The organism is Hymenobacter psoromatis (assembly GCF_020012125.1).
Taxonomy (GTDB): domain Bacteria; phylum Bacteroidota; class Bacteroidia; order Cytophagales; family Hymenobacteraceae; genus Hymenobacter; species Hymenobacter psoromatis.
Genome location: NZ_JAIFAG010000001.1, coordinates 2,293,136 through 2,406,247, shown reverse-complemented (window position 1 = coordinate 2,406,247; position 113,112 = coordinate 2,293,136). Strand labels below are relative to the sequence as shown.

The following is a 113,112-nucleotide window of genomic DNA, read 5'->3' as shown; positions in this document are numbered from 1 at the left end:
GCTTCGGTGCGGGCGCAGGTGTTCAGCAATGCCTTTGGCTCGGCCAACTACCTCAATCGCGCCGCCGTGGATGCCGGCCTGCTGAGCCGCCGCGCCGCCCTCGACCCCACCGACGGCGGCAATACCAACCAGCAAAACCTGGTATTTAACTACCGTGGCAGCAACGACGCGGCCTACTGGCAGGCCACGGCCTACGTGCAGCACCACGATTTCGTGCGTATCCGCGTGAACCAGCCCGCCATGTTTGGCGCGCCCAACGGCCCGCAGCGCCGCGAGGAAGGCGACCGCACCTGGGCGGGCTTCGACCTGCGCCGCACCGTGCAGAGCACCCTTTTCGGGCTGCCGGCCGAGTACGCGGGCGGCCTTTATTTTCGGGGCGATAACATCAATACCACCCGCTTCGTGACGGTGGCCCGCCAGGAGATAAGCCAGGTGCAGGGCCGCCGGATACACACGTACACGCCCGCCGCCTACGCCCAGCTCCAGTTCAAGCTGACCGAGCAGCTGAAGCTGACGGCCGGGGCGCGCTACGACCTGCTGTTTTACAACATCAACAGCCTGGCCCTCGACACCGACTACCCCAACAAAAACATCCAGGTGCACCCCGCCGCGTTCAGCCCCAAGGTGGGCCTGGCCTACGCCGTGGCGAGGGGGGTAGGGCTGTTTGCCAACTACGCGCAGGGCTTCAAAGGCCCCAGCGGCTACGAGGAAGTTATTGATAACCCTGGCCTGGGCGTGTCGAAACTGACGAGCTACGAGGCGGGCATTACCGTGGATGATGCCACGGGCCGCGCGCACGTGCTGGCCTCGGTGTACCGCTCCACCCAAACCGGTGAGGTGCAGAACGACCCCGTGTCGGGGGCGCTCATCAACTACGGCCGCACGCTGCGCCAGGGCGTGGAAGTGGAGGCCCGCTACCGCTTCGGCGACGACCCCGGCAGCCTGGCCATATTTGGCAACTACACCCACGTGCTGGCCGAGCTGCGCAACGGCGACGCTCAGCCCATGTACGTGACCACCGTGCCCCGCGACCTGGCCACGCTGGGCTTCGATTACACGTTTGGGGCCGCCAACCAGGCTGCCAACCAAGTCACGCTCTCGCTCTACGACCAGCTCATCGGGCGCAAATACCTGGTTAGCGACGGCTCGCAGCAAAGCCCAACCTTCCAGCGGCTCTCGGCCAAAGCTATCTACATCCGCCCGGCTTGGCCCAATTTCCGCTTTTTCGCCGAAAGCACTATTTATCCCGACGGCAGCCACGGCCTCGACGAGATGAGCTTCGTCTCGGGCGGCCTGTTGCTAACCGCACCCCAGGCCAAGGCCACCTTCACGGCCGGCGTGAAAATCCCTTTCTGAGTTTCCTGAAAACGTTATTTATTTGATTAGCTACTTCTTAAGCCATTATTCCGCATGAAAAACTCTTTCCGCAAACCGGCTTTGCTGGCGGCCGCCACCGCCCTGCTCGCCCTACCCCTGCTGGCCCACGATGCCTGGGTAGACCCGCTTGGCGGGCCGGTGTACCAGGTTTTTTACGGCCACAAAATCCCCGAAGCCTACCCCGCCGCCAAGGTCACGACCCTGCAAGTGCTCGATGCGCAGCAGCATTTCCTGGCCTATACCCGCCAGCCTACGGCGAAGGGCCTGAGCATCAAGCCCACCGGCAAGCCGGTCCTATTCGTGCTCGATTTTGACAACGGCTACTGGACCAAAACGCCCCAGGACAAGGAAAGCCGCAATGTGCGCCTGACCACCGAGCCGGCCGGCGCGGGGGGGGTAGGGTCGCACCCGCTCAAGTTTTCTAAAACCGTGCTCAGCTGGCAGCCCTGGATGTTCAAGCCCGTGGGCCAGCGCTTCGAGTTCGTGCCCGAGGCGTTCACCGGCGCGCTCCAGGCCGGCCAGTCCTTTAAAGTGCGCCTGCTGCTCGATGGCCAGCCCGTGGCCAACGCGATGGTGGAAAACAACAGCAACGAGGAAGGCCCCCGCACCGACGCTAGCGGCGAGGTGACCGTGACGCTGGTCAAAGGCATCAACCGCCTCGCCAACGACCTCGACATCAACCAGCTGGCCGACCCCGACGCTACGCGCCTCAGCCTCACCGCCGCGCTCGTCTTCGTAGCCGAGTAGGGGGTAGGGCCGCCCGAGCCAGGCCACCCCAGCGTCTTTTTTAGCAGAAAAAAGCGCTGGGGTGGTCTCTTTGCGCCTACTTTTGGGTATGAGGTGGGCGGTAGTATTTCGGGGGCTGATGGGTGGCGGCCTAAGCTGGCTGGTGGGGGTAGGGATAATACTGGCCGCCTGCCAGCACCCGGCGCGGCTGGCTACCGCTCGCCCGGCCGCCGCCCAACTTCCTACCCCCGCCCCACTGCCCGACTCGCTGCGCCTCACGCCCGTGCCGCCCGTGGCCGGCGTGCCCGATACGCTGCGCCAGGCCATCGGCCAGCTCTATACTCATCTTGGGGCCGATACGGTGGGGCTGCGGCCGGCCGTGCTAGCGCAGGCCTGCGTAGGCTACCTCACGCTGCATCCCACTGGCCGCATTGAGCGGGCCGGCGTGCTGGCCGTGGCCGATATGGACCTGCCCAACACCACCGAGCGCCTCTGGGTCATTGATTTAAACGAAGCTAAAGTGCTGCACCGCAGCTTAGTAGCCCACGGCCAGGGCTCGGGTCACCTGCGCGCCCGGCGATTTTCCAACGTCGAAAGCTCGAAATGCACCTCCCTGGGGTTTTACCGTACCTCGGGCACTTACGACGGCATTCACGGCTATTCGCGCCGCCTCCAGGGGTACGATAAGGGGGAAAATACCAACGTATTTGACCGCTACATTGTGCTGCACGCCGCCGACTATGCCAGCCCCGACTACGTGTGCCAGCATGGCCACCTGGGCTACAGCCAGGGCTGCCCGGCCCTGCCGCCCACGCAGTACAAGGCCATTATCAGCACGTTGCGCACGGGTAGCATGCTGCTGGTGAGCGGGCCGGGCCTAGCTTCGCGCTGGCTCGATGGGCCGGCCGCCGGGCGGCGCTTCGTCCGGCGCGGCTGGCGCTAGACCCGGAATTTTCCGGGCCCGCGCCGCGTTGCGGCAGACCCAAACGAATACGGGCTGCGTATAGTAGCTTTGAAACTGGTAGTTCGCTCTTGACGGACGCTTTCCTTATCTATAATGCTCGTGAGATTGTTATGAAAAAGCATCATTCCAGCGTAGTGAATCGCCAGCGTACTAGCCGCCGTCGGCGCTTTGTGCGGCGCGCTCTGCCCTTTATAACGTCGCTGTTTCTGGCGACGCCGCTGGCTGGCCCACTGCTGCAATCCTCCGCCCACGTGCTGACCCTGACGACGATGGCCGCCGCGAAGGCCCCCGCTACGGCGGCCCTTACGCCGCTGGCCCGCTTCGATGTTACTCTGCGCCAGACTTATGACCGCCTCGGGGCTGCCCAGCAGGGCCTGCGCTTCGAGGTTTTCCAAAAAGCCATGACCGGCTACCTCAACCTGCGTGAAACCGGCCACCTGGCCACTCAGCAGCAGCATTTGACAGTAGTGGATTTTGACCTGCCTTCCACCGAAAAGCGCCTCTGGGTGCTGGATTTGGCCCATACTAAAATTGTGTTCCACACGCTGGTAGCCCACGGCCACAACTCGGGCGAGAATGCAGCCAACCAATTTTCCAATACCGACCAAAGCAACATGAGCAGCCTGGGCTTCTACGTGACGGGCCAGGAATATGAGGGCAAGCACGGCCACTCGCTGCGCTTGCAGGGTGTGGATGATGGTTTCAATACCAATGCCTTTGCCCGCTCTATCGTGATGCACGGCGCTGACTACGTGAGTGAGGATTTCATCAAGCAAAATGGCCGCCTGGGCCGCAGCCTCGGCTGCCCCGCCCTGCCACTCGACCAGTATTCGCAGATAATTGATGCCGTGCGGGGGGGTAGCTGCCTGTTTCTAAGTAAGTCGAACGCGGGCTACAACTCGAGGTTTCTTAATCAGAATATTGCTTTAGCGGCACTAGCGCTCAAGCCGCCTACGCATTCGTGAGGTAAGCTTTTCTGTGAGAGGGTCCTTCTACCGGTGGTAAGGAGGACCTTTTCTATTTAGCCCGCCGCGGGCTGAAAGTAGTTATGGCTTCCACGTAAGAAAAACCCTCGCGTCAGGTTGGCCGCGCCGGGGTTAGGGCCGACCTTTGCCCGACTCGCGCTTCTTTTGTGGCCCGCCGGGCCGCTGCCTTCTTGCCAAGTACTTATGCTGACTCCTACCCCCGTGGCCGCGGTGCCGCCGGCCTCGCCGTATGCCGCCGTATTTATTGATTTTGAGAACGTTTACTACTTTCTTAAAAATCATTACCTCGACCCGCAGGACCCCCACGACTATGCCCTGGACCTGGTGCGTGCCCTGCGCGACTCGCTTAAGCGCGAGCAGGGCCTCGACTCGCTGGTGCTCAATGCTTACGCCGACTTCGACAAAATCCCGACCGGCCCGCAGGGGCCGCTCTACCTCATGGGCGTGAGCACGCGCAACGTGCTGGGCACCGACCACAAAAACGCGGCCGATATGCAGCTCTGCATCGACGCGCTGGAGGTTCTCTACACCCGGCCCGCCATCGGCACGTTTGTGCTCGTGGCCGGCGACCGCGACTACATTCCCGTGCTCCAGCACCTGCGCCGCCAGGCCCGGCAGGTGAAAGTGGTGGGCTTCCGTGAAAGCGTATCCGGCGACCTGCTCCAGATGCTGGGCCAGGAGCACTTCATCGACGCCCGCGAGCTGCTGCCCGCCGAGCGCCTGAAGGCGCTGGAAGACCACCGCGCTGCCCGCCTGCGCCAGGGTGAAGAAGTGCGCCGCCTGCGCGAGCAAGGCATGGCGGGCGTGCAGACGGCCGCCGCCCGGCAGGCCGCCCAGGACGCGGCGGCCAGCGGTGCTACCCTGGCCGGGAATGCGCCCGCTCCCGCCCTGGCGCGGCCCAGTGTACCCGCCCGCCCCAGTCTCATGGAGCAACTGCTGCAAGAGCCGCCGGCCACATTTGCGCCCGTCCGCCGCATCATCCGCGATGACGAGCGGCGCTGCCTGGAGTTTTTACTGGAGCAGATGCAACGCTTTGCCGGCCAGCACGGGGCACCCGAAATCTGGGCCAGCCCCTTCCTGCGCCGCCTCACCGACGTGCTGCCCGAGCTGCCCGACTGGGAGCGCCGCCAGCTCCTGAGCCAGCTCCGCGATGCCGGAGCCGTGCGCCTCGAAAAGCGCGAGGGCGAGCCGCATCCCTTCTCCGTCATCCTCGTCAACTACCAGCATCCCGACGTGCGCGAGCTGAACCCTGGGCCAGTGGAGGAGAAGTAGGGGGGTAGGGAGCAAATGAGTAACTGAGCAAAAAAAGGGCGGTCATGCTGAGCTTGTCGAAGCATCTCTACCACGCCGTTCGGGTGTCGTTCGGTAGAGATGCTTCGACAAGCTCAGCATGACCGCCCTTTTTTTGCTCATTTCTTCTCTCTACTGGCTAATCTCAAACAGCGGCAAAGGCCGCAGCTTGGCGTACTGGCCGCCCATGCTGGTCAGCGCCTCGCCGTGCACTTGCAGGTAGGCATTGTAGGCTTTGGCGGCCTTATCGTAGTGCGAGCGGTAAATAACCACGTTGGCATCGGCGGCCTGCACGGCCTCCACGCGGTCGCGCACGCCTTGGGAGGGTGCGTTGCCGCCGGGCGCGGCCACGGCGTACACAGCCTTCAGCAGCGAATCCTGGGCGGTATCGTAGCGGTCGATGAGCGCCGAGGAAGCCATCGTTTCGCGGGTGTAGCGCTGTTGCTGGATGCGGGCGCGGGTGCCGCGCAGCGCAGTAAGTTGCGGCTGGTTGGCCCCCGGATACTTGCTGAGGTCTTGCAGCAGCTCACGCAGGTTGCCGAGCGTTTTATCATCGCTGGCCGTCATGCGCTGCCAAGTGGCATCGGCCGAGTCGCGCAAAATAGTGAGCTGGGCCTGTACCGCCGCCGGTGAGGCCGGGCTTTCGCCGGTGGTCGCGGTGGTGTTTTTGGCGGCGTCGGGCTTGCACATGGGCAGCACGGCCAGGGTCAGCAGGCCGGCGAAGAAAAGAGCTTTCATGAAAACCAAACGGGAATTTAGGAATAATTAAGGTGTTGGCGGGCGCGCAAATTTAGGCGGCCAAACGGTGGGTAGGGAGTGGCCGTACCTTTGGATTAATGAAATAAGAAACCGTTTGTCATGGCGAGCACCGCGAAGCCCTCGCACCCGAACGGTACCTGCGCCGGCCGTTCGTCCATCGTTCGGGTACGATTGCTTCGCGGTGCTCGCCATGACAAACGATTACCAACCAACAATATGTCCGATTTAACGCCCCTTTCCCAGCTCGGCGAGTTTGGGCTCATCCGCCGCTTGCAGCGCGACATTACCCTGACCCAGCCCAGTACCATCCTGGGCATCGGCGATGATGCGGCCATCCTGGCCCCGCCGGCCGGGCAGGAAATCGTCATCAGCACCGATTTGCTGGTGGAAGGCGTGCATTTTGATTTATCATTCTCGCCGCTCAAACACCTGGGCTACAAGGCGGTGGCCGTGAACGTGTCGGACGTGGCGGCCATGTTTGCTACTCCCACCCAAATTATCGTCGGCCTGAGCCTACCCCCCCGTTTCACGGTAGAGGCCGTGGAGGAGTTGTACGCCGGGATGCGCCTGGCCTGCGAAGCCTACGGCGTGGACCTGGTGGGCGGCGATACCACCGGTAGCCGCGGCGGCCTGGTTATCAGCGTCACGGCGCTGGGCATGGTGGCGGCCGGCCAGGCCGTGCGCCGCTCGGGGGGTAGGCCCACCGATATTCTGTGCGTCTCGGGCGACCTCGGCGGGGCCTACCTCGGCCTGCAAGTATTGGAGCGCGAAAAGCAGGCCTTCCTGGCCGACCCCGACACCCAGCCCGAACTGGAAAGCTACGACTACGTGGTGCAGCGCCAGCTGCGCCCCGAAGCCCGCCTCGACGTCGTGCACGAGCTGCGCGAGCTGGGCGTGCAGCCCACCGCCATGATTGACATCTCCGACGGCCTGGCCTCGGAAGTCATGCACCTCTGCGCCGCCAGCGGCACCGGCGCGCGGGTCTTCAGCGAGTACCTGCCCCTGGCCAACCCGACCCTCGAAGCCGCCGCCGAATTTAACCTCGACCCCCTCATGGCCGCCCTCAACGGCGGCGAGGACTACGAATTGTTATTTACCATCCCGGTCGCTGACCACGCCAAGATTAAAAACCACCCCGATATTACCGTTATCGGCCATTTAACGGAGCAGAATGATGCGGTTAATTTGATTACGAAATCGGGCCAGGCGGTGCCACTGCAAGCGCAGGGTTTCAACCATTTTTAGAAAAAGAAAAGCATAAAAGAACGTCATGCTGAGCTTGTCGAAGCATCTCTCCCGCTTCATCCGCGCCGTTCGGGTGTCGTTCGGTAGAGATGCTTCAACAAGCTCAGCATGACGTTCTTTCGTATTCTTTTTTAATCCTCGGGATACGGAATGTACACGAAATTCGTGAATTCCTCATCCACTACCAGCAGACAGCAAAACTCGTCAGGCTCTTTCCAGTTGCTGATAAAATCCGCGGTTTTCTCCGGGTCCACGATGCCTTGTTGGGTCAGGATTTCGAGGTAGGAGGCGAATACGTGCCACTGTAAATCCAGCTCGTCGCCATTGATGAGCAGGCTGCCGAGCTGCACCGTTTGGCGGGCAAACACGAACACCGGATACCGCGAAATATCCCGCTTGCGAATCTGGTACGAGGCTTCCCGAATGGTATCGGAGGCGGTGGCAAAATCCTTGGTAATCGTGCCCAGGTATTTGCCGTTTAGCTCGGGGTCGTTGAAGTAGTCCATTTACGGTTTGGGGTATCGCTGGGCCAGCCTTTCGCGCAGGGCCACTATTTCGGGGTTCTTATCGTTTTCGGCGCGCAACTTTTGGAAGAAGGCGCTGATTTCCTTTTCCTCCTCTTCAGTACGAGGGCGGGAATAAATAGGAGTTAGGTCGATTCCGCGAGGCTCAATGCCTATTTTGCGACGAGCTGGGCGGGTGGTCGTGGCAGCCATAATAGTTAAGGAAAAATGAAACCGGGATAATATTTTTTAACGAGTATAGTGGCGGCTGAGGTTCCCAGGTACATTCCCAACCCGCCAAGTTCCTGAGCACCCAATATCTTCTTGCAGTGAGTTTTGAGGGTAGTTTTGCTATCAAAACTCACGAAGCCTTCGTAGCCTAGCTCAAACGACCAGCGGCAGGCAAACGCGACCAGGTTGCCTAGCACCCCAAGATACACCTTGCCGCTGCCTTTATTGAAATTAGCGCTTTCTACCAGGTGCATGAATACGTTGTCGGGCCTGGCCTCCAAGCTGATAAGGCCCTGCATAACAGTCGGGTTATCAACTGTATTCAACTGGTAAACCTGCCGTCCCGGCGTAGCCGCCTCCCGGCTCCACTCGAACGCCCAGCCTTTTAGCCTGCGAGCTGCCGCCGCCGTTAGCGGGCGCACTTCCGTGGGAAACGACTCGCCGTTTGCGCATTCTCAATCGAGTGCGCGAGCTTATCAATGCGCTCTGCGAAGGCAGGCGGCTCGGGCATGGCTAGGCGGCTTGGCGGGGGGTAGGGGCGGGGGTGAAATCGGTGGTAATCGTGCCCAGGTAGTTGCCGTTTAGCTCGGGGTCGTTGAAGTAGTCCATTTCAGATTACGATATTTTGCCGGCTTTCTTTAAAAAGTATGAGACGGCAATTACAATCAGGCAAATGCTAATCAAGTAATATACTTCATTATCCTTATTTCCTCGAATGAAGTAGGCTTGTTGACCTTTGTCTACAAAATAGGCAAGATTAGAAACAACGTCAGAATTGCTGTTCAAATAGTTTTTATCATAGTAAACTGTAACTACATCGCCGGCTCTGAGTTCATCTACTCGTTCAAAAGATGGTTTGGAACCATCAATATCTTCCCCAATAAACAACCTGAAAATTGGTAAGGAATCTTGAATTTGTAGGTACCGTATGGGCTCCTTATCTGGACTAGAATATCCCTCAATTTTTAGCGATTTAGTGAGCGCAGTTATTGTGCCTGTTAAATGTTGAAATTGGTTTTTGGTTTTTTGATTGCGGTATAACGTAAATAAGCATAAAAGAAGACAAATGGAAAATCCGCCTATTAATTTGGTGAAAACAGATGCAGGTTTAGAGGACATTATTGAAACCTACCGCAACTCCAACAACACCACGTTCTCCACGTGGTGGGTGTGCGGAAACATATCCACCGGCTGCACGCGGGTTACTTGGTACGCCTCGGCCAATAATTCCAAGTCCCGCGCTTGGGTGGCGGGGTTGCAGCTGATGTAGACGAGGCGGGGCGCGCGCAGGGCCACGAGGCGCTGCACTACGTCCTCGTGCATGCCGGCGCGGGGCGGGTCGGTGATGAGCACATCGGGGCGGCCGTGGTGGGTAGTGAACTCCTCGGTGAGCAGGTCCTTCATGTCGCCGGCGAAGAACTCGGTGTTCGTGACCCCGTTGATGTCGGAGTTCACGCGGGCGTCGAGCACGGCCTGCGCCACGTACTCGATGCCGATGACGCGCCGGGCCTGGCGGGCCACGAAATTGGCGATGGTGCCGGCGCCCGTGTAGAGGTCGTAGACGAGGTCGGTGGGCTTGATTTCGGCGAAGTCGCGGGCCACTTTGTAGAGGTTGTGCGCCCCGGCCGAGTTGGTTTGGTAAAACGACTTTGGGCCGATGCGGAAGCGCAGGCCATCCATGTCTTCCTCGATGTAGGGCTTGCCCTGGTAGCAGACCACTTCTAGGTCGTGGAAGGTCTCGTTGCCCTTGTTGTTGAGCACGTAGTTGAGCGAAGTAATCTGCGGAAACTTGGCGTACACGGCATCCAGCAGGGGTAGGAGCGCGTCATCGGCGTGGTAGCACTGCAAAATCACCATCGTTTCGCCGGTGCTGGCGGCGGTGCGGACGATGAGGTTGCGCAGCAGCCCGGTTTGGCGCACCATGTCGCCGAAGGGCAGGCGGTGCTCCCGCGCATAATCGCGGATGAAGAGGCGGATTTCGTTGCTCGGCTCGGGTTGCAGCCAGCAGTGCTCCACGTCCAATATCTTATCGAAGCGCCCCGGCGTGTGGAAGCCCAGCACCCGGCGGTCATACTGCGCGCTTTCGTCCTTTATCTGCTCCTCCGTGAGCCAGCCGTTGTTGCTGAACGTGTATTCGAGCTTGTTGCGATAGTAGGTCCGCTCGGGCGAGGGCAGAATCTGGCGCACTTCGGGCAGCTCCAGCTTGCCGATGCGGGTGAGCTGGTCCGCCACCTGCTGCTGCTTGTAGTGCAGTTGCGCGTCGTAGCTCAGGTGCTGCCACTTGCAGCCCCCGCAGGTGCCGAAATGCTGGCAAAACGGCGTAGCGCGCTGCTCCGAATAGGTGTGAAACTTGGTGGGCATGGCCTCCATAAACCGCTTGTGGGCCTTGCTGATGCGCAAATCCACCACGTCGCCGGGGGCCACCTGGTTCACGAACACCACTAGGTTATTGATGCGGACCAGGCACTTGCCTTCGGCCACCATGTCCTGGATTTCGACGTTCTGGAGCGCTTCGGGCGGGATGGAGTTGGCGAGTTTGGTGGCTTTGCTGGGCATGGCGGCTATTGATAGAAGGGCAAAAGTACGGGGGTAGGGGGCCACCCTCCGAAGCAGACGCGGCTACGTCCAAAGTAGCTTTTGCTACCTCCGAGGTAGGGATTGCTAGCTCCGAACCGGGTTTTGCTACTTCGGAAGTAGCTTTTGCTGCCTGCGAGGTAGGTTTTGCTACCTCCGAAGTACGCGGCGGTGCTCCCAGACTAGGTTTTGCTACCTCGGAGGTAAGCGCGCCTACCTCCGAGGTACGTGGTGGTACTGCGGAAGTAGGGCGTAGCAGCCCGCCCCAATCGACCTAAAACTGAAAATAAATAAAGGGCTGAATCTCGGCCGATTTTACCTGAATAACCAGCCAGATAATCATCGTTACGAGCACCGCCTGCGCCACCACGGAGCGGCGGCCCATCGCGCCTTCGAGGTGCAGGGTGACGCCATCGGGCACGAAGTGCAGGGCGTAGCCCAGCGCCACCAGCACGAACACCGGCCGGAACGAGCCCAGCACCTGGAGGAGCAAATCGGGCCGCGGGTTGTAAATAATTTGGTGCAACACCTGGCTGGCTACCTCAAAGGTGCCGGCCCGGAAGAATATCCAGCAGAAGCACACGAAATGAAAGGTGATGACCCAGCCCAGCAGCTTTATCAGCCAATTATTACCCGGCCGGAAGACCTGTTTGAAGAGCTTGTCCACGGCCAGAGCCGCGCCGTGCAGCGCGCCCCAGAGCACGAACGTGAGCGAGGCCCCGTGCCAGAGCCCGCCCAGCAGCATGGTTAAAAAGAGGTTCAGGTACTGCCGCCCTACTCCCTTCCGGTTGCCGCCCAGCGGGATGTAGAGGTAATCGCGCAGCCAGCTAGAGAGCGAAATGTGCCAGCGCCGCCAGAATTCGGTGATGCTCGTGCTCTGGTAGGGCGACAAAAAATTGGGGGGTAGGCGGAAGCCCAGCAGCAGCGCAATGCCAATCGCAATGTCGGAGTAGCCCGAAAAATCGCAGTAAATCTGCAAGGCGTAGCCGTACACGCCCAGCAGGTTTTCGACGCCGCTATACAGGCCGGGCTGGTCAAAAATCCGGTCCACGTAGTTCAGGCTGATGTAATCCGAGATGACGGCCTTCTTAAACAAGCCCGCCGCGATGAGGACCACCGCCCTACCCATGCCTTCGCGCGAGATGAAGGGCTTGTTTTTAATCTGCGGAATAAAATCGGAGGCCCGCACGATGGGGCCGGCCACGAGCTGCGGGAAAAAGGTGACAAAAAACGCGAAATCCGAGATGCTGCGCAGCGGCGCGAGCTGGCCCCGGTACACGTCCAGGGTGTAGCTCAGGGTTTGAAACGTGTAAAAAGAGATGCCCACCGGCAGCAGCACGTGCAAAATGGGCACCGGCTGGCCGGTGAGCGCGTGGTAGCCGCTGAGGAAAAAGTTGGTGTATTTAAAATAGAATAACATCCCCAGATTGACGCACAAGCTGAGGACGAGCAGCAGCTTGCGCCGGCCCGGACTACCGGAATCGGCAATCCAGCGGGCAAAATGGTACTCGATAATCGTCGAAAAAACCAGCAGCAAAAAGTACCAGCCGCTGGACTTGTAGTAGAAAAACAGCGAGAAGGCGGTCACGTACAGCAGGCGCGCCCGGTGGTGCTCGCGCAGCAATTGGTACACCCCCAAAAAGGCCAGAAAAAGCAGCAAAAAGAAGCCCGTGTTGAAGAGCAGGGGGCTTTTGGGGTGATACACGAACTGGCTGAGGAGCCGGTCGGGGTCCAGCTCAGCGAGCGCGGAACGCAGCAAATCCATCTTGGAGCGCGAGGTAAAGCAGCAGACCCTGAAGGTCGTAGCCGGCGTGGGTGAAGTGGACTAAATCGGCCTGGGCCAGGCCAGCGGCGCGCCACTGGCGCATCGAGCCGTAGCCGCCCTGCACGGCGGCCAGGTCCCAGTAGGCCAGGTCGTGGGCCTGGGCGTAGGCGCGCAGTACGGTGCGCAGCCGCTCCAAATCAGGGTTGCGGTAGCGCCGGGCGCGGTACGAATCGGGCGGGGCCGCGAGCAGCACTTCGGCCCGCGGGCAGCGCCGCCGCAGCCCGTTGATGAGCGAATCGAGCTGCCGGGCGAATAAATCGGGGTCGAAGCCCGCCGAATACGCATCGTTGGTGCCGAGCGAGATGATGAACAAATCGGGCTCCAGCAGCGGCAGCTGCTCGAAGAAAAGCGGGGCGCAGGCGAAGTGCCGCACTGCCGTCCCGTTCACCCCGATGGTATTATAAATAATGCCCGGCTGCCCGTTATCCAGCAGCAGGCCGTAGAGCACGCCGCTCGTTTGCGCCGACCGCGTGCGGGTGGTGCGCAGCTCCACAAAATCGCGCAGCGAATCGAGGCGCAGGACTACCGCCGTGCCCGGCCCTACCCCCGGCACCAGCCCCAGCCGCCGCCCCTGCGCCGAGCTTACCACCCAGTCGAACGCCGCCGGGCCGGCCTGCCGCAGCACGGTCAGCTTATTGAAACTGTAATTGGGCCGGCGCAGCGCCGGCACGCGCAGCGTGAAGGCCGCGCCCGAGTCGGCGGTCGTCAGCACGAAGCCACTGACGCCGATGGATAGCGTGCTATCCGGGGCGGCCAGCGCCCGCCGCGCCTGCCAGGTGCCGGCCACGGCGACGGTGTGAAACGCGGGCGAACCGTTGGTATGCGCCACCCCAAACGGAAAGGCCAGCCCCAGCCCCGCGTTGCCATACGTGCGCTGCAATTCGCGCCGCGTGCGCCCCGAAAACTCATCGGCCTGCAAGTGCGAATCGCCGATATGCACCACGCTCACCCGCCCGCCGGGTAGCGCCGCCGGGTGCAGCGGCAGCCCCGCCAGCCGCTGGTAAAATCGCTGCAAGCCGATACTGGCATTTTCGATGCGGTTGGCCGAGGTGCGCAGGAAGGGGTAGGCGGCCTGGAGGCTGTCGAGGCGTTGGGCGTGGGCGGGGAGGGTGAGGAGGAGGAGGAAAAGTAGGGGAAGCTTTAGCTGGCCGGGGAGGGGTGGGTAGCGGCGCGACCGGTTTGCCTCACTCCCTGACCCCCTCTCCTGCGGAGAGGGGGCACCGGTCATGCGCGGACGTGAATCGTCAGGCTCCCCCTCTCCGCAGGAGAGGGGGCCGGCCCCATAGGGGTTTCGTGAGGTAAGCCGGATGCGCCGCCCACCAACTAAATTTCTCAACTCAGTCAAGCCGCGAAAATACGCCGCCCTCATGGCACCTGGCTCGTCGCGCTATCCACCCGCGCCGGGGGGGTAGGGGCCGGGGCCGGCCGCGCCGCCGAGTCGGGGGTAGGGGCGGCCGGGGCGGGCTGACCGGGGTGCTGATACTCGGCCATCAAGTAGTCAAACAGCAGGCCCGCGATGCGGTGCGCGCCGCGGGGGTTGACGTGCGTGTAGTCGCGGTTGGCCAGCGGCGGGCTGTCTTCCACCCAGCTCACCATCGAGTTTTCGCCGCCCATCGCCTCAAATAAATTCCAGAACGCGGCGTGATTATGCTTCGCCAGCAGCTGCTGGGCGGCCAGTAGGCGCGGCACGCTAGGGTCGGTGATGAACTCGCCGTCGAGGCGCGAGCTTTTATCGCTCATGCCGATGATGAGGATGCTGGCCGCGGGGAAGGCGCGCTGCATCCGGTCCACCACGCGGGTCATGGCGCGCTCGTACCAGCCGTAGGTTTTGTTGCGGGCATCGGCCACGTTCACGCCGTAGTGCAGGATGACGAGGCGGTAATCCAGGGCTTTGCCGAAGGCAGCCAGCTCCCGAAACGGAATGCGGGTGAGCGACATGCCGCTGTTGCCCCGAAACGAAAAGTTATCCAGTACTACCCCCCCCGTGCCCTCGAAGCTGACGCCGTACACTGGGCGCGGGCCGGGGGTCTTGAAATCGAGCCGCAGCTGCCGGGCCGGGCGGGCGGGCGTGAGCAGCAGCTCATTAAGGGCGGCCTGGCCGGAGAGGGCGTGCGGCACGGCGTGGCCATCGGTGGTGGCCAGCACCTCGGCGGGCTCCGCGCCGGGGCCGTAGAAAAGCCGCGCCCGCGCAAAGCGCCGCACCGGCGCAAACCGCTGGCCGGTTTGAAACCGCACCCAGCTAGCGCCGCCCGCGGCAGTGCTATCGGCCGCCGCCGTTGCTACGCGAGGCACAAATACGTGGCCCGAAATGCCCAGCGCAAACCCGGCCGGCAGCTTGGGTGACACCAGGTTGTACTCCTGCCAATCAGCGGAAGCCGTTTCGTGGATGGTTTCCCGAAAATCGGCCGCCACCGTGTGAATGGGCACGTAGCCCACGCCGCTGCCCCCGAACGCCACTTGCAGGCTGTTGCGCAAGTCGCTGGTGATGAGGTCGCCCTCAATCATGGAATCGCCGAAGTAGGCAATGCGGACCGGGCTGCCATCGGCCTTGGTCTGGCGCAGGGCGGCCAGAAAATTATCGAGGCCACCCAGGTTGGCCACGGCCGGGGCCTTCGCCACGGCGGCCACCTCGGCCGAGTCGGCGGGCGGGGCGGCCTGGGCGGTCAGCACCGAATCGGGCGGGGCGGCGGGGCCGGCCGGGCCGTTGGGCGGGGGTAGGGTTTCGGCGGCGGCGGCGGGGTTGGGGCGCAGCACGTCGGCCAGCAGGCGCACCGGACGCAGGGCCACGCCGCCCACCGTCAGCCCCGGTTGTAAGAGCGAAAGCAGGCCCAGCAAACTCACGATGAGCAGGACCAGCAGAAACGGATTTTGCGAACGCGGGGACTTCATAGGCCAGCTAACGGGCCGCAAAAGTACGCTCGCTACCCAGCCATTTTTTCGTTAAAAAAGCTTTTCTCACTCAAGAGGCCGCCCCATCGGCTGAGAGCCATTCAAATAAAAAACCAATTATTCTGAAGCCATTTGTTCTGGCGCGCCATGCGAAGCAATCGCATGGCGCGTCAGAATGCACGACTACTTCACTACTTCCACCCAGCCCTTGGTGCTGCTGCCATCGGGCAGTTTAAAGAGGTAGTAATACACGCCGGCCGCGATGCCGGGGTCGCTGCCCCAGGCGTTGCTGGTGTTGTTATAGTTGGTAGTGGCGAAAACCTCGCGCCCCCAGCGGTTGAAAATGGTGAGGGAGTTGCCGGGGTAGAGCTGCACGTTATCAATGATGAGCAGGTCGTTCTGCCCGTCGCCGTTGGGGGTGATGATGTTGTAGAAGGCCGTTTTATTGGCAAATTCCACGCAGGCGGTGTTGGAGCCCGATATCGGAGTGGTATCGAATTTAAACCCGTGGTCCTCCAGGTCGGCGATAACCCGAAAGCACTGAGTGAAGCCCTGGCCCGTGTTGGGTACCTGGTAGCTGAGCGTGGTGGCCGGCACGGTGGCGAGGGGCAAGCCGGTAAGCCCATTCTGCTGGTAAATGTTGTAGCGCAGCACCCGAAAGCCCAGGTAGGGCGTCCAGCTCAGGCTAACCGAGCCCTGGTCGCGGCCCCCGCGGCCCGGCATGGCCACGGCCTGGAGCAGAATAGTGGTGGCCGATAGCGGGGCCGTGAGCACGTCGCCGCAGCCATTGGTAAGGGCCAGCGTGTATTCGTAGGCCAGCTGCGTGGGCTGGGCGGTAACATCCTGAAAAACCCCATCCCTTACGCTGGTCGTGCCCACCTGCGTAAAGGGCCCGGTGCTGCCCGCGTCGCGGCGCAGCACGCGAATCGGGTTCGGGGTATTCACGGCCTCGCTGATGGCGTAGGAAAGCGCCACGCGGCTGTTGTCCGCAATCACCGAGGCAAACTCCAGCTGCGGGGCCTGGGCATTATCGGGTACTACCGTCAGGCCCCCGCCCGCGCCCGCGCAGCCGTACTGCGAGGTTTCGGCCACGCTTACGGCCGCGCTGCTGGTGGCGGGCAGGGTAGGCGGGAAGGCCACCGTGATGGTGGTGGTGCCTTGGCCGCTGGCCAGCGTTGCGCCCGTCACGGTCCACTGGTAGGCCGAGCCGGGGGTAGGGTTCACTACCGCGTAGGTGAGGGTGCGGCTGGCCGGGCACACGAAGCGCGGCCCGCTGATGGTGACGATGCCCGGCCGCGGGTCCACCACGAAGGTTTTGGTATAAAGCGGCCCGGCGCAGCCCCCGGCGCTGGTTTCGCGGGCGGTGAGGGTGTAGGTGCCCGCCGCCGTGCTGTCCGGCACCACGGCCGCGCCATTGGTCGCGGGCATGGCCGTGCCATTGAGCTGGTAGGCGTAGGTAGAGCCCGCCGCGCCGGGTAGGGAGTACGTGTGTGGGCCGCTGTTCACGCAGAAGCGGGCCGGCCCCTGAATGGCCAGACCAGCCGCCGGCGAGGGCTTCACGGTGATATAGAGCGTGTCGCTGCCGCCGCGGCAGACGCCGCCGGCCGGGTTGCTGGTTTCCGTCACCACAAGCTTCGCCACGCCCGGCTGAGTAAAGGTGATGCTGGTCGTGTTCAGGCTACTAGCCAGCGTGCCCTTCGCCGAGCCAAACAGCTGCCAGGCGTAGGCCGAGCCGTTGGTTAGCAGCGTTTGGTAGGGGTAGGGCCCATCGGCCTGGCACACGCTGACGGGGCCGGTGGGCCGGGCCGTTTGCAGCACCAGGTTGATGCGCACGGGCAGCGTGAAGGCCTGCGAGGGGCAGTCCGGCCCGTGGGTGGCAATCGCGCTCACCGCGCCCGCGCCGGCCGCGCCCCAGTTCACGGCGATGGCCGCCGTGCCCTGGCCGCTGGCAATGGTGCCGCCCGTCACGGTCCACTGGTACGTGGTGCTGCTGGGCTTTTTAATGGAATACGCCACGCCCGTAATGGTGGGGCACACCGACTGCGGCCCCACAATAGAATCGGCGGCCGGCAGGGGCACCACCGTCACGGTGGCCTGGCCGATACTGGGGCAGCCGCCGGTCAGCGTCGTGCTGGTAATGGTGTAAGTGGTAGTCTGCGTGGGCGTTACCACGAATGGCCCGGCCCCGCTCAGGCTGAGGCTGCCGCCCGTGAGTACGTAGGGGCCAGGGCCGCCCGCCACGCTCAGCGTGGTGCTACCCCCCTGGCACACCCGCAGCTGGCCCGTAATGGTGAGCGGCCCCGCCGGGGCCACCGACACCGGCAGCGCCACCGAATCGGCGAGGCAGCCGAAGCTGGATACCCCGCGCGCTACCAGCTGGCCGGGGCCGGCGGCGGTCCATTTCACCTGCACCGGGTTGGCGGTGGGGCTGCCCACGATAGTGCCGCCCACCACGCGCCAGCGCACGCCCGTGGCCGTGCCGCCGCGGGCCGTGTAGGTGCTCACCGTGTTCAGCAGGCACACCAGCGCGTCGCCCGCAATGGCGGTGGGGCCAGTGGGCCGGGTCACGGTTATCCGAATGATATCGGCCGCGGTTTTGCCGCCGCAGCCCCGGTCCTTCACCGTAAGGGCGACGTCGTAGGGGGTAGCGCGCGCGTCGCCGCAGGCCGAGTTGTACACGAACGTGCCCGTTACGGAGCCGTTGCCGGTGGCCGAGGCCGTGCCCGTGGCACCGCCCGCGGCCACGCTGCCCGCATCGTTGTTAAAGGTGGTATTGAAGCCGCCCGGCCCGTCGAGTAGCGCGCTGTTGAGGGTCAGCACCAGCGGGTCGCCATCGGGCTGGGTGGCCGTGATGGGGATGCTCAGCGTCTGCCCGGCCTCGATGGTGTAGCTGCGCGGCGTGATGGCGGGCGGGGATAGCATCGGCGGCCGGGTGGCGGGGCACTGCGCCACTATCAGCTGCAAGTCGCGCCGGGTGGTACCAACGAGCACTTCCCGCCCGTTGATGGTGCGGTACTCGCGCACGTCTACCGCCACCACGTACTTGCCCTGCGTAGTGCCGCCGTAGGTGGCTACCCCCGTAGCCGCATTGATAGTGGCAAAGTTGCCGGCCCCCGCCCCGAAAGGCTGCGCTACCGAAAAGCCGGGGTAGGTCGGGATGGCATTGGGCAGCGGCGGAAACGTGAACGGCAGGTTGGCCCCGGTAGTTGGAAACAAGCCGTAGGGCGCGCCAAATGAGTACACCAGCCGGTCGCCGTCGGGGTCCACCGCATTGTTGAGCGAGATAGTCGTGTCGTTCTGGCACACGATGGCCACGGCCGTATCCGAAAATATCGGCGAGCGGTTGGGCAGCAGCGGCGGGGCCAGCGTCGTGAACAGGGTCAGCGGCTGGTTGTTGTTGGCCGTGACGAGGTTGGCCACGTCCACGTTACGGGCGCTGCGCGTAAACACGGCGTAGTAGCCCGCCACCGTGGCGGGCACGTTCACGATGGCCGTAAACTTCTGCAGCTGAAAGGGCTGCCTTGGCCCGCTCACCGTGCAGCCCGCCGGCAATATCGGCTGCAATATCGGCGAGATGGTATAATTGCGAATATCCAGCGCCCCGTTTACTATCCGCGACGTGATGCCGGGACCCGCCAGCAGGTTCACGCCCTGCACCAACTCCAGCTTCTCGCCCGTCTGGGCGTTGTAAAGGCCCACCAGCGCATCCACGTTGGGCAGGGCCGCGTTGGGGTTCGAGTTATTATAAATCGTGACCGTAATCTCGTAGCGCACCGGCGCGGCGGCCGGGCCGGTGAGGTCCAGAAAGCGGTACGTCATCTCCCCACCCAGCAGGTGGGTAGCCTGGGCCGGGCCGGCCACCAGCACCAGCCAGATGAGCAGTGGCCAGCGCCGAAGTAAAGTTGCAAGCATCGACGGTAAATCGGGGAGTGGGTGAGTAAGTAAGGTAGCGATTGCGTGACCAATCACGACAAAAGCCAGGGGCGGGCCTGAGCCGAATAACTGCGCAAAGAAGGGGGTAGGAGATAAGCTGCCAAGCGCGTGAATTACAAAGGAAAATCCATCAGCACCAGCCCCTTACCCGCTACTTCACTGCATGCAATACCTCACTGCTTCACCACTACCCGCCGCAGGGCGCTTTGACCTTGGGCGTTGGTAAGGCGCAGCAGGTACAGGCCGGGGGGTAGGGCGCGCAGGTCGAGCGCGGCGGGGGCGGCGGAGCTCAGGCGCAGCGGCTGGGCCAGTAGGCGCGCGCCCAGCAGGCTCAGCACCTCCAGGTCATAAGACCCAGTGAGGCCGGGCTCGCTCACCCTGATTTGCAGCTGGCCGTCGGGGCTGGGGTTGGGGCTCACCGTGAGGGCGGCTAGGGCCAGGGCCTCACGGGCGGCTAGGGGCTGGGCCGCATTCACGGGGTAGTCCTCCACCTCGGCTTCACCCTGGTTGGTAGCGCAGGCGTTGGCCGCGTTGCCGTTGCCGTTCACTACCACGCGCATCCGGGTGCTGCCCACGGTGGCCGGTACCACCACGGCCACGGAGCCCACGGCCCCGCTCTGGAACGCATTGAGCACCAGTTCGCCATCCGAACCGGTCGTGTTCGAGAATATCCCGTCGTGGTTGTAGTCAATCCAGATGGCCGTGCGGTGAAAATACGTCTGGTTGGCAGTCACCGTAATGGTTTGGATTGCGCCCGCCAACAGCCCCACGGGCTGGTTCACGAAGAACGTGTAGCCACCCGCCGCGTTGGCCGAGCTATTGCTGAAATCTGCCCCGCCACTAGCCGTGCTCACGCGCACGTTGGTAATCCAGAGCGAGCTGGTGGTGTTGGGGTTCGGGTAGCCCCCGTTCGAGGCGCAGTAGCTCAGGCACGGCACCTGAATGAGCAGGGGGGTAGGGCTGCTGGCCGTGGTGCTGCCGTTGGCGCTGGTGGCCGTCAGCGTCACGGTGTAGTAGCCGGTGGCAGTAAAGGCCAGTTGCGGATTTTGCGAGCTGGCCGAGGTGCCGCCCACGAACGCGACGCCCGTGCGCGGGCTCACCGCCCACCGCCAGGCCGTGGCCCCGTTGGTGCTCTGGTCGGTGAAGGTGTACGTATTGGCCGCAGCGCAAGCGCCCGCCACATAGGTGCTGGTAAAGGCCGCGGTTGGCGGCGAGGTGTTGGGAACGACCGTCACGGTGTAGTCTTCCACCTGGCCCAGGCTGGGGGCGGCGCAGGGCTGGGGGTTGGTGCCTACCCCATCGGCCACGAAGCGCAGGCGCAGGGGCTGGTTGAGCACCGCCGCGGCGGGCACGGTCAGCGTCAGGCGCGGGCTGGTCGTGTTGAGCGCCTCGGCTACTTGTTCGCTGGCGCTAAATACGCCGTCGTTGTTGAGGTCGAGCCAGGCGCGCACGTCGTGGGCGTTGGTGCCGCCCGTGGTCAGCAGCAGGGGGTAGGGCAGGCCCACCATCAGGCTGGTGCGCTGCGGGCAAGTGAAGTCCTGGTAGCCCGCGCTGCCATCGGCCGAGGTATTATCGATGGTGTTGAGCCGCACCCGCGTGAGGCCGTAGTTGCAGCAGTTGCCGGTGGCGGCCAGCCCCGCGCAGCTGGCTGCCACCGGCACGCGGCCATTGTAGGTGATGGCCGTGGCCGCGCTGGTACTGCTGCCGCTAGCGTTGGTGGCAGTCAGCGTCACCGGGTAGGTGCCGTCGGTGGCGTAGGTGTGCGCCGGGTTTTGCACGGTGCTGGTGGTGTTATCGCCAAAATTCCAAAGCCAGCCGGTGGGCGCGCCCGTCGATTGGTCCGTGAACTGCACCGCCCCCGTGCAAATGGTGGTGGCGCTGGCCACGAAGGCCGCCGTGGGCGGGCTGGTATTGGCTACCAGCGTCACGGCGTAGTCCTCATCCTGCGAGTAAAGCGGCGTGGAGCAGGCCGTGGGCACCGCCGCATCGGCAAAGTCGGAGGCCACGCGCAGGCGCAGCGCTACCCCCCGCACGGCCGTGGCCGGCGGCGTAATGCTGCCCGTGTGCAGCTGCTGGTTGTCCGACGCAAACGCCAGCTCGTCGGGCGTGAAATTCCCGTCGTTGTTGTAGTCAATCCAAACCCGCACGTTCTCGTTGGCCGTGGTCCCATTCTGAATACTGAGGGGGGTAGGGACGCTCACCGTCAGGCGGGTGCTCTGGGCCGGGGTAGCGCAGCTAAAGTCCTTGTAGCCTTCGGCGTAGCCGCCGCTGGTGTTGTTGATGGTGCCCAGCGTCACGTTATAAATACCCATGTCGTAGGCAGCGGCCAGCGCGCTGCTGGCCTTGCCGGGCGTGCAGGCGGCGGCCCGCGGGCATTGCGCCTGCCCCAGGGCCGGCAGCAGGCACAGGCTGAAGCTGGCCAGGCGGCTCACCCATGAGCGTAGCGGTAGAAACATGCAACAGAAAGCGGGAAGGGACAACAGCCCGCGCACCCCGGCAAAGTGCAGCGGCTTCTTGAAATAGGCGCTAAAGGTAAAGATAAAGAAAGCGCTTTAACTACCTCATCAGCCGTGAAAATTAACCAGCCGGCCACGCTGCCGTAGGTTTGCAGCCAGTAACCAGGAATAAAAGGACCATGAAAAACCAGGTAGTTCTCATCACCGGCGGCACGTCGGGCATTGGCCGGGCCTGCGCGCTGGAGTTTGGCCGGGCGGGGGCGCGGGTCGTCATCACAGGCCGCGACGCGGCGCGGCTGGCCGCCACCGCCGCCGAGTTGACTGCCGCCGGCATCGAGCACCGCACCGTGGCCGGCGATGTGGGCATTTTGGCCGATGCCAGCCGCGCCGTGGCCGACACCATCGCTGCCTTCGGCCGCCTCGATGTTCTGATAAATAACGCCGGCCTGAGTATGCGGGCCAAGTTTGCCGAGGTGGACGTCAGGGTCATTGAGCAGCTCATGCAAACCAACTTTTTTGGCACCGTGTACGTCACCAAGGCCGCCCTACCCCACCTGCTGGCCAGCAAGGGCACGATAGTGGGCATCAGCAGCATTGCGGGCTTCCGGGGCCTGCCGGGCCGCACCGGCTACTCGGCCTCCAAGTTTGCCATGAACGGCTTTCTCGAAGCCCTGCGCACCGAATTGCTGCCCGAGGGTGTAAACGTGCTCACGGCCGCGCCCGGCTTCACGGCCTCCAACATCCGCCACACGGCCCTGCTCGCCAACGGCCAGCCCCAGCACGATACCCCCCGCGACGAGGCCCAAATGATGACTAGCGAGGAGGTAGCCCGCCACCTGCGCCGCGCCGTGGAGCGCCGCCGCCGCACCCTCGTGCTCACCGGCGAAGGTAAGTTGGTAGTTTTTCTCAACAAATGGCTACCCGGCCTGATGGACAAGCTGGTGCTGAACAACTTCCGCAAAGAGGAGGGAGGGTTTTAGAACGCTACTCCACCACCAGCGCGTCGGTGGCGCGCAGGTAGGCGGTGCGCTCCTGCCAGCGCACGCGCAACCAGATGTCCTGGCGGCCCAGCACGGGCAGGCGGTCGCCGGGGGCGGCGGTGCTGAGCCAGGTAGCGCCCGCGCCGGGGCCGGCCATCAGGGCCGCGCCGGCGCGCGTTACCACGCCTACTGGCTCGGGGCGCAGCAGCACCAAGTAGGCCCCCGTGACAAGCAGGTAGGCCGCGTAGGCGAGCCAGGTGCCCCGGCGGCTGCGCCCGCGCCGCAGCAGCAGGCCCATCGCAACCACCACGGCCCCGGTCAATAGGGCTTGCAGGATGGGGTAGTAGTAGCGCTGGGCCTGCACCCGCAGCTCTTGCTGCCAGGTGCCGGGGTAGCCCACCAGCTGGTGGCGCTGGGCCAGTACCACCAGCTGCCGCCAGGTGCTGAGGCGCGGCTGCCGGGCCAGGGCCAGGTTCAGGTACAGCATCTCGGCGGGGTAGTGCCCGAGCTGGTGCTGGGCGTAGGCCATGCGCAGCAGCAGGCGCGGCGAGGCCACCCGCCGTTGCCATATCTGGGCCCGGTAGGGCGGCAAAACGGCCGCGTACTGCCCTTTTTCAAACAAAGAATCGGCTTGCCGCAGGCTACTGCGGTCGGCCGGGAGGGTGCCCGGTAAAAAAAATGCGTTTCCGCAGCCCGTGGCCAACAGCCAGAACGGCAGTTGGATAAGCCAGGCACGCCCGCGCCAGCGCTGGAAAAGGAGGAGTTTTTTTTGCTCCAAGGTTGTCAGAGTGAAATTATCGCTGTACTTTTGCACCCACAAAAACGGTAAGCGCCGCGTTTGTGAGCACAAAAGTACCGGTTCTGTAGCTCAGCTGGTAGAGCAGTACACTTTTAATGTACGGGTCCTGGGTTCGAATCCCAGCGGAGCCACTAAACCCCCCTTAGCTTATCGCTAAGGGGGGTTTTCTTTCCTGCCAACGGTTTTGCCCAATCAGTCGCGCCTCAGAAGAGTTTTACTGCGCTTGCAAAACGGAGGAAGAAACTACTTGGGTCACCACCTATTGGCTCAGCCACACCCGCCAGCGCCCCGGCGGCATCTATGCCGCCTTGCTACTAGCCGAGGACGTCTTCGCCCGGCTGGCTGCCACCCAGCTCCGCCAAGATATCAAGGCTGTGGCCCTGACCTACCGCATCTTCGACACCGAGGAACCGGCAGCTGCCTAGCTGCACCAGCTTCCCTAGCGCAGTTTCAGAGTTAGTGTCCCGATTGATTGGGGCGGGTTGTCGGCTGTTCGCTCGCCATAAGCGTGAACAGCGTGCTCGCTCGGCGGGCACGGGCTCTAAAACCGCTCTAAGCTAGCGCTACACACATACTGCCTGGCAACGTAGCGCCGCCATATGCCAGGATTCGGTAGAAAAATTACGTATTTTCTGAAGGAAAAACCCGTAATTAAACCCTTGGTAGAACGATGAGTAGGTCGGAGTTTTGTATTATATTTTCTCCGTTACGTCCTCTCCTGCGCTATGCCTACCCCTTATTTTGGCCCCAACGCGCAGACCCCCGAGCAGCGTGCACGGGTTCTGGAGCAGATGCAGCAGGCAATTCCCAGCCTGCGGGTGAAAGCCAACGTGCACGCGTTCGTTCGGGGGCTCTACGCCCAGTATGTGGCCGGGGAAGTGAGCTGGCAGCAGGTTAGCCAGGCCCTCGAACATGGTTTCGGTCGCCAACGCAACCCCGCCTGATGCCTGCTGACCGGCGATGTAGTCAGCCTTGGCTTGAGTCGCCGCAGGCACTGATTCTCAGGCAGGGACGCAGCGTCCGGTGAAAGCTGCGATATGAATGGGGCTGAAAACAAGTGTTTTACGGGAGTCAAGTATTTTGGCGTACCTCACTGGGTAGGGTATTCCGCGTCCATTCTGACCCATAAAAATCGTCGCTTTTTATTCGCGCTATCGCGGCATGGCCGTCGAGGATATCTGGCACGACAATAACGGGTGCCCGATTGCGTGCAGCATCGCTGCGCAAGACCGGGTGACCAGGAGAACCCAATTTTTTAAGCATTGCCCCATTTGCGCCGCGATGAACGCCCCGCTGCCGCGCCCTGCTCCGCCGGTGAAGCTGCCCCACGAAACCTGCGAATAGAAGTAATTTTCGGGTAGCCAGCTTACAATTCGTAGCTTTCGCCCGCTTTCTCGTATGTACTCATGTAGTGTTGACCGTAGGCGAAACGCAGGAGAAAATTATGAAGGAATTAGCGAGTGAAGCGCAGCGCCGCCGGGCCATTGCCTGGGCCGTTTCCTTAACTACCGATACTAAGCTGGCACCGACACCCTACGAGCTGGAGTTGCTGGAACACTATGCCATAGGGGAGTTGACGCTCGATGAGGTACTCTACCGCCTTGATAGCCGTGTGCAGCACCTGCTGTACCGCAGTAAAGCCACCGGCCATTTCAGCCCAGAACAGCTTACCGAGCTGCTGGAACAAGCACGGGCTAATAACGCACGGTGCCAACTAACGGGCCTGCTCTGCTACGCCAGTACCGGCGACTTCGTGCAGGTGCTGGAGGGGTCGGCGCTGGAAGTGCACGCGCTATACAAGCGCATTCAGCAAGACTCGCGCCACCAGCACGTGCAGCTGCTGCGCGACCAGGCCACTGCGGAACGCTGGTTTCCCGACTGGCAGATGGCCTTCGTGCAGGCCGATGCCCCCGAGTTTTTTTGGCTGGTCGGCTACCTCGAAGCCCACAGCAATAACCTACCCCTGCCCCAGCTGCCCATCACGGAGCCCCACCTGCGCACGCTGCTGGCGCAGTTCAGCAACTTATAGCGGCCCGCTCTCGTGGCGTAGGCATCTGTCAAGCAGCACATTAGATACCGCAACTGCGGAAAAAAGCAGCTAGCTACCACCTTTTAGCGGATAATAGGGCGCGTTATGCGGGTGATAATTACCAAGCTAGGCGCGGGGTAAAGTTTAGCGAAGAGCCCAATAGTAAGGTATTTAGCTCTCAGAAGTTCAAAGCCCGCCCGCCCGGCGCGCGTTTAAAATCCGGTAGTCGCGCGCAAGGGCGCGTTCCTGGACAAACCCTGCTGAATGTCAATATCGATTCGCGTGATAGTAGCTTTTGCGTACTGACTTATGATGAGCAAGAGTAGTGGCTGCGTGCCACCTGGCGCGGCTACGTAGACCCGGTAGAAGCCAGATGCGGGGCTGAAGCCTACCTGGCACACGCGGCGGAGAAGTCTACCGCGCTGCTGCTCAATGACAATCTGGAGCTGCGGGGCCCTTGGTTTGATAGCCTCGACTGGCTGGCCGAGATATGGGTGCCCCAGGCCAGCCGCCTGGGCCTGCGCTACGTGGCGCACGTGCTGCAAGCCGACCGGCATTCGGACATTATTCCCAACCAGATGCCCGCTAGCGTACCCTTCGAGCTACAGATTTTTCAGGACCCGGATGCTGCCCGGCACTGGCTGCGCCAGTGCCGCCAGCTGCTGGCTACCTCGGCTACCTCACCTGCATAGGCCGCCACCGTGGCTACTGCGCGGCTGGTGGTACCGGGCTGGCGGCCAGTGGCAACGTTCCTACCCCCACCACGCGGCGCGAAGCGCGCTCCTGCACCAGCACCACGGCGCGCAGGTTGGCCGCTTTCCAGCGGGGGTCGAGGGCCAGCGGGGCGGTGGTGCTAAAGGTGCCATCGGCCCCCACGGTGCCCAGCGGGCGCAGGGCCCGCACCACGGCGGCGTGGTGTAGCAGCCGGCCCGCGTTTTCGCCCCGGCCAACCTGGGTAGCCAAGCCGGTTTCGGTGAGAGCCAGCAGTACCTCAGTGGCCGCCGTGCCGGGGGGTAGGCTGCCCACGCGCACCGCCAGCGTAGCAGCCGTGGGCCGGCTGAGGGCCACCGCGGCGCGGGGCGCGCGGGCGGCCTCCGCAATGCGCTGGCTAAGCTCGGCACGACGGCTGCCTACCAGCTCATAGCGGCCGTTTACCACGGCCTGCGGTGTATAGCTGCCTTCGGTGAACACGGTGGCGTACTGCCGCTGGCGCTCGCTAAACTCGGCGGCCGAGAAAGGGTCTTTCCAGCCCAGGCGGTTCCAGTAATCGACGTGCTCGCCCAGCACGATGACCTCGGCACCGGGCACCGGCTGCGTGGCTTCGAGGGTGCGCGCCACCTCGTCGGCGGCCGGGCACGACGAGCAGCCTTCGGAGGTAAACAGCTCCACTACCACCGGCACGGCGGCCGGGGGCGACGTAGGCGTAGCGGCCGGCCGGCGGCTGACCAAGCCAGCTAGCAGCAAAGGCCCGAAGGCGAGCAAAGCGAGTTTCATAAAAAAAGAGGGGGTAGGGCGGCGGGGTTGCTGCGTAAGTAGCCAGACGCGGCCGCGTGCCCCACCTTACACGCTGCCTCTCACAAGATAGCAATGGGGGTAGGGAATAAAAAATACCTCGCCGCGTAAGGTAACGCTCCGGCCAGCGTCTACCGCTGAGCTACTACTTTCCCCCAACTTTCCCCTTATGCTTAAAATATTCTCCCTGGCCGCCGCGCTGCTGCTCGCCTGTTCCGCTGTGGCCCAAACCCCGGACGCGCCCCTCACCGCCTCGGCCCTGGCCGTGGGCACCGTCGCGCCCGCCTTCACAGGGCAGGATGCCGCCGGCCGGCCCGTTGAGCTGCGCCAGCTTCTGAAAAAAGGCCCCGTGGTGTTGTATTTCTACCGGGGGCAGTGGTGCCCATATTGCAATAAGCAGCTGAGCCAGCTCCAGGATTCGCTGCAAACGCTCACCAGCAAAGGGGCGCAGGTGGTCGTCATCACGCCCGAGCTGCAAACCAATATCGACAAGACGGTGGCCAAGACCAAGCTCAGTATTCCCATCGTGCACGACCAGAATTTTGCCATTATGAAAGCCTATAAAACGGCCTTTACCGTGGACGATGCCACCGCCCAGAAGTACCAGGGATTCGGCGTAGACCTGAAAGCCGCCAACGGCGCGACCACCAACGTGCTGCCCGTGCCCGCCACCTACGTTATCGGCCGCGATGGCAAAATTCAATACGCCTTTTTCAACCCCGACTACCGCCACCGGGCCAGTGTGCGCGCCGTAGCCCAGGCCCTGGCGGCCCGGTAGCCGCCGACTGCGTAAGCACGCTAGTACCTTGCTGGTCCGTTTCCAGCGCGCATGTCCCTTCCCATTCTTCCTACCCCCGCCCCCGACCCGCAGCAGTGGCTGGCCCGCTTCGGCGATGAGCTGTACCGCTTTGCGCTGGGCCGGGTGGCCGATGCCGACACGGCCGCCGAACTGGTGCAGGACACCTTCGTGAGCGCCCTGGGCGCGCTGGCCTCGTTTCGGGGCCAGGCCTCGGAGCGCACCTGGCTGTTTGTCATTCTAAAGCGCAAAATAATTGACCACTACCGGCGCGAGGCCCGCTCGCCGTTCGTGCCGCTCGACCTCAGCCCCGAGCACGCGCCCGAAGCTGAGTTTTTCCGGCCCGCCGATGGCCACTGGCGCGAGGAGCAACACCCCGCCGACTGGCCCGGCCCCAGCCACGACGAAGGCCGCGGCGACCTGGCCCTGGAGCAGCAGGAGTTTCAGAATATTCTGCGGCTGTGCCAGCAGCGGCTGTCGGCCCAGCAACTGGCCGTGTTCGTGCTGCGCTTTGTGGAGGAACTGCCCGCCGAGGACATCTGTAAAGAGCTGAGCCTGAGCCCGGCCAACTACTGGGTGCTGGTGCATCGGGCCAAGCTGCACCTGCGCCGCTGCCTCGAAAAAAACTGGCTTCAGGCCCCTGTTATCGCGTGAGTATGAGTGCTATTCCGTCGCCCTTATTCAATTGCCGGCAGGCCACGCTGCTCATCGAGCGCCGGGCCGATACGCCGCTGCCCGTGCGCCCCCGCGTGCAGCTGTGGGCACACCTGCGCCTGTGCCCCTACTGCCGCCGCTACGCCCTGCAAAGCGCCCGCATTGCCCGCGCCGCCCGCCCCGCCGCCGAAGCCGTGGTACCCGCCAACCTGGCGCTGCCCGCCGTCGCCCGCGCCCGCATGCAGCAGCTATTTGATGCCCATGCGGGTAGTGGGGGGTAGGGAATGGCTTTGAAAGTCACGTACAAGCCAGTTGCCAAACCGCTAGTAACTTGCTGCGCCACTAATTTTTGTCTCGCGATGCTGCTTGCCATTTTACTCCCCAGTTTATCCATGTTGCTCAATGGCCACATTTTCAAGGCTATCGTGTGCTTTGTGCTGCATCTGACCCTCATCGGTTGGATTCCGGCCGCCATTTGGGGCGTGGCCTCGCTCACGGAGGACCGTGCCCGCCGCCGGCAGGAAGAGCTATTGCGCGCCGTAGGGCGGCCGTAGGGGGGTAGGGCGGGCCGGCTGCTACCTTTGCGACCCGCTTGGGCCCCGGTTTTAAGCCGCTGTCCCATCTCGCCTTATGCTCCAAAACGATATCCTCCTCCGCGCCGCCAAGGGCGAAACCACCGAACGGACGCCCGTGTGGCTCATGCGCCAGGCCGGCCGCATCCTGCCCCAGTACCGCGCCCTGCGCGGCCGCCTCTCCGGCTTCAAGGAGTTGGTCGAAACGCCCGCCCTGGCCGCCGAAGTCACCATCCAGCCCGTCGATGCGCTCGATGTCGATGCCGCCATCATCTTCTCCGACATCCTGGTGGTGCCCGAGGCGATGGGCCTCACCTACGAGATGCTGGAGGCCAAAGGCCCGCTCTTCCCCGAGGTCATCAAAAATGCCGCCGACGTAGCCAAGCTGCGCGTAGCCGACCCCGAGGAGCACCTCGGCTACGTGCTCGAAGCCCTGCGCATCACCAAGCGCGAGCTGGGGGGTAGGGTGCCGCTCATCGGCTTCGCGGGCGCGCCCTGGACTATTCTGGCCTACATGGTGGAGGGCCACGGCTCCAAAACCTTCAGCAAAGCCCGCCGCATGCTCTACCAAGAGCCCTCCCTGGCGCACCAGCTGTTGGAGAAAATCACGGTCACGACCATCGCCTACCTGCAAGCGCAGGTGGCGGCCGGGGCCGACATTGTGCAGGTGTTCGACTCGTGGGCCGGCATCCTACCCCCCGCGCACTACGCCGAGTTCTCGGTGGCCTACATTAACCGTATCAGCGCGGCGCTGGCCCCGCTGGTGCCCGTTACGGTGTTTGCCAAGGGTGCCTGGTGGGCCGTGCCCGACTTCGCCCACTCGCCCGCCCGCACCATCGGCCTCGACTGGAACCAGTCGCCAAGCCAGGTGCGCCAGCAGGCCCCCGGCAAAACCCTGCAAGGCAACCTCGACCCCTGCGCCCTCTACGGCACACCCGCCCAGGTAAAAGCCGCCACCGAAGCCATGCTGGCCGAGTTTGCCGGCGGCCCCCACATCGCCAACCTCGGCCACGGCGTCTACCCCGATACCAACCCCGACAACGTGAAGGTTTTTGTGGAAACGGTGAAGGCGTGGCGGGGGTAGGGCTATAGGTTGAAGCTGTTTTGGAAGTAGCCAGAAACTCAAAAAGAACGTCATGCTGAGCTTGTCGAAGCATCTCTACCGCACCATTAGACGGTTTGAATGAAGCGGTAGAGATGCTTCGACAAGCTCAACATGACGACCTAACGAATTCCTAAGCAGTTTCTTAATCAATATTTATTAGTTATGATGCTGATAACTAAATTTTTTGACATAACCATTGAGCAACTTATAATCAATGCGACAGTACAGTTTATTCTCACCTTCATTGTTGTCTTCTGCTATGGACTCGGAAGAAAGCAACGAAAACAAGAGCGAGCAATTACAATTCTAGGTTTAATTAGGCTCTTTATAATACTTACTATATTTTTAGCTTTCCTCGCTGGATTGATGCGTCAGGCCTTTTTTGCAGAGGCGCTTTTTGGCGCTCTGCTAGTAGCAATGCTTGCTGGAATTCTTGGGTACATCAACGATTCTAAAGTAGTTGAGTAGAGCTGATTTTTTATTTGTTTACATATGAACGTAAAAGGCAGCAACGGCACCCTGCTCACCGAAGGCGATGCCGTTACCCTCATCAAAGACCTCAAAGTACGTGGCTCGTCGCAGACGCTCAAGCGCGGCACGCTGGTCAAGAATATTCGCCTCACCAACTCGCCCGCCGAGGTGGAGGGCCGCGCCGGGGGTAGCACGATGGTGCTGAAAACCGAATTTTTAAAGAAGGCTTAGCTTCGGAACAACTTATGAAACCAGCGTTTGGAATTGGCTTTTACGTGGCGTCGCTGGTCGTTTCCGGCCTGTTGTTTTTTGGCTGGCGGCGGGTGTTTCGGCGCGTCTTTCGCACCGAGTCGTGGGTAGTGCTGGCCACCGCGATGGCCGCCATTATCACCACGCCGCTGGTGCTGCTGGCACTATTCTGGCTGCTGCATATGCTGCAAGCGCCAAAAAGTTAGTAGCGCGAACTTTGTGGTTTGCGCTACTATCGCTACTACAACCCCTCCGCCTCGGCCTCGGCCAGTAGCAATTGCTTCTCAATAGGCACCACGCCCACCTGCTCGCACACCAGGCCGCCGCCGAGGTTGGCGAGCGCGGCCGTGAAGGCGGCCGGCTGGCCCAGCGCCACGCAACAGGCCGCGATGCTGATGACCGTGTCGCCCGCGCCCGATACGTCGGAAATGGTGCGCAGATGGGCCGGCAGGTAGGTTTTCTCCTCGCCCTGCTGGGCAAAAACGCCGTGCTCGGAGAGCGTCACCAACACAATTTCGGGCGTCAGTACCTCGCGCAGGCGGGCCACGGCGGCCTCAAAGCCGGGCCGGTCGGCGTCGGGCGCGCCAAATTCCAGTTTCAGGCCCTCGCGCAGTTCCTTGAGGTTGGGCTTGAAGAGCGTGCAGTGCTGGTAGGCCAGGAAGTTCTTCTTCTTGGGGTCTACTACCGTTGGGATATTGCGCTGGCGGGCACGGGCAATGCACTGACCAATAATGCCTTCGCTGAGTACACCCTTGTCGTAGTCTTCGAAGATGACCACGTCGGCGTGGGGTAGGAGGTCGTCATAGGCAGCCAGCAATTGGGCGGCTTCCTCGGCATTGAGGTCGGTTTCCACTTCCGAATCGATGCGTACGAGCTGTTGGCCGTGGGCCAGAATGCGCTGCTTGAACGTGGTGGGCCGGTGCGCGCTGCGGATGATGCCCTCGGCGGGCAAGTAGTGGTCGCGAAGTAGCTGGAGCAGCTTGTCGCCGCCGGGGTCATTGCCCACCACGGCGCACAGCAGGGGGGTAGCGCCCAGCGCCTGTACGTTGAGGGCCACGTTGGCGGCCCCGCCGAGGCGGTTTTCGGTGCGGTCCACGTTCACGACGGGCACCGGGGCCTCGGGCGAAAGCCGACTGGCGCGGCCCCATACGTAGGCATCCACCATCACATCGCCCACAATGAGCACCTGGAGGTTATTAAAATCGGCAAAGAGCTTGGTAAGGGGGGTAAGAGCAGGCATGGGGCAAAATTAGGCCCGGCGCGCTGGAGGAAGAGGCCTGCTTAAAATCAATACTGCTTGCTCATATCCGTACACTTGTGAGTTAGTTCTTCCCGCCATTGAGTTGATAATTGAGTTTGACGAGCCGTTTAGCGTTCCAGGTTTTGCTATGAAACTGGTTTAAGCTTATAGTGTTATCTAACAACTGCCATTGCTTATCTTCCGGAAAATGGTCAATAATTGATGAAGTAGCAGCAGTAAAAAAATAACTCATATCCAATGCTGATTTGTAGCTATTAGTACTACTATCAATTCCGCCACTTCCCCAAGTGGTATCAATTAAATGCCATTTATCATCGATTTTTACGGCATTCCAAGCATGATTTGTCTTGTATGTTTGCTTGATTAAATAATTTTGGCCAATTCCATTAATAATTTCACACTCGATGTTGGAAAGGATGCACATTTTCTGAAACAATGCTGAATAGCCTGAGCAAATTGTTTTTTTCTTGAGTAGAACAGAATCTAGCGAAACATCTTCCATAGTAAGCCCAACCTTATCCCTAAGTTTCACATCGTATTGAATATTCAAGGCTATCCAATAGAAAAAAGTCTCCACTATTTTTTTGTTGTCTTTTGTGCCTTTCTTTAAATAATTGACAAGTACTTCTAATTCTAAGGTTTTTGGCGCTTTCTTAGCATAGGCATATCGCACTGAATCGACTGGTTCCGTTGCGTAAACACTAGAGGCAATTAGAATAAACAAGAACATTAAAAAGTATTTCACGGCTATTTATTCCAGGGTTTATGCTGTGGGTAAACAGCTGCAAGATATAGTAACGCAAGTGCCAGGGCGCGATTAACTACATAGTATTTTCAAGTTGCCGCACTGAAATACAGTTTCCTACCCCTCGGCGCGCAGCACGGCCAGCGGTGGCTGGCTGAGCACCGAGCGGCTGTTGAGCCCGCCAATGAGGGCCGTGAGGCTGGCCACCAGCAGCACCAGCGCCGGCAGCGGCCACAGGGCGCTGAGCGCAAACGGCGTTTCAAAGACCCAGAAGGCCAGCGCCCAAGCGGCCAGGCCGGCCAGCAGCACGCCGGCAAAGGCAGCCAGCGAGCCCAGCAGGGCGTATTCGAGCAGCGTGATGCGCAGAATCTGGCTGCGGCTGGCACCGAGGGTGCGCAGCAGCACGCTTTCGCGGGTGCGCTGATAGCGGCTGATGAGCACCGAGCTGGCCAGCACCAGCAGGCCGGTGAGGATGCTGAAACCCGCCATAAAGCGAATGACGAACGAGATTTTGGTCAGAATCTCGTCCACCGTTTGCAGAATCAGGCCCAGGTCGATGGCCGACACGTTGGGGAAGTCGCGCACCAGCGCGCGCTGGGCGGCGGCCAGCACGGCATTGGAGGGCGTGCGGGTGAGGATGACGTGGAACTGCGGTGCCTGCTCCAGCACGCCGCTCGGAAACACGACCAGGAAATTGGTTTGCACGCGGCCCCAATCGACCTCGCGGGTGCCGCCCACGACCACGGCAATCGGCGCGCCCTGCACGTTGAAGGTCAGCGTGTCGCCGAGCTTCAGCTTCACGCGCTCGAAGTAGCTGCCATCGACCGATACGCGGGGCAAGCCGCCGGCTGCGGCTGGTTGCGGCGGGGTGCCGGCCGTCAGCTTCTCGGTTTTGCTGAGCGTGTCGCGGTATGTCACGCGGTATTCGCGGGTGAGTGCCCAAGGTGGGATGCCGTTGGCAGTATCCTTCTTGAGCTGCGTGACCGACTTACCGTTGATGGCCGCCAGGCGCATCGTCACGATGGGCACGCGCTGTAAGATGGGCAAATGCTCCTGCGTCAGCAGCTTTTCTACCCCTTTCTCCTGCTCGGTTTGGATGTCAAACAAGACTAAATTGGGCTGGTTGCCGCCGCCCGACAGCTGCACCCGGCCCAGCAGCACCGATTGCGTGAGGTAAAGCGTAGCCAGCAAAAACGTGCCCAGCCCCAGCGAAAGTATCAGCGTAACAGTCTGGTTTTGGGGCCGAAATAAATTAGCCAGGCCCTGCCGGGCCACGTAGCTCCAGCCGGTGGGGAAGAAGCGCCGCAAGGCCCAACGCAGCCCCAGGCCTAGCCCGGCCAGCGCGCCCAGCGCCGCCAGCAGCCCGGCCGCAAAGCCCAGCGCCAGCTTCCAGTCGCGGGTTTGGGCGTAGGAAAAGCCCAGCACAAACAGGCCAATGATAGCCAGCACCAGCCCGCGCAGTGGGTCGGGCGTGGCCGTGTCCTCATCGAGGGAGGCGCGCAGCACCCGCAGCGGCGACACCCGCCGGATGCTCAGCAGCGGCAGCAGCGCAAAGAGCACCGCCATTGCTACCCCCGTCAGCAGCCCCAGCCCCACGGAAGCCAGCGACACGCTCATCTCCACCTCAACCGGCAAAAAATTACCCAATACCTTGGGCAGCAGCACTTGTACTACCGCGCCCAACGCCGCCCCAATGGCCGCGCCTAGCAGCCCCAGCCCCGAGGTTTGAATCAAATAAATGAGTAAGGCTTGCCGGCCGCTCGCGCCCAGGCAGCGTAGCACAGCCACGCTGGCCAGCTTTTCTTTCACGTAGAGGCTCACCGCGCTCGCTACCCCCACGCTGCCCAGCAGCAGCGCCACGAAGGCCACCAGGCTCAGAAACCGGGTGAGGTCCTTGAAGGCGCGGCCGGTGGCTTGCTGCCGGCTGGCCACGGTGTCGGTGTCGATGCCGGTTTGGTCGAAGCGCACCTGGTAGGGCTTGATGGCCGCGGCCACGTCGGCGGTGGGCGCAAACTGGTAGTAGGTGCGGTACTGCACCCGGCTGCCGCGCTGCACCAGCCCGGTTTTATTGAGCAAGTCAATGGGAATAAAGACCTTGGGCGCGATGGCCGCGCTGAAGCCGCTCTGGCCCGGCGTTTTCAGCACCCGCCCCACAATGGCCACCGTGAGGGTGCCCACCTTTACCGAGTCGCCCACGCGGGCGTTGAACTGGTCGAGCAGTACGTCATCGACCAGCGCGCCGGTGGCCTTACCCCCCCGAAAGTCGGCAGCGGCCGCCGCGGGCTGGGTTTGCCAGTCGCCGTAGTACGGGAAGCCCGCGCCCAGCGCCCGCACCTGTGCCAGCCGCACGCCCTGGGTGCGTGGAAACGACACGAGCGACGCGAACGACACTTCATCGGTGCGCGTGCGGCCCAACCGCCGCAGCGCCGGCCGCAAGGTGGAGTCAAACGGCTGGCTCGACGAGAGCACGAGGTCGGCACCCACCAGTTCGCGGGCCTGCCCCGCAATGCTGCGCGCCAGGTTGTCGCCAAACGAATTGATGCCTACCAGCGCCGCGATGCCCAGCACGATGCTCGACATAAACAGCGCCAGCCGCGACCGGCTGCGGCGCGAGTCGCGCCACGCCATTGTAACTAACCAACTGAAATTCATAGAGAAGTAGCGCGGACTTTTAGTCCGCGGATAGAACGAGATACTAGGGGTAGGGCGGCGCGAGTACGGACTTACAAAGTCCGCGCTACGGTCTCCTCCACCACTTTGCCGCCCCGCATCCGCATGATTCTTTGCGTTTTAGCGGCCAGCTCCAGGTCGTGGGTCACTAGGACGAGGGTAGTGCCGGCCTCCTTATTGAGGTCGAATAATAAATCCACCACGTTGGCGCTGGTGTCGGGGTCGAGGTTGCCGGTGGGCTCGTCGGCGAAGAGAATCTGGGGGCGGTTGGCGAAGGCGCGGGCCAGGCTCACGCGCTGCTGCTCGCCACCCGAAAGCTGGGCCGGGTAGTGGTGGCCGCGCTCACCCAGGCCCACGCGCTCCAGCAGGGTTTGGGCCTGCTTGGCCACGTTGCGCTCGCCGCGCAGCTCCAGCGGCACCTGCACGTTTTCGAGGGCCGTGAGGGTGGGTAGGAGCTGGAAATTCTGGAAAATAAAGCCTACGTGCTGGTTGCGCACCGCCGCCCGCTGGTCCTCGCTCAGGGTATCGAGCTTGATGCCTTGTAGCCACACGCTGCCGCTGGTGGCCCGGTCGAGGCCCGCGCACAGGCCCAGCAGGGTAGTTTTGCCGCTGCCGCTCGGCCCCACAATGGCAAACGTATCGGCCGGTTGCAGGCTGAAGCTGACCTCGTGCAGCACCGTGAGCTCGCGCCCGGCGCTGGTGTATGTCTTGGTAAGGTTTTCGACTTGAAGGCTAGTCATTAAGAAACTCGGAATAATTGAGTAGAAACTATAGGGCTTGTATAAAATCGTCCGTCATGGCGAGCGAAGCGCGGCAATTGTACCTGAACGATGACCGAACGACTGGCGTGAATTTCGTGCGGGTGCGATTGCCGCGCTTCGCTCGCCATGAAAGACTGCTTTCCAAACAACGCCAAGACGAAAAGCCTTTTGGGAAGAAAAACGTCCCCGTGCTGGTTATCGCTACGTAAAGACGCGCTACGACGGCCTATACTTTTACCTGCTTTTGTTTTATCATGACTTATAATCTGCCCGCCAGCGCCCTGCTGTTGGCCCTGCTCGCCGCCGGCTGCAACGCCGATACGGCTAAGACCTCATCAGCCCCTACCCCCCCCGCTACGGCCGAAGCGCCTGCCGCTAAGAAGGGCGAGGCCGCCATCTTGTTTTTTGGCGACAGCATCACGGCCGGCCTCGGCGTGGAGCCTGACCAAGCCTACCCCGCCCTCATTGAGAATCGGGTTGATTCGCTGCACCTGCCCTACACCGTCGTGAACGCTGGTCTCAGCGGCGAAACCAGCGCTGGTGGCCGCTCGCGCATCAACTGGGTGCTGAGCCGCCAGCCGGTGAGCGTGTTTGTGCTGGAGCTGGGTGGCAACGACGGCCTGCGCGGCCTACCCCTCACTGACACTCGCCAGAACCTGCAAGCCATTATCGACACGGTGCGCCAGCACGCCCCGGAGGCCAAAATCGTGCTCGCCGGCATGCAGATTCCGCCCAACATGGGCCCCGCCTACGCCGCCGATTTCAAGCAGCTATACGGTGAAATCGCGACCAAGAACCACCTCACGCTCATTCCGTTCCTGCTCGAAAACGTGGGCGGCATCGCCAAGCTCAACCAGCGCGACGGTATTCACCCCACGCCCGAAGGCCACAAACTGGTGGCGCGCACCGTGTGGCGCACCGTGCAGCCGCTACTCTAATGGAAATTCCGGTTATTGAAACGGCGCGTTTGCGGCTGCGTGGCCATTACCCCACCGACCTGGCCGCCTCGGTAGTCATGTGGCAGGAGCCCGCATTTTACCAATATTTAGGGGGGCAGCCCCTATCTGAAGAAGAAGTATGGACCAAGATGCTGCGGCACTTGGGCGTGTGGTATCTGTGCGGCTATGGATTTTGGGCGGTGGAAGAAGAGGCGACCGGTCACTATATCGGGGTTGTCGGTTTCGGCGATTGGCAGCGCGCTATCGAGCCCACGCTAAAAGGCTGGCCCGAAGTAGGCTGGGTGTTTGCCCCGCACACCCACGGCCAGGGCTACGCTATGGAGGCTACGCAAGCAGCCCTTGCCTGGGCTGATAGCCACCTCAATCAGTCCCGCACGGTCTGCCTTATTCACCCCGACAACCGGCCTTCGCTGCGCTTAGCAGCCAAATTGGGTTACCAAGAGTTTAAACGCACCCTGTACAAAGGGCAGCCCGGCGTGCTGCTGGAACGGTTCAGGCCCGCTCGCCCGGTTGGTTTCCAGTCCTAAATCACGCGCAGCGCGTCCACGTTTACTTCATCGCGCAGCAGCTCCAGGTTGCGGTAGGTACGGGGGCGGCCGGCGTCGGTGCTAAGGGTAGGCGGCGCGCCGAGTTGGGCCACATCCAAAATGAGCTGCGTGAATTTGCGTATGCCCAGGTACACGGCCACCGGCCGCGCCTGCGAGTGGGCCTGGTAGCCGGCCAGCGCCTGGTCTATTTCGAGCAGTACGGTGCTCATAGGGCGGTGAGGATGAGGGATAAAGGGTGTTAAAAATAGGGACTAAAGCTGGCTTGCGCAAATCCGCTCCTACCCCCCGCGCCGCGCCCAACCGCCCCGCCTCCCGACCTTTGCCGCTACCTATGACGACTACCTCCGACCCGGCCGCCCGGCCCATTGGCATTTTCGATTCCGGCATTGGCGGCCTCACCGTGGCCCGCGCCGTGGCCCAGCGCCTGCCCCACGAGCGCCTCGTGTACTTTGGCGACACGGCCCACCTGCCCTACGGCGAGAAAAGTACCGCTGCCATCCAGGCCTACTCCGTCAAAATCTGCGATGTGCTGCTGCGCCAGCACTGCAAGCTCATCCTCATTGCCTGCAACTCGGCCTCGGCCGCCGCCTACGAGCTGGTGCGCGAGTACGTAGGTTCCAAAGCCCTGGTAGTGGGCATGATAGACCCCGTGGTGGCGCACGTGGGCCAGCACTACGCCGGCCGCCCGGTGGGCCTCATCGGCACCAAGCAAACGGTGGGCTCTAACATCTACCGCAAGAAAATCGACCAGCTCAACCTCGGTGTGGACCTGCACGCGCTGGCTACCCCCCTGCTGATACCCATGATTGAGGAAGGCTTTTTCAACGGCCGGGTATCGGAGGAAATTATTCGCGCCTACCTGGCCCACGAGGAGCTGCAAGGAATTGAAAGCCTAGTGCTGGCCTGCACGCATTTCCCCCTCATCAAGCCCCAGATAGAGGATTACTACCAGGGCCGCGTAACCGTGCTCGACCCCTCCGACGTGGTGGCTGCCACCGTGGCCGAGGCGCTGGCGCAGCGGCAGTTGCTGGCTCCGGCCGGGGGGGTAGGGCCGGCGCACCACTTCTACGTGAGTGATTTCACGCGCTCATTCGAGGAAAGTACCCGGCTGTTTTTTGGGCAGGAAGTGCAGCTGGAGCACTACCCGCTGTGGGAGTAAGGACAAGGGCAACTTGCAGATTAGCAATTTTTTTTAGGATAAAATTTGGTGAAGAAAAAATGAAGTAGTAGCTTAGGGCCGCCAAAGTATGGCGTATTAAGATTTTTCTTTCCGGCTTTATGACTACACTCCTTACTCGCAGCCTAAAAAATAGACTCATTAACTTACTGCTGCTAGTAAGTTTGCCGATACTGAGCCGCGGGCAAACTACTATCGTCAACTACGATTTTAATACGGCGGCAGCTTACCCGGCCGCGCCGGCTGCCACGGCTACTGGTATAATTTCTGCTGCTACCAGCAGTGAGATGTTTGCAACGGGGGTAGGCACCAGTACTGGTATGGGCGCCTACACTGCTAATGTGGCGGGCTTGGCGCTAGCGATGAACAGCTCCAGCGGTACAAATACCAAATACTTCCAGTTTACGCTTGATGGCGCGTCGCTACCTAAGTATTCTGCTTTCAAAATCTACCTGCAAGGCTATCGCTCTCCCACTGGTGCTACTACCCTCACGCTGCAATACAGTGTGAATGGAGGCGGCTACGTTACTTTCGGCAGTACCTATGCGACTGGCAACCCGAGTTTTACGGAAGGTGGTTTCGATTTATCGGGCTTGGCGGCGCTCAATGCCCCCACCAGCCTGGTCTTTAAACTGTCAGCCAGCGGAGCTTCAGGTAGCGGCCCGCTACGCGTTGATAATTTTCAGGTGCAGGCTGTTAATACGGTGGACCCACTCATCAATAGTCTCAGCCCGAATACGATAGAAGCTGGCTCAGCCGACTTCGCCCTGACCGTGACGGGTAGTAACTTCAAGCCCGGCGCAGTGGTGAGCTTCAATGGCCAGAGCCTGGTGACTACTTATAGCTCAGCTACTTCGCTCATAGCTACGGTGCCAGCAGCGACCGTTGCCACGGCTGGTAGCTACCCGGTAGCCGTCACGAACCCCGGCGGCGTGGGGTCGCCCGCGGCGACGTTCACCGTCACACCCGCCTTGGTGCATTGGACGGGTGCGGCGGGCACCAGCAGCTGGTTCGACGCGGCCAACTGGACTGCCAACGCCCTACCCACCGCCGCCGATGAGGTAGTGCTTGACCACCGGTACGTGGCGGGCACCTTCACCGTGAGCCTCGACCAGAACGTGGCCGTAAGTATCAAATCGCTGACGGTGAATCCCGGCGTGGGCGATTCTATTTTCGCGCTGGTGCCAGCTGTCAATACCGTGTCGCCAACTGCCTTAACCCTTGGTAATACAACGACGGCGTTGGCCCTGACCATTTATAACAAAGGCGTGGTGACGAATGCCAGCAGTGCTGCTACCGGCTCATTTGGTATAGATGTGGCCGGAACGAACCCTACCGCATTTATCTACAATGGCGGTAGCTACCGCCATGCCAGCAGCTGCCGGCACGCGGCAGTGGTAGAGAACCTGAGCGCGGCGGCCGGTACCGAGCTAGGGATATTTGATTTTCGACTACCTGGCACGGGTTCCGCTTCTACCTCACTCTCGCTTTCGGGGCGTACCTATGGTACTCTGGTTTTACGTAACCGCCCTGGTCAGGCAGCGACCAGCTTTACGGGAGCGGGCACCACTCTTACTATTCAAGGGAATTTGGTGATTGGTCCCGGCGTTACGTTTGCGCCAGCGATTAACAACGACTTGCGCGTGGCGGGGGACATTCGGGCGCAAGGGATTTTCCAGTTCAAAGAAACCAGCCCGGCATCGCCTACCAGTCAAGTAGTGCTGGCGGGTACCAAGCCACAGACAATCAGTGGCACTTTTCAGCTAAGCGGAGGGGTAGGGCTGGCCATTAATAATGCAGCCGGGGCAACGCTGGCCACGGCAGTTACGCTCGGTGGTCCGCTTACGCTCACCAGCGGCACCCTCACCACCACGACAGCTAACCTGCTGACCCTGAGCCCGGCCGCTTCGATAATAGGGGGTAGCCCTACCAGCTACGTCAACGGCCCGCTGGCCCGCCAGACGAATGCCGGGCCACTCATCAATCTAATATTTCCCACGGGTAGCGGCCCGAGCTATCGTCCGCTCACCCTTAACGCCACCAGCCAGGATGCGACCACTTACCTCGTAACCCAAACCGAAGGCCCGGCCCCTGATTTTAATAACCTGCCAGCCAGCGCGTCGGCCCTACCCCCACTCACGCGCATAGCACGCGCCCGGTCGTACACCGTTACGCCCACCCCGGCGGCGAATAATTTCAGCGGAACCATTACCCTGTCTTTCGGGGCTGATGACCAGGTAAACGCGCCTACGGATGCCAGCTTTACCATCGGCAAAAATAGCGGCAGCGGCTGGCAGAATATTGGCTCCTCAACTATAAAGCTGGTTACCCCCGTACCCACGGATGGCTATGTCAGCGGTACCGTCACGTCGGGCATATTCACGTCGTTCAGCACCTTCGCCCTGGCCAGCACCAGTGCCGACGCGAAAATTAATCCGCTCCCCGTCACGCTTATCAGCTTCGCGGCCCACCGCCAAGCTGCCGATGTGGCGCTGAGTTGGGCCACGGCTACCGAGTGGCATAATGCGCGTTTTGAGGTGCAGCGTAGCCTTGATGGTCAAGTATTTACAACGGTGGCTACCGTAGCCGGCCACGGCACTGCGGCGCAGGCGCGCCAGTACACCGCGCTCGACCCGGCCGCCCCAACCGCCGCTATTTATTACCGCTTGGCGCAGGTAGATACGGATGGCCACACCACGTTTAGTCCGGTAGTAGTAGTGGCAGGCACTACTGCCGCCGTGCTCTATCCCAACCCGGCCCGCGACCGGCTGGTAGTACCTGCTCCGGCGGGCACGCAGGTGTACGTGCTCGACCTTATGGGCCGCGTACTGCAAACCATAGCCCTACCCCCCTCGGGCGAGGTAAGCGTAGCCAGTCTACCCGCTGGCACTTATTGGCTGCGACTGGGCGAGGGCGCGCAACCCTTGCGTTTCAGCAAAGAATAGGGGGTAGAGAATAAAAATAAAAAGGCCCGGTGCAAGCTGCACCGGGCCTTTTCAATTGGTAAAAAGCGTTTTGCTATTCCTTATACTGAGAAGCTCTCGCCGCAATCGCAGGAGCGCGAGGCTGGGGTTATCCCTGCACTACGCCACCTCTGATGAGTCGAGGACAGTGCGTTCATCGGGCATCACAGTTTGCAACGGGTGCGGCTCAGTGCGGCTACTTTCCGCTTGCCAGTCTACCTGGGGGTTGGTGCTGATGCGGATAGCCTCGGCGGCCAGCTTCTCAAAGTCGATTTTGAAACTGCCATCCTCCTGCTCAGTCGTAACCTTCTCATCTATAATAACCGACACGTAGGAATCTTCAACTACCTCCCGGCGCAGCCGCAGCCGGACGGAATAAGTCTTGTTTTCGTCGCTCATTAGGAGAGAATTAGAACTAGTAAAGAAAGTAGCAAAACTGAATCAACGCTTGTTGCATAAAAGCCAAGCCCCGCAAGCGGGACTTGGCTTTTATGCTTGGGCAACACTCAGGTTACACGGAGAAGCTCTCGCCGCAGCCGCAAGAGCGCGAGGCGTTCGGATTATGAAACTGGAAGCCCTTGCCATTCAGGCCATCTGAGAAGTCCAGCTCGGTGCCGGCCAGGTAGAGGAAGCTTTTCATATCGACCACTACGCGCACGCCTTTATCCTCAAATTCCTGGTCCATTGGCCGGGTTTCATTGTCGAAGTCCAGCTTGTAGCTCAGGCCCGAGCAGCCACCACCGGCTACCGAGGCGCGCAGGCGGTAGGTAGCATCAAGCTGCGAGTCGCGCATCAGGTGCTCCACTTTTTCCTTGGCTTTATCCGAAACGGTTATCATATAGGTAGGTAGCTAAGATGCTAGGAAAGAGTAGGTGCTGGCCGGGCCTTAGAAGCCAGCAGCAGTGATATAACAAAGATACCGCTAAGAAGGATTCTAAATAACAAAAAAGACGACCCTTTTCAAGAGTCGTCTTTTGCAAAAGGTAGGCTAGCCTAGTGATGCGACTTTTCCAGCTCCAAGGCTGGCATGCCGTTTTTCACGCGGTAGTCGTTGATAGCCATTTTAATGGCGTCTTCGGCCAGCACCGAGCAGTGAATCTTAACGGGCGGCAGGGCCAACTCTTCCACAATCTCCATATTGTCGATGGCCAGGGCCTCATCCACTGTTTTGCCTTTCAGCCACTCCGTCGCCAGCGACGACGAAGCGATAGCTGAGCCGCAGCCGAAGGTCTTGAACTTGGCATCGGTAATGGTATTGGTGGCCTCATCCACCTCAATCTGCAAGCGCATCACGTCGCCGCACTCGGGAGCGCCAACGAGGCCGGTACCTACTGTTTTCTTGCTTTTATCCAGCGTGCCCACGTTGCGGGGGTTACTGTAGTGGTCGATTACCTTATCGGAGTAAGCCATGATTTTTTCGATTAACAGTTTTCAATTAACATTTAACAAGCAAAAGTCGGCTAACAATCAAAAACTAGCAAGGAAGAGTTGATAGACAACTGTTAAATGACTTAGTGTTCCGCCCACTCGATGGTGCTAAGGTCCACGCCCTCCTTGTGCATCTCCCAGAGCGGCGACATTTCGCGGAGCTTGGTTACCGCCTCTTTCACGTGGTTGATGGCGTAGTCGATTTGCTCCTGGGTAGTGAAGCGGCTGAGGCCAAAGCGCAGGCTGCTGTGGGCCAAGTCATCGCTCAGGCCCAGGGCCTTGAGCACGTAGCTGGGCTCCAACGAAGCGCTGGTGCAGGCCGAGCCCGACGATACAGCCAGGTCTTTCACGCCCATCATCAAGCCCTCACCCTCCACGTATTTGAAGCTGATGTTGGTGACATGGGGTAGGCGGTGCTCTACCGAGCCATTCACGTAGCTTTCTTCGAGGGGCAGCAGCGACTGCTCCAAGTGGTCGCGCAGCTTACTCAGGCGCTCAGCATCGGCGGCCATTTCGAGGCGAGCCAGTTCGCAAGCTTTGCCGAAGCCCACAATGCCGGGCACGTTGAGCGTACCCGAGCGCATGCCGCGCTCGTGACCACCGCCGTCCATTTGGGCGGTCACTTTTACGCGCGGGTTTTTGCGCCGCACATATAGGGCACCTACCCCCTTGGGGCCGTACATCTTGTGGGCCGTAAAGGCCATCAGGTCAATGCCATCGGCCTGCACGTCCACCGGAATCTTGCCCACGGCCTGGGTGCCGTCGCTCATGAATAGCGCGCCGTGCTTGTGGGCAATGGCGGCGATTTCGCGGATGGGCTGGATGGTGCCCGTCTCGTTGTTGCCATACATGATGGTGACCAGAATGGTCTGGGGCGTCATGGCGGCTTCCAACTCCAAGAGGCTAATGAGACCCTGCTCATTTACAGGCAGGTAAGTCACCTTGCCACCGAGCTTCTCGATGTGCTTGCAGGTGTCGAGCACCGCCTTGTGCTCGGTGGTAGTGGTGATGATGTGATTGCCACGCTGGCTGTACATCTCAAACACTCCTTTGATACCCAGATTATCACCTTCGGTAGCGCCGCTGGTGAAGATAATCTCCTTGGGGTCGCAATTAATAAGCTGCGCTATTTGCTCGCGGGCATAGTCTACACCCTCTTCAGCGGCCCACCCGAAGGGGTGGTTGCGCGAGGCAGCGTTGCCGAATACGTCGGTCAGGTAGGGCATCATGGCCTCCAGCACGCGCGGGTCGAGCGGCGTAGTGGCGTTATTGTCCAAATAGATAGGTAGCTTAAGCATGGCGCTGGGCTGGATTTTCTAATAAAAGCTGAAAGTAGGCGTTAGCTGCGAGGAAAACAGAATTTTGGCCTAAACAGTTTGTGGGAATCCACAAAAATAGCTAGAATCCGTCTAAAAAACTGCGCGGCCGTAGCTTTGTGCCCTCCGCGTATTGTTCTTTCCCGTGATGCTCACCAATCTCGAACACCTGGGCCTGGCCGTGCACGACCTGGCCGCCGCCACCGACCTCTACACCCGCCTGCTGGGCCAGGAGCCCTATAAAACCGAGCACATTGCCAGTGAGGCCGTAGATACGGTCTTTTTTCGGGTTGGCGGCTCTAAAATCGAGTTGCTGGCCGGCACCAGCTCCGATAGTGCCATCACGAAGTTCTTGGACAAAAAGCCCGAAGGCATTCACCACGTCGCCTTCGAAGTAGCTGATATCGCCGCTGAAATGGCGCGCCTGCGTACCGAAGGATTTGTGTTATTAAGTGAAACGCCCAAGCGCGGGGCCGATAACAAGCTGGTCTGCTTTGTGCACCCCAAAAGTGCGGGCGGTGTACTGGTAGAATTATGCCAGGAGATAAAAAATTGATTAACAATAAGCTAACGAATGAATTTCTTTCGCCAGGAAGTAGATGCCGCCGTTGATATGCTGCTCACGCAGCAGGTTATTCTTTACCCCACCGATACCGTGTGGGGCTTGGGCTGCGATGCCGAAGTGCCCCGCGCCGTTGAAAAGCTGTACCAGCTCAAAGGCCGCCCCGCGGGCCAGCCCAGCATTGTGCTGGTAGCCGACCTGGCCATGCTGGCCCGCTACGTTGCCACCGTGCCCGCCGGGCTAGAGGCCGCTCTGGCCGCGCAAACGCGCCCCACTACCTACCTGCTGCCCGCCAGCCGGGCCGTAGCCCCCGGCTTGGTCGCGCCCGATGGCACCGTGGGCCTGCGCGTGGCGCAGGACGAATTTTGCCACCGCGTGGTGCGCCGCCTGGGCCACGGCCTGGTTAGCACCTCGGCCAATAAGGCCGGGCAGCCTACCCCCGCCATTTTTGCCGAAGTAGACCCGGCCATCGTACGTGGGGTTAACTACGTAGTAAACTGGCGCCAAGACGACCAAACCCGTGTGTTGCCCTCGCGGGTAGTGCGCCTGGGAGCCGGCGGCGCGCTGGAAGTAGTACGGGAGTAGGTTGTTTAGCTGACAGCTCCTTATTCGCCCGGCCAGTGCCAGGCGCGTAGGTCGGTGCTCCAAGCCAGGCCGATGGAGGCGTTTTTGTCGAAGTCGCCCTGCTCTTCGGTAAGCGGGCCGGAGCCGTGGAAGAACAATAGGTAGCGCCGGATGCCTGGCACTCGGCGCAGGTCTAGCACGGTACCGGCCGTGAGGCGGCCCTTGGCCCACTCCCAACCCGGCTGGCCCTGGCCCAGGGTAATGAGCGGCCCCCAGTCGGCCCAGTGCTGCAAGTCGGTAGATTTCTTGATATTAATACCGTTGTGGGGCGAGTTGAAGAGGTAGTAGCCATCGGGCTCGGATAGCACACACACGTTTTCACCCGATTCGGCCGAGCCGGCAAACGTCCAGTTAACCAGGTCGGTAGAGGTGGAGCGGCTCACCCCATTCTGCTTGTAAAACACCGAGTACTGGCCCGGCTGCTTGGGGTCGGGCAGCAGGTAGGGGTCAATCATGCGGCCCAGGCTTTTTTCGTCCACGCCGGGGCCCTTCACGCGCAGCAGCTCGGGGGCCGACCAGTGCCGCAGGTCGGGGCTGCGCATGAGGAAGATGCGGGCGTCGCCGGTGCCGAAGCGCGGCATCTGGTCGGCGGTATAGTGGGGGCGGGGGTAGGTCTGGAGGCACAGCACCCACTCATTTTTCACCCGAATAATATTGCCGGGACTCGAAAAATCAAGGCTCTGGTCGCGCACCGTGATTTTTTCGGGCGGCGTCCAGTGCGCCAAGTCGCAGCTCGTGCTGAAGGCCACGTAAGAATATACGCCCCCATCGGCCTCCGTTTCGACCAGCGTATAGTAAAGGTAAAAGGTGCCCTTTTCGTAGAGTACGGCCGGGTCACGGTAGGCAGTTTTGTCATTGCCCCGCAGCAGCACTGGCGAGGTAAGCGCTCGCAATAGGCGCGGCGGCGCGGCCGGCCGCGTGGGCAGCAGCAGAACCAGCCAGAGAACTAATAAGCGGAGCATAGCGGGATGGGATGGGGGTAGGATATGAGGGATAGGAGGGTAAGTTATCCTTGCGAGCATGTTGCGCATCAAGCAAAGACAATTTCTGCCAAGACGGAGACGGTTTTACTTGCCAGCTGCGTATTCCTGCACAGCCTTCAACCTCGCTGGAAAGGCCGATTCGCCCACCAAATTCGTCAGCCGCAGGCCCGCCACGGCGTGGCTTTCTACGGCGTGGGCGAAGTAGACGGGTGCCCCCGCGCCCCAGCGCACCGAGCAGTTGCGCAGCGTGATGTCGCGGGCGCGGTCAAAGTAGAAGGCCGAGGTAGCGCCCGGCACCAGGCCAGGCCCGGCGGCGGGGCGGCGGTCGTACAAGCCGCCCGGCCGGGCGGTGGTTTTGGTGAGCTGGATATCCACTTGGTCGAAGAAGATATTCGATATTCTATCGGCCACGTCGCCACTCACGTAAATGCCATTCTCACTGCGGCACTTGATGTTACTGAAGTAAATATCGTGCACCGCGCCCGCCCGGCCCTGGGTTTGGCCGGGGGCGTAGCGGCGGCTGCCTGGCCCATCGGGGCGGGGGTAGGAGGTGATATAAATCGGCTCGGCCTTGCCCCACCAGGTATCAGAAACGTAGCTCGACTCGACGATGATATTGGAAAAAAGCACGTCCGATACCGTGCCCTCATCGCGGTTCTGGATACCCAGTCCGCGGTTGCTGCCGCTCACAAGGCAATTATCCACCACCACCCGGCCGATGTGGTCCATATTCTCAGAGCCAATTTTGAAGGCGCAGGAGCGCGAGCTGAGCGTGCAGTTGCTCACCGTAATGTCCTCGCAGGGCCCGTAGGCGGCGAATTCGCGGCGGTTTTTAAGGCAAATGGCATCATCGCCCGACTCCACGTGGCAGTTCGTGATGCGGACGTGGCGGCTGTGGTCCACGTCGATGCCGTCGCTGTTGGGCACGCGCTGGTCGTTGCGCACCGTGAGGTCGGAAATGGCCACGTCGTCGCAGCCCGCCAGGTGAATGGTCCAGTACGCGGAGTTGCCAATGGTCAGGTCGTGGATGCGCAAGCCTTTAACGCCGACCAGCGTCAGCGTGTGCGGCCGCATATCGGAGTTGTCGGCTCCGCGCCGCACGGCGTAGGCGTCGCCGGTGGCCGGCCCCAAAAAGGCGGGGGCATTGCCGTCAACTACGCCGCCACCGCAGAGCGTGACCTGCTCTAGGCTATCGGCGCTAATCCAGCGGCTACCCTCGCCGCGGTTGTCGGCGGCGAAGGCCGAGCGCGCGTAGCGGCTTGGGTCGGGGTAGGCGCGCAGGGTAGCGCCGCTTTCCACGCACAGCTCTACGTGCGAACGCAGCGCGATTGGCCCAGCCAGGAACGTGCCGCCGGTCGGCAGCAGCACCCGCCCGCCGCCCGCCGCCGCGCAGGCATTGAGGGCGCGCTGCAGGGCGGGCGCATCGTCGGTGCGGCCGTCGCCCACCGCGCCGTAGGCCCGCACGTTGAAGACCAGTGGGGGGGTAGGAGCTGCGGTAGCGGCAGGAGTAGGGGGTAGGGCTGCGCGGCAGCTCAGCAGCAGGGCGGCTAGTACCAGCGGCCAGCTTCTCGAAGAAATACGTAGCATAGCAGCAATACGGCTGGCGGGTGGAAAAACAACGCGCCGTGGGCGCAAGATATTCCGGCGGGCGTGGGCGCGGTGATGAACGGGGGTATTCGCGCAGCTTTTGCTAAGCCAGCACTAGCGGCCGTGCCGCGAGCGCCAAAAAGCCCGAACTTTGCCGCTCGCGTCCCGATTTATTCCATGACTACGCCCACGCTACCCGCTCTGCCCATCTTCCATACCATCGCCAAGGCTGCCCAGGAATTGGGCCAGCCGACCTACGTTATTGGCGGCTACGTGCGCGACCTGGCTCTGCGGCGGCCCAGCAAGGATATTGACGTGGTGACGGTGGGCGACGGCATCCGGCTGGCGCAGGCCGTGGGCCAGCGGCTGCCGGGCCGGGGCCGCGTCACGGTTTTCAAGAACTTTGGTACCGCCATGCTGCCCACCGAGGAGGCCGGTGAAATCGAGTTTGTGGGGGCCCGCCGCGAAAGCTACCGCGCCGAAAGCCGCAAGCCCGAAGTCGAGGCCGGCACGCTGGAAGACGACCTGGCCCGCCGCGATTTTACCATCAATGCCTTAGGCCTGAGCCTGAACGCCGACGACTTCGGCGCGCTCGTGGACCGCTACGGCGGGATGCAGGATTTGGCCGCCAAAATCATTCGTACGCCGCTGGGGCCGGATATTACGTTCAGCGACGACCCCTTGCGAATGCTACGCGCCATCCGGTTCGCCGCCCAACTCAACTTCGATATCGAGCCCGACACCTACGAGGCCATTGCTCGCAATAAGGAGCGGATTAAGATTGTGTCACAGGAGCGCATTACAGTAGAGCTGAATAAGATAGTGGAATCGCCGGTGCCGAGCTATGGCTTCAAATTGCTCTTTCAAACCGGCCTGCTACCGCTCATTTTCCCGAAGATGGCGCTGCTGCACGGCGTAGAGAAAGTGGGCGCGCACGCGCACAAAGACAATTTTTACCACACCCTGCAAGTGCTCGACAACGTAGCTGCCGCCGGGGGCGACCTCTGGCTGCGCTGGGCGGCCATTCTGCACGACATCGCCAAGCCTGCTACCAAGCGCTACGACCCCAAAGTGGGCTGGACTTTCCACGGCCACGAGGACAAGGGCGCGCGCTGGGTACCCCAGATTTTTACCGACCTCAAGCTGCCGCTGGGCGAGGAGATGCGCATGGTGCAGAAGCTCGTGCGCCTGCACCTGCGCCCCATCGTGCTGAGTAAAGACCTCGTAACCGACTCGGCAGTAAGGCGTTTGCTCTTCGAGGCCGGCGATGATATCGACCGCCTCATGTTATTATGCCGGGCCGACATCACCAGCAAGGACCACCAGCGCAAAGCCCGCTACCTCCAAAACTTCGACACGGTAGAGGAAAAGCTGCGCGAAATTGAAGCCAAGGACCACTTGCGCAATTTTAAGCCCGTCATCACCGGCGAAGTCATCATGGCAACCTTCGGCCTGAAGCCCTCGCGCCAGGTCGGCGAGCTGAAGGAAGCCATCCTGGAAGCCATTCTGGAGGGCGAAGTGCCCAACGAGTGGGAGCCCGCTTATCAGCTACTGTTGCGCCGCGGTGCGGCCTTGGGACTATCGGTGAATCAGTAATGGAGCATTGAGCGAGAGCATATAAAGCGAGAAAATTGCAAGTAGCCAATTACTTGAGTAGTAAGCCAAAATCCAGCCAACCTATTCACCTAATCATTAATTCACTGATGCATTCTGCCCCGTCGCTCGCGCCTGGGCTTTCTCGAAGGGCTACTGGTGATGCTACCTACTTACACCATACTTTTGCTGCTATATCTTCTGCAACTACTTAGCAAACAGAAGCTATTCGCCTCGCTGCGAGTAGCTTCTGTTTAATTTGCCTCGGTCCTGGCCACCCGGCCAATAGCGACCATATGCTAGTGGTCAACGGCGGGACTAAACGCAGAAACGCAGCTCCGTCCGCGCTCCGATAAACCTGCGGCTAAAGTTTGCGTCGAACTAGCCCAGAACCATTAGAAAATCAGGACACCTAATTCCTCTAATGAAGCACAAGTAAGATGCATAATTACAGTGCATAAGCTTATTAGTAGCCAATTAAAAAAAGATAAAATTATTATGGTGATGAAAAGTAATGCTAATTGGCTGGCCCACGAGAAGACTGTGCAAACACTTTTTATGCTGAAAAAATATACACTACTTTCGTTTTATTACGTCACATAACTTGTATACTCAATTGTTTTCATTTCCACTTTTATTTTGCGAGATACGCTATGTGCTATGATATCCGTGTTTTTAACATCAGCAAGGGTTTTTTACTACTTATATCCTGTTCACTTCTACACTGGTCGTAGTGCTTAGCCCCAAGTTCGTTCATGAAAATATATGCCATCTGCCTAGCTAAAAACGAAGTTGATATTATTGAATATTGCCTACGCTATGCAAGCGTTTGGGCTGAAAAAATCATTGTTTATGACAATGGTAGTACTGATGGCACTTGGGAATTGGTGCAAAAACTAGCAGCGGAAAATTCTACTATTATCGCTTGGAAACAGGATGGGAAACCCTTTAACAATTATTTACGGGGAGAGGCCTTTGAGGCGCATCGGCATCTGGCACAGCAGGGTGATTGGTGGTGCTTTCGGCTCGATGCTGATGAACTCTACCTGCAAGACCCGCGCCCACACTTATTAGCTACCCTAGCCCACTACCACGTAGTCGCGAAGGAGTCTGTCGAGTACGTACTCACGCACGAAGATATTGCGGAGTATGACTTCAACCAACTTACGCCCGTGCAGTTTGACCTTATCCGTTATTATATGCCTTTATACTACGCTGAGGTACGTTTCTTTCGGCATCGCGACCGGCTGCGGTGGGAAGTAGGCGCTACCATGCCTCGATTCATGGGTATTACTAGTCCTAACCTTATCAGGGTCCAGCATTATCAATACCGTTCTATTCCCCAGATGAAACAGCGTGTGGAGGTGCGTTTTGAAGCCCGCCGCCACGGCCATCCCAACTGGCAGAAAGTTGATGAAAGGGATTGGCGTAAACTACTGTTTCACCGCAGTCAAGCATGCTTTGATAAAGGGGACAACAATTGGCACTTTCAGGGTTCCGTTAATAAGTATTTAACACCGTGGTACAGTTACTGGGCCAAGCGAGTGTTATTTGGCTTGGGTATCTTACCCTAGTAGTTCAAGCTATCAGCTCACCGTTTCATTTAAGCGCGGCGACCTTTTAATAGCGGTCTGCGGCTTTTCTCAGAATGCCAAAAGCGTTTTGAGTCGCAGTATTCTCTTTGTTCAGGGTATAGATTAATATTGCCTATCTCGAAGTACACTAGGTGGCTACTTTCGAGTGAGTCTTCGCGCAGATTATTGTCTTTAGACGGAAATAATCCATCTTAAATGGTGGTGCCGGTATTTTCAGTGAAGCGCCAGTCAAGGCAGTTTACGTCGAAAAATTTGTATCCTGGGTCTCAAGAAATGCAGCTGTTCACAAATTTTGCGAGTTAGTCGGCGAGTGCCTTTCTGCGAAATTTCAAGTAGACATATTTGATTAATAATAAATTAGTTAATGAACGCCTTTTCTTCCAGCTCAGTGTCACGTACGAGAGCTACTAGGCCGGAGCTCAGGGCCGTGCTTAGTCAGATTCTGGAGGCGCTGCTAGAGAAGTCGGTTTCGGCGTTAGGATACTACGTTGGCAGGCGCGGTTGTTTTAACTCATGGCGGCGGTCAAGAGCATCTTATGCACGTTACCACTGGGCATAGTATAAGGCGGATGAGTAGTAGTGTGTGCGTTCATAAAAATGATTCCTATTATTTTACTCGAGTAAACAATAGTATTGCTAGTAGCATGCTGGAAAACAAGGCTATGCACCCGCTAGTCGTGGGTACGGCGCTCAGCTTTGCGTTTCGAGCGGGGGCGGGCGAGGGCAACTTACTGCTGTTTGCGCTGGCCGTGGTGCTGGTGCTGCTGGCCGTGCAGCGCGGTTCGGCGTACTTGCTGCGTCATTTCACTGCCCTTATTTGAATATATGCTGCTGCTGTCGGAAATGCCTGCTACTATTTTTTCACGCACTGAGGAAGGCGTAGTTGCCGACGTGCAGTGGCTTAAGCTAGGCGTAGAGGTAGTGGGCGCGCTCATTATCACGCTGGGCATTGTAGTGGCGGGCGGGCTGCTGGTGCGGGCGCTGCTGACCCGGCGCACGGCCGATTTCACGGCCATCCGACTCACGCTGGCGCGCTACCTAGCCTTGGCGCTGGAGTTTCAACTTGGGGCCGACATCCTATCCACGGCCATCGCACCGAGCTGGGAGCAGATTGGCAAACTCGGGGCCATTGCCGTCATCCGCACGGCGCTCAATTTCTTTCTTTCCAAAGAAATGGAGCAGGAGCGCAAAGAAAGTGGCAACGAGCAGCAGGTAGTGGACGGCTCACGGCAACTAGCCGGAATTGTAGTTGGTAAGGAATAGTCCTAGTATTAAAAATCGGGTTAAGTTTCAATAACGTTTCTGAGTAAAAAATGAACCCTGTTTAAATGAATTCAGGCTGCTAAGAAGTTAGCTAAAAAAAGTGCACGACTTTTGCTAAGCATAGCGTATACTTGCGGTTGCTTTCCCACCATAGTTAATTTCTTGTTATGTTACAATTCTTACGTTGTTCAGTCCTGTTGTGTTTGGTACAGCTGGCCACGGCAGTTACTAGCCACGGCACCAGCCTGGCGGCCAGCATCTCTTTTCCTAGCTTAGCCCGGCCCATAGGTGTTGCCATTACCGGCAACGTACTCAATACCAAGGGTGAGCCCCTGCCTAGCGTTGTGGTAGCGGTGAAAGGTACTCCTACTACCACCACCACGAATGCCGCCGGCAATTTCTTCGTGGCCGTGGAGATTTCCGACCCCGTGCTAATATTCACCTGCGCTGGCTATCAGGCGCAGGCACTAACCGTGCAGGCCCGTAGTGGCCTGGCTATTACGCTTTATCCAATTGGCGTAGCGCCGCCTTCGAGCGTGCAGCCCGCCACCGGTGCTGGCCTCAACGGGGTAGCCTTCGCCGATGAGCTACCCACCTTTACAGGTGGAGAAGCCGCCTACGGGGCCTACTTGCGCCAGAATGTGCGCTACCCCGAAAAAGCCCGCGAGCAGGGCCTGCCCGGCACAGTGTTCGTCAACTTCGTGGTAGACGAGTCGGGGCGCATCCTGGACGCGCAAGTGCTAAAAGGCTGCGGTAATGGCTTCGACGAAGAAGCCCTGCGGTTGGTACGCCTCATGCCCTGGTGGAACCCCGGCCGCTCGCTCGGCAAAATCGTGCGCTCGGCCTGCACGCTCCGCATCCGGTTCGGAGTCGTGCCAGAGCCGGGAAATTAGGCAGGAGGAATGAATGATTTTCTCTTGAATTAATTTCTCAGTCCTCAGTCCTGCCACCTAATTTTTTTCGCGCTCGTAGTACATCTTCGGGCGTATCAATACCAAAGGCATCCAGTTCAGTAATAGCGGTTTGGATAGTAAAGCCGGCTTCTAGCCAGCGCAGTTGCTCCAGGCTTTCAGCCAGCTCCAGGGGCGAGGGGGGTAGGCGCGTGAGCTGGCGCAGCACGTCGGGGCGGTAGGCGTAGAGGCCCAGGTGGCGATAGTAGCGGTAGTAGCGCAGCCACTCAGCGGGCGGGTGCTGGCGCTGGTAGGGTAGGGGATGGCGACTGAAATAGAGCGCGTGGCCCCACTGGTTGGTCACAACTTTAGGCAGGTGTGGGCTAAATAATTCTTCCTCCGTAAGCACCGGCTTGATGAGCGTGGCGATAGCTGGCGGCGTGCCACCGGCAAACAGGTTCACCAATGCATCTATCTGCGCGGGCTGGATAAAGGGCTCATCCCCCTGAATATTCACGATGCAGCGCACCTCGGGCGGGCTGCCGAGCTGCTCAAAGGCTTCCCACACGCGGTCGGTACCGCTGGGATGGTCGGGCCGCGTGAGCACCGCCTCGCCCCCGAAACCGCGCACGTGGTCTAGGATGCGGGCATCGTCGGTGGCCACTACTACTCGCGCCAGGCCCGCCAGCCGGGCCTGCGCTACCACGCGCTGAATCATCGTTTGGCCGCCCAGGTCTACCAGCGGCTTGCCGGGCAGGCGGGTAGAGGCGTAGCGGGCCGGGATGATGCCGAGGGCAGACATACGTTTTTCGTTTTTCACGCTTTGTTTTTCGTTTTACGTCTTCCTTTTCGAGTGTTCATTCGGCCAGGATGTGTGCCCTGGCGCAAGGTCGAAAAACGAAGCGCGAAAAACGAGAAACGAAAAGCCAGTAGTTCATTTCGAGCCCGAAGCTAGCGCCGGCCGGCCGCTGGGTAGTTACTTTGCCTACCGCTGGCGTTGAGCCGGGGCCCGCTGCGGGCGGGTTTTGGTACACCTTATAGCTTTGCTTCTGCGCATGAGTCTGCTTGCTTCGTTGCTGATACTTAATTCTTTACACGGGCCGCTGGCCGCCCGGCTCCCTACCCCCTTGCTGCCGGCCGACTCCATTGGCCAGGAAATTCGCGGTGGCCAGCGCTTTGTGCGCCACCGCGTGGCCCAGGGCGAAACGCTCTTCGCCCTAAGCCGCCGCTACCACGTGGCGGTAGACCAGATTGAGGCCGCCAACCCGCAGCTCAAGAACGGGCTAGGTATCGGTGAAGTGGTGCTCATTCCGCGTGGCGTGGGGGGTAGCAAAGCGGCCGCAAGTCCGGCCAAAACTATCCTCCCTACCCCCGCTGCCGCTGCCGTACCCGAGCGCTATACCGTGGCCAAGGGTGAAACGCTCTTCGGCATCGCACGGCGCTTTAGCCTGTCGCCCAGCGAGTTGCTGCTGCTCAACCACCTGCCGGCCGGCGGCGCGGTGCGCGTAGGCCAGGAACTGCTGCTGCGTCCTGCCCAGGCCGGCCCTACCCCCCCGGTAATAACCGGGCTGCCTGCCACGCCCGCGCCTGCCGCCCCCGAGCCGGCCACGCCTAAATCTGATAAATCCGAAGCGGCCGCCCCCAAAATAAACCCCGCCCGCGAGGCCCAGATTGCCACCGTCACGCCCGCTACCTCCGCCGATAAGAAGGAAGAAGCGGTCGAAGCCAAAGCCCCGACCCGCGCCAGTGAGCTAGTGGGCCGCAAAACCGACGTGGGCATCGCCGCCCCCATCCTCAACAACGGCACCGACAAATACCTGGCCCTGCACAAAACGGCCCCCATCGGCACCATTATGCAGGTCAAAAACCAGATGAATGGCCAGTCGGTGTACGTGCGCGTCATCGGGGTGCTACCCGACACCGGCGAAAACGAGAATATCCTGGTGCGCCTCTCGCCCCGCGCCGTGCAGAAGCTGGGCACCACCGACAGCAAGTTTCGGGTCGAAACGAGCTACGTGCCGTAGGGCTTATTTATAATCAATTGTCATTGCGAGCGCAACGCGGCAATTGCACCCGCACGAAATCGTTCGGGTGTCGTGCGGGTGCAATTGCCGCGTTGCGCTCGCACGACACCCGAACGATTTTATGGATACTATCAAGCTCGCCGACCTGCGCGCCCTGCTCAATGAGCGCGCCGCTCGTCACAACCAGCCCGCTTTTCTCGCCAAAGACCCGGTAAGCATTCCCCACCGCTTCACGTGCCTGCAGGATATTGAAATCAGCGGCTTATTTGCGGCGCTGCTGGCCTGGGGGCAACGCCCCACTATTTTGAAGAAAACGACCGAGTTGCTGGCGCGTATGGACGATGCGCCCTACCAGTTCGTGACCCAGCACCAGGATGAAGACCTAAAAAAGCTGCTCTGCTTCTGCCACCGCACTTTCTGCGACACCGACCTGCTGTACTTCGTGCACTGGCTGCGCTGGTTTTATGGCGAGCACAATTCCCTGGAAGATGCCTTTTTGCACGGCCTTACCACGCGTGAGCGGCTGATAAACTTTCACAATCTGTTTTTTAGTCTGCCCGACGCGCCCGCCCGCACCCGCAAGCACGTGGCTACCCCCGCCCGCGGCTCGGCCTGCAAGCGCCTTAATATGTACCTGCGCTGGCTCGTGCGCCGCGACGGCCACGGCGTGGATTTCGGCCTCTGGACGCGCCTCTCGCCTAGTGAATTAATCTGCCCCATTGATGTACACGTCGAGCGCCAGGCTCGCCTGTTGGGCTTATTAAAGCGCGAAAAAGTGGACTGGCAGGCCGCCGAGGAGCTAACTGCCAATCTACGCCTACTCGACCCCGCCGACCCAGTGAAGTACGACTTTGCGCTCTTTGGGGAGGGGGTAGGGGAGTAGCCCTTTAGCCCGTCCCACCGTACACAAGGTGATGGAAAATTCAAAAGGTCCCGAGCTGCCCACCTGGGTATTTCTGGCGTTGCGCTTGGGCTCGCTGCTGGCTGTGGCGGGGCTGGTGTGGCGCTGCCAGTGGTAGAGGAGGGAGAGCTTATGTAGGCCCACTAGTAGCTTTGACGCCACCCTGGCTTCCCCTCCTTTGTCTGCCCGCCCATGCCCAACCAAACCTTCGAGCTGAATCTCTTCGACACCACTCGCACCGGGCAAATTATGACACTGTCGATGCTGGGTATTTTTGCTATGGTTGGGGCGAGTGTCTGGGCTGGTTTGGCCATAGACAACAATACGGTGAAGCTGCTGCTTATTGCCCTCATCGTGGGTGGCGGGGGCTACCTGGGCTGGCGAGCATACCGACGGGCGGCCGTGGTACCCGCCGTTATTACCCTTACCTCCAACGAGCTGCGCATCGAAGACCTGCGCCCTGAACCCCGCCTCACCCAAACCCTGCGGCTGGCCGACATTAGTACCTACCGCTACTCCAACTTCAACAACACCGAAGAGCTGCGCCTGAACCGCGCCGATGCCCCGCCCCTCAAGTTGCGTGGGGCCGGGGCTTTGGCGAAGGGTACCGACCTGAGCACCCTGCTGGCCGCCTTTGAGCAGGCAATGGGGGCCGCCCCCAACCCCACTGGCGTGGCCGTGCGCCGCGAAAAAAGCTTCTTCGAGAAGACTGTGTCCACCTACCTGCTCGTCCTTTTCACGCTGGTGATAGGCGCGTTGGCCCTGGCGATTTTTGGCAGCGGGGGCCGCATCCACGGCAACGTATTTGGAGGAATTGGGGCCTACGTCGCCTACGTGGTAGCCTGGCGGGCCGCCGCCGCCCGCCGCAACGCGCCCTAGTGGGGGCGTGGGTTATCCTGAACGATATAGGGCGTGAGGCTCGCCTTCGCCCGCCGTTAAGCGATTTGGATGCCAGTCGTTCAACGACTGATAGGGGCAAGCCCCGCACCCTGCTAGACCCTGGTACAGCATATTTAATTCTGAGAGGCTGCCCCCGTTATCTCCGGTAGCAAGGTATCTTCGGCTGCGTACCCGCGCTGACTGGTGCGCCGCGACACTAACGGAATTAATTTCGGCCTCTGGACGCGCCTCTCGCCTAGTGAATTAATCTGCTCCATCGATGTGCGCGTCGAGCGCTAGGCTCACCTGTTGGGCTTATTAAAGCGCGAAAAAGTGGATTGGCAAGCTGCCGAGGAGCTAACCGCCAACCTGCGCCTGCTCGACCCGAATGACCCGGTGAAGTACGACTTCGCGCTGTTTGGGGAGGGGGTAGGGTAGCTGGCTTTAGGCTGTAACTCTGGTAGTTTAAACCTTATTTAAGTGCTCGTCTATGCCTTCGAAGCTAGCTGCCCCGCAGTTTATTATTCGGCTCATTAACCCGCGTAAAGCATACTGGGGCCGCATTGTAGGTGGAGCGCTAACGGCAATTAGCTTTCTAATTGTACTAAGGGCTATGGCACCATATGTGACGCGAGCCGGAGCCGTAATTGGTTTTGCGGCTGGAATTCTGGCGCCTCTAATTCTTATTTGGATGGTATTTCAGCGCCTCACTACCGACCTGTGCTTTGTAAAAATAGCAGCCGACCGACTAACGGTTTTCCGGCCTAAAACACGTCAGGAATTGACTGTATTTTACGATGAAATTCTGACGTATAAAGATTACTTTTTCGATGGCAATAGATGCCTGCGCCTACGCTTGCGCGATGGTCATTATACTGAACTAAAAACAGACATTACCTACCGGCAAACTAGCGAGTTTCATGCAATGGCACGAGCATTTGAGGCCGCAATAGGTGAACTAATTCGGCCTGCCAGCTTAGGGCCGACTCATCCAGCTTACTCTATCAGCCGGGAGAAAACCTTTTTTGAAAACTCCCTGGCTATCTACCTGCTACCTGTAATAGTTGGGGCCGTAAGCTGGGTTAGCTGGATATTGCATAGCAGTGACCGGCCCTTGATTTATTGGTTGCCGCTGCTCAGTATGCTGGGTTTTTATTGCTACAGTTTGTATCAGGCTCGCACTTAGTGCCTCTCAAAACGTAAGGTGAGAAGTTAGTGGCTACCCAGCGCCCATTCGAACCTTAGACCCGGTGAAATACAACTTTGCGCTATTTAGGGAAGGAGTAGGATGGTGAAAGTGATGGAGTGGCCTACCCATGCGATAGTACTGACAAAGAAGCTTTCTCGATGAAATTTGATTTGCGTCTTACCGACCCCTGCCGGCTGCGCTGGCTGCTGTGGGGGGGGCTACTTTTCTGCCCGCTACGTTGCTCCTGCCGCTGCTACATGGGGCATGGCTGCTGCCGGTGTATTATCTGGTGCTGTTCGTGCCATTAATATTCTATAGCAAACTGGTAGGGCAGCCTGCCTGGGTGCTGATAACTGCCGACAGCCTAGCCTGGGCCAACCTAGCTGATAGCCCGGCTGTGGGCTATCAGTTTACCGAAATGCGGGCCTACCGCTCTGATTGGAGTAAAAATGATATCAAGCTGACCATTTACCCCAAGGAGGGCGAAAAGGCGACTATAAGTGGTCGATTGCATAAGGAGTTCTGGACGATGGAGGAGGCGTTTAAGGAGGCGATAAGGCGCTACAACCAAGCTAACCTAGGTGCTGAAGTCGTGCAGGAGCCGAGCGCGCTGACGCAGTTTTTTACCAGCTCACTTTCTACCAGGGTTTTGTGGGGGCTACTAGCCCTGAGCGTTAGTTGGGTAGGGTGGGGCATCTACCGCGGATTGCCCAGCGCGGCTTACCTACCCCTGTTTCTAATTGGACTACCCTACCTGCTCATTTGGGCCAATTTTTACTACGAGCGTTCCTAGCATTTTTTGGCGAATCTTCCGGCCCCGTTTGCTGTTTTACCTTCGCGGCCAGTCAGCCGATAATCCCCGCCGTTAGTCGATTTGTTAGTACCCCAAAACTTTGAGGCCAAAATTGGCTTCGCTACCCTGCGCGAGCTGCTAGAGCAGCTTTGCCTTTCGGCCCTGGGCCGGCAGTACGTGGCCCAGATGCAGTTCATCACCAACCACGAGCAGCTGAGCAAATTGCTGGCCCAAACCGACGAGTTTCGGCAGCTGCTGGCCGGCGGCAGCGAGTTTCCGGGCGCGCATTACCACGACGTGAGCGTGCATCTCAAGCGGGCTTCCCTACCTGGTGCCTACCTCGACGTGACGGCGTTTTTTGAGGTCAAGATGAGCCTGCGTACCATTCGGGCGGCGCTTACTTTTTTTACGAATGCCGCCGCCGGGCTCTACCCCACGCTGCGCCTGCTGGGTATCGGCATTCAGGCCGACCGCAATCTGCTGGCCGCCCTGGACAAAGTGGTGGACGACGAGGGCAAGGTGCGCGACGATGCCTCGCCGCTGCTGCGCCAGGTGCGCCAGGCCCTGATTCAGCGCCAGGGCCAGTTGCGTAAGCAGATTGCCAGCGTGCTGCGCCACGCCAAAAGTGAAGGCTGGATACCCGGCGATGCCGAGCCTACCATTCGCGGCGGGCGGCTGGTGCTGCCCGTGGTGGCCGAGCACAAGCGCCGGCTGCGCGGCCTGATTCACGACGAAAGTGCCTCGGGCCAAACGGTGTATATCGAGCCCGCCGAAGTATTTGAGTTGAACAATGACATCAAGGACCTCGAAAATGCCTACCAGCGCGAGCTGATTCGCATCCTTACTACCCTTACCGACCAGTTGCGGCCCCACCTGCCCGACTTACGTAAGGCGTATAACTACCTGGGCTTGTTGGACTTCATTCGGGCCAAAGCCCGGCTGGCCCGCGAGCTGGACGCGCAATTACCGGAGCTGAGCAGCCGGCCGCTCATCCGCTGGCGCGGGGTGCGCCACCCGGTGCTGGCCCTCACGTTTCGGGACCACAATAAGGCTGCCGGCCTCACTGGCGAAAAGCGCGACGTGGTGCCACTCGACCTGGAGCTGACGCCGGAGCGGCGCATGCTGGTGATTTCCGGGCCGAACGCGGGCGGGAAGTCGGTGGCGTTGAAGACGGTAGGGTTAGTGCAGTACATGCTGCAGTGCGGCCTGCTTATTCCGTGCGACGACTACTCCGAGGCCGGCATGTTTGAGGATATTCTGCTGGATATCGGCGACGAGCAGAGCCTGGAAAATGACCTTTCGACCTATTCCTCACACCTGCTGGCCATGAAGCAGTTCGTGACCGTGGCCAATAAGAAAAGCCTGGTGCTGATTGACGAATTCGGCACCGGCACCGAGCCGAGCCTGGGCGGGGCCATCGCCGAAGCGGTGCTGGAGCAGCTAAACCAAGCCCGCGCTTTTGGGGTGATTACCACCCACTATACTAACCTCAAGAACTTCGCGGAGAAAACCGAGGGCCTCGTCAACGGCGCGATGCGCTACGACCCCGAGCGCCTGCAACCGCTCTACCGCCTCGAAATGGGCAAGCCGGGCAGCAGCTTCGCCATTGAAATTGCCCGCAAAATCGGCCTACCCCGGCAAATTGTGGAGCGCGCCTCGCAACTGGTGGGTAAGGATAAAATTCGCTATGACCAGCTGCTCGAAGGCCTTGAAAAAGACAAAACCGAGCTGGAAGCTAAGCTGCGCGAAACCGAGCGGCAGCAGCACAGCCTCCGCAAGTTCACCCAGGAATACCTGGATTTAAAGAAGCACCTCACCGACACTCGTCACGAAACTCTGCGCGCCGCCAAGCAGGAAGCCAAGCAATTGCTGCGCGATACCAACCAGCAAATCGAGGCCACCATCAGCGAAATCCGCCGCTCGCAGGCCGACAAGGATATCACCAAGCAGGCCCGCGAAAAGCTCGAAACCTTCGTGCAAAAAGAGCTGCAACCGGAGCCGCCCAAGGCCCGCCCCACCCGCGAGTTGGCCGCCCCCGATACCTTACAGCCCGGCGATAGGGTAGCAATTCTGGGCCAGGATGGCCACGGCGAGGTAGTAAGCGTGAAGGGCAAAACCGCCGAAGTCCTCTTCGGTGGCCTCAAAACGCTGGTGAAAGTCAGCCAGTTAGAAAAGCTGAGCCGGGCCGAGGTGCGCGAGCGCGAAGCCACCGCCCGCAAAACCGCCGCCGCCAATGCCGGCCCGACCCTCAATCTCACCAACCGCATGGCCGGCTTTAGCCCGACCCTGGACCTGCGCGGTGAGCGCGCCGAAGACGCTCTAACTAAGCTCATGGCCTTCGTGGACGATGCCGTGATGTTTGGCCTGCCAGAGATAAAAATTCTGCACGGCCGCGGCAACGGCGTGCTGCGCCAGGTGGCCCGTGACTACCTGCGCCGCACCCGCGCTATCGCCAGCGTAGGCGATGAGCACGCCGACCGCGGCGGCGACGGCGTGACGCTGGCCGTGCTGAAGTAGCGTATGAAGACCGACCCGATTACTGAAATTAGCATTGACGCGGCGGCTAGGCTGTGCATCAAACCAGCCACCCAGAAGTTTCATATGATTTGGCGCGAAGGAGCGGAAGTGCATTGGGATGAAAAGGGACATTTTCTGTTTTCGCCTAAGCCTCGCGAGTGGTCGTATCTAGATTGGTATCAGCACATTATCTGGGTAGCTGAGGGCTATGGCAACGGGGTCAGGCTTTACGTAACAATTGCCACTCGATGGATTGACGTACCGAACGAGTTGAAACAACAGATTATAAAAATGTCTTTTTAGTCTGTGTTAGCTGCTACAGCACTACCCAAATTCTGTATTCAAATTCGTGCTAATCAGTGGTCTCGTGCAGCGCCACCATATTTCCCAGCAGCGTTTCCAGCAGCAGCCTTCCCTTCCACACTGATTTTAGCTTGCCCCGAATTTGCGCGGCGGTCTGCACGAATTCCTGCTCTTCGGCCATTTCGTGGCCTTCAAAAGCGATGAGCTGCTCCACCATTTCCGCCGTCATTTCCGGGTGAAACTGGAGGCCGATAACGCCGTCGCCCCACACGAAGCCCTGCGCGGCGCAGCCCGCCGACATGCCTACCCGCACCGCGCCCGGTGGCACCGTGAAGGTGTCGAGGTGCCAGTGCAGCACCGTGGCCTTGGCGGGCCAGCCGTGCAATAAAGGGTGTGCCAGGGCTTTAGCGGCGAAGCGCACCGTCCAGAAGCCAATTTCGGACTCCGAATTAGGCCGCACTTCCCCGCCCAGCGCTTGCGCCACCAACTGCGCCCCCAGGCAAATGGCCAGCGTAAGCTTGCCCGCCCGCAACGACTCGCGCAAAAAGGCTTTTTCTGCCACCAGCCAGGGAAACGCGGCCTCGTCGTGCACGCTCATGGCCCCGCCCAGAATCAGCAGCCCATCAAATTCGCTCAGCGCCGGAAAGGTGGGGTAGGGCTCAAACAGCCGGGTGAATGTGAGCGCGTGCCCGTGCGCCGCCAGCCACTCGGCAGCGTGGCCGGGGCCTTCATCGGGCAAGTGTTGCAGCAAGTGCCAGACCACAGATTCAAGCGGATTTTGGGGATGGAACGGATACGGGACTAAAGCCCCTGTTTTTTCTGATGCTTCTCTTCCCCAGTTTTGTCGCTGGGCTTTTTACCAAAGAATCAAAGAAATGGAGCTAGTAGTCAGGGGCTTTAGCCCCGTATCCGTTTCATCCCCAAAATCCGCTTGAATCTGCGGTCTATTCCCATTCTATTGTGGCGGGCGGCTTGCTGCTGATATCATACACCACGCGGTTAATCCCGCGTACTTGGTTGATAATCTTGTTGCTGACTTCGGCCAGAAAATCATAAGGCAAATGCGCCCAGTCGGCGGTCATGCCGTCCACGCTCGTCACGGCGCGCAGGGCCACTACGCGCTCGTAGGTGCGCTCGTCGCCCATCACGCCTACGCTTTGCACAGGTAAGAGCATGGCCCCGGCCTGCCACACTTGGTCGTAGAGGTTGCGCTCTTTCAGCAGGTTGATGAATACGGCGTCGGCGCGTTGCAGCAGGTCCACTTTTTCGGGCGTAATGTCGCCCAGAATGCGAATGCCCAGGCCAGGACCGGGGAAGGGGTGGCGGTGTAAAATGACGGCCGGCAGGCCCAGCGCGGCCCCCACCTCGCGTACCTCATCCTTGAAGAGCATCCGCAGCGGCTCCACTATTTTAAGGTTCATCTTCTCGGGCAGGCCGCCCACGTTGTGGTGGCTCTTGATGGTTACGGCCGGCCCGCCGTGCACCGACACCGACTCAATTACGTCGGGATAAATGGTGCCCTGCGCCAGCCAGCGCGCGCCCTCCACTTTCTGCGCCTCGCGGTCAAATACCTCAATAAACGTGCGCCCAATGGCCTTGCGCTTGGCCTCGGGGTCGGTGAGGCCGGCCAGCGCGGCGTAGAACTCGGGGGCGGCCCGCACGCCGGTCACGCGCAGGCCCAGGCCCTCGTAGGCGCGCAGCACGGAGTCGAACTCATCTTGCCGCAGCAGGCCATTATCCACGAAAATGCCGTGCAGGCGTGCGCCCACGGCGCGGTGCAGCAGCAGCGCCGCCACCGAAGAGTCTACCCCCCCCGACAAACCCAGAATCACTTGGTCATCTGGGCCGATAGTGGTTTGCAGCGCTTCTACCATCGAATCCACGAAGTGCTCGGGCGTCCAGCTTTGGGCGCAGCCGCAGATACCGACCACAAAGTTTTCGAGCAACTGCGGCCCTTCGGTCGAGTGCGTTACCTCGGGGTGAAACTGGATGCCGTAGGTGTCCTGATTGGGTAGTTTATAGGCCGCTACCGGCACTTCGGGCGTGCCGGCAATAACCTGGTAAGCAGGGGGTAGGGATTTAATCGTGTCGCCGTGCGACATCCACACCTGCGTACCCAAGTGCAGGCCGCGCAGCAGCGGCGAGGCGTCGTCGAGGCTCGTGAGGCGCGCCCGGCCGTACTCGCGGATGGTGGCCGGCAGCACTTCGCCGCCGCCCTGCTGGGCCAGCAGTTGCGCTCCGTAGCAGATGCTCAGCACCGGCACCCGGCCCAGAATCCCGCTCAAATCGGGGTTGGGCGCGTCGGCATCGCGCACCGAGCAGGGCGAGCCGGATAGGATAACCCCCCGTAGGTCATCATCGCCGGCGCTGAGGCGCTCTGCTAGCTGCGGGGCGTGGGTATAGGGGTGAATTTCGCAGAACACGTGCAGTTCGCGGATGCGCCGGGCAATGAGCTGCGTGTATTGCGAGCCGAAATCGAGAATCAGAATTTGCTCCATAGACCACTGATTAGCACGGATTAGCACGGATTTTGGGGATTTTGGGGACGATTCCGGTGGGCCGCGGTGCTGGTTAGTGGTGCAAAAGTAGCCCCCTCCATAGGCTTTGCGGGCAGGAGAGTTGGTATTCTTGCCTGGCCGGGTACCAGCGCCACGTAATTTTTGTAGCAAGCAATCAGCCCACTACGCTTCCTAATCGTCCACAAAATCTGTGAAATCCGCTAAAATCCGTGCTAATCAGTGGTCTGTGTTAGTATCTTTGCAGCGGCGAGTCAGAACGACCAGCTCCCGCCGAACTCCCCCAGGGCCGGAAGGCAGCAAGGGTAGGTGGTAGAGCGGTGCGATTTTGGCTCGCTTTTTTTTGTCTTTTTTTGCCGGCCCCGAGCCGCGCCCGCAGTCCAGGTTTGGGCTGGTAGCGCGTAGCTTTGGGTCGGCTTTTTTTGCGCGTGTACGGTAAGCTTTAGCTTGCCGCCTGTCCGCCTGAAAGGGCTATTTATTACTACCCGGCAAGCTAAAGCTTACCCTACGCGCCGCTTGTGTACATCATCAAAGTAAAAGGCAAGGCCAAAATTCCGGATTATATCCAGCTACGCGATGAGAATTTCGTGCTCATTGCCTATTTCCGGGCCGACCGGCCGCTCAAAGACCTGCATCGCTACGGCCTCGAAGGCCAGGAAGTGCCCTTGGCCGCCGTTATCTCGGAGCTGGAATTTGGTAAGCTGCGCAAACTCGAGTTATGATGGTTGACTTAACAGCTAGTATCTTGCTTAGAGTAGTTTCATGGGGGTAGCTTTATAGAAAGTAGCCACGGGGCGAGTGGCAACCCTAGCTAAATAAGTATCTGGGAATTCATGAGCAGCTTCCTTGAAAAAATTCATGAAAACTTGTCTTTTTCTGTTCAGCTTCCTGTTCTTACTGCATTTTACGGGACGGACGCAAGTACCCACCACTTCAGCCAGAAGAGATAGCTCGATAAAAGTAGCTGTCATTCAACAAGGCAGATATTCTAGTGTGCTGTACACGATGAATGGTGAGCCAATTACTAATTCTACTATTAAGTCGCTACTAAAATCCTACCCTAAATCGGCGCTTGAGCTACGTAAGTGTCGGGCGCAAAAACGACTGGCGCTCGGTTTGTTGCCGGTATTTATTGCTGGTATAATAATAGGGGGCGTACAATCAGATAAGCATAAAGATGCCGCCGGCTCCCCGTTTAGTAAAGCTCCAGTTCCTTTTTCAATTGGGTTGAGCGCGTGGTTTGGCAGTATTATTCTGTTGGCAACTAATAATCATTATGCGAAAGCAATTGAAGCTTACAATAGTCAATTTAAATAAGCTGGCTTGCCATCCCGGCCATCACCAATCTGCCCTTTCAAATTGACCGAGCTAGTAGCAGAATTGCACGGAGCGACCATCGTCCAGGAAGAGCGGGCGGTGCTGGAAGGCGTGTCGTTTGGGCTAGAAAAGAGCGAGTTTGCCTACCTAGTGGGGCGTACTGGGGCGGGCAAGTCGTCCCTGCTCAAAACCTTGTACGCCGACCTGCCGCTGGCGGTGGGCGCGGGCAGCGTGGCGGGCTTCGACCTGGAGCGCCTACCCCCCGGTAAGGTGCCCTACCTGCGCCGCCGGCTGGGCATCGTATTTCAGGATTTTCAATTGCTGAGCGACCGCACGGTGGGCGAAAACCTCTTGTTCGTGCTCAATGCTACTGGCTGGCGCGGCAAGGCCCGCAAGCAGCAGCGCGTGCAGCAGGTACTGACGCAGGTGGGCCTGAGCGGGGTAGGCGGCCGGATGCCGCACCGCCTCTCGGGCGGCGAGCAGCAGCGCGTGGTGATAGCGCGGGCCCTGCTCAACGAGCCCACGTTGCTGCTCGCCGACGAGCCTACCGGCAACCTCGACCCCGAAGTAGCCGCCGGCATCATGGATTTATTTTCCGAAATCAACCATGCCGGTACGGCCATCATTATGGCCACGCACAATTTCCAGTTGCTCGAAAAATACCCGCACCGAGTCCTGACCTGCCAGGATGGTGCGCTGCTGGACTCGGGCCGGCGGGGGGGGTAGGGAGCCATGCGCGCCGGCCTGTCTATTCTTATTCCCGTATTCAACCGCAACGTGGCGGCGCTGGTCGGCAGCCTGCGGGCGCAGGCCAGCGATTGGCCGGGCGAGGTAGAAATTATCCTGCTCGATGATAAATCGGCGGAAAACTACCAGCGGCTGAACCGCCCGCTGGCCGCCCTACCCGGCGTGCGCTACGAGGAGTTGCCCGCCAACGTGGGCCGCGCCGCTATCCGCAACCAGTTGGCTGCCAAGGCTAAGCATAGCTGGCTGCTGCTGCTGGATAATGACAGCCTGCTGCCGGACGAGCAGTTTCTGGCCCGCTACGCGCAAGCCACAACCGTAAAACCGGTCGCTATGCTTTTCGTCGGTGGCACCACTTACCTCCCTACCCCCCCCGCCGACCCTGGCCTGCACTTGCGCTGGCTGTATGGCCGCGCCCGCGAGATGCGCCCCGCCGCCGCCCGGCAGCGCGAGCCTGGCGGCCAGCTCAGCATCAATAATGCCTTGGTAAAAAAGGAATTGGTGTTGAAATTTCCCCTCGATGAGCGCCTGAGCGGCTACGGTCACGAAGACACCCGCTTCGGCCTGGAACTGGCGCGGGCCGGCGTGGTGGTACGCCACCTCGATAACTCCGTGCTACACGACGGCCTGGAGCCGGCCCCCATTTTCTTAGAAAAAAGCCACCAGGCCGTGCGCAACCTGGCGCAGGTGCTACGCACCGACGGCCTGGGTGCCGATACGCGACTGGTGCGCACGGCCGCCCGCTTGCGCCGGGTGGGGCTGGCTGGAGTCGCCGGTGCTGCGCTGGCCGCGCTGGAGCCGGCCTTGCGGCGCAACTTGCTATCGGCCCGGCCGAGCTTGCGGGCGCTGGATGCACTCAAGCTGCGGTGGCTGCTGACCGAGCTATAGCGTGGACTCTACGAGTCCGCGCGTGGAAACGTTGCTCAATGCTGTCACGCGCGGACTCGCAGAGTCCACGTTACCTTTGGCGGCCGTTTTTCTGCCCGCGCCGTTGTCTGATTTGCTGCCTATTCACTTGCTCGACCTCGCCGCCGAGCACGCTGCCTACCAGACCGAGCTGGATGCCGCTTGGCGCGACACCGTGCAGCAGGCCGCGTTCATTCAGGGGCCAGCCGTGGGCAAGTTTGCCGCCGAGCTGGGTGCGCACTTGGGCGGCGCGCACGTGGTGCCCTGCGCCAACGGCACCGATGCCCTCACGCTGGCGCTCCTGAGCCTGGCCCTACCCCCCGGCACCGAGGTCATCGTGCCCGCCTTCACCTACGTGGCCACGCTGGAGGCCGCCGCGCTGCTAGGCCTGCGGCCCGTGCTGGTCGATGTCTTGCCCGACACCTTTAATATAGACCCGGCGGCGGTGCGGGCGGCCCTCACGCCGCGCACCGGGGCGGTGGTGGCGGTGCACTTATTTGGGCAATGCGCTGATTTGGAGGTATTAACGAATATCTGCCAGGCGGCGGGCGTGGCCCTAATGGAGGATAATGCTCAGGCGCTGGGCGCTATATTCACCTTTGCTAGCGGCCGCACAGCTTACGCGGGCACGGTGGGTGAGGTGGGCACTACCTCCTTCTTCCCCAGCAAAAACCTGGGCTGCCTCGGCGATGGCGGCGCGCTCCTCACCCGCGACGCGGCCCGCGCCAGCCTGCTCCAGCAGCTCGCCAACCACGGCCAGAGCCAGAAATACTACCACCAGCGTATCGGCCTTAACTCGCGCCTCGACACCCTGCAAGCTGCCCTGCTGCGCGTGAAGCTGCGCCACCTGCCCGCCGTCCAGGCCGCCCGCCAGGCCGTGGCCGCCCGCTACGACGCGGCGTTGCACGGCGCGGCTGGCCTGCAAATTCCGGCCCGCGACCCGCGCAGTAGCCACGTGTTTCACCAATATACCCTCACGGTGAAAGGGGGGGATAGGCGCGACGCGTTGCAGGCGCATTTGCAAGCGCACGGTATTCCCAGTGCCATTTACTACCCTCTGCCGGTGCAGCAGCAGCCGGCCTATGCGTACTTAGGCTACCAAATGGGCGGTTTTCCGGTGGCCGAGCGGCTATGCAAGCAGGTGCTGTCGCTACCCGTGCATCCGGGGCTGACGGCGGAGCAGGTGGAGTTTATAGCGGCAGCAGTAAAAGCTTTTTAATTCAGCACTTGCTTTTGTTAACTGCTGAGTGAACTCCGGTTCAGCCCGCATGTTCAACGTCATTGGGTATTGTTAAACAAATAAGGGAAAACTTTCGACTCGACTGCAAAGCTGCCTAATTTTCGGATTAGAGTTTTGTTTAACAAAGTACTACTCAATATCAGTGCGAAGAACAGGTTTATCGTTCGTTTTCGGTTGCGTTAAGGGGCGTGTAAAACTATCATTTCTCGCTGCTCTTACCACAACTTTGCTCCATAGCAGCAGGCAATCTGCTCAACTCCCGAGGCGGAGGTTTTACTTTTTTTAACAACACCCAACTATGGGGCCGCCTCCAGTTGTTAGATTAAGCCGCAGGAACGTTCATGCCTAATGCCACCGAGGGCAACATAATTAAAGAAGTATGTCAAACATGGAACAGCAGAATACACTGGAAGATGCGCTGGCGGATGGACAGGCCGGCAAAATATCAACGGAAGATTTTCTCAAAACACTTGTCAAGTCCCAGGTCTTCGTGCCAAGCCGGCAGGAAGTGCAGCCGGACGGCGCAGGGCTGGCTCCGCTCGTGCTGGAGCAGCAAGGAAAATCGTTTGTCGCTGTGTTTAGTTCTTCTGAACGCGCTCAATCTGCTGAGGGCCAAACTCTTTACTGCCTTCAAATCGTGTGCGGCGCACTTCTGCCGCGCCTGCCGCATGGCTACGGCCTGGTTATCAACCCTGGCTCTGCACTTGGCCTTCAAATTGATGCTGCCGGTGTCCAAAAGATTTACCGGGAGTTAGGGAGTGCAAGCTGAGTTTTTGCCCTTGATGGATAGCACGGTTTGGGAAGCCGAGCACGTCCGAGCCGGGATTACTTCGTCGGAATAGCATCCGGGCAAGCTAGGTGCGGTAAATTATTTTTTCTATCCTTGCCAGCCCCCAAACGCCTCGTTCTGACTGATAAACATCCCCGGCAAGCCAGAAACCAGATTGCAAGTCGGGTGAGCCCCCATAGTAGTCGTCAAATTGGTGATTGAACGGATGATGATAAACTGCGAGAAGCAAGTTGTGCGGTCGAAGATTATTGCCGTTAATCCTTGGGAAGCAAATTTCTGCAAAATCAAATTTTTTTGTTAAGCGCCCAAACAATAAAATTTTGAACTCTGAAACCTCTCCGCAAGCAAATCTTCTCCTGCAAACAACAATACTGGAAGACTACGTCGAAACGCTGCGCTTTACGTCGGATGGTAGGACGCTGGTAGGTGCCTTAACGCATAATGAGTTGACGCTCTGGCAGGTTTCAGCGGAGAAACTGGAGCAGCAGTTCTCGTTTCCGAGTGGGCTGAAGCGGCTTTACGACATCGCCCTTAGCCCCGATGGAACTCAGCTGGCGGCAGTCGGCGAGGCACAAGCGGGCCAGAGACAACTATCTATTTGGAAGCTGCCAAGCGGCGAAAAAAAAGACGAGTTCGGTTTTCCTGACGCTTATCTGCTTTCAGTTGCATTTTCTCTCGACGGTACTCGGCTGCTGGCAGCCGGAAGCAGGGAAACGCTGTATGTAGTTCACTTATTGACGGGAAAAATCGAGTTTGCCGCAGGCGAAGAACCCTTGGACGAGGATGAAGATTTTTGGGGGTTGGGCGAACGCAACACATCCATTGTCTTTCACCCGGATGGCAAAACCGTGCTAATTACTGCTTGCTTTCAAGCAGGGTCGCTGGTGGTTTTCTGTGAACTGGATACTCGGCGCAGCACGTTGACCCCACGCTCGGACTTGACGCTGGACCTGGTTTATGATGTGCTGACCCCGGCGGCCTTTAGTCCCGATGGACGCTTTTTTGCTTTTGCTGACTGGAACACCAAGTTGTACTCGTTCCCTGACCAGAAATTGACGGGCGTTTTCAGTCCAGAAGGCCAGCGTTTAGCGGAGCCGACCGGCAACCCCGTGGTGCGGAAGTTTTGGTCAAACGTATTGTTTACGCCCGATAGCCGAACTTTGCTTTGCGGCTCTCCCAACGGCAGCATCTTTCTTTGGGATGTGCCCTCGGGCCGCCTGCGCTAGACCCTGACCGGCCATAATGGCGGCGTCCTGGCCCTAGCCCTGGACCCCACCGGCACCCGGCTGGCCTCAAGCGGGCACGACAAGACCCTGCGGCTCTGGCAAATAGCCACTTGAATTAAAAATGATAACGTAAAAATTCCAAAATTCTTATTTTTTTATTGAAAATTTGGTTTTTGCTTACAAAACCATTCAAATCAAACGGTTCGGCACGCACGCCAAATAGGACCGGATAGACGTAGCCACCAGTTCATTTAGCTAGCGATGACCCTCCGCCTTCTCAAAACCGAGTAGCAGTACGACGACTACTGGACTGGCTGGACGAGTAGTTTGACCAGCAGGTGCCGCCCGACTCGCTTCTGGATAAGCAAATGCAGTTGGCCTTGCAGCTGGTAAAATCTTATGAAGACGCGTATCGCTTTATCCCGCCGCTACCCACGCTTCCAGGACTGGTGGAGAGCCCCACGCTTCATAAATGGCACGCTTGCCACCGGGTTACCCTAATTTCTGACGGGCATTAAAGGGCAAAATCAACCCCCTATGAAACTCGGCTGGCGGTTCGTTGAAGGAAAGCTTCTGGTGCTTCAACTGGTGGTGATACTGGGCTTTGCCGGGCTTGCGTTATGGATATGGTACCAAAACACGTATCTCTACCGACTAGCTACTAGTAAACCCTACCATTATACCGGGATAGGGTTTGCCCTGCTCTTCATTTTGGTAGCTGAAGCGTACAATTTGGTCTTTGTGCTTTCCCAGGTGCTGCTTTTATATCGTCGGCGAAAAGGCAAGCGAGGATGGCCGGGCACCACCTGGGTCGTGTTTTTGCTCAGCACCCTTTCTATTTGGTTGGCCGTGAGCGCCGCTTAACTGCACCTTTGCATTGCTTATGATGATTTTTTTGGTCAGCTAAATGGCCGATAGTTTTCCCGTTCGCTTCGCCATTTGCGGCGTGGGGCACATCGGCCGGCGGCACGCAGCGCTGGTGGCGCGCCACGCCGGGGCGGCGCTGGTAGCCCTTATTGACGTGCGCGACGAGTTGCGCGCCGGCCTCGCGGCCGAGTTTCTTGGCGTGCCGTTCTTTCTTTCGCTGGAAGAATACCTGCAAACCGGCCCCGCCGCCGACGTGCTCACCGTAGCTACGCCCAACGGCTTGCATGCGCCGCAGGCGGTGGCGGGCTTGCGCGCCGGCCTGCACGTGGTGGTCGAAAAACCCATCGCGCTGCGCAAAACCGACGCAGAATTAATTGTGCACACGGCGTTGCAAACCGGCCGGCTCGTCTTTGGCGTGATGCAAAACCGCTACTCGCCGCCTGCCGCTTGGCTCAAGCAGGTGTACGACGAGGGCCGCCTGGGCGAGGTATTTCTAGTGCAGCTCAACTGCTTCTGGAACCGCGATGCGCGCTACTACCAAGCCGGCGGCTGGAAGGGCACGCAGGCGCTGGATGGCGGCACGCTCTTCACCCAGTTCAGCCATTTCGTGGATTTGCTCTACTGGGTGTTTGGCGATATTACTAACATCACGGCCCGCTTTCGGGACTTCACGCACGCCGGCATTACCGAGTTTGAGGACAGCGGCCTGGTCACCTTCGACCTCGTGCGGGGGGGTAGCGGCACGCTCAGCTACAGCACCGCCGTGTGGGACCGCAACCTCGAAAGCTCCCTCACGGTGGTGGCCGCCCGCGGCTCGCTCAAAATCGGCGGTCAGTACCTCGATAAAGTGGAGTATTGCCACCTGCAAGATTACGCCCTACCCCCCCTGCTGCCCACCAACCCCGCCAACGACTACGGCCCCTACCAGGGCTCGGCCGCCAACCACGTGCAGGTGATTGAAAACGTGGTGGATACGTTACAAAAGCGCAGCTTCGCCACTACCAACGCGCTCGAAGGCCTGAAAGTAGTGGAGATAATCGAACGCATTTACGCCCTGCGCTAACTTGCCGCATGACTACCGATTTGGCCGCCCACTGGCACACCCTCCTTACCCCGCTGCTACCCGATTATGCCCGCCGCGAAGCTGAGTACCAGCGGCTGGTTGTCGCCTATTCGGATACCAGTCGGCACTACCACAACCTGGTGCACATCGCCAAGCTGCTGACGCAGGTAGCCCGCTTCCCGGTGCAGGATGCGACGGTGCTCAACCTGGCCATCTGGTACCACGATGCCGTATACAGCGCTCTGCGGCACGATAACGAAGCCCAAAGCGCCGACTGGGCCCTGCAGTTTCTGCCAGAAACCAGCCTCGAACCCGCCCGCCAGGCCCGCGTGGCTGACCTCATCCGCCGCACCCAGGACCACACCCAGCCCCAGCCGCCCGACGATGCCGACCTGCTGCTGTTTCTGGACGCCGACCTCAGCATCCTGGGCGCGCCCGAAGCGGCGTATGGGGACTATGCCCGCCAGGTGCGCCGCGAATACCACCTCGTGCCCGACCTGCTCTACCGCCCCGGCCGCCGCCAGGTGCTGGCCAAGCTGCTCGCCGCACCGGTGCTTTTTCACACCCCGAGTCTCCGCGCCGAGCTCGACGCGCCCGCCCGCCGCAACCTGCAAGCCGAGCTAACGGCCTGGGAAGAAGGTAACTTTAATGCTTAGTAGCCTGCGATTTAGCAATACGCTCATACGCCTTGCGCGTGAGGATTAGCAGCTGCTTCTTTTCCAGGTTGAAGAAGGATACGTAGTCTTGGCTCATCACCACGAGCTGCGTGCAGCCGGGCGGTGGGTAGAGCAGCGAATTACAGATGTCGGTGGCCGTGATGTAGGGATGGGCCGGTAGATGCGTGTGAAACATTTCCTTGATTTCTTTCTGCTCGATACTTTGGCTCATGGGCAGATAGGTGCTGTGCAAGCGCTCAGTGGCCGTGAGCCGGCCCGATTTATCGAAGGTTAGCAGGTGGTCGTTGCCGATGGGAACGATGCCGGCTTGCTGAGGGCCGGTTAGCACGTATACCCGCGTACCCGCTGGGCCGTCGAGCAAATCCAGGTTCAGCGACGTATTGGCCGGCACGGGAAACTCGTTGCGGTCGGCGTTGATTTTATCCAGCGCCGCTTGCCGAATACCAAACAAGCGCGCTTCGGTGGTCGTGAATGCGCCCACTGGCTGAAAATGACTGGTTTCGACGCGCACGTCCTGGCTAAGAAAAACGTAGCTGCCGATGAGCGGCGTGCCCGCACCGCCAGTCGAGCCCTTGGCCCAAAAAACAGTACATACCGAATCACCTCGAAAATAAGTGAGGTAGCCCCCAATTTGACTGCGGTCGATGGTAGTGGCCAGCATCAGGTCGGTGGCCACCCAGGAGGCGCGCTCCGATTGATACAGCTTCAGGCCCTCGGCCAAAATAGCCTCGGTGGGCGGCTCGGCGTTGGGCGAAGCCGAGGGGGTAGGGGCGATTAGGCCCACGAAGGCCATGAAAAGAGAAAGGTAGGCCACAGGGCAGACGAGTAAGGATTAAGACTAGGGCTTGCCCACGCACACTTAATGCCAGGCCGGCATGTAGGCCCCGAAAGCTTGCCAATATACCGGCCCACCGGCTTACGGCCCACCAAATCTTCACCCGCCGCCGTACCTTTGCTCCGTCGAACAGGCCTACCCGGCCCCGCTTGTTTTTATAAAGAGGCGCTGAGAGACAGGTTCTGCGACGCACCGGCACCCGTAGAAAGGCATTAGCCAACCCCCGACCCCGCGCGGAACGGTGCCAACCGAACCGGCCGCCAAACTATGGCGGCCCCAATAAAAGCCAGTGGCTCCTTCTGTTTTTTCGCCCGTTTATCGCAGTTTTTTTAGCGTTGCTGCCCCGTGGAGCCGGCGACGGGGGGTAGGCTGTTGTTGCTGAAAGTCAGCGGTGCGTCAGTAAGTTTTATCTGTTTTTTAGAGGGTTGACCAAGGCTGGCCGGGCGCGAATGCGTACCGGTCAGGCAAGTCAGTACAAGCCCGGAGTAGCCCTCCGCGCTACGTTAGTTTATGCTGAAAAAATCACTGGAGCTGCTGCGGCAGGAAGCGGCCGAGTCGGGCGCAGGAACTCTCAAACGAACGCTCAATGGCCTGAGCCTCATTGCCCTGGGGATTGGGGTTATCATTGGGGCGGGGCTGTTTTCGCTCACCGGCCTAGCGGCGGCCAACCACGCCGGGCCGGCCGTGACACTCTCCTTCGTAGTGGCGGCCGTGGGCTGCGCGTTCTCGGCCCTGTGCTACGCCGAGTTTGCGGCGCTGGTGCCGGTGGCGGGCTCGGCCTACACCTATTCCTACGCCACGATGGGCGAATTATTTGCCTGGATAATCGGCTGGGACCTTGTGCTCGAATACTCGGTGGGCGCCGCCACAGTGGCCATCAGCTGGTCGCAGTACCTCCTAAAATTTCTGGAAAAATATGGCCTGCACCTGCCCGCCCGCTTCGTGCTGTCGCCCTTCGAGTCGGCCACCCTACACGACGGCTCGGTGGTGCACGGCTACGCCAACGTGCCGGCTATGCTGGTGGTGCTGGCCATTACGGCGGTTATTATTCGGGGCACGTCGGGTTCGGCGTGGTTCAATGCGCTGGTAGTAGCTTTGAAAGTGGTGGTGGTTTTGGTATTTATTGCCTTGGGCTGGAAATACATCGACCCGGCCAATTACCATCCCTTCATCCCGGAAAATACCGGCAAGTTTGGCGAGTTTGGCTGGAGCGGCATTTTACGCGGGGCGGGGGTTATTTTCTTCGTCTTTATTGGCTTCGATATCGTAGCCACCATGGCCCAGGAAACTAAAAATCCGCAACGGAATATGCCCATTGGCATCTTGGGTTCGCTCATTGTCTGCACCATTTTATTCGTGCTATTCGGTTATGTGCTCACGGGCCTGGCAAATTATACCGAGTTCAAAAACAGCGCCGCGCCGGTGGCCATCGCCATTGAAAAAACGCCCTACGCCTGGCTCAGCGGGGCTATTATTCTGGCCATTCTCATCGGCTACACGTCGGTAATATTGGTCGATTTATTGGGGCAGTCGCGGGTATTTTTCTCGATGTCGAAAGATGGTCTCCTACCCCCCGCTTTTTCCCGCATCCACCCCAGGTTCCGCACGCCGGTCCAGTCCAATCTGCTGCTGGGCGCGTTCATTGCCGTATTTGCGGGCTTCGTGCCCATCAACATCGTGGGCGAAATGGTGAGTATCGGCACGCTGCTGGCCTTCGTGATGGTGTGCCTGGGTATTATTATTCTGCGCAAAACTGACCCCGACGCGCCGCGTAGCTTCCGCACGCCTTGGGTGCCGCTGGTGCCTATTCTGGGCATTATTACGTGCCTGGTCATGATGGCCAGCTTGCCTTGGGAAACCTGGCTGCGCCTGGCCGTGTGGCTGGCCATTGGGCTGGCTATTTACTACGGCTACGGGAAGAAACACAGTAAATTGCGGCAGGCGGCCGAAGGAAAAATACTGGAATAAATAGCCTATTAGGGGCATGCTGGCGAACATTTATACGCCCGATTACCTTATAAAAAGCCGCCCCGATAGTTTGCCAGAGCGGCTTTTTTAGTATTCTATGCCCGAGTCTCTCACCGCCCAGCAAATCGACCGCATTATTGAAATGGCCTGGGAAGACCGCACGCCCTTCGAGGCTATCTTAGCGCAGTTCGGCCTGGCCGAAGCGGAAGTTATTGTTTTGATGCGTCGCGAGTTGAAGCCTGCCTCCTGGCGCCGCTGGCGTGCCCGCGTGCAAGGCCGTGCTACCAAGCACCAAGCCAAAAGTGCCGTTGAAGGTGCCCGCTTCAAATCAGATTTGCAGCGGGTAATTACGGGTAATAAAATCTCAAAACGAGGATAGTTCAAGGGCTTAATTTCCTGGCTATTACTTACACGGAAATGATTTCAAATGCCAGTTTATTTCCCTACCCCCACCTTACGTGCTAACGCCGTTACTTCAGGTACCCAGCCGCTTAGCAGCAATCCTGCGCTGTAAAGTATCGTGAGCACCCCGCCGCGCAGCAGTAGCGTTAGCCAGATATTGGGGGGGGTAGGCAGCGCCCAGGCTATTACTGCCGAGCCGCCCGCCAGTGCTAGGATGTAGGCAATGCGCCGGTCAAACGGCTGCCAGCCGAAGCTGCGCCACACAAACCAGGTGCGTACCAGGTTGAGGGCCACCAGCGCCAGCGCATTTGAAATAGCTGCCCCCGTAAGGCCCAGCCGGGGAATCAATAAAGCATTGAGGATAATAATGCTCACTGCTAGCCCCACGTTGAAGAGCAGGTCATACCGGTAGCGCGGGCTCGTGACCACAATGATGCCGTTTACGCCCGTGATGCCGTCGGTGAGGCGGCCGGCCAGCAGCAGCAGCACCGCCACTGAGCCGGCGGCATATTCGGGCCGGTGAATGAGGCTGTATATAAAAGGCAAATTGAGCCCGATACCCAGCGCCAGGTAAGCGCCTAGCGCCGTGGTGAGGCGCGTGGTGCGGCGGTAAAAATCCTGCATCTTATCTGCTGCGCCGTCCTTCCAATACTCGGCAATGAGGGGGTAGGCGGTTTTGTACAAGGCCCGAAACGGCACCGCCAGCGCCATGCTGATATTGAGCGCGATGTTATAGATACCCGCGTCGGCAAAGCTGTGCGAACCCAGCATCAGTGAGTCGATGGTAACTAGCAGCGTGCCCGAAATATTACCCAGCAGCGCATAGCCGCCGAAGCGCACCAACTCGCCCACCGGCCGCACCCGCAGCACCGCCCGCGTGGGCCGCAAATGCAGCTCCCCAATAAAGCCTAAATACCCCAGCAGCAGCATCGAAATGAGCGCGTAGCAGCCCAAATACGCCAGCACAAACGTATCGAACGACCAGTAGCCCGCGCCATACAGCAGCGCCGAGCCCACGATGAGCAGGCGCTGGAGCACGTCGGTCAGAAAGGAGGAGAACGAGGTGTGAAACAGTGACTTGGTGTAAGCTTCGAGTAAGTTGTAGAGTAAAATGCACAGCGCCAAACCCAGCATTACGCCGTAGTGCGCGCCCAGCATCCCGGCATCGTGCGGGTACCAGCGCAACACTAGTGGCTGCCCCAGCAACAAAGCAACCACTACCCCGCAAAATACCCCCAGCGGCACGCCTAGCAGCAGCGGCAAAAATCCCGAATGTCCCGTCTCCCGGTTGCGAAAATAGGGAAAATACCGCAGCGTGGTGTTCGTAAAACCCAACGCCGACACCAGCGCGCCCATCGTGGCCAATGACACCAGCACCGACAGCAGCCCCAGCTGCGCCGGTGCCAGCAGTCGCGGCAGCACCAGCGTGGTATTGACGAAGCCAATGCCCAACCCGGCGTAGGAAATAAGTGTGTTGCGCAGACTCTGCCGCCGAACGATACCCAATTCGTTGAGTTAAAAGGTGAGAGTTAAGGATTAGCCAGGAGTTATTTCCTCGGCAATTTCGTGGCCGGTGAGGAAAGCCGCGCCCTGCTGCTGCAAATAGCCCATAATTTCGTGAAATTGTTGGGGGCCGTTCTGCGTATTGTTCGGGTCAAAATTCTCATTGTGCCAAAGAACAGTAGCTACGCCGCCGAATTTTCTTATTTCGGCAAATACGGGTTGTAAAAAAGGTAAAATTTCCTCTGGCACAAGCTGTAAGTAAGCTGGATGGTGCAGGGTAGTATCCATTACTACCAGCGGAATTTCCAGAAAAGTGGCCGCCCGCCCGGCAAAAAAATTAAAGGGATAAAAAGGTTGGCAATAACTGTTACGAAACCCTACGTGCTCGGCAAAACCCAACGTGCTATCATACCTGAAACCAGTTTCTTCTACCACGAAAATCGTGTAGCGTGGTGCCCAGCTCAGGTAGTGAAAGCGCAGCCCGCCGACTAAATAATTCGCCTCCGACTCGTCGCGCAATTTGAGCGCGTTGGTGGCCGTGCCGAGGCTGCCGTGCATGGCTATCTGGCAGCCCTGCTGGCGCAGGGCGTGGAAGCGTTGCCACAGCGCCGTAGTGAGTGGATAATCGGCGTTGGGCGTGCCGTTTAGGGCTTTTTCAGCGCTGGGTAAGATGAAAAAGGTAGATTTTGCTCCGTACTTGGCCGTGGCGGCGGCCACGGCCTCCAGGTTGTCCCAAGCGTCGGGCTGGGTCAGGTGCCGCCATAGCCGCTGGCCGAAAAGCCAGAATCTACCTTGCTGCAAAGCCGTTTTGGCGGGTGCTTTCCAGGCGCTGTGCAGGCGGTCTACATCGTGCGAGATGAATGCCGCAAACTCCGCCTGCTGGCTGCCCCAGCGGCGCAGGGCCAGCGCCTGGCCACCCACGTGCTCAATGGCCGTTTTTAGCACACTGAAATAATAGTTGACTACCGGCAGCATCACGAAATTATAGCTTCGCTGCACGCTCGCCGCGTAGGGAAAACGCTGATACTGGTCGCGCTCCGAGGAAAAATATTCTTGCCAGCCGCTCAATAAATAAAACGCCGCCGAAATAATATCCGCCGAAATAAAAACCTTGTGTTTTTCAAAAATAAGCAGTGGATTTTCGACTGAATTATCAAAGAAAAAAGGTACTTGCTGGCCCTGCCACTCGCGCCAGCACGGAGCGGGGGGGTAAGGGTTTATTTCGTTGAAGAAGTCGCCACTCAGGTCCGCTATTTCCACCTCAGGCCGTGTGGCCGGGTAGCCCACCGCCACGGCCTGTGCGCCGGGGTAGGCGAGAGTAAAATGCTGGAGCACGTAGGCCAGGCGCGTCTCCGCGGAGACGGGCACAGGGGCGGGCGACGGCAGAATGGGGGCGGGCATGAAGCCGCAAATTACGCGCCGCCGGGCGGGGTAGCCAACCATTCTGCCAGCCGGCGCAGGGCCAGTACTTGGCTGTGGCCTTCATCAGGCGTGCCCAGCGTGGCATTGTAGTAGGTCGCGCGGCGGTAGAGGTCGGGGGCCTTGTGCCGGGCCAGGCGGGTGAGGGCGGCGGCCAGTTCGGCGTGCGAATGTGCCCACTCGCTGAGGCCGTGGGCGGCGTAGCCGTAGTAGTCGGCCAGGGTGGGACTCGGCGAGAAGCGGTAGTACACGCTGGCCACGTTGAGCAGCGTGGCTTCGAGGTGAGTGCTGGTGTCGGCGGCCACCAGCGCATCGTGCTTTTGCAAAAACTCAAACACGTTTTCCTGGTGCGGGTCTGACCAGCGCAAGGGGGGTAGGGCCTGGCGCAGGGCGCTGAAATCGCGGCGGTCACCGGGGTGCGGGCGCAGCGTGAAGATTAATTTCGGCAGCTCGCGCAGTAGGTAGGCCAGGGTATCGGCCACGGCGGGCAGCTCGTCGAGCAGATTGCAGGCCACGGCCACGCGGCGCACGGCCGGCGCGAGATTGCGCTCCGCCAGAAAAGCGTCGGCCTTAGGCATTCCTACCAGTTCGACGCGGCCACGCACGGGGCCGCACTGGCGGTATTTGTCCAGCGCATCCTGGCCTTCGAGCAAGCTCAAATCAAAGCTCAGGGGTGGGAAATTGGTGCTCACGCTGGCGTGCTGCACGTAGGCAGTGGGTACACTCTCGGCGCGGCAGGCCAGCAGCAGGGCGCGGCTGTCGTCGTTGTGGTCGTTGGCAAATATCACCGCCCGCGGCCGGTAGTGCCGCAAGGCCCGCCGGTACACCTCGTAGTAGCCCACGGCGTAAAAAACGAGGTCGAAAAACCGCGTGGCCCGGCTGCCCACCAGCCGCCGTAGCCCAAGCAGCGCCGCCGGATACTGCCCGTAGTACAGAATTTTGCGCCGCAACGAGAGTCGGTTTACTACCCCCCCGTAGCGCCCGATATTCTTGCCCTGGCCCGCCACCAGCACCGCATCGGGCCGCGCCTTAGCAATGAACTGCAGCGCCTCATAATTATTGGCGCTCACCACGTAGAGCCAGGTCGCGCCCGCCAGCTTATCGGGGTTTTTAATGAGTTGAAACACATTGCCCACCAGCCGCAGTACTGCGTAGCCGGCCACCCGCGCCAGTCGCCGGGCCGGGTTGGCGGGCGAAATAGCTTCTAGTAATTCTGCTGGAAAATGAGCAAAATGGTCAGTAAAGCGAACGTATAAAATATCCCGCAAGCGATGCGGAAAATCAACTGGTTGGGCAGTTGCCAGACAAATAGGAATGGCCGAGCTATCCAATATGCCGAACCAACATAAAGGCTTCCGCCAGCGACTGACCCGTTACGACGCCCCAGCGCTGGGCTAATAGCCGTAGTGCCTCCGGCGAACGTGGATGGGGGTAAGGCCGCTTTTCAAACTCGTAAGCTTCCATGCCCGCAATTTTGGCTGCTACGTCTTCCTCGGTTACCGTTAAAAAGAAATTAGGAAGAAAAGGCTGCGGATAGCTAGCTGCCTGCCACTCAGTAGAGGATGGAGTTTCGCAGGCTAGAATAGTGCGCATAGGCTCGCCGGGCAATGGACGGCAGGCCGTTACGACAGCCTCAAAGGTGCGGCGGTGGTCAATATTAGTGTCGCCGCCGTGGTGCGTAAAAACTAGGGTAGGCTGAAAAGATTCCTTCTCTTGTTCCACCACTTTGATGATATCCAGTAAGTTTACCGAATCGAAGCGGTTGTCGGCAAAGTCGTAGATACCCGTGGAGGCGTAGCCGATAGCTGCCGCCGCTCGCCCGATATTGGTGCGGTGGGTAGCTAAGTCGGCCGCCCACCGCTCACTGTCGCGGGTGGTGGAGCGGGAGGTAAGACCCTCGCCCAGAATAATTGCGCGCGCCTCGCAGCCGTGACGCTGCACCAAGCGATGAATGCTAGCTCCTAAGCCCAGTAACTCATCATCTGGATGAGCTACTACCACCAAAACCTTCTGATTGTCAATGTTAAGGCAGGTCATTAGGCGAATAAAGTAGACGGCGATATTCTTCTGGTAGTACTGATGAAAAAGGCTTGCCGGTGAAAAATTTAATACCTCGCCGCCGCAAATAATCCCGGAAGTCTTCTTCTATGCGCGTGAAAGTACCTTGGGTTTTTAGCGTACTCAAGTTAAAAATCACCTCATTACAGCGGATAAGATGCTTATCCTCATCATAGTGCAACTCAGCTTGCAGGTCTTTGTAAGCAGCTAGCTCAATATAATCGTGCAGAACCTGCCGCATCAAGTTTGCATTGCGCGCCGGGTTATGGCTAGGATACACATTTTCTTTTAACACCCTCACCGGAATACCACCGGCCAAGCAACCATCAGGTAAATCTTTGTTGATAAGCGTATTAGTGCCAATAACTACGTTATTACCAATACGCCGGTTGGGTAATACTGTAGAGCGCGCCGGCAGCCACACATGGTGCCCGATGCTAACGGGTCCAAAATCAGCCGGAAAGCCGTCCAGAATGGGTAGAAACGAGCCGTGCGTCCACACTGCTACATCTTCGCCAATGCCCACGTGCTCGCCAATATCAATGCGGTGATTAGTATTCAGAGTAATGCGCGCGCAAATCATAGAGTATGAACCTACGGTGAGGTGAGCATCGGGGCTGAATTTGCCACCATGTCCTACCGTCACGTGCGAGTCCCAAAATATATATTCTCCGAGCTTAATAGTGCGGGCCGTCAGCGTATTATGACTGCCAATAGTAGTGAGCATGCCAATTTCCAGGCGTTGGCCCACCAGGAAAGCATTATGAGACCCAATCGTTACGTCGTCGCCAATAATACATTCCGTAGCCCGGATGGCCGTATGCGGGCCAATCTGGACATTGTGACCCAGTTGGAGATGCTCGGCAATGATGTAGCTGCCGTTTTCAAAGCGGTGAATTTGCATAGAATAGGGTCGATTAGGGTGGAAATAGGTTGCACAAATAAGGCAGCCTCCGCCCGTACGTTAATCGGAGTGTACTAGGAATTACTAGAGCATATCCCAGCCAAGAGCGGTGCCTCGGCGCAGGTTGCGCCGAGCGGGTCGGCCTAGCACTTGCGGTAGTAAATGGGGGGGTAGGCCGTAGCCCGGCCGGATAACCCGCACGTTGTCGTGGGTAAGAGTCTCGCCCTCAGTCACATCTTGCACCACATAAAGGGAGCGCCGAAAGGCCAGCGACTTGCGCTCGGCCGGGGTAGGACCGTAGAATACCTGGCCAAGTGCCTGGTGCGCCTGGCTGCACTCCTGCACGAGGCGTGCCATTTCGGCGGGCTCCAGCGAAAAAGAGGCGTCAGGGCCGCCGTCGGCGCGGCTCAGTGTCAGGTGCTTCTCAATAACGGTAGCCCCAAGCACGGTAGCGGCGATACTCACGCCAGTGCCCAGCGTATGGTCGGAAAGACCCACTTGGCAGTCGAATAGCTCGCGTAGGTGTGGAATGGTGTGTAAGTTAGTATCATGCGGTTTGGCGGGGTAGGTGCTGGTACATTTGAGTAATACCAGTTGCTCGTTGCCTTCGGCCCGCACGATGCTGACTATGCGTTCTAAATCGGCTAAGTTGGCCATGCCGGTCGAAACAATAATGGGCTTGCCCGTCTGGGCCGCTCGCCGAATAAGTTCGGGCCAGTTATTCTCAAACGACGCGATTTTAAAGGCCGGACAGCCTACGCCCTCTAAAAACTCGATGGCCTCGATGCCAAACGGTGAGCTGAAGCCCACCATGCCGCGTTCTTGGGCGCGAGCAAAGATGGCGGCGTGCCACTCAAAGGGCGTAAAGTTGGTGGTATACAACTCGTAGAGCGATTGGCCTTCCCAATCCTGATTGGCTCCGCGCACCACAAAATCCGGCTCCCTGCTATCGAGTGTCAGCATATCGGGCGTACTAGTCTGTATTTTCAAGCCTTGGCAGCCCGCATCGGCGGCTGCATCCACAATAGCTAGGGCGCGTTCCAGGGACTGGCCGTGGTTACCCGACATCTCAGCAATAATAAACGGCGGCTGGCCGGCCCCGATGCGATGGCCTCCCAACGTAATCTCTTGCATAATAAATAGTTAAGAATCAAGTGGAAAATCGAGCCGAAAAGTTTCATATACTTTCCCATGCAAAGTAACGGCCGCCTGTCGTATAAACCGCAGCCGCTCAAATACCCGCGCCGAGGTAATGTTGCCGGCCTGCACCTGGCCTACTACAGCCCCACCCGCTAGCGCCGGCCGCTCATGGCGCAGCCGTTGCAGGGCTCGCTTTAGTAGTACCGCGCCTAAGCCCTGTCCCCGGTAGGCCGCGGCTACTGAATAATCAAGGAGGCCAGGTTGGCTAGGTGCCTCGAATTCAATTCGAACCTGGCCCACCGGTTCGCCAGCGGCAGTGGTCATAATATATAAGTAAGCGTCGGTATCTTGCAGTCGTTGGCTAAACCACGCCACATGAGTGGGCCAGCTAATGGGTTCCGAGTGAATGGCGTGGTAACGCACCGCCGGGTCGTTAGCCCAGTCGAAATAGCGTGCCGCATCAGCGGCGGTAGCCCGGCGCACGGGATAGCGCTGGTAAGCCGCAAGCTCCGCAAAAATTTTCTGTAGCCGTTGGTTGGCCAAGCCATCGAACAGCTTGCGCTGCCGGGGCAATTGGTGGGCAGCCAGCATGGCCAACTGGGATTCGGGTAGCATAAGACCATCGGCCAAGGGTAGGGCTAATTCGCCCCGCACCAGGAATTCGAGCAGCGCCCGCTGGTTGTCGGCTGTGGGATGCAGCAGTACCGCGCCGCCCGCCGCGCAGCACTCGTAAGCTACGCCGCTGGGTGGGCAGACGAAAACCTGGCAGGTCCGCAACAAAGAGGCTAATTCAGTAGCAGATATATTTCTGTAAAATGATACTAATGGCCCGTAAGTACGTGCCGCAACTTGCAGCGTGGCTTGGTGGGGGTAGGCCGCCCCCGTTACAATCTCCAAGTGATGGCTCGGAAATTGCTCCCGTAGGCGAGGTAATAAGGCCAGCGTTTGGTTAGTCGGGTCTGCCCCACCCATATTAAGGAACAGTCGCGGTGGTGAAGTAGCAAAATGGTATTGTGAGCGTTGCCAAAAGGCAGGTCGTAGCAGCGCATAAGCCGGCCCCAGGCAAAGGCGGGCCAGTGGTACCTGGTCGTAGACCGCTGGCCCTACCCCCCCCGCTTGATTAAGCACCACCGAAGCCCAATTGGGCGGCGTAATCAAGTCATCTAAGCAAACCAGGGCGGCCCCTGTCGCCGCTAGTAGGCATTGGTAGGCGGGCGAAAAGTGATAGCCATCGAGTACCAAAATATCGCTGGGGCGTAGCCAACTAGCTAACCAAGCGGCCTCGGGTAAACCAGCCGAAATAGCCAGCGGTACTTGCCGCACAATTAATGCTGCCGCTACTATCTGTTGCCGTAGTGCCGACGTGGGGTTTCGAAGAACAAAAATCTTTTCAATCGCCGGCTGCAATGCTTGCGCTAGCGCCTGGCAGCGCACCACGTGGCCCAGACCGGTAGCCGGGTTGCCATCGGCCCGAAATATTACGCGGCTACTAGGAAGTAAAGAATTGAAAGCAGACACCAAGTGTGAAAGTAAGGATAAGCAATTTCAGGTCGCTATCGGATTGGTTGGGAAAAGTAAGTTAAGAAAACAAATAAGAAGTTGCGAAGTAAGGAATGCCTCCACTGTAATTTTGCTGGACTACCATAAGCGAGTACCTTATTTTTATTTATGAAGAACACCTACTTTCAAGCTGCCATATTATTGCTGGGCCTGCTTACTTGCGTAGCTCCTAGTGCCAGCCGAGCCCAGGGCCAAGCGCAAAACTGGTACTTCGGCGACCATGCGGCAGTACGCTTCAATGCAGGTGGCCCGGTGGCCCTCACCGATGGCGCACTGGTAAGCTATGAGGGCTGCGCTACCCTGTCTGACCCTAGTGGCCAACTATTGGCCTACTCTAATGGGGAGGCGGTTTGGGATAGGCAGCACAAGGTTATGCCTAACGGGGCCAGCGGCTTGGGCGGTCATAATTCAGCCTCCCAAAGCTCGCTGCTGTTGCCCTTGCCTGGTAGCTCAACTAAAGTCTATCTTTTCTGTCAAGATGCTATTGACAATGACTTAGTGGGCGGATTGCGCTACTCTGTCTTGGATTTTACGCTGCGCGGCGGTTTGGGCGATGTTACCACTACAAAAGGAATTATACTACCAACGCCTACGGTAGGGGGTAGGGTGACGGAAAAGATGACGGCCGTGCGCCATGCCAACGGGCGTGACTATTGGATAGTAGTACACGGCTGGCAGTCAAATGCCTTTTATAGTTTTCTTCTATCACCCACTGGCGTAGCCGTGGCCCCGATAACCAGCGCTGTGGGCTCTGTACATCAAGGTGGCGGGAGCTTTTTTGGCGATGGCAACGCGATAGGCTGCATGAAGGTGTCGCCCGATGGTAAGCACTTAGCCCTAGCTAAGCGGGATGATTTAACTGAACTCTACGACTTTGATAATGCTACGGGGCAGGTGTCAAACTACATGCCGCTGCAAGCCAGTTCTTATAACTACGGAATAGAGTTTTCGCCAGATAATTCGCGTCTGTATGTATCCTTAGTTTTAAATGGCCAGATACTTCAATACAATCTACAAGCGGGGTCGGCGGCGGCCATCCGAGCCTCGGCTATGGTGGTTGGAACGGGTAATGGACGATTTGGCAGCCTTCAACGGGGGCCAGACGACCGCATTTACGTAGCAGCCTTTACTAGTAATTACTTAGATGTAATTTCAAATCCTAATGCGTTAGGTATGGCTTGCAACTACCAGGTTAATGCAGTGTCGCTAGGTGGTAAAATAGACCAAAATGGTTTGCCTAATATGCCAAATGCGTTTGCCGCCCCAATTATTACTGTCGCCTTTACTAGCAATCCCACTTGTGCGAATGCTGCGGTCAGCTTTGTTGCTACTACTACGCCCGTAGTACCTACTGCTACCGCCACTTGGAACTTCGGCGACCCAGCTTCGGGCAGCGCGAACACGACTACGGGCTTCACCCCCACGCACGTGTATGGCCAGGGTGGTACTTACCAAGTGACGCTGGCAGTGTCATATCCGGGGCTGGCCACGCCCCTTACCGTCACCCAGGCCGTCACGGTAGCACCATTGCCGCAAGTGCGGCTGGGGCGCGATACAACGCTGTGCGGCAGCCAGTTACTACTATCGGCCGGCGCGCAGCCGGCCGGCGCTACCTACCGCTGGCAGGATGGCAGTACCAGCGCTACCTACCTGGCCAGGGCCAGCGGGCGCTACCGGGTGGCCGTAACTTCGGCGGCCGGCTGCACCAGCACCGACTCGTTGCGCGTGACCCTAAATATCGCGCCTACCCCCCGCCTGCCGGCCGATACTACCGTCTGCGCCGCCTCCGTGCTGTTGCGGCCGGGCGGGCAACTGGCCGGCACAACTTATCGCTGGCAGGATGGCAGCACCAGCGCCACGTATCTGGCTCAAAGCAGCGGCACGTATACCGTGCAGGTGACCACGCCGCAAGGCTGCATCGCCACGGCTACCAGCCAGGTGCAACTGGGCCAGGCCCCGGTAGTAAGCCTAGGGGCCGATACGCTGGTGTGTCCCAACGCGGTGTGGACCCTGCGCACCAATCCGCAGCCAGCCGGCACCCTGTTTCGCTGGCAAGATGGCTCTACTGCCCCCACCTACGTGGCGCACGGGCCGGGTCAATATTCGGTGCAAGTAAGAACCTCAACCGCCGGTTGCTCGGCTAGCGCTACGCAAATAGCCAATGCGGCTAGCTGCCCGGTAGTAATTCCAAATATCATTACTCCCAACGGCGACCAACAAAACGAGTTTTTTACCCTCAAAGGGCTCACGCCGGCCGACTGGCACCTGAGCATTTTTGACCGTTGGGGCCGCCAAGTGTACGAGCAGGCTCGTTATGACAATCAATGGAATGCCATGGGCCAGGCATCCGGCATCTATTACTATTTACTTAAAAATGCGGGCACCGGCGAATTCTACAAAGGCTGGGTTGAGGTAATGCGAGGCAACTAATTTACCGTTGCACGTTATTCGCGTTCACGGCCGCCAACCAGGGGTAGCGGGCCAGCAGCGCGGGCAGCCCGGCCGGGTCGGTGAGCGAAAAATTGCTCCCCAGCTGCATAAACAGCAGGCTTAAAAAAGCGTAGTCGCTTGGGTAATCCACGGTGAGGCGCAGCGCCGCGACGGTGGGCTCCACAGCCAGCGCCAGGGTTTCGAGGCGGAACAACTCGGGGTGGCGGCGTAGGTAGGGCGTCACGTGCTCGCGCTCGTCGGGCTGTCGGGCTTCGGCGTGGGCGCGGCGCAACGCGGTGGCGCTAAGCACCTCCATATTAGTGCCTAATGGCAGGCCGCTAGTGTGGGTATAGTCGGCCCCAGTGGCTAGGTGATGGGCCACAGCTGCATCCAAAAACGCCGGGTCAATGGCCGGATTATCCCCCGTGAGGCGCACCACGGTGGTAGCCGGCAGCGCCGTTTCCAAAGCCCCTGCGAAGCGGCTCAGCACGTCAGTTTCCGAGCCCCGAAACACGCCTACCCCCAGCCGGCCGGCTAGCGCGGCCAACTCCGCATCTGGTGGCGCAGTAGAGGTAGCCACCACGATTTGGGTGATAGAAGCCGCCTGCCGCGCCCGTGCTACCACGTGGCCCAGCAGCGTGTGCTCATCAGTAGTGGCCGAGAGGGGTAGGGGTAGCCGCGATTTGCCCGGCAGCCGCGACGACCCCAGCCGGGCTTGAATGAGCGCGATGGTCATGACTTCTCGTTTTAAATAAGAGTAAATAAGAACGTCATGCTGAACGTAGAGATGCTTCTTTCGGGACGCCAGATGAGTATGACACGTTCTTGCGCCGAAATCTACCGAATTGTCCAGCCGCCATCCACCACTAGGTTGTGGCCAGTCACGAAGTCCGCGGCTTTGGAGCTGAGAAACACGAAGGCCCCAGCCAAATCCTGCGGCTCACCCACCCGGCCCAGCGGAATGCGCTGCCGCAGCTCGCCCTCAAACTCTGCGTTCTCCCGCACCTTGTCGGCTGGAAAGGCTCCCGGCGATACGCAATTAACTTGAATATGCTCCGGCCCCAGGTATGAAGCGAAGTACTTGGTTAGCTGAATCATCGCTGCCTTGCCGGCCCCGTAGTGCGGCGGGTTCAGAAACTGCGGCGCGTCAGCATAGGCTCCAAAGTCTGGCGCGACTACGCCGTACATGGAGGCCACATTGATGATTTTGCCGCCGCCCGCCTCCCGCAGGTAGGGTAGCACCTCGCGCAGGCAGCGATAGGCGGTACCCACTGAGCCATCGAGGCCCAGCGCGAAATCGGCATCGGGCAGCGCATCGGGCTGCTGCCCCCGGCTGTAATAGGCGTTATTAATAAGCACGCCCGGCGGCCCAAACTGGTCGAAGCTTTGCCGAAAAGCCGCTTGCACCGAAGCCGTTTCAGCCACGTCGCAAAAAATGAAATGCAGATTTTCAGGGCTCTCTCCGAAAGCAGCGGTAAACTTTTCGCCGCTGCGGCCCAGCACGACCACCCGCGCCCCGTGGGCCAGCAGGCCCGCCGCAATGGCCCGGCCCAGGTGCCCGTAGCCGCCCGTCAGCAGCACGGTCTGACCGGTAAGGTCAAATATGGTTTGGTAAAAAGTGGCGGTTAGGGGCGCGGCGGCCATGCGTAGGGCAGAATAAAGGTGTCGGAATCTTCCGCCAGCTCGGTCAGGACCGGACGCAGCTTTTCGGCGGCGGCCAGGTACGCGGCGGCGGCCAGATTCTCGTGCAAATTAGCCACCGAATCAACCCCAATCACCGCCCGCGCCACGCCCGGCGCGCCAGCTGCAAATAGCAGCAGTGCCGCCGGCAGTGGCACGCCCGCCCCAGCCGTCAGCGCGCGCAGCCGCGTCAGCTTGGCGGCCAACGACTGGAAAAAGGAGGGTAGCGCCGCCGGCTCGCGCAACAATAAGCCTTGCAAAAATGCCGACCGCACGTGCACTTCCACGCCCCACGCCGCCAGCCGGGGCAATACCGCCGTAAAGCGCTGGTCAAGCACGTTATACGGTACTTGCACCAGGTCCACATCCCAGCCTTCGGCCAGCAGCCATTCGGCCTCGTGCGGGTGGTAGAGCGACACGCCGATGCGCCCTACCTGCCCCGCCGCTCGCGCCGCTTGCAGTGCCCGCCAGGCCGTCGGCTCGGCTTGCAGCGGCCCGAAAGCATGGAACAAGACGCCATACAACCGGCTCCGTCGCAGCCGGGCCAACGACGCGGCCAAGTGCCATACTACCTCGGCCGGCGGTCCGGCGGGTAGCTTGGTAATTATCTCAAAGCCACTGTCTTCTTTCAGAATTTCCCCTAGCCGCGCCTCACTATTGCCGTAGGCGGCGGCCGTGTCGAGCAGGGTGAGCCCGGCGGCGCGGGCGGCCGCCAGCACCTCGGCCACGGCCGCCGGGGTGGGCTGGCCGGCCTCATTATTAAGGCCGTAGGCCAGGCCAAACTGCGCCGTGCCCAAGGCCAGCCGGCCAGTCAGCTCGCGCAGTTGAGTGGGGGTAGGGGCCGCATTCACAAAGTGGGATTGTGCGCCACGAACTCGCGCACGCAGTCAATTACGTAGCCTTGCTCCTCGTCGGTGAGGGTAGGGTAGAGCGGCAGGCTGAGGCAGCGGGCGTAATACGCCTCGGCGTGCGGAAAATCGCCGAATTTCCAGCCCAGGTTTTCGTAGTATGGCATGCGGTGCACGGGCACGTAGTGCACCTGCGCCAGGATATTTTTGGTGCGTAAAAAGTCGTAGAGCCCGCGCCGGTTGGCCACCTGCACCACGTAGAGGTGGTAGGCGTGGCCCGGCCGGCCGGGGGCCAGCACCTCCACGCCCGGCAGCGCCGCAAAGGCGGCATCGTACTGCGCGGCCAGTGCGCGGCGGCGCGCCAGGCCGGTCTCGGCGCGGGCCAGCTGGCTGAGACCTAGCGCACAATTAATATCTGAAATGCGGTAGTTGTAGCCCAGCTCCTGCATTTCCATGTACCAGCCGCCCTCGTCCTGGCGCAACAGGCCGGTGGCTTCGCGCTCAATGCCGTGGGTGCGCAGCCGGCGCAGGCGCTGGTACAAGGCCTCGTCGTTGGTGGTCACCATGCCGCCCTCGCCAGTGGCGATGTGCTTGACGGGGTGAAAGCTGAAAATGGCTAAATTAGCCAACTGCCCGCTACCGCACTGCTGCTCAACGCGCTGGCTATCCACAAAAAAGCCACCCGGCGCGTGGCAGGCATCCTCAATCAGCCAGAGGCCAAACTCGTCGGCCAGCGCCCGCGCCGCCGCCATATCCACGGCCAGCCCAGCAAAATCCACCGGAATTAAGCCTGTGAAATACTCTTTTGGATGCGCTTCGAGCAGATGCCTAACCGCTTGCAAGTCAATTAGTCCGGTAGCCGGGTCAATATCGGCGAAATGCACTTCGCCGCCGCAGTAGCGCACGCAGTTGGCCGAGGCGGCGAAGGTGATAGGGGTAGTAATGACGCGCTGGCCCGGCTGCACGTTCAGCGTCAGCGCGCACAGGTGCAGGGCGGCCGTACCGTTGCTCACGGCCACGGCATACTTTGCCCCCACATAGGCCGCGAATTTCTCCTCAAACTCTGCCACGCGCGGACCCTGGGTCAGGAAATCGGAGCGCAGCGCGGCCACGACGGCGGCTACGTCCTCGTCCGTAACGTGCTGGCGGCCATAGGGTAGCGTTTGCATAAATTATAACTTTTTGATAGAGATTAAGGCTTACACAAAATCGGTTGTCGTTGCCGCGTCCTTGCTTGCTGCGCAATATCCTCGCCATGACAACCGATTTTGTGTAAGTCATCAAACTAACAACTCACGAAAACGATGGGTCCACATGCAGCCGAATTTCCTCCCGGATTCGCTCGGCGCTCAGCCACTCGTCGTTGTTGGCCGAGTCGTAGTGAAAGTTCTCCGGCACGCGCTTGGCGTTGAAATGCCGGATAAAATCACTTTCCTTCCAGCCCGGCGAAGTAGTGGGCAGGATGACGTAGTAGCGGTCCAACTCCACGGTACTCAGCGCGTCGGTTTGGGTTATCATCTCTTCATGCAGTTTCTCGCCCGGCCGAATGCCCACTACCTGCTGCTCGCAGTCGGGCCCAATGGCGCGGGCTACCTCCGTAATTTTATACGATGGGATTTTAGGCACGAAAATCTCGCCGCCCCAGGCGTGCTCCAGTGCATACAGCACCAGGTCTACCCCTTCTTCGAGCGAGATATTGAAGCGCGTCATATCGGGGTGCGTAATGGGTAGCACGCCCGTATGCCGCTGCTGCAAAAAGAACGGCACCACCGACCCCCGCGAGCCAATTACGTTGCCGTAGCGCACCACCGACAGGCGCAAGTCTCTGGCACCTTTCATGTTATTAGCCGCTACGAAAAGCTTGTCCGAGCACAGCTTGGTGGCACCGTAGAGGTTAATGGGTGCGGCGGCCTTGTCGGTGCTCAGCGCCACTACGTCTTTCACGCCACAGTCGAGGGCGGCGTTTATCACGTTTTCGGCCCCAAAGATGTTGGTCTTGATGCACTCCATGGGGTTGTACTCGGCGGCGGGCACCTGCTTGAGGGCGGCGGCGTGAACAATAATATCCACGCCCTCGCAGGCCCGTTGCAGGCGTTGCGGGTCGCGCACGTCACCGATAAAAAATCGGATGGCCGGGTACTTGCTTGGCGAAAACTCCTGGCTCATCTCATACTGCTTCAGCTCATCGCGCGAAAACACAATCAGCCGGCGCACCCCAGGGTAGAGCTTGAAAATGGTACGTACAAACTGCTTGCCGAACGAGCCGGTGCCGCCGGTAATGAGCAAAGACTTGCCGTTGAGGTCGAGGGCCATGAAACTACTACAAAATGAAACCGCAAAAATACGCCCCGCCGCGTTGGCGCGGCCCTACCCCCGCCGGGCGGTCCGGCCAGCGGGCACCAGCTCGGCCAGCCGTGCCGCCTGCGCCTGCCGCGCGTAGCGCGCCACCAAGGGGGTAGGGGGCAGGTCGAGGTTAGTATGTTGCTGCCAGCGCTCGGCTAGCGCATCCAGGGTGCGGCGCATCAGCGCGTAGTCGTCGTAGGGCAGGGCCTGCCCGGCGCCCGCTTCCCGCAAAATCTTGTCGGCATCGGAGCCGGCCGGCCCCACGCACACGATGGGTTTATGCGCCGCCAGGTACTCAAACACCTTCCCCGGCAGGATGCCTTTGTTCAGCGCTACGTCGGGAATGGCCATCAATAACGCGCTACTTTGCAGCAGAAAATCAACCGATTCCTGGTGCGGCACGAAGGGCAGAAACTCGGTGGCTGTGTCCAGCCCGGCCGCCGCCACCTGCTCGCGTACGCCCGCATCAACCTGCCCCACGAAGCGCAGCCGCCACGGCACCAGGGGGTAGGCGGCCGCGCAGTCGGCCAGCGCCCGCAGCAGGTTTTCGATGCGGTAGCCCGCCGTGATGGTGCCGGTATGCGTCAGGCGCAGGCAGTTGGTGGGGGGTAAGGATGGGCTCTGAAAATCAGCCTCATCATAACCGTTGGGCAGCACCACGATTTTGCCCTTGGCCAGGTCGGGTAGCTTGCGCCGAAACAGCCGCTCGGTCTCGGGCGAGGTCACCAGCACGGCATCGGCAGCGCGCAGTACCTGGCTTTCGTAACGCGCGTCGAGCCAGGCGGCGGCGGCCGTGCGGTGCAGGTCCTTGGCGTAGTAAATATCCGTCCAGGGGTCGCGCAGGTCGGCCAGCCAGCGCAGGCCGTACTTCTTTTGCAGTTCTAAACCAATGAGTTGCGTAGAATGCGGCGGCGAGGAAGTCAGCACCGCGTCAAACTGCTCGCCCTGCGCCAATAGCTTTTCCACGGCCGCCAGCGCGTAGGCATTCCAGCCCCGGCGCGGGTCTGGAATAAACAAATTGCCCCGCACGAAGCGCATGGCTTTTTGGGTAAACGTCGGCGCGCCCTCGTTGGCAAAGCCGCCGTGCGGCACGGCCCTACCCGTCAGTTTCTGGTATGAGCCAAACGGCTCCAGCGTAGCGGTGCGAATGACGCGCACGCCTGGCGGCACCTCGCGCAGCAGGCTTTCGTCGCGCACGGGGTAAGTCGCCTGGTCGGGGTCTACGGTCAGCACGGTCGGCTCCACGCCCAAGCCGGGCAGGTATTTCACCCATTTCAGGCAGCGCTGCACGCCCGCCCCACCCGAAGGCGGCCAGTAATACGTGAGTACGAGCAAGCGAAGGGGGGTAGGGTGGGGCACGGGCAGGAAAAAGAATTGCGTCGGCAAAGCTACGTGAAGGGTGCAACCGCCCCCGTCGTAACTTTGGAAATTCAAATGGGCAGCGTAGCGTTGACTTAGGTAGACCTTCGTCCGAATCTGCGAAATCAGCTCAATCCGCGAAATCTGCGATTTTATGTTCGATAATCTCTCCACCAAGCTCGATAAAGCTATCAAAACCCTCAAAGGGCAGGGTAGCATCTCGGAAATCAACGTCGCCGCCACCGTTAAGGAAATTCGCCGGGCGCTGGTCGATGCCGACGTTAACTATAAGGTTGCCAAGGAAGTAACCGACAAGATTAAGGACGAGGCGATGGGCCGCGACGTGCTCACGGCCATCTCGCCGGGCCAGCTCATGGTCAAAATCGTCTACGATGAGCTGACCCAGCTCATGGGCGGCGAAAAGCAGGATATCGTCATTAAGGGCGACCCGGCCGTGGTACTGCTCTCGGGTCTGCAGGGCTCGGGCAAAACGACCTTCGCCGGCAAGCTGGCCAGCTTTATCAAAAAGCAGAACCGCACCGTGCTGCTAGTGGCCTGCGACGTATATCGCCCCGCCGCCATCGACCAGCTCAAAGTGCTCGGCGAGCAGATTGGGGTAGAAGTTTATTCAGAGCCGGAAAATAAAAATCCGGTCGAGATTTCGCAGAACGCCATCGCCTACGCGAAGCAAAACAACAAGAAGGTCGTCATCGTGGACACCGCCGGCCGCCTGGCCGTGGATGAGCAGATGATGCGCGAGATTGAGGCCGTGAAGCGCGCCATCAACCCCAGCGAAACCTTGTTTGTGGTGGATTCGATGACCGGCCAGGACGCCGTAAATACCGCCAAAACCTTCAACGACCGGCTGAATTTCGACGGGGTAGTGCTCACTAAGCTCGACGGCGACAGCCGCGGCGGCGCGGCTCTCTCCATTCGCGCGGTGGTCGAAAAGCCCATCAAGTTCATCTCGACGGGCGAGAAGATGGAGGCGCTGGACCTCTTCTACCCTGACCGCATGGCCCAGCGCATCCTGGGCATGGGCGACGTGATTTCGCTCGTAGAGCGCGCTCAGCAGCAGTTCGACGAGGATGAGGCCAAGCGCATCAATGCCAAGATTCGCAAAAACCAGTTCGACTTCAACGACTTCCTCGGCCAGCTGGAGCAAATCAAGAAGATGGGCAACCTCAAGGACTTGGTAGGCATGATTCCGGGGGCCTCTAAAATGATGAAGGACGTCGAAATCGACGACGACGCCTTTAAGCCTGTGGAGAGCATTATTAAGAGCATGACCAAGCAGGAGCGCGCCCAGCCCGACCTCATTAACGGCTCGCGCCGCCGCCGCCTCGCCGCCGGTTCGGGTACCGATATTCAGCAGGTGAATGCCCTGATGAAGCAATTTGAAGACATGCGCAAAATGATGCGCCAGATGAACAAACTCAGTCAGACCAAAGGCGGCATGGCCCAAATGGCCAAAATGATGGGCGGCATGAAAGGCGGCGCGATGCCCGGCGCGGGCCGCCGCTAAAAAACGGACAGTAGAGCTAAAAGAACGTCATGCTGATGAAGGAAGCATCTCGCCCGCGTAAGTAATCCTAAATGCTTGGAATTACTTACGCGGGCGAGACGCCTTCCTCGTTAGCATGACGTTCTTTTATTGTAATACTTACTTCGTAATCAAAATGCGGGGAATATCTTTTTCCCGCAAATCAATATCAACTGGTAACGCTTGCTTCGTAAACTCATCGAAGCAAATAGTACTCCGGCCCTTAAATTTCATTTCCGGGTCGTTAATAATAATAACGTGCGGAAATGTGCCATATTCCTTATCCTCGCGCATTAGTGTTTGCTGGCTGCCGAGAGCAGGATTATTCAGCACGTTGGCGTACACGAATTGGCCGTGCGGCGCTTGTTTGAAATAAAGCACCGAGCTTTCAATGTGGCCATTGCAAGGGTCGGAGCAACTGGTGAGCGATAGCCCAACCATGCAGACGAGCAGTAGTTTGCGCATAAAATAAGCAGTGATTTATAGGTCTTCTGTGGCCCGCTGTATTGCGTAGGAGGGCACGTAGCCCACCAGCTCGTTACCCGCAGGCCGAATGGCGCGGAACAGCGCCTCCCGCTGCTTGCCCGCCAATTGTCCCCCCGATTTACGCCAAGCAAATAAAAACGGTCGCACATCGGCGGGGTACGCGGTCAGTTCTAAACCTAAATCCTTGTCAGTCAGCTGCACTACGCTGGTCGCCACTTCAGTAATACGGTCTATTAAATTAGCCAGCCGCTGGCGTAGTAGGGCGATAATAGTATCGAAGTCAGCCCAAAATTCTTCGGGTAGTTCACGCCGCAATTCGGTCAGGTCGTCGCCCGCCGACCAGCTTGCCCAGAGCGCCAGTGGGGTACAGTGCGAAATAAGGGCGTGAATACGTCGGTACTCGGCCCCTTTCACTTTCAACCGCAAGTCATTGGCAAAGCGCACCACAAAACCCTCGCGGCTAGCTGGCAGCGTATCCACCTCGGCTAGCATCTCTGCAAATGAAGTATAGGGGTGCCGCTCGGCTAGGGGCCAGCCCAACTGCTTGGCTACATGCTGTAGATTAGGCGTTTCGAGTCCTTGCCCATCGGCGTGGTAGGCAGCCAGCAGCACCAGCGCCGGCTCAGTGTAGGCAATGACGATGCGATTTTCGGGGTACACCGCCTCAGCTAGATAAGTGGTGCCCGGCACTAGCGCCGCCAGATTTTGCCCGGCCAAGCGCTTTTCCGCCCACTGGGCCTGCGCACTGTCAAACGCGCCTTTGGTAACCGCTCGCCACTGGCCCTGCCAATAGTGAATAATAATGAGCGAGCCGTCGAGCTTTTCAAAGACTTCAAATGGTAGAGCCGGGATTATCTGTCCCCGCTCACCTAAGTTAAAAAACTTTGGAAATGGCGTAGCTACTACCAGTTGGTGAGTTTCGTGCAGCACCAAGCCCCGCGCCAGCATTGTGATATCGTCCCAGCTTCCTTCGTACACGCAGCGGGTGGTATAGCACCACAGCGAACGGCCCGTATCGGCATCATAGCGCATAGTCACTAGTCCTGCCGCCCGCGCCGCCTGCAAGCCAGCCCACAGGCTGGCAAAAGGCATTGTACGAGCGGGATGAAACATGGCAGAAGCGGTTTATTGACTAGCTAGTTGCAAGGGCGGAATGCGTGAGTTTTATGGATATCGGCCAGCAATAATGCTAGTCATTTAGCCAGTATCGGCAGCGAATCCGATACTCTTCTTGACAAGAAATATTACACTACCGAAAAATCAAACGACTCCAAAAACTTCGTGGTAAAATTACCCGCTTGAAAATCCTCACTGTCCATCAAAGCCAGGTGAAATGGGATAGTGGTTTTCACACCTTCTACCACGAACTCGCTCAGCGCGCGCTTCATCTTCACGATGCACTCCTCGCGGGTTTGGGCCACGGTGATGAGCTTGGCAATCATCGAGTCGTAGTTGGGCGGAATCTGGTAGCCGGCATACACGTGGGTGTCCACGCGCACGCCGTGGCCGCCGGGAATGTGCAGGGTAGTGATGCGGCCGGGCGAGGGACGGAAACCCTGGCGCGGGTCTTCGGCGTTGATGCGGCATTCCATCGCGTGCATTTTTGGGAAATAGTTTTTACCCGAAATCGGGATGCCCGCCGCTACCTTAATCTGCTCTTTAATAAGGTCATAGTTGATGATTTCCTCGGTTACCGGGTGCTCGACCTGGATGCGGGTGTTCATCTCCATAAAGTAGAAATCGCGGTTGGCATCGACCAGAAATTCGATGGTCCCTACCCCCTCGTAGCCGATGGCGGAGGCCCCGGCGATGGCCGCCGCACCCATGCGCTCGCGCAGGTCGTCGGTCATGAAGGGCGAGGGCGCTTCCTCCACCAGCTTCTGGTGGCGGCGCTGGATGGAGCAGTCGCGCTCCGAAAGGTGACAGACGTGCCCAAATTGGTCGCCGATAATCTGGATTTCGATGTGGCGCGGCTCCACCACGAATTTCTCCAGGTACATGCCATCGTTGCCGAAGGCGGCCTTGGATTCGATGCGCGCATCGTCCCAGGCTTTCTGAAACTCCTCGTCGGCGTTGATGATGCGCATGCCGCGCCCGCCGCCGCCGGCCGTGGCCTTCAGAATGACGGGGTATTTAATTTCGTGGGCGATTTTCTTACCCTGCTCCACCGACTCAAGCAAACCCACCGAGCCGGGTACCACGGGCACGCCGGCCTTAATCATGGTGGCTTTGGCGGTGGCCTTGTCGCCCATTTGGTTTATCATCTCGGGCGAGGCGCCGATAAACTTGATGCCGTTTTCCTGGCAGATGCGCGAAAATTCGGCATTTTCGCTCAGAAAGCCGTAGCCGGGATGGATGGCGTCGGCGTTGGTAATCTCGGCCGCCGCAATAAGGGTCGGAATATTGAGGTAGCTCTGGCTGCTGGCGGGCGGCCCGATGCACACGGCCTCGTCGGCAAAGCGCACGTGCAGGCTTTCCTTGTCAGCGGTTGAGTACACGGCCACCGTTTTGATGCCCATCTCGCGGCAGGTACGAATAACGCGCAGGGCAATTTCGCCCCGGTTGGCAATCAGGATTTTATTGAACATGGCCAAAGGTGGCGATATGGAAGGGGGTAGGGAAGCAAGAACCGAAAGAACGTCATGCTGAGCTTGCCGAAGCATCTCTCCCGCGTTACTAACTCTTGACGTTAGGTTTACTTAAGCGGGAGAGATGCTTCGGCAAGCTCAGCATGACGTTCCTTTTGAAGCCAAAGGAGAGATACTACTCAATCAGGAACAGCGGCTGGTCGTACTCCACGGGGGTAGCGTTTTCGACGAGCACCTTCACGATGCGGCCAGCCTGCTCGGCCTCAATCTCATTGAAGAGCTTCATGGCCTCGATGATGCAGATAACCTGGCCTTTCTCCACCATGTCGCCCACCTGTACGAACACCGGCGTGTCGGGGCCGCTGCTGCGGTAGAAGGTACCAATCATCGGCGATTTGAGGGGCGTGTAGCTAGCCGCGCCGGCAGGCTCGGCCGCGGCGGAGGGGGTAGGGGCGGCGGGCGCGATAGTGGGCGGGGCCGCCGCCGGGGCCGGCTGCGGAGCCGCCGGGGCCGCACTCATGCTCACAATCTGCTTGGTGCCGGGTTCGCGCTGCACCGAGATTTTGAACTCTTCAGTTTCAATATTGACCTTATTGAGGCCCGACTTAGCAATGAAGTCGAGCAGCTCCTGGAGTTCTTTGGCTTTCATGGCAGCGTCTTTTTTGGGCGGGGTTTTGGGGGATTCTTTCGACATCGGAGGGGAAGTAGTGTGGACTCCGCGAGTCCGCGCGCTGAAACGTTTGGCTGCTACCACACGCGGACTCGCGGAGTCCACGCTACAACCTTACTTCACGCGCTCTACGTAGGAGTAGTCGCTGGTTTTAATGCGAATTTTAGTGTCAGTATCAATGAAAAGCGGCACCTGGATGCGGGCCCCGGTTTCGACGGTGGCGGGCTTGAGGGTGTTAGTGGCGGTATCGCCGCGCAGGCCGGGCTCGGTGTAGGTTACTACCAGGTCTACGGTGGTGGGCAGCTCGGCGGTGAGGGGCTGCTCGGTTTCGGCGTGCATGAGAATGGTGACGGCCTGGCCCTCCTTCATGAGGTCGGCGAAGGGCACCATGGCCTCGGGCAGCACAATCTGCTCAAAGGTGTCATTGTCCATGAATGTGAAGCCGTAGTCGTCCTTAAACAGGTACTGGTGCGGGCGCTGCTCCACGCGGGCGGTTTCGACCTTCACCCCAGCGTTGAAGGTGTTGTCTAGGACCTTGCCCGTCTTGATATTGCGCATCTTGGTGCGCACGAAAGCTGGTCCCTTGCCAGGCTTTACGTGCTGAAACTCCGTAATGACGTGCAGGTCGTTGTTGTACAGCAACACGAGCCCGTTGCGAAAATCGGCGGTAGTAGCCATTGGTTTTAGTTAAAAGTTAAGAGTTGAAAGTTAAGAGTTACGGTTATGAGTTTTGGCGGCCAGTGCAGCCAACTCTTAACTCATAACTTTTAACTCTTAACTCAGGAATTGTACGCCCATTTGACATGCATGGCACCCCAGGTGAAGCCACCGCCGAAAGCCGCGAGAATGAGATTGTCGCCTTTATGCAGTTGCTTTTCGTAGTCCCAGAGGCAAAGCGGGATGGTAGCGCTGGTAGTGTTGCCGTAGCGCTGAATGTTGAGCATGACCTTTTCGGGGCCTACCCCCATGCGGTTAGCCGTAGCATCGATGATGCGCTTATTGGCCTGGTGGGGCACCAGCCAGGCCACGTCGTCGTGGCTCAGGCCCTGGCGGGTCATCACCTGCGCGGCCACGTCGGCCATGTTTTTAACGGCGAACTTGAAGACCGTGGCGCCTTCCTGGTAAATGAAGTGCTCGCCGTTGGCCACGGTTTCGGCCGTGGGCGGGCGGCGGCTGCCGCCGGCTTTCTGATTCAGAAACTGCTCCCCGTTGCCGTTCGAGCACAGCACCTGGTCCAGGATACCGTAGCCATCGGTGCTGGGCTCCAGCATGACTGCCCCGGCCCCGTCGCCAAACAGGATGCAGTTGGAGCGGTCGGTGTAGTCCACGATGGCCGACATCTTATCGGCCCCTACCACCACCACTTTCTTATATATGCCGCTTTGCACGAACTGCGCGGCGGTAGTCAGCGCGTACAGAAAGCTGGAACAGGCCGCGTTCAGGTCGTAGCTGAAGGCATTCTGAATGCCTACCCCCGCCGAAATGATGTTGGCCGTGGCCGGAAACAGCATGTCGGGCGTCACGGTGGCGCAGATGAGCAGGTCCACCTCCTCGGGCCGGGTATTGGTTTTTTCGAGTAGCTGGCGCACCGCCTGAATGCCCATTACCGAGCTGCCCTGGTCCTTGCCCTTCAGAATGCGGCGCTCCTTGATGCCGGTGCGCGAGGTAATCCATTCGTCGGTGGTATCGACCAGCTTTTCCAGCTCCTGGTTGGTGAGCACGTAATCGGGCACGTAGCCTCCGACTCCGGTAATGGCGGCGGTAATCTTCATGAGCGCAAAGGTGCGGCCCAAACCCAGAAAGCCCGGCCTGGGGCCAGACTTTTGGGAGTTAGGATTTGAAAGAGTCTTTGATTTGGTCCACGATGCCCGAATGGGCCATCTGGTAGCCTTGAATTATCATGTTGCAGATGGCCAGCGGCGTACTAACGCCGTGGCCAATAAGCGCATTATCGTTGATGCCCAGGATGGGTGAGCCACCAATAGTTTCGTAATTTACTTTCTCAAAAAAATCATCGTTCAGATTGCGGCTAACCATGATTTCGTACATCGACTCGGCCATTTTCAGCATTACGTTGCCTACGTACCCATCGCAGACAATGACATCGGCCTTGTCATTAAACAAGTCCCTACCCTCAATATTACCGATAAAGTGCACGTGCGGGTTCACTTTGAAGAGCTGATGCGCCGCCTGCGTCACCACGTCACCCTTGCCTTCTTCCTCACCCAGGCTCATCAGCCCCACTTTGGGCCGGGCAATGCCCAGCACATACTGCGCGTAGAGCGAGCCTAGCTCGCCGAATTGTTCCAACATTTCGGGCTTGCAATCGGCATTGGCGCCAGCATCAACCAGGATGCCGTAGCCCCCGGCCAGCTTGGGTACGAAGTTGGCGATGGCCGGGCGCAGCACGCCGGGCACGACCTTCACCGTAAACATGGCCCCCACGAGCATAGCGCCCGTGTTGCCGGCCGAGCAAAAGGCATCTACTTCGCCGCTGTGCAGCAGGCGGTAGCCCACGGCAATGCTGCTATCCTGCTTTTGCTGAAAAGCCTTGGCGGGGTGCTCACCCATTTCGATAACCTGCGTGGAAGCTACCAGTTCCAGCGCGGCGGCGGCGGGGCCATAGGACTGAAGCAGCGGCCGTACTTCGGCTTCGGTGCCGATGAGTACTACCTGAGCTTTGCCGGCCAGGCGCTGGGCAGCCAGCACGGCACCGGCCACGGCAGCCTGGGGGGCAAAGTCGCCGCCCATAGCGTCGAGGGCAATTTTCATGAACGCGGATAAAATAAAAGTACAGCCATAAGAAAGCGCACCAGCGCGAAACCAAACCGGGCCGGACTGCCAATCTCAAAAGAGCAGTCCGGCCCGATGGTACCGCGAAATAACAACGCTTTCGACTATTCTTCGTCCGCGCCCGTGTCGCCGGCGGCGGCGGGGGCCGCTACGGAGGTATAATTCTTGATGGCCAGCTGGCCATTGTGGTACAAGTCGCCATCGACCACGTAGGCTTTGTGGCGCAGGTGCAGCTCGCCCGTGTTAGGGCAAATGGTAACGGCCTTAGGAGTCAGCTTGTAGTGGCTGCGGCGTTTGTCGCGGGTGGCGGTGGAGGTCCGGCGCTTAGGATGTGCCATGTTACGGAGAAATTAGGAATTAAGAAGTAGGAAGGATGAATTAGCACAGGGTCCTAATTCAGGTTTTTGAGGGCGGCCCAGCGAGGGTCAGCGGGCTCATCGTCGTCTGGGCCTTCGCCCGGTGGGCGGGTCGAGAAGATGAGCTTGGTAGTAGCGTCGGGGTCGTCGTCGGCCTCGTTTTGGAAGCGCGGGTGAAGTTTTTTCATAGGTAGGGCCAGCCCGATGTAGTCGTAGAGGTGCTGCGCGAGGTCGAGCGTCAGGGTTTCGGGCGTGACTTGCAGCACGTCGTCGTTCAACTCCTTGGGCTCGTCGCCGTAGCGCACCAGCAGCTGGTTTTCCACGTCCAGCGGATGGTCGTACTCGTCCAGGCTGCGGTCGCAGGTGAGGCGCACGGTGCCCACGATATGAGATTTGATGGTAATAACGCGCTCCGTTTTGATGAGTGTTACGTCGGCGTGCAGGTTACCATCGGCAATAAACTCGCCTTTCGGGTCGAACTCCTCAAAAAAGGCGCGGCCCAACTCAAACGCGAAATGGTGCGTTTTAAGGGAGAGCCGGGCGATGGGCAAATCAAATTGCGAGTCCTTTTTCACAGTAGGCCGAATTACGGGGGGCAAAGGTACGGGTTTTAGTTGGCTTTATCAAGCATAAACCCAACCGCTAGCCAGTAAGGCGGGCCAGACTGCTCTACCCCCCTCCCTCACCCGGATAGCGCAGCCCCATGCGCTGGCGCACGGTATCGAGCAGGCGCATCAGTTCCAGGCTGGAGGAGAGGGGTAGGAGCGGACTTTCGTGTAATCTCTGGGCCAGACACTCCTGCACGTGGGCGGCCTCGTAATGGTAGCCGTCGCCGGGCGGAGGGTAGGAAAAGTCCTGCGCCGCCTGGCCCAGGGGCTGCACCCGCACGCCGTGCGGCGCATACATCGGCCCCAGCAGCCGCAGCTGCCCCCCCGTGCCGTAGAGCACGCATTGGTTGTCGAGCGGCGCGGCCAGCGTGGAAGCCAGGCTGGCCGTGGCCCCGCCGGCGTAGGCCAGGCTCACGGCGCAGCTCAGGTCCACGCCGGTGCCCGCCGGCACGGCCACGGCCGCTACCGCCGTGGGCCGGCCCAAAAAAAGCTGACTGAGAAAGAGTGGATACACGCCGATATCGAGCAGCGAGCCCCCGGCGAGGTTCGGGTTAAAGAGCCGCCCCAGCGGCTCATAAGGCATGAAGCCGCCAAAGTCCGCCACCAGGTGCTTCACCTCGCCGATGGTGCTCGACTTTAACAATGCCAGCGCGTGGGCCACGGCTGGGAAAAAGCGCGTCCAGAAGGCTTCCATTAGGAATACGCCTTGGGCCTGAGATACGGTAATCAACTCCTGCGCCTGGCCAGCATTCACGGTAAAAGGCTTTTCGCAGAGCACGGCGAGGCCGGCCCGCAGGCACAGCAGCGCGTGGGCATGGTGCTCGGAATGGGGGGTAGCGATGTACACCACGTCGAGGTCGGGTACGGCGGTTAGCGCCTCGTAGCTGCCCACGGCGTGAGCGGCCCCAAAATCGGCGGCAAACGCCCGCGCTTTAGCCAAATCCCGCGATGCGACGACGTGCAGGACCGCCCCCGGCACGTGCGCTAGGTCGGCGACAAACTTGCGGGCGATGCTGCCCAGGCCCAGAATTCCCCAGCGGAAAGTTTGCATAGCTTTGAGAAGAATTTGGTGTTGGGAGATGGGAAAAGCTTACGTAAAATTGTCTGTACATTGCGAGCGCAGCGCGGTAATCGCACCCGAACGACATCCACGCCGGTTATTCGTCCATCGTTTGGGTACGATTGCCGCGCTGCGCTCGCAATGACAGACGATTCGTAAATTATATGCTTGTTCTCTGCGAGCGGTTACTTCGCCGCCGCCACCCGCTTCAGCCGCGCTTGCAGCTGGTCCAGCGCGGGCCGCGAGAGGTAGCGGCCATCGGCCACGACGGCCGCGATGCGACGAGTATTGGCGATATCTACCAACGGGTTGGCGCTGAGCAGCACCAGGTCGGCGACCCGGCCGGCTTGCACGGTGCCAAAATCCTGGAGCCGGTGGGTGAAGCGCGCCGGGTTCAGGGTGGCCGTTTGCAGGGCTTGCAGGGGCGTGAAGCCGGCCGCCACGAAGCGCTGTAATTCCAGGTGCAGGCTCACGCCGGGAATCAAATCGACGCCCGCCGGCATGTCGGTGCCCGCCAAGAAGCCTACCCCCGCCGCGTGCAGCCGGCGCACCAGGTCCAACTCGTGGGCCACGAACTTTTCGCGCACCGCCAGCGGCTCGGTATCCAGGTTTTGGGCGATGCTTTTTTGGGCCCTGGGCCAGCGCGTTTCGACCCAGCTGTGGCCCGCGTAGGCCAGGGCCGAATCCTGCCGCCAGTCAATGGCATCCACCAGCCACTGGCCGCGCTCCCAGAAGAGGGTAGGGCACTGCCACACCTGGCGCGCGGCCAGCAGCTTGATGATAGCGGCCTCGCGGGCCGGGTCGTAGGTGGCCAGGAAGCGGCCCGGCGACTTCGGGCCGCCCGCCACATATTTGTCCTCGTCGGGCGAGCTGGCTTCAAAAATACCAATGAGATGCTCGAAGGTGCGCTGGCCGGCGGCCACGGCCTCGGCGGCGCGCACGCCGTCGGGCACGTGGCCATCAACTGGCAGGCCCACTTTTTTAGCCTCAGCCATGATGGCGAAATACGCCGCCCGCGGCACCAGCGACTGCACCTTGATAAAATCGACGCCGCGCGCCTTTAGCATGTCTACCGCCCGGCGGCCCTCCTCGGGGGTCGCAATGGCGATGGCCGCCTGGTAGGGCGACTTCCCGCCGTCGAGCATCGGCCCCGAAACCAGCATGCGCGGCCCCAGAATTTTGTGGGTCGCCACGGCCTGCCGGGCGCGCAGAATACTATCCAGCTCGCTGCCCATGTCGCGGATGCCAGTCACGCCATTGGCCACCAGCAGGGGCAAAATCAGGTCGGTGCCCGCGCTGGCCGTGCCGTCGAAATACACGTGGGTGTGCATGTCCCAAAGCCCTGGTATGAGGTACTGGCCGTGGGCATCAACCACTTGGCCCGCCCCAGGGGGGGTAGGGCGCGCCGACGGCCCCACCCGCACAATGCGCGACCCGGCAATGACCACCGTTTGGTCCGCCTGAATCTTACCGGTCTGCACGTCCACCACGTTAGCGTGCGTCAGCGTTAGCTGCTGCGCGTGGGCCGGTCGGCTACCCAGCCAGCCGATGAAAAGCAAGAGGAGGGGTAGGCGCATAAGATTGATTTTGAAAAGAACGTCATGCTGAGCTTGTCAAAGCATCTCGCTCGTGCCGTTGGATTAGTTGACCCCAATGGTGCGAGCGAGATGCTTTGACAAGCTCAGCATGACGTTCTTGAGGGGAAGATTCTGCCTACTAGAATTACCGTACCGAGCGCGGGTCGGCGGTGCCGAGGCGGCGGGCCTGCACCACGTCGCAGGCCAGGAATACGGCGGCCCGAAACGACGAGGCATCCGCGCAAAACTTGCCCGCGATGCCGTAGGCCGTGCCGTGGTCGGGTGAGGTACGCACTACCGGCAGGCCGGCCGTAAAATTTACACCCCGCTCAAAAGCCATGAGCTTGAACGGAATCAGGCCTTGGTCGTGGTAGATGGAGAGGGTAGCGTCGAACTGCCGGAACTGCCCGGTGCCGAAGTAGCCATCGGCGGGGTAGGGACCAAATACGAGGTGCCCATCGTGCTCAAACTGCCGGATAACGGGCGTTATTACGTCACCCTCCTCGCGGCCAATCAGGCCATTTTCGCCCGCGTGGGGGTTCATGCCCAGCACGGCCACTTTGGGCTTCAGGACGCCAAAATCCTGCTGCAACGATTTGATTAGCATCCGCACCTTGGTGCGCAGCAAGTCGCTGGTCACGCGCGTCGAAACGTCCTTGAGCGGGATATGGCCGGTGGCCGTGGCTACGCGCAGGCTTTGGTCCTCATCTATCAAAAACATGAGGCTGTCGGCCGCGCCGAAGTAGCTGGCCAGGAACTCGGTGTGGCCGGGAAAGCGGAAGTCGTCGGCCTGCGTGTTTTCCTTGCTGATGGGCGCCGTCACGATGCCGTCGAGCAGGCCGGCCTTGAGGTCGCGGGCGGCGGCGAGCAGGCTCTCGCGGGCGGCGCGCCCGCTGGCGGCCGAAGGCTGGCCGGGCGTGAGCTGAAAATCCTCGTCCCAGCAGGTCACGGCGTTGAGGCGGCCGGGGGCAATGTCGGCCGCGTCGCGCAGCTGCCGGAAAGTAAGCGGCTCGGCACCCTTTTCCACCGGAAAATCGTCGAAGAGTGCCGTCGCCGTGCCGTACACCACGGGCGTGCATTGCCGCAGGATGCGCTCATCGCGCAGCGTTTTATAAATGACTTCGGGGCCGATGCCGGCCAGGTCGCCCACGGAAAAACCCAGGCGGGGTAGGGAATTGGGCATAGTAAAGAAGAGCACGTAAAAATCGTTGTCATGCTGAGCTTGTCGAAGCATCTCTGCCGCTTCATATGAGTCATTCAACGAAGCGGTAGAGATGTTTCGACAAGCTCAGCATGACAACGATTTTTATGCGAGTTGTTTAGTTAAAAATTCGTATAAAAGCCGCACGCCCATACCGGTTCCACCCTTGCCGCGATACGAATCCGCTGCCGTCAGAAACGCCGGCCCGGCAATATCCAAGTGCAGCCAGGGCGTACCCTCAATAAAACGCTCCAGGAACTTGGCGGCCGAGATGTGGCCGGCCTCTGCCTTACCCAGGTTGGAAAGGTCGGCGATATCAGATTTCATGTGGTCGCCGTAGTCGTCCCAGAGCGGAAACTCAACCAAGCGCTCGTGCGTGCGGTGCGCGGCAGCTAGCAGGCGGGCGGTGGTGTCGGCATCGGCGGTGCCCATGACGGCGGCGGCCTCAGTGCCCACGGCGCGCACGGCCGCCCCGGTGAGGGTAGCGAGGTCAATGACCAGCTGCGGATGGTATTTGCGGGCGAAGCTCAGCGCGTCGGCCAGCAGCAAGCGGCCTTCGGCGTCGGTATTTTTGACTTCTACCGTGAGGCCGGCGTGCATGGTGAGTACGTCGCCGGGCACGTAGGCCAGACCGCCGGGGCGGTTGTCGGTGGCCGGCACCAGGCCAATAACGTGCAGCGGCACCTGGTTTTTGGCCAGCGCGTAGAGCACGCCGCCCACGGCCGCGCCGCCGGCCATGTCGCACTTCATTATATCCATGCTGCCCGGCGTAGGCTTGAGGCTGAGGCCGCCGGTATCGTACACCACCCCCTTGCCCACGAGCACGTACGGATGCTCATTCTGCGCGTTGGCGGGCTTCCATTCCAGGATGCTGAACGTCGGCGGCTCGGGCGAGCCCAGGTTCACGGCCAGCAGGCCGCCCATGCGCAGACTCTCGATGTGGACCAAATCCAGAATTTCGGTGGTGTAGCCGGCCGCGTCGCCGGCTTCGGCCAGCTGGTCGGCCAACTGCTGGGCATTCAGCTTATTGAGGGGCGCGTTCACCAGGTCGCGGGCAAAAAGCACGCCTTCGAGCAGGTTTTGCAGCTCGGTTACCTGGGCCGGGGTAGCGGCTTCGCCCACCAGCGTGAGGCGGGTAAGCGGCGCGGCGGCGCGGGATTTTGCGTCCGTTTTATAACCCGCAAACTCGTAGGCGGCCAGGAACAAACCTTCGGCCAGCGTGAGGGCGGCTTCCTTATTCTCACTCAAATTCTGAATAAAAACCTCGGTCGTTTTTTCCTTTTTTAGCAAGCCTTGCAGCTGGTGGCCGGCCCGGCGCAGGGCTTCGAGCTGGAGGTCGGGGGTAGGCTTTTTTTCGAGCACCACGAAGTAGTGCTGGTGCGAAAAGTGGTTAAGTGTGATGAGCTTCTGGTCGTCGGCCAGGGCGGCGTCCACGTAGGCGCAGGCCTCGGCGGGCAGGTCGGTGGCGGCGGCGGGGGGTAGGGCGGTGGTGCCAAGCGGCAGGATGAATACCTGGGTGGACCGGGCCGGCGCGGCAGCGGCGTGGGCAAGCGTGAGGGACATAAGGCGAATAAGCAGCGTGTAACTTTGGCGTGAAGGTATTGTAAAACGGAGTGGCACCCCGTTTCGCGTTCGCCTTAGTGCCTGCCCGCCCCCTACCCCCCCGAAACGGAGTGCCACCCCGTTTCAACTCCAGAATGACTTTTTGCCAAATCCTGCGGCTCTTGCCACTGCTGTTGCTGAGCCTGGCGCGGCCCGCTGCAGCCCAGCTCCTGCAGCCCAAAGCTGCCTTCACCCGCGCCGACTCGCTGCGCGGCGGACAGTCGGCGCTGCGCACCTGCTACGATATTACCTACTACCACCTCGACGTGAAGCTCGACGTGGCCGACCGCGCCCTGCGCGGCACCAACCTGTTTCGCTTCACCGCCACCCAGGATTTTACCCGCCTGCAATTCGACCTGTTTGCCAATTTGAAGGTGGATAAGGTGACGTACCACGGCCGCGAATTGCCCTTCACCCGCGAGGCCAACGCGGTGTTCGTGACCTTCCCTATCCCCATCCGTCAGGGCAGCCGCGACGAGTTCACGGTGGCGTATTCGGGCCACCCGACCGTAGCCAAAAAAGCGCCCTGGGACGGCGGAATGGTTTTTGCCCAGGATGCCGCCGGCCAGCCCTGGGTAGCCACCGCCTGCCAGGGGGTAGGGGCCAGCATCTGGTGGCCCTGCAAGGACCAGCAGGCCGACGAGGTGGACAGTATGCTCATCAGCATCGCCGTGCCCAAGGGCCTCAAAGACGTGTCGAACGGCCGCCTGCGCAGTACTAAAAAGCTACCCGGCGGTTACGTGCGCTACGACTGGGCCGTGCGCAACCCCATTAACAACTACGACGTGGCCCTGAACGTGGGCAACTACGTGCATTTCAGCGATGTGTACCAGGGCGAGAATGGCCCGCTGACGCTCGACTACTGGGTGCTGCCCGAGAATTTAGAAAAGGCTAAAAAGCAGTTTGCTGCCAACGTGCCGCCCATGCTCAAGAGCATGGAAGCGTGGTTCGGCCCCTACCCCTTCTATACGGACGGGTACAAGCTCATTGAAGCCCCGCACCTGGGCATGGAACACCAGAGCGGCGTCGCCTACGGCAACAAATACCAGAACGGCTACCTGGGCCGCGACCGCTCGGCCACCGGCTGGGGCGATAAGTGGGACTTCATCATCATCCACGAAAGCGGCCACGAGTGGTTTGGCAACAACATTACCAGCCAGGACATCGCCGATATGTGGGTGCACGAAAGCTTTACGACCTACTCCGAAAGTCTGTTCGTGGAAAGCCAGTTTGGCAAGCAAGCCGGGCAGGAATACGTCCACGGCCAACGGCGCAATATCCAGAACGACGGCCCCATCATCGGCCCCTCCGGCGTGAATAAAGAAGGCTCCAGCGACATGTACGACAAGGGCGCGAACCTGCTCAACATGCTGCGCAGCGCCCTTAACGACGACGCCAAATGGCGACAGATTCTGCGCGGCCTCAGCCGCACCTTCTACCACCAAACCGTGACCGGCCAGCAGGTGATTGATTACATTAATAAAGAATCGGGCCACGATTTCAGCCCCGTTTTCGCCCAGTATTTGCAGTACGCCAGCCTGCCGGTGCTGGAAATGCGCCTGGAGAAAAACCAGCTTCTGGGCCGCTGGGTGGCCGCCGCCCCTGGTTTCGACCTGCCGGTGCGCCTGCGCCTGAAGGGCGGCGCGTACCAGCTCGTGCCGCTCACCCCTAAGTGGCAGCCGCTACCATTGCCGGGTGCCACGCGCGATAATGTGGAGGTGGATACGTTTACTTATTACGTGGGCGTGTTGATGGAGTAATTGTTAGGGCAAATGGCCCCTACCCCCTCTTACCCTCCCATCCCCTTCCCCTATCCCATGACCGTTCGCCCCAAAAAACACCTGGGCCAGCATTTTCTGGCCGACCCCAATATTGCCCGCCGCATCGTGGAGAGCCTACGCCTGCCGGGGGGGGTAGGGCAGGTGCTCGAAATTGGCCCCGGCATGGGCGTGCTCACGCAGTACTTGCTGGAAAACCCGGCTTACCAAACCAGCGTGGTCGAGATTGATACGGAGTCGGTGGCTTACTTAAAAGAGCACTACCCGACGCTGACGCCACGCATCTACGCCACCGATTTTCTGCGTCAGGATTTAAGCCAGTTATTTCCGAACGAGCCGCTGGCCATCATCGGAAATTTCCCCTATAACATTAGCACGCAGATATTTTTTCAGGTGCTGGCGCAGCGCCAGCAGGTGCGCGAGGTGGTAGGGATGCTGCAAAAGGAAGTAGCCGAACGCCTGGCCGAGCCGCCCGGCTCCAAAACCTACGGCATCCTGAGCGTGCTTTTACAAGCGTATTACGACGTGGAATTTCTGTTCACGGTCCCGCCCCACGTCTTCGTGCCGCCGCCCAAAGTCGAGTCGGCCGTGGTGCGCCTCACCCGCAACGCGACCGAGCACTTGGCCTGCGATGAAAAGCTGTTTTTCCGGGTTGTGAAGCAAGCGTTTTCTACCCGCCGCAAAACGTTGCGCAACGCGCTCAAGCCGCTGGGCTTGTCGAGCGAGGCGATGGCGGGTGAGCTGTTCGACAAGCGCGCCGAGCAGCTGGGGGTAGGGGAATTTGTGGAGTTAACTAACTTGGTAGCATCCGCGCAAGGCTAGCAGGCCGCTTAATAGACCTATTTACTTGCCCCTGTTTTTATTGTCTATGCTTAAAACGCTCCTCGCCGGCATTCTGCTGCTTTGCTCGTTCACACCGGCCAAAGACGGTCCGTGGTTCAGCGGTCTCATCGTGTACCACAATGAGTTTCGCGACGCGGCCGGGGAGGTGGTAGAAAGCCGCGCGGGGGCGCAAGACCTGTTCTACATCCAGGGTAGTAATTATAAGCTTTGTAACGGGAAGAAAGAAACGCGGGAGCTGTACGTGGGCAAAACCCGCACGCTCCAAATGCTTCAGAACGGCCGGGTGGTGACGGCCCCCGACACGGCCAGGCACCAAATTCAACTCGTGGCCACGCATTTGCCCACGACCGCCGTTATTTTGGGCCGTCCGTGCCAGGCCGTGCAGCTGATGCACGGCGGGACAACCAGCATCATTTACTATTCGCTCGAGGTGCGGGTCAAGTCCCAGGGGTTTCGCACGAGCCCCTTCGGATATTGGTACGCCCTGCTGCGGGCCACCAACGGGGCCCTACCCCTGCGCACCATCAGCGTCTACTCCAAAAAAGGATACACGGCCACCAGCGAAGCTACGGCCATTAAGCCGATGGCGCTATCGGCCACCGATTTTACCATTGCCGCCCCGGCGCGGTAGCTTCTTATGGCTAATTCTCTCTGCCTGATAATTGACGAAATGCACCCCTCGCTGCTGCCGATGCTCGCGGCCATCGGCGTGGAAGGTGATTACCAACCTCAGCTCACCGCCGCCGCCGTGCCCGCCGCGCTGGCCGCCCGGCCCTACGTGGGCCTCCTGGTGCGAAGCAAGCTGCGGATAACCAGCGACTTGCTAGCCCACGGCCCGCACCTGCGCTACGTGGCCCGCGCCGGGGCCGGCGTGGATAATATTGATGAAAAGGCGCTGGCCGCCGCGGGCGTCGCGCTCCTGAACGCACCCGAGGGCAACCGCGACGCGGTGGGTGAGTTTGCCCTGGGCCAGTTGCTGGCGCTGCTGCGCCACACCGTGCCCGCCGACGCCGAAGTGCGCCGCGCCGAGTGGCACCGCGAGGCCAACCGCGGCGAGGAGCTGGGCCCCAAAACCGTGGGTCTACTCGGCTACGGCCACATGGGGCGGGCGTTTGCCCGGCGGCTCAGCGGCTTCGGCTGCACCGTGCTGGCCCACGACCACGACCCGACTGTGTTCCCTGACGGCCACGCCCGGCTGGTGCCGCTGGCCGAGCTGCAAGCCCGCGCCGACGTGCTAAGCATCCACATTCCGTATTCGGCGGCCAATCATCAGTTTGTGAATGAAGGCTTTATGGCGGATTTCGCGCACTCCTTCTGGCTGGTGAATACGGCCCGCGGTGAGGTAGTGGACCAGGCCGCGCTGGTGGCCCAGCTACGCGCCGGCCAAGTGCGCGGCGCGGCCCTCGATGTGCTAGATAACGAAAAGCTCCCTACCCTCACCCCCGCCCAGCAAGCTGCTTTCGACTATCTGCGCCAGGCCCCCAACGTGGTGCTCTCGCCCCACATCGGGGGCTGGACGCACCAGAGCTACGTGCGCATCAACGAGGTGCTGGCGGCCAAAATCGGGGCTTTTCTGGGTTCAATCAGGAACTAGGAACTTCTATCGTATCTTTGCCTGACCGAGAAGGGAGAACGGCTGGCCGATGTGCCAGCCGTTCTCTTTGCTTTTTTGCCCCACCCACCCGCCACGCGAAACCAGACCTGATTACGATGTCTACTATCAATTATTACACCGCCGAGGGCCTGCAAAAGCTGA

Annotated in this window: 110 protein-coding genes, 1 tRNA gene, 1 other RNA gene, 1 pseudogene and 1 riboswitch (2 of these 114 only partly in view); of the genes and pseudogenes, 59 read left to right on the top strand and 54 right to left on the bottom strand. The window is 60.0% G+C overall.

The window, feature by feature from the left end; translation table 11 throughout:
* From LC531_RS10465 to LC531_RS10445, 5 genes are all read left to right on the top strand, one after another.
* A protein-coding gene (locus LC531_RS10465) for a TonB-dependent receptor (RefSeq protein WP_223650237.1) crosses the window boundary here: on the top strand, nt 1–1,356 show its 3' portion. It extends 747 nt beyond the left edge of the window; the window shows 1,356 of its 2,103 coding nt (coding positions 748–2,103); its start codon lies off the left edge, out of view; it ends in the stop codon at nt 1,354–1,356.
* Nucleotides 1,357–1,410: 54 nt separating this feature from the next.
* Nucleotides 1,411–2,124 carry a DUF4198 domain-containing protein gene (locus LC531_RS10460; RefSeq protein ID WP_223650236.1) on the top strand — a complete coding sequence of 238 codons (714 nt, stop codon included), beginning with the start codon at nt 1,411–1,413 and terminating at the stop codon, nt 2,122–2,124.
* Nucleotides 2,125–2,212: 88 nt separating this feature from the next.
* The gene (locus tag LC531_RS10455; RefSeq protein ID WP_223650235.1) at nt 2,213–3,046 is read left to right on the top strand and encodes a murein L,D-transpeptidase catalytic domain family protein; all 834 of its coding nucleotides are present in this window, start codon (nt 2,213–2,215) and stop codon (nt 3,044–3,046) included.
* Between the two features lie 131 nt (nt 3,047–3,177).
* Entirely contained in the window at nt 3,178–4,032 is an 855-nt protein-coding gene (locus tag LC531_RS10450; protein ID WP_223650234.1) for a murein L,D-transpeptidase catalytic domain family protein, read from the top strand.
* A 204-nt stretch (nt 4,033–4,236) separates the two neighbouring features.
* On the top strand, nt 4,237–5,325 hold the full coding sequence (locus LC531_RS10445; RefSeq protein ID WP_223650233.1) for an NYN domain-containing protein: 1,089 nt from the start codon (nt 4,237–4,239) through the stop codon (nt 5,323–5,325).
* A gap of 150 nt (nt 5,326–5,475) precedes the next feature.
* Here the strand turns inward: LC531_RS10445 and LC531_RS10440 are convergent, their stop codons facing one another.
* Nucleotides 5,476–6,081 carry a hypothetical protein gene (locus tag LC531_RS10440; RefSeq protein ID WP_223650232.1) on the bottom strand — a complete coding sequence of 202 codons (606 nt, stop codon included), beginning with the start codon at nt 6,079–6,081 and terminating at the stop codon, nt 5,476–5,478.
* A gap of 237 nt (nt 6,082–6,318) precedes the next feature.
* Between LC531_RS10440 and thiL the strand changes: the two genes are divergently transcribed.
* Entirely contained in the window at nt 6,319–7,347 is a 1,029-nt protein-coding gene (gene thiL / locus LC531_RS10435; protein ID WP_223650231.1) for a thiamine-phosphate kinase, read from the top strand.
* A gap of 131 nt (nt 7,348–7,478) precedes the next feature.
* Here the strand turns inward: thiL and LC531_RS10430 are convergent, their stop codons facing one another.
* The 10 genes from LC531_RS10430 to LC531_RS10385 form a co-directional block, all read right to left on the bottom strand.
* Nucleotides 7,479–7,853 (bottom strand): hypothetical protein, encoded by a 375-nt coding sequence (locus LC531_RS10430; RefSeq protein ID WP_223650230.1) that lies wholly within the window; start codon nt 7,851–7,853, stop codon nt 7,479–7,481.
* A complete protein-coding gene (locus tag LC531_RS10425; RefSeq protein WP_223650229.1) occupies nt 7,854–8,063 on the bottom strand; it encodes a hypothetical protein in 210 nt (69 codons plus the stop codon).
* 5 nt (nt 8,064–8,068) lie between these two features.
* Nucleotides 8,069–8,503, bottom strand: a complete 435-nt coding sequence (locus tag LC531_RS10420) for a hypothetical protein (protein WP_223650228.1) — start codon at nt 8,501–8,503, stop codon at nt 8,069–8,071.
* 193 nt (nt 8,504–8,696) lie between these two features.
* Nucleotides 8,697–9,200 (bottom strand): hypothetical protein, encoded by a 504-nt coding sequence (locus LC531_RS10415; protein ID WP_223650227.1) that lies wholly within the window; start codon nt 9,198–9,200, stop codon nt 8,697–8,699.
* A gap of 9 nt (nt 9,201–9,209) precedes the next feature.
* Nucleotides 9,210–10,637 (bottom strand): 23S rRNA (uracil(1939)-C(5))-methyltransferase RlmD, encoded by a 1,428-nt coding sequence (gene rlmD, locus LC531_RS10410; protein ID WP_223650226.1) that lies wholly within the window; start codon nt 10,635–10,637, stop codon nt 9,210–9,212.
* 292 nt (nt 10,638–10,929) lie between these two features.
* The gene (locus tag LC531_RS10405) at nt 10,930–12,420 is read right to left on the bottom strand and encodes an MBOAT family O-acyltransferase (RefSeq protein WP_223650225.1); all 1,491 of its coding nucleotides are present in this window, start codon (nt 12,418–12,420) and stop codon (nt 10,930–10,932) included.
* Nucleotides 12,392–13,708, bottom strand: coding sequence for a GDSL-type esterase/lipase family protein (locus LC531_RS10400; protein ID WP_223650224.1), 1,317 nt, complete (start codon nt 13,706–13,708; stop codon nt 12,392–12,394). Before LC531_RS10400 ends, LC531_RS10405 begins: the two co-directional genes overlap by 29 nt.
* A gap of 137 nt (nt 13,709–13,845) precedes the next feature.
* The gene (locus LC531_RS10395) at nt 13,846–15,369 is read right to left on the bottom strand and encodes an SGNH/GDSL hydrolase family protein (RefSeq protein WP_223650223.1); all 1,524 of its coding nucleotides are present in this window, start codon (nt 15,367–15,369) and stop codon (nt 13,846–13,848) included.
* Nucleotides 15,370–15,552: 183 nt separating this feature from the next.
* Complete coding sequence (locus LC531_RS10390) at nt 15,553–19,281, bottom strand: T9SS type B sorting domain-containing protein (protein WP_223650222.1); 3,729 nt, start codon at nt 19,279–19,281, stop codon at nt 15,553–15,555.
* 194 nt (nt 19,282–19,475) lie between these two features.
* Nucleotides 19,476–21,758, bottom strand: coding sequence for a GEVED domain-containing protein (locus LC531_RS10385; protein ID WP_223650221.1), 2,283 nt, complete (start codon nt 21,756–21,758; stop codon nt 19,476–19,478).
* A gap of 179 nt (nt 21,759–21,937) precedes the next feature.
* On the opposite strand from LC531_RS10385, the gene LC531_RS10380 reads away from it, so the two are divergent.
* Nucleotides 21,938–22,738: an SDR family oxidoreductase gene (locus LC531_RS10380; protein ID WP_223650220.1), complete on the top strand. Its 801-nt coding sequence runs from the start codon at nt 21,938–21,940 to the stop codon at nt 22,736–22,738.
* A gap of 4 nt (nt 22,739–22,742) precedes the next feature.
* On the opposite strand, the gene LC531_RS10375 is transcribed toward LC531_RS10380, so the two are convergent.
* Nucleotides 22,743–23,516: a hypothetical protein gene (locus LC531_RS10375; RefSeq protein WP_223650219.1), complete on the bottom strand. Its 774-nt coding sequence runs from the start codon at nt 23,514–23,516 to the stop codon at nt 22,743–22,745.
* A 79-nt stretch (nt 23,517–23,595) separates the two neighbouring features.
* On the opposite strand from LC531_RS10375, the gene LC531_RS10370 reads away from it, so the two are divergent.
* The 4 genes from LC531_RS10370 (at nt 23,596) to LC531_RS10355 (ending at nt 26,258) form a co-directional block, all read left to right on the top strand.
* Nucleotides 23,596–23,668, top strand: a tRNA-Lys gene (locus LC531_RS10370).
* Nucleotides 23,669–24,262: 594 nt separating this feature from the next.
* Nucleotides 24,263–24,481, top strand: coding sequence for a hypothetical protein (locus LC531_RS10365; RefSeq protein WP_223650218.1), 219 nt, complete (start codon nt 24,263–24,265; stop codon nt 24,479–24,481).
* Nucleotides 24,482–24,951: 470 nt separating this feature from the next.
* Nucleotides 24,952–25,566, top strand: coding sequence for a BLUF domain-containing protein (locus LC531_RS10360; protein WP_223650217.1), 615 nt, complete (start codon nt 24,952–24,954; stop codon nt 25,564–25,566).
* A gap of 494 nt (nt 25,567–26,060) precedes the next feature.
* Nucleotides 26,061–26,258 (top strand): hypothetical protein, encoded by a 198-nt coding sequence (locus LC531_RS10355; RefSeq protein WP_223650216.1) that lies wholly within the window; start codon nt 26,061–26,063, stop codon nt 26,256–26,258.
* A gap of 13 nt (nt 26,259–26,271) precedes the next feature.
* Here the strand turns inward: LC531_RS10355 and LC531_RS10350 are convergent, their stop codons facing one another.
* A complete protein-coding gene (locus tag LC531_RS10350) occupies nt 26,272–27,060 on the bottom strand; it encodes a DUF1223 domain-containing protein (RefSeq protein WP_223650215.1) in 789 nt (262 codons plus the stop codon).
* A 187-nt stretch (nt 27,061–27,247) separates the two neighbouring features.
* Between LC531_RS10350 and LC531_RS10345 the strand changes: the two genes are divergently transcribed.
* The 8 genes from LC531_RS10345 to LC531_RS10310 all read left to right on the top strand — a co-directional run bounded on the left by LC531_RS10345 (nt 27,248) and on the right by LC531_RS10310 (nt 31,131).
* A complete protein-coding gene (locus tag LC531_RS10345; RefSeq protein WP_223650214.1) occupies nt 27,248–27,856 on the top strand; it encodes a peroxiredoxin-like family protein in 609 nt (202 codons plus the stop codon).
* Nucleotides 27,857–27,907: 51 nt separating this feature from the next.
* Complete coding sequence (locus LC531_RS10340) at nt 27,908–28,528, top strand: sigma-70 family RNA polymerase sigma factor (RefSeq protein WP_223650213.1); 621 nt, start codon at nt 27,908–27,910, stop codon at nt 28,526–28,528.
* Between the two features lie 2 nt (nt 28,529–28,530).
* On the top strand, nt 28,531–28,809 hold the full coding sequence (locus LC531_RS10335; protein ID WP_223650212.1) for an anti-sigma factor family protein: 279 nt from the start codon (nt 28,531–28,533) through the stop codon (nt 28,807–28,809).
* 111 nt (nt 28,810–28,920) lie between these two features.
* Entirely contained in the window at nt 28,921–29,082 is a 162-nt protein-coding gene (locus LC531_RS10330; protein ID WP_223650211.1) for a hypothetical protein, read from the top strand.
* A 76-nt stretch (nt 29,083–29,158) separates the two neighbouring features.
* The gene (gene hemE / locus LC531_RS10325; RefSeq protein WP_223650210.1) at nt 29,159–30,184 is read left to right on the top strand and encodes a uroporphyrinogen decarboxylase; all 1,026 of its coding nucleotides are present in this window, start codon (nt 29,159–29,161) and stop codon (nt 30,182–30,184) included.
* A 183-nt stretch (nt 30,185–30,367) separates the two neighbouring features.
* Entirely contained in the window at nt 30,368–30,673 is a 306-nt protein-coding gene (locus tag LC531_RS10320) for a hypothetical protein (protein ID WP_223650209.1), read from the top strand.
* Between the two features lie 24 nt (nt 30,674–30,697).
* Nucleotides 30,698–30,907, top strand: a complete 210-nt coding sequence (locus LC531_RS10315) for an alkylphosphonate utilization protein (RefSeq protein WP_223650208.1) — start codon at nt 30,698–30,700, stop codon at nt 30,905–30,907.
* A 14-nt stretch (nt 30,908–30,921) separates the two neighbouring features.
* Nucleotides 30,922–31,131 (top strand): hypothetical protein, encoded by a 210-nt coding sequence (locus LC531_RS10310; RefSeq protein ID WP_223650207.1) that lies wholly within the window; start codon nt 30,922–30,924, stop codon nt 31,129–31,131.
* Nucleotides 31,132–31,166: 35 nt separating this feature from the next.
* Here the strand turns inward: LC531_RS10310 and LC531_RS10305 are convergent, their stop codons facing one another.
* The 4 genes from LC531_RS10305 to LC531_RS10290 all read right to left on the bottom strand — a co-directional run bounded on the left by LC531_RS10305 (nt 31,167) and on the right by LC531_RS10290 (nt 36,341).
* Entirely contained in the window at nt 31,167–32,165 is a 999-nt protein-coding gene (locus tag LC531_RS10305; RefSeq protein WP_223650206.1) for a bifunctional heptose 7-phosphate kinase/heptose 1-phosphate adenyltransferase, read from the bottom strand.
* A gap of 82 nt (nt 32,166–32,247) precedes the next feature.
* Nucleotides 32,248–32,931: a transglutaminase domain-containing protein gene (locus LC531_RS10300; protein WP_223650205.1), complete on the bottom strand. Its 684-nt coding sequence runs from the start codon at nt 32,929–32,931 to the stop codon at nt 32,248–32,250.
* Nucleotides 32,932–33,048: 117 nt separating this feature from the next.
* Nucleotides 33,049–35,583: an ABC transporter permease gene (locus tag LC531_RS10295; protein WP_223650204.1), complete on the bottom strand. Its 2,535-nt coding sequence runs from the start codon at nt 35,581–35,583 to the stop codon at nt 33,049–33,051.
* A gap of 71 nt (nt 35,584–35,654) precedes the next feature.
* The gene (locus LC531_RS10290) at nt 35,655–36,341 is read right to left on the bottom strand and encodes an ABC transporter ATP-binding protein (protein ID WP_223650203.1); all 687 of its coding nucleotides are present in this window, start codon (nt 36,339–36,341) and stop codon (nt 35,655–35,657) included.
* A gap of 275 nt (nt 36,342–36,616) precedes the next feature.
* Between LC531_RS10290 and LC531_RS10285 the strand changes: the two genes are divergently transcribed.
* Together LC531_RS10285 and LC531_RS10280 are read left to right on the top strand one after the other, a co-directional pair.
* Nucleotides 36,617–37,300: an arylesterase gene (locus tag LC531_RS10285; protein ID WP_223650202.1), complete on the top strand. Its 684-nt coding sequence runs from the start codon at nt 36,617–36,619 to the stop codon at nt 37,298–37,300.
* Nucleotides 37,300–37,848 (top strand): GNAT family N-acetyltransferase, encoded by a 549-nt coding sequence (locus LC531_RS10280; protein ID WP_223650201.1) that lies wholly within the window; start codon nt 37,300–37,302, stop codon nt 37,846–37,848. The genes LC531_RS10285 and LC531_RS10280 overlap by 1 nt, the downstream gene beginning before the upstream one ends.
* Here the strand turns inward: LC531_RS10280 and LC531_RS10275 are convergent.
* Nucleotides 37,845–38,078 (bottom strand): hypothetical protein, encoded by a 234-nt coding sequence (locus tag LC531_RS10275; RefSeq protein WP_223650200.1) that lies wholly within the window; start codon nt 38,076–38,078, stop codon nt 37,845–37,847. The two genes, LC531_RS10280 and LC531_RS10275, sit on opposite strands and share 4 nt — an antisense overlap.
* 122 nt (nt 38,079–38,200) lie before the next feature.
* Between LC531_RS10275 and murI the strand changes: the two genes are divergently transcribed.
* Complete coding sequence (murI, locus tag LC531_RS10270) at nt 38,201–39,028, top strand: glutamate racemase (protein ID WP_223650199.1); 828 nt, start codon at nt 38,201–38,203, stop codon at nt 39,026–39,028.
* Nucleotides 39,029–39,210: 182 nt separating this feature from the next.
* Entirely contained in the window at nt 39,211–41,991 is a 2,781-nt protein-coding gene (locus LC531_RS10265) for a T9SS type A sorting domain-containing protein (protein WP_223650198.1), read from the top strand.
* 138 nt (nt 41,992–42,129) lie between these two features.
* Here the strand turns inward: LC531_RS10265 and LC531_RS10260 are convergent, their stop codons facing one another.
* The 4 genes from LC531_RS10260 to LC531_RS10245 form a co-directional block, all read right to left on the bottom strand.
* Nucleotides 42,130–42,408: a hypothetical protein gene (locus tag LC531_RS10260; RefSeq protein ID WP_223650197.1), complete on the bottom strand. Its 279-nt coding sequence runs from the start codon at nt 42,406–42,408 to the stop codon at nt 42,130–42,132.
* Between the two features lie 112 nt (nt 42,409–42,520).
* Nucleotides 42,521–42,847 (bottom strand): HesB/IscA family protein, encoded by a 327-nt coding sequence (locus LC531_RS10255; RefSeq protein ID WP_068335803.1) that lies wholly within the window; start codon nt 42,845–42,847, stop codon nt 42,521–42,523.
* Between the two features lie 155 nt (nt 42,848–43,002).
* On the bottom strand, nt 43,003–43,419 hold the full coding sequence (iscU, locus tag LC531_RS10250; protein ID WP_223650196.1) for a Fe-S cluster assembly scaffold IscU: 417 nt from the start codon (nt 43,417–43,419) through the stop codon (nt 43,003–43,005).
* A gap of 101 nt (nt 43,420–43,520) precedes the next feature.
* Nucleotides 43,521–44,735: an IscS subfamily cysteine desulfurase gene (locus tag LC531_RS10245; protein ID WP_223650195.1), complete on the bottom strand. Its 1,215-nt coding sequence runs from the start codon at nt 44,733–44,735 to the stop codon at nt 43,521–43,523.
* 166 nt (nt 44,736–44,901) lie between these two features.
* Between LC531_RS10245 and mce the strand changes: the two genes are divergently transcribed.
* Nucleotides 44,902–45,309, top strand: coding sequence for a methylmalonyl-CoA epimerase (gene mce / locus LC531_RS10240; RefSeq protein ID WP_223653929.1), 408 nt, complete (start codon nt 44,902–44,904; stop codon nt 45,307–45,309).
* An 18-nt stretch (nt 45,310–45,327) separates the two neighbouring features.
* Nucleotides 45,328–45,900, top strand: a complete 573-nt coding sequence (locus LC531_RS10235) for an L-threonylcarbamoyladenylate synthase (RefSeq protein WP_223650194.1) — start codon at nt 45,328–45,330, stop codon at nt 45,898–45,900.
* Nucleotides 45,901–45,920: 20 nt separating this feature from the next.
* On the opposite strand, the gene LC531_RS10230 is transcribed toward LC531_RS10235, so the two are convergent.
* Both LC531_RS10230 and LC531_RS10225 read right to left on the bottom strand, forming a co-directional pair.
* The gene (locus LC531_RS10230) at nt 45,921–46,901 is read right to left on the bottom strand and encodes a glycoside hydrolase family protein (protein ID WP_223650193.1); all 981 of its coding nucleotides are present in this window, start codon (nt 46,899–46,901) and stop codon (nt 45,921–45,923) included.
* Nucleotides 46,902–47,006: 105 nt separating this feature from the next.
* Entirely contained in the window at nt 47,007–48,509 is a 1,503-nt protein-coding gene (locus LC531_RS10225; protein WP_223650192.1) for a glycoside hydrolase family 28 protein, read from the bottom strand.
* 177 nt (nt 48,510–48,686) lie between these two features.
* On the opposite strand from LC531_RS10225, the gene LC531_RS10220 reads away from it, so the two are divergent.
* The 5 genes from LC531_RS10220 to LC531_RS10200 all read left to right on the top strand — a co-directional run bounded on the left by LC531_RS10220 (nt 48,687) and on the right by LC531_RS10200 (nt 53,853).
* Complete coding sequence (locus tag LC531_RS10220; protein WP_223650191.1) at nt 48,687–50,105, top strand: CCA tRNA nucleotidyltransferase; 1,419 nt, start codon at nt 48,687–48,689, stop codon at nt 50,103–50,105.
* Nucleotides 50,106–50,857: 752 nt separating this feature from the next.
* Nucleotides 50,858–51,676, top strand: coding sequence for a glycosyltransferase family 2 protein (locus LC531_RS10215; protein WP_223650190.1), 819 nt, complete (start codon nt 50,858–50,860; stop codon nt 51,674–51,676).
* Between the two features lie 665 nt (nt 51,677–52,341).
* Nucleotides 52,342–52,518: a hypothetical protein gene (locus LC531_RS10210; RefSeq protein WP_223650189.1), complete on the top strand. Its 177-nt coding sequence runs from the start codon at nt 52,342–52,344 to the stop codon at nt 52,516–52,518.
* A gap of 4 nt (nt 52,519–52,522) precedes the next feature.
* Nucleotides 52,523–52,960, top strand: a complete 438-nt coding sequence (locus tag LC531_RS10205; RefSeq protein ID WP_223650188.1) for a DUF1622 domain-containing protein — start codon at nt 52,523–52,525, stop codon at nt 52,958–52,960.
* Nucleotides 52,961–53,127: 167 nt separating this feature from the next.
* The gene (locus tag LC531_RS10200; RefSeq protein WP_223650187.1) at nt 53,128–53,853 is read left to right on the top strand and encodes an energy transducer TonB; all 726 of its coding nucleotides are present in this window, start codon (nt 53,128–53,130) and stop codon (nt 53,851–53,853) included.
* A gap of 37 nt (nt 53,854–53,890) precedes the next feature.
* On the opposite strand, the gene kdsB is transcribed toward LC531_RS10200, so the two are convergent.
* Nucleotides 53,891–54,652, bottom strand: coding sequence for a 3-deoxy-manno-octulosonate cytidylyltransferase (gene kdsB, locus LC531_RS10195; RefSeq protein ID WP_223650186.1), 762 nt, complete (start codon nt 54,650–54,652; stop codon nt 53,891–53,893).
* Nucleotides 54,653–54,905: 253 nt separating this feature from the next.
* Here kdsB and LC531_RS10190 point away from each other — a divergent pair, with 253 nt between their 5' ends.
* The 8 genes and pseudogenes from LC531_RS10190 to LC531_RS10155 all read left to right on the top strand — a co-directional run bounded on the left by LC531_RS10190 (nt 54,906) and on the right by LC531_RS10155 (nt 62,456).
* Nucleotides 54,906–55,874 (top strand): LysM peptidoglycan-binding domain-containing protein, encoded by a 969-nt coding sequence (locus tag LC531_RS10190; RefSeq protein WP_223650185.1) that lies wholly within the window; start codon nt 54,906–54,908, stop codon nt 55,872–55,874.
* Nucleotides 55,875–55,995: 121 nt separating this feature from the next.
* Nucleotides 55,996–56,757, top strand: coding sequence for a TIGR02757 family protein (locus tag LC531_RS10185; RefSeq protein WP_223650184.1), 762 nt, complete (start codon nt 55,996–55,998; stop codon nt 56,755–56,757).
* A 210-nt stretch (nt 56,758–56,967) separates the two neighbouring features.
* Complete coding sequence (locus tag LC531_RS10180) at nt 56,968–57,654, top strand: hypothetical protein (RefSeq protein WP_223650183.1); 687 nt, start codon at nt 56,968–56,970, stop codon at nt 57,652–57,654.
* 204 nt (nt 57,655–57,858) lie between these two features.
* Nucleotides 57,859–58,092, top strand: a pseudogene (locus LC531_RS10175) (DUF2400 family protein).
* A gap of 52 nt (nt 58,093–58,144) precedes the next feature.
* Entirely contained in the window at nt 58,145–58,840 is a 696-nt protein-coding gene (locus tag LC531_RS10170; RefSeq protein ID WP_223650182.1) for a hypothetical protein, read from the top strand.
* Nucleotides 58,841–59,081: 241 nt separating this feature from the next.
* A complete protein-coding gene (locus tag LC531_RS10165; RefSeq protein WP_223650181.1) occupies nt 59,082–59,636 on the top strand; it encodes a hypothetical protein in 555 nt (184 codons plus the stop codon).
* 81 nt (nt 59,637–59,717) lie between these two features.
* Nucleotides 59,718–62,153 carry an endonuclease MutS2 gene (locus LC531_RS10160; RefSeq protein ID WP_223650180.1) on the top strand — a complete coding sequence of 812 codons (2,436 nt, stop codon included), beginning with the start codon at nt 59,718–59,720 and terminating at the stop codon, nt 62,151–62,153.
* A 3-nt stretch (nt 62,154–62,156) separates the two neighbouring features.
* Nucleotides 62,157–62,456 (top strand): hypothetical protein, encoded by a 300-nt coding sequence (locus LC531_RS10155; protein WP_223650179.1) that lies wholly within the window; start codon nt 62,157–62,159, stop codon nt 62,454–62,456.
* Between the two features lie 49 nt (nt 62,457–62,505).
* On the opposite strand, the gene LC531_RS10150 is transcribed toward LC531_RS10155, so the two are convergent.
* Nucleotides 62,506–63,219, bottom strand: coding sequence for a type 1 glutamine amidotransferase (locus LC531_RS10150; protein ID WP_223650178.1), 714 nt, complete (start codon nt 63,217–63,219; stop codon nt 62,506–62,508).
* Between the two features lie 181 nt (nt 63,220–63,400).
* Entirely contained in the window at nt 63,401–64,954 is a 1,554-nt protein-coding gene (gene guaA / locus LC531_RS10145) for a glutamine-hydrolyzing GMP synthase (protein WP_223650177.1), read from the bottom strand.
* A 264-nt stretch (nt 64,955–65,218) separates the two neighbouring features.
* On the opposite strand from guaA, the gene ffs reads away from it, so the two are divergent.
* The 12 genes from ffs to LC531_RS10085 all read left to right on the top strand — a co-directional run bounded on the left by ffs (nt 65,219) and on the right by LC531_RS10085 (nt 73,781).
* Nucleotides 65,219–65,315, top strand: an RNA gene (gene ffs, locus LC531_RS10140) — signal recognition particle sRNA small type.
* Between the two features lie 175 nt (nt 65,316–65,490).
* Complete coding sequence (locus LC531_RS10135) at nt 65,491–65,694, top strand: fructose-6-phosphate aldolase (RefSeq protein ID WP_223650176.1); 204 nt, start codon at nt 65,491–65,493, stop codon at nt 65,692–65,694.
* A gap of 136 nt (nt 65,695–65,830) precedes the next feature.
* Nucleotides 65,831–66,289 (top strand): hypothetical protein, encoded by a 459-nt coding sequence (locus tag LC531_RS10130; RefSeq protein ID WP_223650175.1) that lies wholly within the window; start codon nt 65,831–65,833, stop codon nt 66,287–66,289.
* Nucleotides 66,290–66,331: 42 nt separating this feature from the next.
* Nucleotides 66,332–67,015: a cell division ATP-binding protein FtsE gene (locus LC531_RS10125; protein ID WP_223650174.1), complete on the top strand. Its 684-nt coding sequence runs from the start codon at nt 66,332–66,334 to the stop codon at nt 67,013–67,015.
* Between the two features lie 6 nt (nt 67,016–67,021).
* Nucleotides 67,022–67,921 (top strand): glycosyltransferase, encoded by a 900-nt coding sequence (locus tag LC531_RS10120; RefSeq protein WP_223650173.1) that lies wholly within the window; start codon nt 67,022–67,024, stop codon nt 67,919–67,921.
* A gap of 76 nt (nt 67,922–67,997) precedes the next feature.
* A complete protein-coding gene (locus tag LC531_RS10115; protein WP_223650172.1) occupies nt 67,998–69,158 on the top strand; it encodes a DegT/DnrJ/EryC1/StrS family aminotransferase in 1,161 nt (386 codons plus the stop codon).
* Nucleotides 69,159–69,558: 400 nt separating this feature from the next.
* Complete coding sequence (locus tag LC531_RS10110) at nt 69,559–69,948, top strand: SseB family protein (protein WP_223650171.1); 390 nt, start codon at nt 69,559–69,561, stop codon at nt 69,946–69,948.
* Nucleotides 69,949–70,289: 341 nt separating this feature from the next.
* Entirely contained in the window at nt 70,290–71,195 is a 906-nt protein-coding gene (locus tag LC531_RS10105; RefSeq protein ID WP_223650170.1) for a WD40 repeat domain-containing protein, read from the top strand.
* A 3-nt stretch (nt 71,196–71,198) separates the two neighbouring features.
* A complete protein-coding gene (locus LC531_RS23010) occupies nt 71,199–71,309 on the top strand; it encodes a WD40 repeat domain-containing protein (protein WP_223653928.1) in 111 nt (36 codons plus the stop codon).
* Nucleotides 71,310–71,732: 423 nt separating this feature from the next.
* Nucleotides 71,733–72,059 (top strand): GNAT family protein, encoded by a 327-nt coding sequence (locus LC531_RS10095; protein ID WP_223650169.1) that lies wholly within the window; start codon nt 71,733–71,735, stop codon nt 72,057–72,059.
* A gap of 43 nt (nt 72,060–72,102) precedes the next feature.
* Nucleotides 72,103–73,125, top strand: a complete 1,023-nt coding sequence (locus LC531_RS10090) for a Gfo/Idh/MocA family protein (RefSeq protein ID WP_223650168.1) — start codon at nt 72,103–72,105, stop codon at nt 73,123–73,125.
* 8 nt (nt 73,126–73,133) lie between these two features.
* Entirely contained in the window at nt 73,134–73,781 is a 648-nt protein-coding gene (locus tag LC531_RS10085) for an HD domain-containing protein (RefSeq protein WP_223650167.1), read from the top strand.
* Here the strand turns inward: LC531_RS10085 and LC531_RS10080 are convergent.
* Nucleotides 73,771–74,616 (bottom strand): hypothetical protein, encoded by an 846-nt coding sequence (locus tag LC531_RS10080; RefSeq protein WP_223650166.1) that lies wholly within the window; start codon nt 74,614–74,616, stop codon nt 73,771–73,773. The two genes, LC531_RS10085 and LC531_RS10080, sit on opposite strands and share 11 nt — an antisense overlap.
* Before the next feature lie 173 nt (nt 74,617–74,789).
* A riboswitch (SAM riboswitch) is annotated at nt 74,790–74,923 on the top strand.
* Nucleotides 74,924–75,147: 224 nt separating this feature from the next.
* On the opposite strand from LC531_RS10080, the gene LC531_RS10075 reads away from it, so the two are divergent.
* Both LC531_RS10075 and LC531_RS10070 read left to right on the top strand, forming a co-directional pair.
* Nucleotides 75,148–76,605 (top strand): amino acid permease, encoded by a 1,458-nt coding sequence (locus LC531_RS10075; protein ID WP_223650165.1) that lies wholly within the window; start codon nt 75,148–75,150, stop codon nt 76,603–76,605.
* A gap of 97 nt (nt 76,606–76,702) precedes the next feature.
* The gene (locus tag LC531_RS10070) at nt 76,703–76,984 is read left to right on the top strand and encodes a TIGR03643 family protein (RefSeq protein ID WP_223650164.1); all 282 of its coding nucleotides are present in this window, start codon (nt 76,703–76,705) and stop codon (nt 76,982–76,984) included.
* Between the two features lie 56 nt (nt 76,985–77,040).
* Here the strand turns inward: LC531_RS10070 and LC531_RS10065 are convergent, their stop codons facing one another.
* From LC531_RS10065 to LC531_RS10035, 7 genes are all read right to left on the bottom strand, one after another.
* Nucleotides 77,041–78,513 (bottom strand): oligosaccharide flippase family protein, encoded by a 1,473-nt coding sequence (locus tag LC531_RS10065; RefSeq protein ID WP_223650163.1) that lies wholly within the window; start codon nt 78,511–78,513, stop codon nt 77,041–77,043.
* 30 nt (nt 78,514–78,543) lie between these two features.
* Nucleotides 78,544–79,911, bottom strand: a complete 1,368-nt coding sequence (locus tag LC531_RS10060; protein WP_223650162.1) for a DUF7033 domain-containing protein — start codon at nt 79,909–79,911, stop codon at nt 78,544–78,546.
* Nucleotides 79,912–79,922: 11 nt separating this feature from the next.
* Nucleotides 79,923–81,197, bottom strand: a complete 1,275-nt coding sequence (locus tag LC531_RS10055) for a glycosyltransferase family protein (protein ID WP_223650161.1) — start codon at nt 81,195–81,197, stop codon at nt 79,923–79,925.
* Nucleotides 81,198–81,252: 55 nt separating this feature from the next.
* On the bottom strand, nt 81,253–81,966 hold the full coding sequence (locus tag LC531_RS10050) for a PIG-L deacetylase family protein (protein WP_223650160.1): 714 nt from the start codon (nt 81,964–81,966) through the stop codon (nt 81,253–81,255).
* Nucleotides 81,953–82,891: an acyltransferase gene (locus LC531_RS10045; protein ID WP_223650159.1), complete on the bottom strand. Its 939-nt coding sequence runs from the start codon at nt 82,889–82,891 to the stop codon at nt 81,953–81,955. The genes LC531_RS10050 and LC531_RS10045 overlap by 14 nt, the downstream gene beginning before the upstream one ends.
* A gap of 84 nt (nt 82,892–82,975) precedes the next feature.
* The gene (gene pseI, locus LC531_RS10040) at nt 82,976–84,025 is read right to left on the bottom strand and encodes a pseudaminic acid synthase (protein WP_223650158.1); all 1,050 of its coding nucleotides are present in this window, start codon (nt 84,023–84,025) and stop codon (nt 82,976–82,978) included.
* Nucleotides 84,026–84,034: 9 nt separating this feature from the next.
* A complete protein-coding gene (locus tag LC531_RS10035; RefSeq protein WP_223650157.1) occupies nt 84,035–84,811 on the bottom strand; it encodes a GNAT family N-acetyltransferase in 777 nt (258 codons plus the stop codon).
* 2,022 nt (nt 84,812–86,833) lie between these two features.
* Here LC531_RS10035 and LC531_RS10030 point away from each other — a divergent pair.
* A complete protein-coding gene (locus LC531_RS10030) occupies nt 86,834–88,021 on the top strand; it encodes a T9SS type B sorting domain-containing protein (RefSeq protein ID WP_223650156.1) in 1,188 nt (395 codons plus the stop codon).
* Nucleotide 88,022: 1 nt separating this feature from the next.
* On the opposite strand, the gene LC531_RS10025 is transcribed toward LC531_RS10030, so the two are convergent.
* From LC531_RS10025 to LC531_RS10000, 6 genes are all read right to left on the bottom strand, one after another.
* Nucleotides 88,023–88,757 (bottom strand): cytidylyltransferase domain-containing protein, encoded by a 735-nt coding sequence (locus LC531_RS10025; RefSeq protein WP_223650155.1) that lies wholly within the window; start codon nt 88,755–88,757, stop codon nt 88,023–88,025.
* Nucleotides 88,758–88,858: 101 nt separating this feature from the next.
* Entirely contained in the window at nt 88,859–89,665 is an 807-nt protein-coding gene (locus tag LC531_RS10020) for an SDR family oxidoreductase (protein ID WP_223650154.1), read from the bottom strand.
* Complete coding sequence (locus LC531_RS10015) at nt 89,647–90,552, bottom strand: aldo/keto reductase (protein ID WP_223650153.1); 906 nt, start codon at nt 90,550–90,552, stop codon at nt 89,647–89,649. Before LC531_RS10015 ends, LC531_RS10020 begins: the two co-directional genes overlap by 19 nt.
* Nucleotides 90,549–91,718 (bottom strand): UDP-4-amino-4,6-dideoxy-N-acetyl-beta-L-altrosamine transaminase, encoded by a 1,170-nt coding sequence (gene pseC / locus LC531_RS10010; protein WP_223650152.1) that lies wholly within the window; start codon nt 91,716–91,718, stop codon nt 90,549–90,551. Before pseC ends, LC531_RS10015 begins: the two co-directional genes overlap by 4 nt.
* 124 nt (nt 91,719–91,842) lie before the next feature.
* Nucleotides 91,843–92,862, bottom strand: a complete 1,020-nt coding sequence (pseB, locus tag LC531_RS10005; RefSeq protein ID WP_223650151.1) for a UDP-N-acetylglucosamine 4,6-dehydratase (inverting) — start codon at nt 92,860–92,862, stop codon at nt 91,843–91,845.
* Between the two features lie 54 nt (nt 92,863–92,916).
* A complete protein-coding gene (locus tag LC531_RS10000) occupies nt 92,917–94,251 on the bottom strand; it encodes a glycosyltransferase family 4 protein (RefSeq protein WP_223650150.1) in 1,335 nt (444 codons plus the stop codon).
* Between the two features lie 154 nt (nt 94,252–94,405).
* Here LC531_RS10000 and ffh point away from each other — a divergent pair, with 154 nt between their 5' ends.
* Nucleotides 94,406–95,776 carry a signal recognition particle protein gene (gene ffh, locus LC531_RS09995; RefSeq protein WP_223650149.1) on the top strand — a complete coding sequence of 457 codons (1,371 nt, stop codon included), beginning with the start codon at nt 94,406–94,408 and terminating at the stop codon, nt 95,774–95,776.
* A 138-nt stretch (nt 95,777–95,914) separates the two neighbouring features.
* Here ffh and LC531_RS09990 read toward each other — a convergent pair whose 3' ends face one another.
* The 13 genes from LC531_RS09990 to LC531_RS09930 all read right to left on the bottom strand — a co-directional run bounded on the left by LC531_RS09990 (nt 95,915) and on the right by LC531_RS09930 (nt 108,696).
* Nucleotides 95,915–96,259, bottom strand: coding sequence for a hypothetical protein (locus LC531_RS09990; RefSeq protein WP_223650148.1), 345 nt, complete (start codon nt 96,257–96,259; stop codon nt 95,915–95,917).
* Nucleotides 96,260–96,274: 15 nt separating this feature from the next.
* Nucleotides 96,275–97,372, bottom strand: coding sequence for a T4 RnlA family RNA ligase (locus LC531_RS09985; protein WP_223650147.1), 1,098 nt, complete (start codon nt 97,370–97,372; stop codon nt 96,275–96,277).
* 152 nt (nt 97,373–97,524) lie between these two features.
* Nucleotides 97,525–98,868 (bottom strand): acetyl-CoA carboxylase biotin carboxylase subunit, encoded by a 1,344-nt coding sequence (gene accC, locus LC531_RS09980; protein WP_223650146.1) that lies wholly within the window; start codon nt 98,866–98,868, stop codon nt 97,525–97,527.
* Between the two features lie 175 nt (nt 98,869–99,043).
* Complete coding sequence (accB, locus tag LC531_RS09975; protein WP_223653927.1) at nt 99,044–99,517, bottom strand: acetyl-CoA carboxylase biotin carboxyl carrier protein; 474 nt, start codon at nt 99,515–99,517, stop codon at nt 99,044–99,046.
* Nucleotides 99,518–99,652: 135 nt separating this feature from the next.
* Nucleotides 99,653–100,216: an elongation factor P gene (gene efp / locus LC531_RS09970; protein WP_223650145.1), complete on the bottom strand. Its 564-nt coding sequence runs from the start codon at nt 100,214–100,216 to the stop codon at nt 99,653–99,655.
* A 101-nt stretch (nt 100,217–100,317) separates the two neighbouring features.
* Nucleotides 100,318–101,310 carry a beta-ketoacyl-ACP synthase III gene (locus LC531_RS09965; RefSeq protein WP_223650144.1) on the bottom strand — a complete coding sequence of 331 codons (993 nt, stop codon included), beginning with the start codon at nt 101,308–101,310 and terminating at the stop codon, nt 100,318–100,320.
* 58 nt (nt 101,311–101,368) lie between these two features.
* Nucleotides 101,369–102,310, bottom strand: coding sequence for a phosphate acyltransferase PlsX (plsX, locus tag LC531_RS09960; RefSeq protein WP_223650143.1), 942 nt, complete (start codon nt 102,308–102,310; stop codon nt 101,369–101,371).
* 125 nt (nt 102,311–102,435) lie between these two features.
* Complete coding sequence (gene rpmF, locus LC531_RS09955; protein ID WP_223650142.1) at nt 102,436–102,669, bottom strand: 50S ribosomal protein L32; 234 nt, start codon at nt 102,667–102,669, stop codon at nt 102,436–102,438.
* Nucleotides 102,670–102,722: 53 nt separating this feature from the next.
* Nucleotides 102,723–103,262 (bottom strand): YceD family protein, encoded by a 540-nt coding sequence (locus LC531_RS09950; RefSeq protein WP_223650141.1) that lies wholly within the window; start codon nt 103,260–103,262, stop codon nt 102,723–102,725.
* A 94-nt stretch (nt 103,263–103,356) separates the two neighbouring features.
* The gene (locus LC531_RS09945; protein WP_223650140.1) at nt 103,357–104,346 is read right to left on the bottom strand and encodes a Gfo/Idh/MocA family protein; all 990 of its coding nucleotides are present in this window, start codon (nt 104,344–104,346) and stop codon (nt 103,357–103,359) included.
* A 194-nt stretch (nt 104,347–104,540) separates the two neighbouring features.
* Nucleotides 104,541–105,932 carry an amidohydrolase family protein gene (locus LC531_RS09940; protein WP_223650139.1) on the bottom strand — a complete coding sequence of 464 codons (1,392 nt, stop codon included), beginning with the start codon at nt 105,930–105,932 and terminating at the stop codon, nt 104,541–104,543.
* Nucleotides 105,933–106,077: 145 nt separating this feature from the next.
* Nucleotides 106,078–107,166 carry a 4-hydroxythreonine-4-phosphate dehydrogenase PdxA gene (gene pdxA, locus LC531_RS09935; RefSeq protein ID WP_223650138.1) on the bottom strand — a complete coding sequence of 363 codons (1,089 nt, stop codon included), beginning with the start codon at nt 107,164–107,166 and terminating at the stop codon, nt 106,078–106,080.
* Between the two features lie 72 nt (nt 107,167–107,238).
* Nucleotides 107,239–108,696: a leucyl aminopeptidase family protein gene (locus tag LC531_RS09930; protein ID WP_223650137.1), complete on the bottom strand. Its 1,458-nt coding sequence runs from the start codon at nt 108,694–108,696 to the stop codon at nt 107,239–107,241.
* A gap of 134 nt (nt 108,697–108,830) precedes the next feature.
* Between LC531_RS09930 and LC531_RS09925 the strand changes: the two genes are divergently transcribed.
* The 5 genes from LC531_RS09925 to greA all read left to right on the top strand — a co-directional run.
* Nucleotides 108,831–110,495 carry a M1 family metallopeptidase gene (locus LC531_RS09925; protein ID WP_223650136.1) on the top strand — a complete coding sequence of 555 codons (1,665 nt, stop codon included), beginning with the start codon at nt 108,831–108,833 and terminating at the stop codon, nt 110,493–110,495.
* Between the two features lie 57 nt (nt 110,496–110,552).
* Nucleotides 110,553–111,335, top strand: coding sequence for a 16S rRNA (adenine(1518)-N(6)/adenine(1519)-N(6))-dimethyltransferase RsmA (rsmA, locus tag LC531_RS09920; RefSeq protein WP_223650135.1), 783 nt, complete (start codon nt 110,553–110,555; stop codon nt 111,333–111,335).
* A gap of 46 nt (nt 111,336–111,381) precedes the next feature.
* The gene (locus LC531_RS09915) at nt 111,382–111,987 is read left to right on the top strand and encodes a hypothetical protein (RefSeq protein WP_223650134.1); all 606 of its coding nucleotides are present in this window, start codon (nt 111,382–111,384) and stop codon (nt 111,985–111,987) included.
* A gap of 6 nt (nt 111,988–111,993) precedes the next feature.
* Nucleotides 111,994–112,950 carry an NAD(P)-dependent oxidoreductase gene (locus tag LC531_RS09910; RefSeq protein ID WP_223650133.1) on the top strand — a complete coding sequence of 319 codons (957 nt, stop codon included), beginning with the start codon at nt 111,994–111,996 and terminating at the stop codon, nt 112,948–112,950.
* Between the two features lie 116 nt (nt 112,951–113,066).
* A protein-coding gene (greA, locus tag LC531_RS09905) for a transcription elongation factor GreA (RefSeq protein WP_223650132.1) crosses the window boundary here: on the top strand, nt 113,067–113,112 show its start. It continues 428 nt past the right edge of the window; only the first 46 of its 474 coding nucleotides appear in the window; it begins with the start codon at nt 113,067–113,069; its stop codon lies beyond the right edge, outside the window.

Bases quoted from the DNA above. Each gene is read 5' to 3' on its own strand.
- LC531_RS10460 (WP_223650236.1), top strand. From the start codon at position 1,411: ATGAAAAACTCTTTCCGCAAACCGGCTTTGCTGGCGGCCGCCACCGCC.
- LC531_RS10455 (WP_223650235.1), top strand. From the start codon at position 2,213: ATGAGGTGGGCGGTAGTATTTCGGGGGCTGATGGGTGGCGGCCTAAGC.
- LC531_RS10450 (WP_223650234.1), top strand. From the start codon at position 3,178: ATGAAAAAGCATCATTCCAGCGTAGTGAATCGCCAGCGTACTAGCCGC.
- LC531_RS10445 (WP_223650233.1), top strand. From the start codon at position 4,237: ATGCTGACTCCTACCCCCGTGGCCGCGGTGCCGCCGGCCTCGCCGTAT.
- LC531_RS10440 (WP_223650232.1), bottom strand. From the start codon at position 6,081: ATGAAAGCTCTTTTCTTCGCCGGCCTGCTGACCCTGGCCGTGCTGCCC.
- thiL (WP_223650231.1), top strand. From the start codon at position 6,319: ATGTCCGATTTAACGCCCCTTTCCCAGCTCGGCGAGTTTGGGCTCATC.
- LC531_RS10430 (WP_223650230.1), bottom strand. From the start codon at position 7,853: ATGGACTACTTCAACGACCCCGAGCTAAACGGCAAATACCTGGGCACG.
- LC531_RS10425 (WP_223650229.1), bottom strand. From the start codon at position 8,063: ATGGCTGCCACGACCACCCGCCCAGCTCGTCGCAAAATAGGCATTGAG.
- LC531_RS10415 (WP_223650227.1), bottom strand. From the start codon at position 9,200: ATGTCCTCTAAACCTGCATCTGTTTTCACCAAATTAATAGGCGGATTT.
- rlmD (WP_223650226.1), bottom strand. From the start codon at position 10,637: ATGCCCAGCAAAGCCACCAAACTCGCCAACTCCATCCCGCCCGAAGCG.
- LC531_RS10405 (WP_223650225.1), bottom strand. From the start codon at position 12,420: ATGGATTTGCTGCGTTCCGCGCTCGCTGAGCTGGACCCCGACCGGCTC.
- LC531_RS10400 (WP_223650224.1), bottom strand. From the start codon at position 13,708: ATGACCGGTGCCCCCTCTCCGCAGGAGAGGGGGTCAGGGAGTGAGGCA.
- LC531_RS10395 (WP_223650223.1), bottom strand. From the start codon at position 15,369: ATGAAGTCCCCGCGTTCGCAAAATCCGTTTCTGCTGGTCCTGCTCATC.
- LC531_RS10390 (WP_223650222.1), bottom strand. From the start codon at position 19,281: ATGCTTGCAACTTTACTTCGGCGCTGGCCACTGCTCATCTGGCTGGTG.
- LC531_RS10385 (WP_223650221.1), bottom strand. From the start codon at position 21,758: ATGTTTCTACCGCTACGCTCATGGGTGAGCCGCCTGGCCAGCTTCAGC.
- LC531_RS10380 (WP_223650220.1), top strand. From the start codon at position 21,938: ATGAAAAACCAGGTAGTTCTCATCACCGGCGGCACGTCGGGCATTGGC.
- LC531_RS10365 (WP_223650218.1), top strand. From the start codon at position 24,263: ATGCCTACCCCTTATTTTGGCCCCAACGCGCAGACCCCCGAGCAGCGT.
- LC531_RS10350 (WP_223650215.1), bottom strand. From the start codon at position 27,060: ATGAAACTCGCTTTGCTCGCCTTCGGGCCTTTGCTGCTAGCTGGCTTG.
- LC531_RS10345 (WP_223650214.1), top strand. From the start codon at position 27,248: ATGCTTAAAATATTCTCCCTGGCCGCCGCGCTGCTGCTCGCCTGTTCC.
- LC531_RS10340 (WP_223650213.1), top strand. From the start codon at position 27,908: ATGTCCCTTCCCATTCTTCCTACCCCCGCCCCCGACCCGCAGCAGTGG.
- LC531_RS10335 (WP_223650212.1), top strand. From the start codon at position 28,531: ATGAGTGCTATTCCGTCGCCCTTATTCAATTGCCGGCAGGCCACGCTG.
- LC531_RS10330 (WP_223650211.1), top strand. From the start codon at position 28,921: ATGTTGCTCAATGGCCACATTTTCAAGGCTATCGTGTGCTTTGTGCTG.
- hemE (WP_223650210.1), top strand. From the start codon at position 29,159: ATGCTCCAAAACGATATCCTCCTCCGCGCCGCCAAGGGCGAAACCACC.
- LC531_RS10320 (WP_223650209.1), top strand. From the start codon at position 30,368: ATGATGCTGATAACTAAATTTTTTGACATAACCATTGAGCAACTTATA.
- LC531_RS10315 (WP_223650208.1), top strand. From the start codon at position 30,698: ATGAACGTAAAAGGCAGCAACGGCACCCTGCTCACCGAAGGCGATGCC.
- LC531_RS10310 (WP_223650207.1), top strand. From the start codon at position 30,922: ATGAAACCAGCGTTTGGAATTGGCTTTTACGTGGCGTCGCTGGTCGTT.
- LC531_RS10305 (WP_223650206.1), bottom strand. From the start codon at position 32,165: ATGCCTGCTCTTACCCCCCTTACCAAGCTCTTTGCCGATTTTAATAAC.
- LC531_RS10295 (WP_223650204.1), bottom strand. From the start codon at position 35,583: ATGAATTTCAGTTGGTTAGTTACAATGGCGTGGCGCGACTCGCGCCGC.
- LC531_RS10290 (WP_223650203.1), bottom strand. From the start codon at position 36,341: ATGACTAGCCTTCAAGTCGAAAACCTTACCAAGACATACACCAGCGCC.
- LC531_RS10285 (WP_223650202.1), top strand. From the start codon at position 36,617: ATGACTTATAATCTGCCCGCCAGCGCCCTGCTGTTGGCCCTGCTCGCC.
- LC531_RS10280 (WP_223650201.1), top strand. From the start codon at position 37,300: ATGGAAATTCCGGTTATTGAAACGGCGCGTTTGCGGCTGCGTGGCCAT.
- LC531_RS10275 (WP_223650200.1), bottom strand. From the start codon at position 38,078: ATGAGCACCGTACTGCTCGAAATAGACCAGGCGCTGGCCGGCTACCAG.
- murI (WP_223650199.1), top strand. From the start codon at position 38,201: ATGACGACTACCTCCGACCCGGCCGCCCGGCCCATTGGCATTTTCGAT.
- LC531_RS10260 (WP_223650197.1), bottom strand. From the start codon at position 42,408: ATGAGCGACGAAAACAAGACTTATTCCGTCCGGCTGCGGCTGCGCCGG.
- LC531_RS10255 (WP_068335803.1), bottom strand. From the start codon at position 42,847: ATGATAACCGTTTCGGATAAAGCCAAGGAAAAAGTGGAGCACCTGATG.
- iscU (WP_223650196.1), bottom strand. From the start codon at position 43,419: ATGGCTTACTCCGATAAGGTAATCGACCACTACAGTAACCCCCGCAAC.
- LC531_RS10245 (WP_223650195.1), bottom strand. From the start codon at position 44,735: ATGCTTAAGCTACCTATCTATTTGGACAATAACGCCACTACGCCGCTC.
- mce (WP_223653929.1), top strand. From the start codon at position 44,902: ATGCTCACCAATCTCGAACACCTGGGCCTGGCCGTGCACGACCTGGCC.
- LC531_RS10235 (WP_223650194.1), top strand. From the start codon at position 45,328: ATGAATTTCTTTCGCCAGGAAGTAGATGCCGCCGTTGATATGCTGCTC.
- LC531_RS10230 (WP_223650193.1), bottom strand. From the start codon at position 46,901: ATGCTCCGCTTATTAGTTCTCTGGCTGGTTCTGCTGCTGCCCACGCGG.
- LC531_RS10225 (WP_223650192.1), bottom strand. From the start codon at position 48,509: ATGCTACGTATTTCTTCGAGAAGCTGGCCGCTGGTACTAGCCGCCCTG.
- LC531_RS10220 (WP_223650191.1), top strand. From the start codon at position 48,687: ATGACTACGCCCACGCTACCCGCTCTGCCCATCTTCCATACCATCGCC.
- LC531_RS10215 (WP_223650190.1), top strand. From the start codon at position 50,858: ATGAAAATATATGCCATCTGCCTAGCTAAAAACGAAGTTGATATTATT.
- LC531_RS10210 (WP_223650189.1), top strand. From the start codon at position 52,342: ATGCTGGAAAACAAGGCTATGCACCCGCTAGTCGTGGGTACGGCGCTC.
- LC531_RS10205 (WP_223650188.1), top strand. From the start codon at position 52,523: ATGCTGCTGCTGTCGGAAATGCCTGCTACTATTTTTTCACGCACTGAG.
- LC531_RS10200 (WP_223650187.1), top strand. From the start codon at position 53,128: ATGTTACAATTCTTACGTTGTTCAGTCCTGTTGTGTTTGGTACAGCTG.
- kdsB (WP_223650186.1), bottom strand. From the start codon at position 54,652: ATGTCTGCCCTCGGCATCATCCCGGCCCGCTACGCCTCTACCCGCCTG.
- LC531_RS10190 (WP_223650185.1), top strand. From the start codon at position 54,906: ATGAGTCTGCTTGCTTCGTTGCTGATACTTAATTCTTTACACGGGCCG.
- LC531_RS10185 (WP_223650184.1), top strand. From the start codon at position 55,996: ATGGATACTATCAAGCTCGCCGACCTGCGCGCCCTGCTCAATGAGCGC.
- LC531_RS10180 (WP_223650183.1), top strand. From the start codon at position 56,968: ATGCCCAACCAAACCTTCGAGCTGAATCTCTTCGACACCACTCGCACC.
- LC531_RS10170 (WP_223650182.1), top strand. From the start codon at position 58,145: ATGCCTTCGAAGCTAGCTGCCCCGCAGTTTATTATTCGGCTCATTAAC.
- LC531_RS10155 (WP_223650179.1), top strand. From the start codon at position 62,157: ATGAAGACCGACCCGATTACTGAAATTAGCATTGACGCGGCGGCTAGG.
- guaA (WP_223650177.1), bottom strand. From the start codon at position 64,954: ATGGAGCAAATTCTGATTCTCGATTTCGGCTCGCAATACACGCAGCTC.
- LC531_RS10130 (WP_223650175.1), top strand. From the start codon at position 65,831: ATGAAAACTTGTCTTTTTCTGTTCAGCTTCCTGTTCTTACTGCATTTT.
- LC531_RS10120 (WP_223650173.1), top strand. From the start codon at position 67,022: ATGCGCGCCGGCCTGTCTATTCTTATTCCCGTATTCAACCGCAACGTG.
- LC531_RS10110 (WP_223650171.1), top strand. From the start codon at position 69,559: ATGTCAAACATGGAACAGCAGAATACACTGGAAGATGCGCTGGCGGAT.
- LC531_RS10095 (WP_223650169.1), top strand. From the start codon at position 71,733: ATGAAACTCGGCTGGCGGTTCGTTGAAGGAAAGCTTCTGGTGCTTCAA.
- LC531_RS10090 (WP_223650168.1), top strand. From the start codon at position 72,103: ATGGCCGATAGTTTTCCCGTTCGCTTCGCCATTTGCGGCGTGGGGCAC.
- LC531_RS10085 (WP_223650167.1), top strand. From the start codon at position 73,134: ATGACTACCGATTTGGCCGCCCACTGGCACACCCTCCTTACCCCGCTG.
- LC531_RS10075 (WP_223650165.1), top strand. From the start codon at position 75,148: ATGCTGAAAAAATCACTGGAGCTGCTGCGGCAGGAAGCGGCCGAGTCG.
- LC531_RS10070 (WP_223650164.1), top strand. From the start codon at position 76,703: ATGCCCGAGTCTCTCACCGCCCAGCAAATCGACCGCATTATTGAAATG.
- LC531_RS10060 (WP_223650162.1), bottom strand. From the start codon at position 79,911: ATGCCCGCCCCCATTCTGCCGTCGCCCGCCCCTGTGCCCGTCTCCGCG.
- LC531_RS10050 (WP_223650160.1), bottom strand. From the start codon at position 81,966: ATGACCTGCCTTAACATTGACAATCAGAAGGTTTTGGTGGTAGTAGCT.
- LC531_RS10045 (WP_223650159.1), bottom strand. From the start codon at position 82,891: ATGCAAATTCACCGCTTTGAAAACGGCAGCTACATCATTGCCGAGCAT.
- pseI (WP_223650158.1), bottom strand. From the start codon at position 84,025: ATGCAAGAGATTACGTTGGGAGGCCATCGCATCGGGGCCGGCCAGCCG.
- LC531_RS10030 (WP_223650156.1), top strand. From the start codon at position 86,834: ATGCCAAATGCGTTTGCCGCCCCAATTATTACTGTCGCCTTTACTAGC.
- LC531_RS10025 (WP_223650155.1), bottom strand. From the start codon at position 88,757: ATGACCATCGCGCTCATTCAAGCCCGGCTGGGGTCGTCGCGGCTGCCG.
- LC531_RS10020 (WP_223650154.1), bottom strand. From the start codon at position 89,665: ATGGCCGCCGCGCCCCTAACCGCCACTTTTTACCAAACCATATTTGAC.
- pseC (WP_223650152.1), bottom strand. From the start codon at position 91,718: ATGCAAACGCTACCCTATGGCCGCCAGCACGTTACGGACGAGGACGTA.
- pseB (WP_223650151.1), bottom strand. From the start codon at position 92,862: ATGGCCCTCGACCTCAACGGCAAGTCTTTGCTCATTACCGGCGGCACC.
- ffh (WP_223650149.1), top strand. From the start codon at position 94,406: ATGTTCGATAATCTCTCCACCAAGCTCGATAAAGCTATCAAAACCCTC.
- LC531_RS09990 (WP_223650148.1), bottom strand. From the start codon at position 96,259: ATGCGCAAACTACTGCTCGTCTGCATGGTTGGGCTATCGCTCACCAGT.
- LC531_RS09985 (WP_223650147.1), bottom strand. From the start codon at position 97,372: ATGCCTTTTGCCAGCCTGTGGGCTGGCTTGCAGGCGGCGCGGGCGGCA.
- accC (WP_223650146.1), bottom strand. From the start codon at position 98,868: ATGTTCAATAAAATCCTGATTGCCAACCGGGGCGAAATTGCCCTGCGC.
- accB (WP_223653927.1), bottom strand. From the start codon at position 99,517: ATGAAAGCCAAAGAACTCCAGGAGCTGCTCGACTTCATTGCTAAGTCG.
- efp (WP_223650145.1), bottom strand. From the start codon at position 100,216: ATGGCTACTACCGCCGATTTTCGCAACGGGCTCGTGTTGCTGTACAAC.
- LC531_RS09965 (WP_223650144.1), bottom strand. From the start codon at position 101,310: ATGAAGATTACCGCCGCCATTACCGGAGTCGGAGGCTACGTGCCCGAT.
- plsX (WP_223650143.1), bottom strand. From the start codon at position 102,310: ATGAAAATTGCCCTCGACGCTATGGGCGGCGACTTTGCCCCCCAGGCT.
- rpmF (WP_223650142.1), bottom strand. From the start codon at position 102,669: ATGGCACATCCTAAGCGCCGGACCTCCACCGCCACCCGCGACAAACGC.
- LC531_RS09945 (WP_223650140.1), bottom strand. From the start codon at position 104,346: ATGCAAACTTTCCGCTGGGGAATTCTGGGCCTGGGCAGCATCGCCCGC.
- LC531_RS09940 (WP_223650139.1), bottom strand. From the start codon at position 105,932: ATGCGCCTACCCCTCCTCTTGCTTTTCATCGGCTGGCTGGGTAGCCGA.
- pdxA (WP_223650138.1), bottom strand. From the start codon at position 107,166: ATGCTTCGACAAGCTCAGCATGACAACGATTTTTACGTGCTCTTCTTT.
- LC531_RS09930 (WP_223650137.1), bottom strand. From the start codon at position 108,696: ATGTCCCTCACGCTTGCCCACGCCGCTGCCGCGCCGGCCCGGTCCACC.
- LC531_RS09925 (WP_223650136.1), top strand. From the start codon at position 108,831: ATGACTTTTTGCCAAATCCTGCGGCTCTTGCCACTGCTGTTGCTGAGC.
- rsmA (WP_223650135.1), top strand. From the start codon at position 110,553: ATGACCGTTCGCCCCAAAAAACACCTGGGCCAGCATTTTCTGGCCGAC.
- LC531_RS09915 (WP_223650134.1), top strand. From the start codon at position 111,382: ATGCTTAAAACGCTCCTCGCCGGCATTCTGCTGCTTTGCTCGTTCACA.
- LC531_RS09910 (WP_223650133.1), top strand. From the start codon at position 111,994: ATGGCTAATTCTCTCTGCCTGATAATTGACGAAATGCACCCCTCGCTG.